This window comes from Acidaminococcus sp. (assembly GCF_057597765.1).
Genome location: NZ_DBMBXK010000001.1, coordinates 115343 through 230685, shown reverse-complemented (window position 1 = coordinate 230685; position 115343 = coordinate 115343). Strand labels below are relative to the sequence as shown.

Below are 115343 nucleotides of genomic sequence, written 5' to 3'. Positions count from 1 at the left end.
ACCGGAGGGTTCACTGGTCTTCTCCCAGGGCACGGGCCTTCAGTTCCCGGTATTTCCGGGAACTGAAGGGCTTCAGCTGGGACTCCCGGTGGTCATAGCCATAGGCCCGTTTGGAAATGGCCAGGATGGGGGGAGCCTGGATCCGCTTGGCCACAGCCAGACCGCAGAACAGTTTCCACCACCGTTCCAGGTCGGCAATAAAGGACCGGGCATCCGGGAACAGCTCCGCCACCAGTCCCTTTTCACAGCCCAGGTGTTCTTCCAGGGTGCCTTCCAGGTACCAGGTCAGCAGTTCTTCCGGAGAGGTCTTGGTCCAGCTTTCCACAAAGGCCTGGAGCAGGTAATCGTGGTAGGGATACACCAGAGGGTCCCCGCCGTTGCCTACGGTCTGGGCAGCGGACAGTTCCGCACTGGGTTTGATCCGGAAGATTTCTTCCGGGATCACTTCCCGCCGGAACACTTCCTCATTGAGGTACCGGCCCAGGGCATAGACCTGGTGTTTCCACAGGTCCCCGATGAGTGCCAGTACCCCGGCAATGTCCCCGTAGAAAGTGGCATAGCCCACGGTCATTTCCGCCTTGTTGGAGTTGCAGGAGAAACCGCCGCCGAACAGGGAAGCCAGACCGGCCAGTACCCGGGCGCCCCGGTCCCGGGCCTGGATGTTTTCCGCTGCAAAGGGGGTGACTTTCAGATGGAAGTCCTCCCCGGAGGTGTAATCGTGGATGGGCGTACTGTTGAACTGGAGGATGGTCTTTTCCACCACTTCCTGGATGGGGAGGATGGCGTAATTGGCCCCCAGGGCTTCCGCCATTTTCTGGGCCAGGCTCTTGGTCAGTTCCGAGTTGAACTGGCTGGGCATGTTCACCAGCAGCACGTTTTCCGGTCCCAAAATGTCCACGTAGAAAGCGGCGGTAACGGCAGAATCGATGCCCCCGGACACCCCGATGGTCATTTTCCGGATCCCCAGCTGGTCTAGGAACCGGGAAGCCCCGTACCGGAGGGACTGATAGATTTCCTGGGCGTCGGAAAGGGAGGGCTGGAGTCCCCGTTCCCCCTGGAGCTCCCCGGTGTCCGGGTTCCACCGGCTTATCAGCAGGTCTTCCTGGAAGGCAGGCGAATCGGTGATCATCCGGCCCCTGGCATCGTACATGCAGCTGCAGCCGTCGTAGGTGAACACGTCTTTCCCGTTGTTCTGGATCCCCACATTGTTGCAGTAAACCAGGGGAATGCCTCCCTGCCGGGACTGGCGGACGAACAGATCGTGGCGCTTCCGGTTCTTGTGGAAGGTATAGGGGGAACAGGACAGGTTGCAGAGGATCTGGGCTCCGTTCTTTTCCAGCAGTTCCGGCACATTATAATGGTAGTTTTCCGTCCAGCCGTCTTCGCACAGGAGCACTCCCAGCTTCAGTTCCCGGCCCCGGATGGTGACGGCCACCGGCTTTACCAGGTCTTCCATGGTGACCTGGCCACCCAGTTCCGGCAGCAGTTTGGCGGTGCTGTGGAAGTACCGGCTGTCGTCGAATTCCCGGTAGTCAGGAAGGGAGGTTTTGCTGATGAAAGGATAAGGCAGTCCCCCCTGGAGCAGCTTTCCGTCCTGGGCCACAAAGGCGGCGTTGTATTTCCGCACCCGGCCGTCTTCGTTGACCTTGGCCGGATCGGCAGCGATGTTCCCGAAAATCACGCACAGGCCCTGGCTGGCGGCGATGATCTCTTTGCCCCAGGCTTCACAGTCCCGGATAAAGGCGCTCTGTTCCCACAGATCTCCCAGCAGATAGCCTGGAACCATCAGCTCCGGCAGGAGCAGGATGTCCACCTGATTTTCCCGGGCGCTGGCTATGGCCTGGAGGGCTTTCCGGGTGTTGGCTTCCGGATTGCCCGGTTCGATTTGGATTTGTGCACAAGCAATTTTTACGTCCATTTGTCTCTCGCTCCATAAATTGATATAATGAACAGAACTAAACTGCTTCCATTATAGCAAAAGGGGACCGGATAGGAAAGGCGGACCCTGGGGGAAGGCTGAAATGCGAACAAAGAAAATATTTGACTGGTAAATGTTGCGTATATACAGCTCTTATGCTATGATACGAGGTGCGATATGCAGAAAGTAGGGGGGACTATGTTATACATTAGTACAAGAGGGAAAACTGATATGGTGAGCTCCGCTCACGCCATTTCCAATGGCCTGGCTGCTGACGGGGGACTGTTCGTGCCCAAGGAATTTCCGCCCATCAGCATGGCGGAAATCGATGCCATGCGGGAAGCACCCTACAGTGCCCGGGCACTGACGGTGCTGGCCCGGTTCCTGACAGACTACAGTGAAGAGGAACTGAGACACTGTGTGGAAACGGCCTACAGCAAGGAACGGTTCGGGGATTTCCCGGCTCCGCTGCACCTGCTGAAAGACAACCTGGACGTACTGGAACTGTGGCATGGCCCTACTTGTGCGTTTAAAGACATGGCCCTGCAGATCCTGCCCCTGTTCCTGACCAAGGCGGTCCAGAAGACCGGGGAACAGAAGAAACTGGTGATCCTGGTGGCTACTTCCGGGGATACGGGGAAAGCGGCCATGGCCGGGTTTGCCGATGTGCCGGAAACGGAAGTCATCGTATTCTATCCCCAGGAAGGGGTCAGCGACATCCAGAAGCTCCAGATGGTGACCCAGAAAGGGGCCAATGTCCATGCGGTGGCGGTGGAAGGGAACTTCGATGACGCCCAGACCGGGGTAAAGATCCTGTTCGGCAGCCGGCCTCTGGCAGAAGAACTCCAGGCCCACGGCTGTGCCTTCTCTTCGGCCAACTCCATCAACTGGGGACGGCTGGTGCCCCAGATCGTGTACTATTTCAGCGCCTATGCGGATGCGGTGAACAGCGGCCGGATCGAAAACGGCGCACCGGTGAACTTCGCCGTGCCCACCGGGAATTTTGGGGACATCCTGGCCGGGTTCTATGCCAAACTGATGGGGCTGCCGGTGAACAAGTTCATCTGCGCCTCCAACAGCAACAATGTGCTGACAGACTTTATCAACACCGGGGTATACAACCGGAAGCGCCCCTTCCACAAGACCATTTCTCCTTCCATGGATATCCTGGTTTCCAGCAACCTGGAACGGCTGCTGTTTGAAGAAACCGGCCATGATGCGGCCCAGGTGGCGGAATGGATGAAGGAACTGAACGAAAAAGGCGAATACAAGATCAGTACTGAACTCCAGAACCAGATCCTGAAGGACTTCTTCGGCACCTGGGTGGACGAAGTGGAAACCCGGGAAACCATCGGGGATGTGTACAACAACTACGGCTATGTAATGGATCCTCATACGGCAGTGGCCTACAAGGCCATGGAAAAATACCGGCTGATGACCGGGGACGAAACCTACAGCATCGTCCTGAGCACCGCCAGCCCCTTCAAGTTCAATGATGTGGTCCTGGCTTCCATCGATCCGGATACCTACGAAGGGAAAAAGCTGGATCCCTTTGTGGCCATGGAAGACCTGAGCAAGGCGGCCAAGCTGCCCATCCCTGCCAGCATGCAGGAACTGCCCCATCTCCAGAAACGCCAGAGCGACGTGGTGGACAAGACCCAGATGGAAGGGGAAGTGAAGAAGCTGTTGGGGCTGGAATAAAGAATGACATAAAAGGGACCCGTCAGGGTCCTTTTTATTATACCTTTTATAAGGAAAAATCTATGGATAAGTGTAACTTTTGTGTCAGTTTGACTTAAAAAAGTACAGTTCCCGGCTTATTTTTTCTTGTAAAATATGATATGATAGAGGGCATGTAGAATGATCGAATTTCATTGATTCAAAGGGGAGCAAGAAATGGAAGTCACTGTTATTACGAATATCAGACGGAAAGTGCTGACCATGCTGTCGAAAATGGCCTATGACGGGAATCTGCCGGACCATGTGTATGATGTGCTGCAGATCGTCAACGAAAACACCCCCCGGACCCGGTGCTGTGTCCACAAGGAACGGGCGGTGCTGAAGGAACGGATCTGTGTGGCCCTGGGTGTGTACGAGGACATGAACATCATCGACGCCGCCAACAAGGCCACCACGGAACCGGTGGACCGGACCCAGCATGTAATTGCCGTGCTGCCGGAAGCCTGCTCTGCCTGCCCGGTGAACAAGTACATGATCACCGACGTGTGCCGCCGCTGTCTGACCCACCGGTGCATGAACGGTTGCCCCAAGAAGGCTATTTCCGTATACCAGGGCCGTGCCCATATCGACTATGACATGTGCATCGAATGCGGCAACTGCAAACGGGCCTGCCCCTACGGCGCTGTAGTGGAAATCGCCCGTCCCTGTGAAAATGCCTGCAAGGTCCATGCCCTCCATACCGGCAAGAACAAAAAAGCGGAAATCGACAAGAACATCTGCGTGGAATGCGGTGCCTGCCGGGGTGCCTGCCCCTTCGGCGCCATCGAGGAACGGAGCCATATCGTCCAATTGATTCAGGCCATCAAGAGCGGCAAGGAAGTGGTGGCTCTCCTGGCTCCTTCCTTTGTGGGCCAGTTTGGTTTGAAGGTACAGCCGGGGCAGATTGTGAAGGCCTGTCAGGAACTGGGCTTTGCTTCTGTGAAGGAAGTGGCCCTGGGTGCGGACATGACCACCATTTCCGAAGCGGAAGAATTCCTGGAAAAGGTGCCCACCGGCAAACAGAAAATCATGACCAGTTCCTGTTGCCCGGCCTTTGTGGCTACAGTAAAGCGCCATGCCCCGGGTTTGGCGGACTGCATTTCCGATGCGGTGTCTCCCATGGTGGCCCGGAGCAAGCTGGAAAAGTACGCCCATCCTGGTGCCCTCACCTGCTTCATCGGTCCCTGCATCGCCAAAAAGGTGGAAGCCCGGGAACATCCGGACGAAATCGACTTTGTGCTGACCTTCGAAGAACTGAAGTGCATGATGGACAGCCAGGGCATCGACCCGGCAGCCTGCGAAGTGGCTCCGTTCCATCCTGCTTCTTCCGCTGACGGGTGCAGCTTCCCTCAGGCGGCAGGGGTAAGCAACGCTGTGAAGGACTATATCCGGGACAACCATCCGGAAGTGGATGTGGAATCTCTGAAGACCCTGTACTGCAACGGGCTGGATGAATGTCTGGGGGCCCTGAAGGATGTGGAAGCCGGGAAACTGGATCTCCAGTATCTGGAAGGGATGGCCTGCCAGAAAGGCTGCCTCAACGGACCGGGGGCTCTGACGGAACCGGGCCTCACCCGGGTGCTGCTGAAACGGTTTGCAGGCACCACCCAGGCGGACAGTGCCGGGAAAATCGATAAAGCCATGGACGGCGTGAAGAACGTGGACATGGAACGGGTATATTTGCGCAAATAAACAGAGTGTGATAAAATAGCCGGGTATGAGTACGTTGAAAACAGGGCTCCATACCCGGCGTTTTCGAATTTAGGTAGGAGGAAGTTAACATGTCAGGACATTCCAAGTGGGCAAATATCAAATTCAAAAAGGGAAAGGCTGATGCCCTCCGTGGGAAGATCACCACGAAGATCGGCCGGGAAATCACCATTGCAGTACGCATGGGCGGTCCTGATCCTACTGGCAATATGAGACTGAAACTGGCTTTGTCCAAGGCCAAAGCCAACAACATCCCCAAGGACAATATCAAACGGGCCATCGCCAAAGGCCAGGGTGCCACCGAAGGCTCCAACTACGAACAGATCACCTACGAAGGCTACGGCCCGGCCGGGGTGGCCATTATGGTCAGCGCTCTGACGGACAACCGGAACCGGACGGCTGCCGATGTGCGCCACGTGTTCTCCAAAGGCGGGAACATGGGGGAATCCGGCTGCGTGGGCTGGATGTTCAAGAACAAAGGCGTGTTCACTGTGGAAAAGGAAGGGGCTCCTTCTGAAGACGAAGTGATGGAAGTGGCACTGGATGCCGGTGCGGAAGACATGGAAACTACCGACGACGCCTATGTGATCACCACCGCTCCGGAAGATTATGATGCCGTGGAAAAGGCTCTGGCCGACCACAACATCGAAGTGGCCATGAGCGAACTGTCCCTGATTCCGGACAACACTGTGGCAGTCACCGGGGAAGATGCAGAAAAAGTCCAGAACATGATTGATGCCTTCAACGATCTGGACGACGTGCAGGACGTTTATACGAACGCTGACCTGCCTGAGGAAGAATAAGGGGGAAGCTGCCTCACAGCCATCCCAGGAATGAATACGGCCGGCCAGCTGGGGAAGGGCTTCCCCGGAGGCCGGCTTTTTGACCCTAAGGAGGGAAACAGGATATGCTGGCATTGGGTATCGACCCGGGAACGGCAATCTGCGGCTACGGGCTGGTGCGGCTGGAACGGAGCCGGCTGATCCCGGTCCACTATGGGGCCGTTTTTACCGACAAGGACATGCTGCCGGAGCGGCGGCTGAATAAAATCTATGAAGAACTGACGGATCTGATCGACCGGTTCCATCCGGATTTCATGTCCGTGGAAAAACTGTTTTTCAACCGGAATGTGACCACGGCCATTGCAGTGGGAGAGGCCCGGGGGGTTATCCTGCTCACAGCGGCCCGGGCGGGCATCCCGGTATACGGCTATACCCCCATCCAGGTGAAGCAGGCCATCACCGGGACCGGACGGGCCAACAAGGAACAGGTGACTTATATGGTGCAGAAACTGCTCCATATCGAGGAAAAACCCAAACCGGATGATGTGGCCGATGCCCTGGCCATCGGGATCACAGGGCTGAACTTCATCCGGGAACAGGAAATGCGGGAGAGAATGCGATGATTGGATTCATTACCGGACGGGTGGACCATATTGGAACGAATTTCTGTCTGGTGGACACCCAGGGGGTGGGCTACCGGATCTTCCTGAATACCGGGGATCTGTCCCGGATCCAGGTGGACCAGAAGGTGAAGATCTACACCTATCTGTCCGTACGGGAGGATGCCCTCCAGCTGTTCGGCTTCCTGTCCTACGACGCCTATTCCCTGTTCACCCAGCTGATCACCGTCAGCGGCATCGGCCCCAAGGTGGCCCAGGGGATCCTGTCAGCGGCCAAGGTGGATGCCTTCTATCTGGCGGTGAAGAACCGGGACCTGAAGTTTTTGACCAAGCTGCCGGGGATCGGAAAGAAAACCGCAGAACGGCTGCTGCTGGAATTAAAGGACATGACCGGACCGGAAGGGCTGGAAGAAGAGGAAACGGGGGAAGGCTTTGACGGGGAATTCCCGGAAGACGACACCACCACCCTGGGGGCTGTGGCCGAAGGGCTCAGCTATCTGGGGTATACCCAGGGAGAGATTGCCCAGGTGCTGAAGAAACTGAAAATCACTGCTGACAGCAGGGCAGAGGACCTTCTGAAGGAGGCTCTGCGCCTTTTGGCCAGGAGGAGTTAAATGGAAGATACCAATCGCGTGATTGCCGGGCACGAGCAGGAACAGGACGGCTGGCAGTACAGCCTGCGTCCCCGGCGGCTGGCGGAATACATCGGCCAGTCCAAAGTGAAAAAGAATATGGAGATTTTCATCCAGGCGGCCCTGAAACGGAAGGAAGCTCTGGACCATGTGCTGCTCTATGGGCCTCCGGGCCTGGGGAAGACCACCCTGGCCAACATCATCGCCAATGAGCTGAACGTGAACATCCGGATCACCAGCGGTCCGGCCCTGGAGCGCCAGGGGGACCTGGCGGCCATCCTCACCAATCTCAGCGACAGCGATGTACTGTTCATCGATGAAATCCACCGGCTGCCCAAAACCGTGGAGGAAATCCTCTATTCCGCCATGGAAGACTATGCCCTGGACATTATCATCGGCAAGGGGCCGGCAGCCCGGAGCGTCCGGCTGGATCTGCCCCGGTTCACCCTGATCGGGGCCACCACCAGGATGGGATCCATTGCGGCTCCGCTGCGGGACCGGTTCGGGGTGATCTGCCACCTGGAATTCTACACTCCGGAAGAACTCCAGATCATTGTGGAACGGGCGGCGGAAATTTTGAAAGTGACCATCGATCCGGAAGGGGCCTATGAAATCGGACGCCGGAGCCGGGGCACTCCCCGGGTGGCCAACCGGCTGCTGAAACGGGTCCGGGACTTTGCGGAAGTGGGGGGCCACGACACCATTACCCGGGACGTGTGCCGGGATGCCATGAAGCGGCTGGAAATCGACGATTTGGGCCTGGACCAGAACGACCGGCGGCTGCTGAAGAAGCTGGTGAAGGATTTCGGCGGACGGCCGGTGGGGGTGGATACCCTGGCAGCTTCCCTCAACGAGGAGACTGAGACCCTGGAAGATGTGTATGAACCCTATCTGATGCAGCTGGGGATGCTCCAGCGGACACCCAAGGGACGGCAGGCCACCCTGGCCGCCTACCAGTATCTGGGAGTGCCCTATCCCACGGAGGACGGAAGCAAATGAAAGGGAAACGGACCCTTTTCCTGACGGCCTTCTTCCTGCTGCTGATCCACGCTGTGGTCCTGGCGGCAGGGGGAGGACCCCGGCTTCGGGTGGGACTGGCGGTGAACCAGTTTTCAGCCCAAGTGAGTTCTGCCGGGAAAATCAAAGTGGTGGATGCCGGCGGCCGGACCACGGTGTTGAATCCGGGGAACCATTTCATCAGCGTAAAGAACGGCTCCCTGTATGCGGACCAGAAAAAGCTGTCCGGCAGTCAGGTGTCCCTTGTGGCGGCGGATGCCAAAAATCCCCTGCTGGTGAACCGGAAAAAGTACCGGGGCGCCCTGACGGTGCTCCTGAACAGCGGGAAAAAGAACCTGAATGTGGTGAATACCCTGCCCCTGGAGCAGTATCTCTATGGGGTGGTGGCCAAGGAAGTGCTGCCCCTGTGGCCGGACGAAGCCATCAAGGCCCAGGCAGTGGCGGCCCGGAGCTTTGCCCTGTACAGTATGGACAACGGGAAGTATCCCAATTTCGACATCCGGGCCAACGAACTGGGCCAGGTGTATGGAGGCCTTTCCGCGGAACACGCCAACACCTCCAAACTGGTGGATGCCACCAGCGGCATGGCGGCCCTTTATGACGGGGCTCCCATCCAGGCGGTGTTCCACAGCAGCGGAGGCGGTTATACGGAAGCGGCCAGTGCCGTGTGGGGGAAGGACATCCCCTATCTCCAGGCGGTGCCGGATTACGACCAGGATTCCCCCAAATATGCCTGGACCAGGACCTTTACCAAGGCCCAGCTGACCCGGCTCCTGAGCCAGGGAGGCTACGAACTGGGGGACCTTCAGGGAATCCGGCTGTCTGCCCGGACGCCAGCTCCCATGCGCTGGACCCCGGACCGGGGTGTTTCCGGACGGGTGAAGCGGCTGACCTTTGTGGGGTCGAAAAAAAACGTTACCCTTACCGGCACCCAGGTCCGGTCCCTGCTGGATCTGAACAGCACGCTGTTTGATGTGCAGATCGGCCTGGAACGGCCCAAAGAACTGGACGTGACCATCACCAACGGCTATGGATATCCCATCGGAAAAAAGACCATCCCCATCGGGGACGGAAAAAAGGATGTGCCGGACGGAGCCAGTGTGGGAGACATGCGGTTGTTTTCCAATGTGGAGGGAGAAAAGGTGAGCTTCATCGGCAACGGGTTCGGCCACGGGGTCGGCCTGAGCCAGTGGGGCGCCCGGGGCATGGCCCTCCAGAAGGAAAAAAAGAACAATTACAAGACTATCCTGTCCCATTATTATCGGGGTATAACGATAAAACAGGTTTATTAGGAGAGAAAACAAATGGAAGTTACTGATTTTGACTATGATCTGCCACAGGAACTGATTGCCCAGACACCGGTGGAACCCCGGGATTCTTCCCGGCTGCTGGTGATGGACAAAAAGACCGGAGAACTGGAACACCGGCATTTCTTCAATCTGCCGGAATATCTGAAGCCCGGAGATGTGCTGGTGTTCAACGACACCCGGGTCATCCCGGCCCGGCTCCACGGGTTCAAGACCACCGGAGCCCATGTGGAAGTATTCCTGCTGACCCGGAAGAACGCCACGGACTGGGAAGTCCTGGTGAAGCCCGGGAAGAAGCTCCAGAAAGGAGCTCAGATCAAGTTCAGCGATGAACTGAGCTGTGAGATCCTGGAAACCACGGATTTCGGGGGCCGGATCGCCCGGTTCCACTATGACGGGATCTTTGAGGAAATCCTGGACCGGCTGGGAGAAACACCTCTGCCGCCTTATATCCACGAAAAGCTCCAGGACAAGGAACGGTATCAAACCGTGTACAACCGGGAACGGGGCAGCGCGGCGGCCCCTACCGCCGGGCTCCATTTCACCAAGGAACTGCTCCAGAAGATCCGGGACATGGGAGTGGAAGAAGTGTTCGTCACCCTCCATGTGGGGCTGGGCACCTTCCGTCCGGTGAATGAAAGCCGGATCGAGGACCACAAGATGCACCGGGAATTCTACACCGTGTCCCAGGAGGCGGCGGACGCCATTAACAAAGCCAAACGGGAAGGACGGCGGATCATCGCCGTGGGCACCACCTCCGTCCGGACCCTGGAAAGTGCCGGAGCCAGCGGAGAAATGAAAGCCGGGGGCAACTGGACCAGCATCTTCATCTATCCGGGCTATCAGTTCCGGTTCGTGGATGCCCTGGTGACCAATTTCCATCTGCCCCAGAGTACGCTGATCATGCTGGTGTCCGCCCTCAGCACCCGGGAAAACATCCTCCACGCCTATAAGGTGGCGGTTCAGGAGAAGTACCGGTTCTTCAGCTTCGGCGACGCCATGTTCATTCATTAAAGGAGAAAATATGCATTCCGTCTATTTCGAACTCATCAAGGAAGATTCCCGGAGCGGGGCCCGGCTGGGGAAACTCCACACCCCCCACGGGACCTTCGACACCCCCATGTTCATGCCGGTGGGGACCCAGGCCACAGTGAAGACCCTGACCCCGGAAGAGCTGTACGCCATGCACTCCCAGGTGATCCTGTCCAACACCTACCACCTGTTCCTCCGGCCGGGGACGGAGCTGGTCCGGAAAGCCGGCGGCCTCCACAAGTTCATGAACTACAAACGGGGGATGCTCACCGACAGCGGCGGCTTCCAGGTGTTCAGCCTGGGAGAGATGCGGAAGATCACCGAAGAAGGGGTCATGTTCCGGTCCCATCTGGACGGCTCCCGGCAGTTCCTGAACCCGGAAGTGGCCACCAAAGCCCAGGAGGACCTGGGGGCGGACATTATCATGGCTTTCGATGAATGCATCCCCTATCCGGCGGACCACGGCTATGCCAAACAGTCCACGGAACGGACCACCCGCTGGGCCCGGCGGTGCCTGGAAGCCAAGACCCGGGAAGACCAGGGTCTCTTCGGTATCATCCAGGGAGGCATGTACCCGGATCTGCGGGAATACAGCGCCAAGGCCATTACGGACATGGACTTCGCCGGGTTCGCCATCGGGGGCCTGTCCGTAGGGGAACCTCATCCCCTGATGTACGACATCCTGGACAAGACCACCCGGCACATGCCCAAGGACAAGGCCCGGTATCTTATGGGAGTGGGCACCCCGGACTGTTTGGTGGAAGGGGTGAACCTGGGGGTGGACATGTTCGACTGCGTGTATCCCACCCGGGTGGCCCGGAACGGCACCGCCATGCTCCCCACCGGCCGGCTGGTGGTGCGGAACGCCCAGTATGCGGAAGACTGGCGGCCCATTGACGAGCACTGTGACTGCTATACCTGCCGGAACTTCAGCCGGGCCTACATCCGCCATCTGTTCAAGGCGGAAGAAATCCTGGCCCTGCGGCTCTTGTCTATACATAATCTCCATTTTCTGCTAAAATTTGCAGAGGATATGAGAAAAGCCATCGCTAACGATACGTTCCCCGAATTCCGGGCAGCGTTCTTAGAGAACTATGAAACCACAAGGAGGTAATTTTCGATGGACAATCTGCTTCAAATGGCTTGGCCTTTCATTCTCATGGGTGTGATCTTCTATGTAATGATCTACCGTCCCCAGAAACGGGACCAGAAGAAACGCAGTGAGATGCTGGATTCTCTGAAGGTGGGCACCAACATTGTGACCATCGGCGGCATCCTGGGCACCATCACCAAGGTCCAGGAAGACAAGGTCCGGATCAAGGTGGCCGAAGGGGTGGAATTCCACATCAGGAAATCTGCCGTAGGCGGCGTAATCACTTCTGCCTTCACCAAGAAGGAAAGCAAGAAGGAAACGCCTGTCCAACCGGAAGCCAAACCGGCGGAAGCCCCTGCTGAAGGAGCCGCCCAGGCAGAAGGGAACGGAGAAGAAAAATAATGGATAAGAAAGCTGTCCGCCAGGAGATCCGGGAAAAAATCCAGCGGCTGAACCAGCGGGAAATCCACCGGTTCAACCGGGAAATCAACAGCCACATCGTAAACAGCCGGCTGTTCCTGGAAGGGAAAGTGATCATGGGGTATCTGGGGGAACCGGGAGAAGTGAACATCGATCAGGCTCTCCAGACCGCCCTCAATATGGGCAAGACCGTGTGCGTGCCCCAGATCCTGGAAGGACCTGGCCAAATGGCCGCCGCACGGCTGGTGACCCTGAAGAAGCTGGCCCGGGACCGGTACGGGATCCGTACTCCCCAGGAACCGGTGGAAACAGTGGCGCCGGAAGACATCGACCTGGTGCTGACTCCGGGACTGGGCTTCACCGCCCAGGGAGAACGGCTGGGCCGGGGAGCCGGGTATTATGACCGGTTCCTGCCACGGTGCACCAAAGGGGTTCCCATGGCAATCGGGTACGAAGTGCAGGTGCAAAAAGAGCTGCCCACCAGTGCCCATGACGCAAAGGTCCGTTATCTGTGTACGGAAAAAGGACTGCGGGTATGCAAGAATAACGGAAAATGAGGGGGAATCGTTTTGGAAAGTAAAAATCGGGTCAAGTTGCTGGTTTCAGTGCTGGCCATTGTGATTGCTTTTGCCGTATTCATCAAACCTCTGGCCAGTACGGTAAAGCAGGGGCTGGACCTCCAGGGCGGCACCCATGTAGTGCTCCAGGCCCAGGAAACCCCGGAGAGCAAGGTGGACGATGATGCCATCAACCGGTCCATCCAGATCATCGAACGCCGGGTCAACGAGCTGGGCCTGACGGAACCGGTGATCCAGCGCCAGGGCAAGGACAAAATCATTGTGGAACTGCCCGGGGTGAAGGATCCGGAACAGGCCATTGCCATGCTGGGCAAGACGGCCATGCTGGAATTCAAGGACATGGACGGGAACACCGTCCTTACCGGGAAGGACCTGAAGGATTCCAAGGCCAGCGCGGACCAGAGCGGCCAGCCGGTGGTCACCCTTCAGTTCAATGAAGAAGGGGCCAAGAAATTCGCCGACCTGACCGCCCGGAACGTGGGCCGGCAGATCGCCATCCTGCTGGACGGCAACGTGCTCACCGCTCCCCGGGTCAGCGAACCCATTACCGGGGGCAATGCCCAGATCACCGGGTCCAAGGACGCCAAGGAAGCGGAACATCTGGCCATCCTCCTGCGCAGCGGCTCTCTGCCGGTGAAACTGGAAGTGGTGGAAAACCGCACCGTAGGCCCCACCCTGGGCCAGGACGCCAAGGACGCCAGCATGAAGGCCTTTGCCATCGGTCTGGCCGGGGTGTTCCTGTTCATGCTGCTGTATTACCGGCTGTCCGGTCTGGTGGCGGATATTGTGCTGCTGCTGTATACCCTGCTTCTTTTGGCCGTGATGAAGGGGCTGAACGCTACCCTGACCCTGCCGGGGATCGCCGGGATCATCCTGTCCATCGGTATGGCCGTGGATGCCAACGTGCTGATCTTTGAACGGTTCAAGGAAGAGATCCTGGGGGGCAAGACCCTCCGGGCGGCGGTAAGCGCCGGGTTCTCCCGGGCCTTCACCACCATCCTGGACTCCAACGTGACCACCCTCATGGCGGCTGCAGTGCTGTTCTATCTGGGCACCGGCCCCATCAAGGGCTTTGCGGTGACCCTGGCTCTGGGGGTGCTGATCAGCATGTTCACGGCCGTGACGGTGACCAAGTTCATCCTCAGCGCTTTCATTGGCAGCAATTTCACCAAGAATCCGGCCTGGTTCGGGGCTAAGGCCCCTCAGCCGAAAACAAAAGACGGAAAAGGGGAGGCGGCACGATGAAAAAGTTTTCCATAGTCAAGCATGCCAGGATCTTCTTTTCCATTACGGCTGTGGTACTGATTGTAGGGATTGTTTCCATGTTCACCCGGGGCTTCAACCTGGGAATCGATTTCACCGGGGGCAGCATCCTGGATATCAAGTTCGAACAGCCGGTGACTGTGGCCCAGGTCCGGAGCGTACTCAGCGACCATCAGCTGGGCAGCAGTGTGATCCAGCTGGGCAGCAGTGACCAGCTGGTGGAAAGCAGCCAGTCGGTGCTGATCCGTACAGGCCTTGTGAGCGACAGCCAGCGGGTGGAAGTGATGAATGATCTTACCAGCCGCCTGGGGAAAAATGAAGTGCTCCGGGTGGAAAACGTGGGAGCCACCGTAGGCAGCGACCTGGTGAAAAGCGCCGTGGGGGCTGTAGTCCTCAGCTGGGTGCTGATGATCATCTACATCACCATCCGGTTTGAGCTCCGGTTCGCCCTGGCGGCCATTGTAGCCCTGATCATTGACGTGCTGGTGACCCTGACCTGGTTCTCGGTGCTCCACCTGGAAATCGACTCCTCCTTTGTGGCGGCTCTGCTGACCGTTGTAGGGTATTCCGTAAACGGAACCATTGTGGTGTTCGACCGGATCCGGGAAAATCTCCACACCCACCGGCGGAACGAAAGCATGGGGGATCTGGTGGATGCCAGCATCTGGCAGACCATGACCCGGAGTGTTTACACCACCCTGACCACCCTGTTTGCGGTGGTGGCCATTTTCCTGTTCGGGGGAGAAACCATCCATAACTTCTCCTTCGCCATGCTGGTGGGCTTTGGCAGCGGGTTCTACACTTCCACCTTCCTGGCCGGGAGCATGTGGCTGTTTTTCCGGAAGAAACTGGGGAGATAAGGCGCCTGCAGCGCCTTATTTCCGGCCAGCGGCCAAGGGTTAAAATTTGCTGGCAAATTTTTGCCAACAAAAACGCAGCCTCAGGGCTGCTAACCCACCACCAGCCTTGTGGCTGGTCCCCCGCCCTTGAAAAGGGACGGATATACGATTGAGCCTTCGGCCCTTGCTTATTGATACCAAGGCGTAAGCCCGACGTGCAATTTATCCGCCCTTTACAAGGGCGGGGGACCGTTGCGTCTCCGCAATGGTGGTGGGTTAGCAGCCGCAGGCTGCGTTTTTTTCAAGGAACCTGCTGGACGGGTTCCTTCCGACAGCCCACAAGGAAAGGACTGATACCATGAAAATCGCGGTACCCATGTTTATGCGGGAAAAGGACAGAAAAGTGCTGGAGGAGGCGGCTCCCGGAGCGGAATTCTGCTACGGAAAGGACCTGGACACCCTCCAGGGGGCGGAAGTGATCATCGGCAATGTGGCCCCTAAAAAGCTGGCAGGCCTTGCCGGTCTGAAATGGGTCCAGCTGAATTCCGCCGGGGCCGACGCCTACTGCAAACCAGGGATCCTGGATCCTTCCGTCCAGCTGACCAACTGCACCGGAGCCTATGGCCAGGCTCTTTCGGAACATATGCTGGCCCTGACTCTGTCCCTCCAGAAGAAGCTGTACCTGTACCACCGGAACCAGCTGCAGCATCAGTGGAAGGATGAAGGGGAAGTGACCAGCCTGGAAGGGGCCACCGTGGTGGTGGTGGGCTTTGGGGACATCGGCCGGTCTTACGGACGGCTGTGCCGGCTGCTGGGGGCCCACGTGATCGGCATCCGCCGGCACCGGGGGGAAATCCCGACCGAAGCGGACCAAATGGGGACCCTGGAAGATCTGCCAGGGTTCCTGGGACAGGCGGATGTAGTGGCCAGCGTGCTGCCGGGGACACCGGAAACCACCCATCTGTATGATGCCGGGATGTTCCAGGCCATGAAGCCCGGAGCCTTCTTTATCAACTGCGGCCGGGGAAATGCGGTGGTCCAGGAGGACCTGGCCCGGGCCCTTTCGGAAGGGCATCTGGCCGGGGCGGCTCTGGATGTGACGGATCCGGAACCTTTGCCGGCAGACAGTCCCCTGTGGGATGTGCCCAATCTCCTGATCACTCCCCACATCAGCGGGGACCATCACCTGCCCCAGACCTGGGACAAAGCCGTGGCCATTGCCGCCCGGAACCTGAAACACTATTTGGCCGGTGAGCCGCTGGAAAATGTGGTGGACCGGAAAACGGGATACAAGAAGAGCGTATAAAGAAGGGGCTGTTGCACAGGCAACAGCCCCTTCTTTTTCTCCCCAAAATACGGTATAATAGAACATCACGCAGGTGTATTATCCTCGGAATTTTCATGGAAAGGACGTGCGTCATGCTTTATGTGATCCTGATGGGCATCATTGCCCTGTTCATTGCCATTTTTGCACTCCAGAATGCGGCGGCTGTGGAAGTGAGCTTCCTCATCTGGCATTTTTCCCTGTCCCTGGCCCTGATTATCATGGGCTGCCTGCTGCTGGGATTCCTCCTGGCCAGTCTGTGGACCCTGAAGGTGAAAGCGGGACATTATATGAAAGACCGGAAGCTGAAGGAACAGCTCCGGCAGCTGGAAGAAAAGAAGGAAGCCTGGGAGGCCCAGCAGCGGGAACGGATGGACAGCTTCCGGATCCCCCGGATGGATCTGCCCCGGCGGGGAGAAGGGAAAAGCAGACCCTTTGATGTGAAAAAGGATAAAGACCCCATTATCAAACCCTTCCGGCCCAAGGAGTAAGAAGGAATATGATCTATACGAAAATCAGAAAGCATACGGAAGACCGGGAGCCCCAGGTCCAGGCCCTGTGCCGGGAACTGGGCCTTTCGCCCCTTCTGGCCGGGATCCTGGTCCGCCGGAACCTGACGGATCCGGCCCAGGTGAAGGAATTCCTGGAAGGGAAAGAACAGCCCTATTATGATCCCTTCCGGCTGAAGAATATGGACCGGGCTGTGGAACGGATCCTCAGAGCACTGCAGCAGGGCGAACCCATGACTATCTACGGGGATTACGACGTGGATGGTACATCGGCCAGTTCCCTGCTGTATTTGTTTCTCCGCCGCCACGGAGCCCAGGTGGATGTGTACGTGCCCCGGCGGGACCGGGAAGGATATGGCCTCAATGTTCCGGCCCTGGAAAAGATCGCCGGCCGGGGGACGAAACTGCTGATCACGGTAGATACGGGAATCAGCGGCGCCCAGGTGGTGGCCCAGGCTCCCAAAGACCTGGACATCATCATCACTGACCACCATCTGGCTCCCCGGGAACTGCCCCGGGCCCTGGCGGTGGTGAATCCCAACCAGCCCGGGGATGGGTATCCCTTCAAAGGCATTGCCGGGGTGGGGGTGGCCTTCAAACTGTGCCAGGCCCTGGAACAGAAGCTGACGGGAAATCCGGATCTGTTCTGGGATGATTTGATCGAACTGGTGGCCCTGGGCACTGTGGCGGACATGGTGCCCCTTCGGGATGAGAACCGGGAAATCGTCCGGAAAGGACTGGCCAAAATGCCCCACAGTCCGCTCCTGGGACTCCAGGCCCTGATCCATGTGACCGTGGCCCCCGGGGCTGCCATCAACAGCGGCACCATCGGTTTCGGCCTGGGGCCCCGGATCAACGCTGCCGGTCGGCTGGATGACGCCATGACCGCGGTGAAGCTGCTTACGGCCCAGGAACCGGAAACCGCCCGGGAGCTGGCGGAGGAACTGAATTCCGCCAACCAGGAACGCCAGGCTCTCAGCCAGAAGATCTTTGAGGAAGCGGAACACCAGCTGGCAGCCCAGGGCAGTCCGGAATGGAGCCTGGTGCTGGGAGAAGAAGGCTGGCATCCCGGGGTCATCGGCATTGTGGCCTCCCGGATGACGGAAAAATACCATCTGCCTTCGGTGCTCCTGTCCATTGACGGGGATACGGCCAAAGGATCCTGCCGGAGCATCCCGCCCCTGGACCTGTACCAGGCCCTGGACCGGTGCCGGGACCATCTGGTCCAGTTCGGAGGCCATGCCCAGGCGGCCGGGCTCACCATAAAGACGGCGGAGATCCCTGCCTTCCGGGACGCTTTTTCCCAGGTGGTGGCGGAGATGCTGGACCACAAACCCTATGAACCGGCAGCGGAACCGGACTGGTTCGTGCCGGAAGGCCGGGAAATCACCCCGGAAGCGGTGGAACAGCTGGGAAAACTGGAACCCTTCGGGGTGGGGAACCCGGCTCCTGTACTGGGTTTTGCCAAAGCGAAAATCGAAGAGGTCTCTCTCCTGGGCCGGGACCAGAACCATCTGAAGTTCCAGATCGCCCAGGGGGGATTCCGGTACAAGGGCCTCCTGTGGCAGGAAGGGCCCCGGTTCCATTCCTTCTATCCCGGAGAAACGGCGGCACTGGCCTTTTCTCCCCGGCTGAACACCTTCCGGGGGGTGACGGCGGTGGATCTGGAAGTGGCGGCGGTGGAAGCCCCCTATACCATCATCGACTGGCGCCATGAGAACCGGAACAAGGAGACAGAGGTAAATAGTATTTTACAAAAAGATAAAAAGACGGTAGTATATGTAGAGGATAGTGTAGCCCTGAAGGAAAAATATCCGGAAGCCTGTATCCTGTCCTACGGGGCACCATTGCCGGAGGGTACTGCCACGGTGGTGTTCTGGGACGGGGGCGCGGAAAAAGTCCTCCAGCCGGGAAAATTCCCTCTGAAAGGGGACCAGCCCGGGCGGCTCTATCTTCTGTACGGCCGGGAAGATCTCCTGGCCCGGCGGGACGCCCTGCGCCGGCAGTATCCTGATGTGGCCGGTCTGCGGGTGTGCTACGGAACCATCCGGAACCGGCTGCGGGAGCAGGGCGCCTGCCAGGAAGCCCAGCTGCTCCAATTGACGGCACCCAACGGCTGCCGGATCAGCCAGGCTGTACTGGACATTTTTTACGAATTGCACCTGTTCACCCGGGAAGCGGGACTGGTTTCCCTGGGAGATACGGGACACAAGAATATGCAGGAATCCAAAGGGTTCCAGGCCCTGCAGGCGGAATATGACGCCTGTTTCCAGGCCCTGAACCGCAGCTGGAGGCTGCAGCCGGCGGAAATCGCCGCTCTTTGGGCAGCAGGAAGGTGAAACCATGGAACAGCTCGATGACAAGCCGATCAGTGCGGAGGAGTTCTACGCCCGGATCAGCAAATATCTGACCCCCCGGCAGGTGGAATTTGTCCGGGAAGCCTACAATTTTGCGGCGGAAGCCCATGCCAAGCAGAAACGGGCTTCCGGGGAACCCTATATCATCCATCCTCTGGGAGTGGCCTCCATCCTGGCCCAGCTCCAGATGGACGATGTGACCCTGGCGGCGGCCTTCCTCCATGATGTGGTGGAAGATACGGAAGTGACCCTGGACCAGCTGGAAGACATTTTCGGCCGGGAAGTGGCCATGCTGGTGGACGGGGTCACCAAACTGGGGAAAATCGAATACATCTCCCGGGAAGAACAGCAGGTGGAGAACTACCGGAAAATGTTCCTGGCCATGGCCAAGGATATCCGGGTGGTGCTGATCAAGCTGGCGGACCGGCTGCACAACATGCGGACCATGAAATACATGCCCGTGAACAAGCAGAAACGGATCTCTTCGGAAACCCTGGAAATCTACGCCCCTCTGGCTCACCGGCTGGGGATCTACGCCATCAAATGGGAACTGGAGGATCTGGCCTTCCGGTACATGGAACCCCAGCATTACTATGAACTGGTGGAACAGGTGAAGGTGAAGCGCCACGAACGGGAAGCCATGGTCCAGGAGGCCATGGACGAACTCCGGAAGCTGTGCGAGGAATCCGGCATCAACTGTCAGATCCAGGGCCGGCCCAAAAGCTTCTACAGCATCTACAAAAAGATGCAGCGGGACCACAAGACCATTAATGAAATCTATGACCTGCTGGCAGTCCGGGTGCTGGTGGATACGGTGAAGGACTGCTACGGGGTGCTGGGGATCGTCCACGGGAAGTGGAAACCCATTCCCGGCCGGTTCAAGGACTACATCGCCGTACCCAAATCCAACGGGTACCAGTCCCTCCATACTACCGTGGTGGCTTCCAGCGGACAGCCTCTGGAAATCCAGATCCGGACCTTTGAAATGCACAAGGTATCCGAATACGGGGTGGCGGCTCACTGGCGGTACAAAGAAAGCGGGGGCTCCAAAATGCCCAGCGCTTCGGACAAAAGCGTGGATGCCAAGATGGCCTGGCTGCGCCAGCTGCTGGAATGGCACAAGGACATGCGGGATCCCCATGAATTCGTGAATACTGTGAAGATGGACGTGTTCTCCGACGAAGTGTTCGTGTTCACCCCCCAGGGGGATGTGCTGGACCTGCCGGAGGGCTCCGTGCCTATCGACTTCGCCTACCGGGTCCATACCGGGGTGGGCAACAGCTGTGTGGGAGCCAAGGTCAACGGGAAAATTGTGCCGTTGGACTACCACCTGAAGAACGGGGACATTGTGGAGATCATCACCTCCAAACAGTCTCCGGGACCCAGCCGGGACTGGATCAACATTGTGGGATCCAGCCAGACCAAGAACAAAATCAAACAGTTCTTCAAGAAGGAACGGCGGGAAGAAAACATCGTCAACGGCCGGGAAATGCTGGAACGGGAATGTCGGCGGCTGGGCTATGATGTGAATACCATGCTCACTTCCGACAACCTGAAGGAAGTGGCCTCCCGGTGCCATATGGACGGCAGCGTGGAGAACCTGCTGGCAGCCCTGGGCTATGGGGGCCTGATGGTCAACGGAGTCATGGTGAAGCTGGTGGATCTGTACAAGAAGACCCAGCGCCAGAACACCACCAAGAACCTGTCCCAGCTCCTCAGCGAGCTGAAACCCAAGACCGTAAAGACCCACAAGGGCAGCCACGGGATCCTGGTGAAAGGGGAAGACGACATTATGGTGAAGCTGGCCAAATGCTGCAACCCCATTCCCGGGGACCCGATCGTGGGATACATCACCCGGGGCCACGGGGTTTCCGTCCACCGGGCGGACTGCCCCAATGTGCTGGCCAATACGGAAGATCCCAACCGGATGATCGAAGTGTCCTGGAATGTGGATACGGACGTAGCCTACAAGGTGGTGCTCCGGCTTACGGCGGTGGATCAGCCCGGGGTCATGGCCAACATCATGACCGTGGCCAGCGAAACCAAAGTGAACATCAATTCCATCAATGCCCATACCAATCCCAACAAAACCGCCTACATCGACATGGGGCTGGACATCAGCAGCGTGGAACAGCTGAACTACATCATCGGACGGCTGCGGCGGATCAAGGGCGTATACAAAGTGGACCGGAAAGTGTCCGGAATGTGAGGGAACCATGCGGGCAGTGGTACAGCGGGTGACGGAAGCCTCCGTCACCGTGGAAGGAAAGACCGTAGGGGCCATCGGCCCTGGTCTCCTGGTGCTCCTGGGGGTGTCCCGGGAGGATACGGAAAAGGATGGAGCCTACCTGGCGGAAAAACTGGCCGGGCTCCGGATCTTCGAGGATGAAGAGGAAAAGATGAACCGGTCCGTGGCCCAGGTGGGCGGCAGCATCCTGCTGGTGTCCCAGTTCACCCTGTATGGGGATGTGCGCCACGGGAAGCGGCCGTCCTTTACCCAGGCGGCGGTCCCGGATGTGGCCAACCGGCTGTATGAGCAGCTGGCGGACAGCCTCCGGGCCAAAGGGATCCCGGTGGCCACCGGGCAGTTCCAGGCCCATATGGAAGTGGCCCTGGTAAACGACGGGCCGGTAACCATCCTTTTGGACAGCGGAAAGACTTTTTAGGAGGAAACAGAGCAACATGAAAATCTATCGGGTGGTCGTAGGGCCGATCCAGGAAAACTGTTACATCATCAAAAATGAGGAAAACAACCAGGGAATCATCGTGGATCCCGGGGACGAAGCCAACCGGATCATGGATGCGGTGCAGAAAGCCGGCATTGAAAAGGTACCGGCCATTTTCATCACCCACGGCCATGGGGACCATGTGTCCGCCCTGGACGAAGTGAAGGACGCCACCGGCGCCAAAGTATACATGAGCCGGGAAGACGCTCCCATGCTCCGGGTGTGGAACAGCAGCCTGTCCTATTCCACCAACCGGGACAAAAAATTCGATCCCCCCGATGAATTCTTCACCGACGGGGAAAAACTCACGGTAGCCGGCATGGACTTCACCATTGCCGCCACCCCGGGTCATACCGCCGGCGGGGTGTGCATCATCGGGGACGGGGTGGTATTCTGCGGGGACACGGTATTCCTGGAAAGCATCGGCCGGACGGATCTGCCCGGAGGCTCCTATGACGCCATCCTGGATTCCATCAAGACCAAGCTCCTGGTGCTGCCCGACGACTATAAACTGCTGCCGGGCCACGGCCCTGCCACCACAGTGGGCTGGGAAAAGCGCCGGAACCCGTTCCTCCAGTAAGGTCGTGAGCCTATGACGGAGTATCAGCAGCGGCCCCGGGGCCTGGTGGTGAAGCTGGTTTTCGGCCTTTTGGGCTTTGGGGCTTTCTATCTCCTGGGACACTGGTTCCTGCCGGTGTTCCTGGCCATCGGCATGAGCTTCCTGCTGTATCCCATTGTGGACCGGCTGGAAAGGATCCAGGTGAAGGGCCATCCTTTTCCCAATACCCTGGCAGTGCTCATTGCCTTTCTGCTGTTCGGGCTGTTCCTGTATGCAGCGGCCAATGTGCTGATCGTTCCCCTGGTGACCCAGGTGAACACCCTGCTGAAAGCCATGCCGGGACTGGCCGCCCGGGCCAACGAAAGCATCAGCCTGTTTCTGGGCAGTGAAGCCCAGAAGCTGCCCCCCAATACCCGGGACATGCTCCAGCAGGCGGCCAGCAGCCTGAGCAGCTACATTATGGGGCTTTTGAAGGACATGCTGGCCTCCACAGTCCAGGCGGCCAAAAGCCTGGTGAGCATGGCCCTGGTCCCCTTCCTCAGTTTCTATTTCCTGAAGGACTGGCGGACCCTGAAGAAGATGGTGGTGGGCCTGTTCGCTTACGAAAAGCAGGACCTGGCGGACCGGGTGCTGACGGACATGGGAAGGATGCTCTGTGCCTATGTGGACAACATGTTCAAGCTGTGCTTCATTGCCGCCGTCTGCCTGACAGCAGGGACTTCCCTCCTGGGCGTCCAGTACACCCTGGTGCTGGGGTTCCTGGCCATGATCAGCGAACTGATCCCCCTGGTGGGATCGGTGGTGGGGACCCTGTCAGCGGTGTTCATCGCCCTGCTCCAGAAGCCGTCCCTGGCCCTTAAGGTGCTGATCCTGTACCTGGTGTACTACCAGGTGGATGCCCAGGTGATCATGCCCAATCTTATGGGCCACAGCATCACCCTGCACCCGGTGCTGATCATCCTGGCGGTGATGGTGGGGGGCCAGATCGGCGGAGTGGCCGGTCTGATCTTTGCCGTGCCGGTGCTGGCCATCATCAAGGTGCTGTACGGGTATTTTTGGCATGCGGGAGAAAAAGGCCAGGTTGATAAAAACCAATAAACTGTGTTAAAATTAATAAGTTCAAACAAGTCGTGAGGACGGAGGGGATTTTTATGTTAACAGGGGCACCGCGTGGTACCAAAGACATTCTGCCGGGCACCATCAATGGCTGGCGCTATGCAGAACAAATCATTCGTGAAGTATGCCGGGAATTCAACTATCAGGAAATCAGAACCCCGATTTTTGAACACACCGAACTCTTCCAGAGAGGAATCGGGGACGGCACGGACGTAGTGGACAAGGAAATGTACACCTTTACGGACCGGAGCGGCCGCAGCCTGACCCTGCGCCCGGAAAACACCGCTTCCGTGGTTCGGTCCTTTGTGGAAAACAAACTGTATGCGGAACCCATGCCGCTGAAGGTGTTCTATATCGGACCCATGTTCCGGTATGACCGTCCTCAGGCCGGCCGTATGAGACAGTTCCACCAGTTCGGGGTGGAAGCCCTGGGGGCGGAATCTCCCGTGGTGGATGCAGAAGTGATCCTCCTGGCCCTGACGGTGCTGAAGCGTTTCGGCCTGAAGGACCTGAAACTGAAGATCAACTCCGTAGGCTGCCCCAACTGCCGTCCTCAGCACCGGAAGCTGCTCCAGGACTATTTCCGTCCTCATCTGGGTGAACTGTGCGAAGACTGCCAGAGCCGGTTCGACCGGAGCCCGCTGCGGATCCTGGACTGCAAGGTGGATGCGGACAAACCCTTCATGGCCGGTGCCCCCAAAATCACCGACCATCTGTGCGACGACTGCCGGGCTCACTTCGAAACCGTGAAGAAGCTGCTGGATGAAGCCGGCGTGGAATATGAAGTGGACAGCAACCTGGTACGGGGGCTGGACTACTATACCAAGACCGCTTTCGAAATCCAGTATTCCCCCCTGGGCGCCCAGAGCGCTGTGGGCGGCGGCGGACGGTATGACGGCCTGGTGGAAGAACTGGGCGGGCCCAGCACTCCCGGTGTGGGCTTTGCCATCGGCCTGGAACGGATCCTCCTGGCCATGGAAAAACAGAACCTGCTGCCCACCGGCAAGGAAGCCATCGACATCTTTGCCGTCATTCCTGACGAAGGGGGCGTGGCCGATGCCTTCCGGGTGGTCACCAATCTCCGGAACAAGGGACTTGTCTGCGACATGAACCTGGTGGAACGGAGCATGAAGGCCCAGATGAAACAGGCCAACCGGGAACAGGCCCGTTTCGCCCTGATCTTCGGGGAAGAAGAACGGTCCAGAGGGGCTGTCACCGTCCGGAACATGGCGGACAGCAGCCAGGAAGAAGTCTGCTTCGGGGCTTTGGAAGCCTATTTCAACAAATAAAAACCAGAGGTGTTAACAAGAATGAGTATGGAACGCAGTCATCATTGCGGTGACTTGAGAAAAGCAGATGCCGGCAAGACAGTTACCTTGTGCGGCTGGGTAAGCAAACGGCGTGACCACGGCGGCATCATCTTCATCGATCTCCGTGACCGTCACGGTCTGGTGCAGGTGGTCATCGACCCGGCCCATGACGAAAAGGATTTCCACAAGGCGGAAGGGGTCCGCAGCGAATATGTGCTGCAGGTCCGGGGCCTGGTGCGGGAACGGAGCGCTGAAACCGTGAACCCCCACCTGCCCACCGGGGATGTGGAAGTGGTGGTGAAGGATCTGAACGTGCTGAATCCTTCCAAGACTCCGCCCTTCTATATCCAGGATGGCATCGATGTGGATGAAAACGTCCGTCTCCGCTACCGGTATCTGGATCTGCGGCGTCCGGAAATGCAGCAGAACCTGATCCTCCGTCACCGGGTGACCAAGGCTGTCCGGGACTTCCTGGACAAGCAGGACTTCCTGGAAATCGAAACCCCGGATCTGATCCGGAGCACCCCGGAAGGGGCCCGGGACTACCTGGTGCCCAGCCGTGTGAACCCCGGCAAGTTCTATGCGCTGCCTCAGTCTCCCCAGCTGTTCAAACAGCTGCTGATGATTGCGGGGATGGAACGGTACTTCCAGATTGCCCGGTGCTTCCGGGATGAAGACCTGCGGGCCGACCGTCAGCCGGAATTCACCCAGCTGGATATGGAAATGTCCTTTGTGGACCAGGATGACATCATGGCCCTCACGGAAAAACTCATCGCCTATGTGTTCAAAGAAACCCTGGGCGTGGACGTTCCCGTGCCCATGGCCCGGATGACCTGGGACGAAGCCATGGACAAATACGGCAGCGACAAACCGGACCTGCGGTTCGGCATGGAGCTGGTGAACATGAATGAAGCCCTCCAGGGGACCCAGTTCAAGGTGTTCAAGGACATCATCGAAAAGGGCGGCCTGGTGAAAGCCATCAACGTAAAGGGCTACAACAAGATTCCCCGGAGAGAACTGGACGGGCTGGTGGAATTCGTAGGAATCTACGGGGCCAAAGGGCTGGCCTGGATCATCGTCAACGATGACGGTTCCATCAAATCTCCTATCGCCAAATTCTTCTCCGACGAAGAAATGCACCGGATCCTGGAAGCCGGCAAGGCGGAAAAAGGCGACGTGCTGCTGTTCGTGGCCGACCGGAAACCCCAGGTGGTGGCTGCCGCTCTGGGCGCCCTGCGTCTGGAAATGGGCAAGCGTCTGGGTCTCATCGACAAGGACAAACTGTGCTTCACCTGGGTGGTGAAGTTCCCCATGTTCGAATACAGCGAAGAAGAACACCGGTATGTGGCCATGCACCATCCTTTCACCGCTCCCTGCGATGAAGATGTGGATAAGCTGCTCACCGATCCCGGCCATGTATATGCCAAGGCCTATGACATGGTGCTGAACGGGGTGGAAATCGGCGGTGGTTCCGAACGTATCCATCGGGAAGACATCCAGAAGAAGGTCTTCGAAGCCATCGGCCTGACCGACGAACAGGCTCAGGAAAAATTCGGCTTCCTGCTGAAAGCCTTTGAATTCGGAGCACCTCCCCATGGGGGTCTGGCCTTCGGCCTGGACCGTCTGGTGATGCTCATGGCCAAACGGCCTTCCATCCGTGACGTAATTGCTTTCCCCAAATCCCAGAGTGCCATCGACCTGATGTGCCAGGCGCCCAACGTGGTGGACGAAAAGCAGCTGCGGGAACTCCATATCCGGAGCACGGTTGTGAAGAAGGAAAAAGAAGAAAAGAAATAAATCCGGTCTGCATGTGGGATGAGGGGGAGCGCCCTGATCCTGCCTTGCGGAAGGACGCAACAGGGACCGGGATGCGAGGGAGCCCGTGGACCGGGCTGAGAGGGTACCCAAGTACCGACCGCCGGAGGGAGGAGTCTCTCTGCCGCATCCTGGGAACCGTACAAAAAACCGGCTGTCGCCAAGAAAGCGGCAGCCGGTTTTTTTGTGTAGAAAAGGAGGAAGTACTGTGAAGAACTGGATGAAGATGCTGGGGGTGCTGCTGGCCGGGGCCATGGTCCTGGGCGGCTGCGGCAGCACGGAAAAGAAACAGGAGGTCGGTAGCAGGACCATTCCGGAACTGAAAATCGCCATTTCACCTTATCAGGATGCGGATACCCTGCGGACCAAAACCGAGCCTTTGGGGAAGATGCTCCAGGCCAAACTGAAGGAAAAGGGCTATGACGTGAAAAAAATCACCCTGAACGTGGGAACCTCCTACAATGCAGTGGGAGAAGCCCTTAGTGCCGGCAGCGCCGATGTGGGCTTCATTTCCGGGGCCACCTACGTACTCTGTGACCAGGATGTGGATGTGCTGCTGACAGCCCTCCGGGAAGGCATCGACAAGGATACCACGGATCTGTCCGTATGGAACAACGGCCAGCCGGACAAATTCACCAAAAATCTGGTGAAGTACTACCGGTCTGCTGTGGTGGTGGGCCCCAGCCCCAAGGGACAGGCCCTGCTGGCCAGGGTGAAGCAGGGAGAAAAGCCCACCTGGGAGGAACTGGACAGCCTGAACTGGGCGGTGATGAGTCCGGCATCTGCTTCCGGCTACCTGTATCCTTCCCTGTGGCTGAAGGAAAATTACGGGAAGACCCTGAAGGACCTGTCCCATGTGGTCCAGTCCGATTCCTACACTACTTCCACAGCCCGTCTGGCTTCCGGCCAGGTGGATGTAATGGTGGCTTATTCCCATATCCGGGCCAAGATGGAAAAAGACTGGCAGGCCAAACTGGGGGGCACCGGATCCATCTGGGACCAGACAGGGATCATCGGGGTCACCGGGAAGATTTTCAACGACACGGTGAGCGTAAGCAAAACCAGCAAGGTAATGCAGGACCCGGCTTTCCGGAAGGCTCTGGGAGAAGCCCTGATCGAAATCGGGAAAACGGAAGAAGGACTGAAGGTGCTGAAGACCATCGGCCACAAAGGGTATGACTGGGCCCAGGCTTCCGACTATGACGGGGAACGGAAAATCCGGAAGGAACTCCAATGAACCCGACCGCACTGGAACTGAAAAATATTATCCAGGCCTATGAAAAGGGGCATCCCATTCTTCAGGGGGTGTCCCTTTCCGTGCCCCGGGGTTCTTTTGTATCTCTGATCGGCCCCAGTGGCGCCGGGAAGACCACCCTGCTCCGACTGTTCAACGGCATGGTCCGGCCCCTGTCCGGAGAAGTGTGGGTAGAAGGCAGACGGTTCGATACGCTGAAAGGGAAGCACCGCCGGCAGGTCCAGCAGCAGGTGGGGATGATCTTCCAGGATTTCTGTCTGGTGGAAGAAAGCACCTGTCTGGAAAATGTGCTCTGCGGGGCTCTGGGACGGATCAGCCTGTGGCGTGCCCTGTGGGGGAAGTTCCCGGAAGAGGAAGTGTCCAAAGCCCGGCAAGCCTTGGAAATGGTGGGACTGGGAGACAGGGAGGATACCCTGGCCGGAAGTCTCAGCGGGGGTCAGAAACAGCGGGTGGCCATTGCCCGGACTCTGGTCCAGGAAGCCTCGGTGATCCTGGCGGATGAACCGGTGGCGTCCCTGGACCCGGGAACGGGCCAGGCCATTCTGGAACTTCTCCGGAAGCTCCAGGAGATCCGGGGGCTTACGGTGGTCATGAACAGCCACAATGTGGAACAGGCCATGGCTTTCTCCCAACAGGTGATGGGGCTCCGTCAGGGACGGATCTTGTTCCAGGGGCCGCCGGAGGCCTGGACGGAAGACAGACTCAGGCAGCTGTACAGGAGGGAGTCATGAAAAAAAGAACGGTCTGGATCCTGGTGCTGGGGATGACGGCCGTCTCCCTGGCCGAGACAGGTTTCGACCTGGAACTGCTGGAAGAGCGGGGCAGCCGGTTCTTTGACATCGCCCGGGCCATGGTGCCCCCGGATAGGGGATTTTTCCAGGAAGCGGCAGGCCCTCTTCTTGGCACCGTGCGCATGTCTCTGGCGGGCTCCTTCCTGGGCAGTCTGCTGGGCCTTCTGGGAGCCGTCCTGGGCAGCCGGCGGACCGATCCCCATCCCTGGATCCGGGTGTCCTTCCTTTGCTTTATCCAGCTGCTGCGGACGGTGCCGGCCCTGATCCTGGCTCTTCTGTGCACCTTCTTGGTGGGGCTGGGGACTCTGGCCGGTACCTTGGCTCTCACCTTCAGTACCTTCGGGGTAATGACCCGGCTGGGGTATGAAGATATGGAGAATCTGGACTGGAAAACCGCCCGGGCCCTGGAAGCATCCGGCTGCGGCCGGGGAAAGGCCTTCTGCCGGGCCATTCTGCCCCGGCTGCTCCCCGGGTATCTGAACAATGCCCTGTATCTGTGGGAAGCCAATGTGCGCCAGGCGGCCATCCTGGGATATGTGGGAGCCGGGGGCATCGGGCTGCTGATGAACCAGCAGCTGGCCTGGCGGGCCTACAGCCGGGTAGGGTCCATCCTGGTACTGCTTTACGGCGCTGTGCTGGCTTCAGAAAGTCTCAGCGAAGCCCTGGGGAAGGTGCTGAACGGCCAGTGGCGGCTCCAATCCTGGATGAAAAAGGGGATGGTGGTACTGGGAATAGTGCTTTTCCTGGGATCCCTGGGAACTCTGGAACCGGCAGGCAGGGGAGGCCTGGGAGCAGCCCGGGCCATGATCCGGGGACTTCTGACGCCAGATCTTTCCCTGCTGTTTTCCCTGGAAAAAGATGGAGTGCCTTGGCTGCTGGGCGAGACGTTTGCCATGGCCTTCCTGGGAACCCTGGGGGGAGGCATGGCCGCCGGTTTCCTGGCCTTTTTCTCCAGTTTCCGGTTCCTGCCGGTGCAAGGGGCTCTGTTGCCCCGATTGGTGCTCCTGGGCATCCGGACGGTACCGGTTTTCGTCTATGGGCTCATGTGGCTCCGGGTTACCGGGCCCGGCCCCTTTGCCGGTACCCTGACCCTGTGGGTGTGCAGCATCGGTCTCCTGGCCAAACGGTTCCAGATCGGGCTGGACAGCGGGGACAGACAGCCCTTTGACGCCTGCCGGGCCATGGGTACCGGGTGGGCCGCCGCCTTTCGGTGGACCATCCTGCCCCAGCTGAAAAAAAGTACAGCCACGGCTCTGCTCTACCGGCTGGATGTGAATCTCCGGGAAGCTTCCATCCTGGGCCTGGTAGGCGCCGGAGGCATCGGCACTCCTCTCATCCTGGCCCTCCAGCAGTACAAATGGCAGGAAGCCGGAGCCTTTTTATGGGGCCTGGCTGTCCTGGTGCTGGCGGTGGAATGGGGGAGCGAGAGGGGGAGGAGATGAAACGGGGCTGTTGCCTGCGCAACAGCCCTGTCAACGGTCAGCTGACAAAAGGGCCGCCGGAAAATCCGGCGGCCCTTTTCATTACAGTACCACAAACAAATTATACAGCTTCAACAATCGGATATCTTCCTTGGAGATGGTCAGTTTCTGGGCCAGCTCCTTAGTTTTTTCCAGCCTTTTTTTGCTCAGGAGCAGCTTGGCGGAGGTGGGCATCAGGGGATGGGAGGAGATGCCGAAGGCCAGGGCCTATTTCTGTTCCCCGTCGATGTAGGGGGAGGGGACGGAGATCATGTACTGCTCCAGCCGCACATTGTAGTTCTGGAACACCATATTGGTCAGGGCTCCGTAATGGGTGATCCGGCCAGTGTAGGTGTGCTGGCAGATCTGGATGTTCTCCTCGTCCAGGATGTCCATGTACATCCGGATGTCGAAATTGGCTTCCCCCGGGAAGCATTCCCCATCATCGTGACCATCGGTTATCTGGTTGACCCCATGGCCACCTGCCTGAACTCTTCCGGGGATACCGTGGCTTCCATGATGATCAGCCGGATGGTGGAAGGCAAGGGATGGATGGACAAAAAATCCGACCGGAAGACCGATCCGGAAAAAGCAGCCATTGTCGCCCAAATCGGTGGATGCGACTGCGTGAACAAATAAAATCTGGTATAATACCTGTGAAACAGTGTACAACATAAGGAGAGATGACTTATGCAGATCAAAGTAATCGGCAGCCACTGCTGCCCCGACACCCTCTATGCCCTGAACCAGCTGGCCGCTGCCGGCGCGGAAATCGACTTTGTGGATATCCTGGCCAGCCATGCTGACATGAAACAGTACCTGGCCCTCCGGGACTGCGATCCGCTGTACGCTGAAATCCGGGGCACCGAACGTCTGGGGATCCCCTGCTTCGTAAAAGCAGACGGCAGCAAGACCCTGGATCTGAAGGAAGTACTGAAATAAAGACTGTCAACGGTCAGCTGCCAACTGTCAGCGGCCCAAGGAGAGGACCCGCCTTTTGGGCGGGTCCTTACCAATAAAACGAAGGAGATCACAACCATGCATGCTTTGACCCAACTGATCCGTGAGGATATGAAACCGGCCCTGGGGGTGACGGAACCTGGAGCCATTGCCCTGGCGGTTTCCACTGCCTGCCGCCATCTGCCGGAAAAACCGGAGAAGGTGGAGCTGTTCCTGAACAGCGGCATCTACAAAAACGCCTTTACCTGCGGCATCCCCGGCACCAGCCATGTGGGGAACGCCTATGCGGCGGCCCTGGGAGCCCTGGCGGCAGACCCGGACAAAGGGCTTTTGTGCCTGGACGGGATCACGGATGAAGATGTGAAGGCAGCGGAAGCCATGGTGAAGGCAGGGAAGATCGCCGTCCATATGAGCGAAATCACCAACCGGATCTCCATCGAAGCCCGGGTGGCTGCCGGGAGCCACAGTGCCTCCTGCCTGATCCAGGACGCCCACACCAACATAGTGAAGGTAACGGAAGACGGCCGGACGCTGCTGGATAAAACCGCCGGAATCACGGAAGCTGAAGGAGAAGAACAGGTGCCGGTAATCCACCGGTACACCCTGGCCCAGCTGGCGGACTACGCCCGGACCGTGCCTCTGGAAGAGATTGCCTTTATCCGGGAAGCCTTCACCATGAACATGGCTCTGTTCCAGGAAGGGCTGGACAGCCCCCGGACCACTTTTGCCCGGGTGCTCCTGGCCATGAACGGGGGGAAGGTGTTCTCTGAAGATGTGGTGAAGACCGCGGCCCTTATCTGCAACGGAGCCATCGAAGCCCGGGTCATCGGCCTGGACAAGCCTGCCATGAGCATCACCGGTTCCGGGGCCCACGGGATCATCGCCACCCTGCCTCTCTACGCTTTTTACAAAGTGAAAAAATGCAGTGAGGAACAGCTGCTCCGGGCCACGGCCTTGAGCTATCTGATCTGCATGTACATCAAGGAATACTCCGGCAAGCTGTCCGCCTTCTGCGGCTGCGCCATTGCCGCCGGGACCGGTGCCGCCTGCGCCCTGGTGTTCCTGAAGGGCGGGGATACAGAGGCCATGACAAGAGCCCTCAACAACATGGCCAGTTCCATTACCGGCATGATCTGCGACGGAGGCAACCAGGGCTGCGTCATGAAAGGCATGACGGCAGTGGAAATGGCCTTCGCTTCGGCAGCCCTGGCCATGGATGACGCCTATATCTTCGATGCTCACGGAATCAACGGAGCCACTCCGGAAGAAACCATGCAGAACATGGGACGGATCGCTTCCCCCGGCATGACGGGAACGGAAAAGACCATTGTGGATATTCTCCAGGACAAAAACAAAAGCGGGAAAAAGGAGGAAGACTGATATGGAAATTCGCTGTGCAAAACCCCAGGATGTGGACGCCATCGCCAGCCTGGAAGCTGCCTGCTTCCCTCAGGCAGAAGCGGCTACCCGGAAATCCATCGCGGACCGGGTGAAGGCCTATCCCAATCACTTTTTCCTTCTGTGGGACGGGGATCAGCTGGTTTCCTTTGTGAACGGACTGGTGACGGATCACCCGGATCTCACCGACGAAATGTATGAAAAAGCGGATATGCACCAGGAAGACGGGGCCTGGCAGATGATCTTCGGGGTGGACACGGATCCCCACCGCCGGAAACAGGGCCTGGCCGGAAAGGTGCTGGAAAAATTCATTGATGCGGCCCAGGCGGAGGGCCGGCAGGGAGTGGTACTCACCTGCAAGGACCGGTTGGTCCACTATTATGCCAAATTCGGTTTTGTGGATGAAGGAATTTCTGATTCCACCCACGGAGATGTGGTGTGGCACCAGATGCGGCTGACTTTCAATCGGAAGAAATAAGGGGAGACTAACATGGAAAAGACGGATAACAGATATCAGACCTATGTACAGATTTTGAAGGAAGAACTGGTGCCGGCCATGGGCTGTACCGAACCCATCGCCATCGCCTATGCGGCGGCCAAAGCCCGGGAAATCCTGGGTGAAATGCCGGACAAGGTGGAAATCGGCGTCAGCGGCAACATCATCAAGAACGTAAAGAGCGTGGTGGTGCCCAACACTGACGGACTGAAAGGCATCCAGGCAGCAGCCGCTGCCGGGATCGTGGGCGGCAAATCTGAAAAGCAGCTGGAAGTCATTGCGGAAGTGACTCCGGAACAGAAGAAAGCAATGAAGGACTTCCTGAAGAACGTGCCCATCCAGGTGGATGCGGTGGACAATGGCCTGATCTTCGACATCATTGTCAAACTCCATAAGGGAGACCATTCTTCCCTGGTGCGGATCGCCCAGTACCACACCAACATCGTCCTGATCCAGAAGGATGAAAAGAACCTGTACGAAGCCAAAAAGGACGGAGGCGCCGGCTGCCAGGACGAAACCAGGGAAGTGGGCCTGGCGGACAAGAACCTGCTGAACATCAAAGACATCCTGGATTTCGCCAATACCTGTGACATCGAAGACGTGAAGCCCATGCTGGATCCCCAGATCCAGTGCAACACCGCCATTTCTGAAGAAGGGCTGCTGGGGAACTACGGGGCCAACATCGGTTCCGTGCTGCTGAAGACCTACGGCAGCGACATCAAGAACCGGGCAGTGGCCAAGGCGGCTGCCGGGTCCGATGCCCGGATGAACGGCTGTGAACTGCCGGTTGTAATCAATTCCGGCAGCGGCAACCAGGGGATCACCGTATCCGTGCCCGTAATCGAATATGCCAAGGAACTGAATGTTTCCAAGGAAAAACTGTACCGGGCCCTGGTACTGTCCAACCTGATTGCCATCCATGAAAAGACCGGCATCGGCCGGCTGTCCGCTTACTGCGGGGCCGTCAGCGCCGGGTGCGCCGCCGGCTGCGGCATCGCCTATCTCCACGGAGAAGGGTACGAAGCCATTTCCCACACCCTGGTGAACTCCCTGGCTATCGTGTCCGGGATCATCTGCGACGGGGCCAAGGCTTCCTGCGCCGCCAAGATCGCGTCCAGCGTGGAAGCCGGGCTCCTGGGCTATTCCATGTACAAGAGCGGCAACGAGTTCAAGAGCGGGGACGGCATCGTGAACAACGGCGTGGAAGCCACCATCCGCAACGTAAGCCAGCTGGGCCGGGAAGGCATGCGGGAAACCGATAAGGAGATCATCAAGATCATGCTGGCTCCCCAGCCGGAGGAGAAAGAGTAAAAGTTGCATCACAGGGTGTAAGGGGGCGGGGGTGAAAAGGGGCAGGGCCGCTTTTCTGTCTCACGCAAAAGGAGACCATCTGCCGGGGGCAGATGGTCATGAGCTGACAGTCACTGGTCACTAGTCTCTAGCGGCAGGAGGGAACCCGCCGGGTTTCACGTTCAAAGGCAGATGCGTGGGCATCTGGCATCCTTCGGCCGTTGACCGCTGACAAAAAAAGACCGCCGAAGCGGTCTTTTTTTAATCCTTACAACAACACATACTTCAAGACAAACAGCACTGCCAGCACGTACATCAAGCCGCTGATCTTGTCCTTGTGTCCTGCGAACAGGTTCAGGATCACGTAGGTGATGACCCCGAAGGAGATCCCTTCGGAAATGCTGTAGGCGAAGGGCATGGCGATGATGGCAATGTAGGCGGGGATGGCTTCCGTCAGATCGGTCATGTTGATCTTGGTCACGGAAGAGAACATCAGGAACCCCACAATCACCAGAGCCGGAGCGGTGGCGAAGGAGGGGATGGCCATGAAGAAGGGGCTGAAGAACAGGGACAACAGGAACAGGATGGCTACAGTAATGGACGTGAGTCCGGTGCGGCCTCCTTCAGAAACCCCTGCGGCACTTTCCACGAAGGTGGTTACAGTGCTGGTGCCCAGGAGCGCCCCGGTGCAGGTGGCGCAGGCGTCAGCCATAAGGGCTCCTTTGATGTGGGGCAGCTGACCCTTTTCGTCCAGCATGTCGCTTTTGGCAGCCACCCCGATCAGGGTCCCCAGGGTGTCAAAAGTATCCACGAACAGGAAGGCGAAGATGACGGCGAAGAAGTTCAGGCTCAGCACATGGGAGAAGTCCAGCTGCAGGAACAGGGGCGTGGGGCTGATGGGGGCAAAGGACGCCAGGCCCCGGGACAGATCAGGGAATACGCTGAAGGTCCCCAGTTCCGGATTGGGCACGTAGAGCCCGGTGGCTTCGCAGATCATCCCCAAAATCCAGGTGCCCAGGATGCCGAACAGGATGTTCCCCCGGACGTTCTTGATGATCAGGAAAGAAGTGAGCAGGATCCCCACCATGGCGATCAGCACGGTGATCCCCACACTGTGGAAGGTGCCGTCGGCCATGGCCTTGGTAAAGGAATACAGGGACACCTTGGTGGCCGGGTTGGCTACGATGATCCGGGAATTCAGCAGACCGATGAAGGCGATGAACAGGCCGATCCCCACGGAAATGGCCTGCTTCAGGGTCATGGGGATGGCATTGAAGATGGCTTCCCGGATGGAGGTAAGGGACAGGATCACAAAGATGATCCCTTCCACCAGTACGGCGGACAGGGCCATTTCCCAGGTGTTCCCCATCTGGAGGCAAACGGTGTAGGCAAAGTAGGCGTTAAGTCCCATGCCGGGTCCCAGGGCGAAGGGATAGTTGGCGAAGGCCGCCATAAAGAAGGTGCCCAGGGCGGAGGCAATGGCGGTGACCGTCAGCAGGGCCCCTTTGTCCATGCCGGTGGCGCTCAGGATGGAGGGATTCACGATCAGGATGTAGGCCATGGTCATGAAGGTGGTGATCCCGGCAATGATCTCCGTCCGCATGGTGGTGTGGTTTTCCTTCAGGTGGAAAACCTTTTCGCAGAATTGTTCCATAGTAGACTTCCTTTCTAAAACAGGTTCATTTGAAGGATTCTTCTATTATAGCAAAAAAAGACCGAATCTGTTAGAATATTAGGGAACAAAACATAGAATCGAGGAAAAAATGAGAGACCTTTTAGCTTCTTTGAACGAACAGCAGGCTGAGGCAGTCCGTCAGATTGCCGGGCCTATTTTAATTTTGGCCGGGGCCGGCAGCGGCAAGACCAAAGCCCTGACCACCAAAATTGCCTACCTCCTGGAAAAAGGGGTGAAGCCCTGGAACATCCTGGCCATCACCTTCACCAACAAGGCGGCCAAGGAAATGCGCCAGCGGGTGGATGCCCTGGTGGGCCCTTCCGCCAAGGACGTGTGGCTGTACACCTTTCACGGGTTCTGCAACCAGCTGCTCCGGCGGGACATCAATGCTCTTCCCGGGTACACCACGTCTTTTTCCATCTATGATCCTTCCGACTGCAAAAACGTGCTGAAGGAAGCTCTGAAAAAGCTGAACCTGGACGAGAAGTTCTATCCCCTTCCGGGGCTCCTGGCCACCATTTCCAATGCCAAGAATGCCCAGGTGGATGCGGCGGCTTTTGCCCGGCAGGCGGAGGACTACCATGCCAAGAAGGTGGCGGAGATCTACGCTGAATACCAGAAGCATCTGGTCCAGAGCAATGCGGTGGATTTCGACGATCTGCTGCTGTTGACGGTGAAGCTGCTCCAGACCGTGCCGGAAGTCCGGGAAAAATACCAGAACAAGTTCCATTACGTGCTCATCGACGAGTACCAGGACACCAACCATGTCCAGTACCTGCTGGCCAAACTGCTCAGCGCTCCGGAAAACAACCTGTGCGCGGTGGGGGATATTGACCAGAGCATCTACGGCTGGCGGGGTGCGGACATCAGCAACATCCTGGATTTCGAGAAGGACTACCCCCAGGCCCGGATCTTCAAGCTGGAACAGAATTACCGGTCCACCCAGGTGATCCTGGATGCGGCCAATGAAGTGATCAAGCACAACGCCGCCCGCCGGCCCAAGAACCTGTGGACGGAAAATGGCAACGGCCAGCCCATTGCCTACTACCAGGCCCGGGACGACCGGGAAGAGGCGGAATTCGTGGTGGGCCAGATCCGGAAGCTCCAGAATGACGGCACCAAACTGGGGGATATGGCCATCCTGTACCGGACCAACGCCCAGAGCCGGATGTTTGAAGAAAACCTGATCAACAACGGGATCCCCTATGTAATGGTAGGGAGCCTGAAGTTCTACGACCGGAAAGAAGTGAAGGATACCCTGAGCTATCTCCGGTTCCTGGCCAACGAACGGGACATCCAGGGGCTGGAGCGGATCATCAACGAACCCAAGCGGGGCATCGGGGCGGCTACCGTGGCCAAGGTCCGGAGCTTGTTGGAAGAAAGCGGCATGACCCTGCCGGAAGTGCTCCAGACCGTCCAGGCCAAAGAGGTGCTGGGCCGGGCCTTTGGGAAAATCCAGGCCTTCAGTGACATGATCCAGGAACTGGCCCGGGTGAAGGATACCCTGCCGGTGAAGGACCTGATGACCCAGGTGCTGGAAAAATCCGGGTATCTGGAAGCTCTTCGGCTGGAAGGGTCCGACCAGTCCAAGAGCCGGCTGGACAATCTGAACGAATTCCTCCGGATCGCCGACGAATTTGCCAAGGATCCCGGGGAAGAGAACAACAAGACCCTGGAAGACTTCCTGAACCATGTGGCCCTGGTGGCGGACATCGACGACGCCAAGCTGACCCAGGATTCCGTCACCCTCATGACCCTCCATTCCGCCAAGGGGCTGGAGTTCCCGGTGGTATTCATCGGAGGCATGGAAGACGGCCTGTTCCCCAGCCAGCGGAGTCTGGAAGACGAGGACAAACTGGAAGAAGAACGGCGGCTGTGCTATGTGGGAATCACCCGGGCCAAGAAGCGGCTGTATCTCACCAGCTGCCGGAGCCGGATGGTGTACGGCCATGTGGTCATGTATCCCCCTTCCCGGTTCCTCCAGGAGATTCCCCGGAACCTGATCGAAAACGTGGCGGTGCGCCGGAGCACCTACGGAAGCTACGGGGGTCAGCGGGGCCATCAGGGCAGCGCCGGCACCCATGCCAGCCTCCGGAACATTGCCCGGAACCGGGGAGGCAGCATCCTGGATACCCCATCTCCCCGGAGCCATTTCGTGCCGGAAGGGGGTCCGGTGCCGGAATTCCGGGCCGGGGACAAATGCCGGCACAAGAAGTTCGGGGTGGGGACCATCATCGAAGCCCGTCCTGACGGCAGCGAGGGTCAGCTGGTGACTGTGGCCTTCCCGGGCAGCGGCATCAAACAGCTGGCCACCAAATACAAGATCCTGCAGAAAATCTGAGGAGCAGAGTGCCATGAGTGAAATGACCAAAGAGGCGGCGGCAGCCCGGATCAACGAGCTGCGGGCCGTGATGAAAAAGAATTCCTATCTGTATTATGTCCAGGACAATCCCCTGATCACCGATGCGGAATACGATGCCATGATGCGGGAACTGAAAGCCCTGGAAGCAGAGAATCCGGAGCTTGTGACCCCGGATTCTCCCAGCCAGCATGTGGGAGGCTATGCCAAGCCAGGATTTACGGAAGTCCGGCACATGACCCCGCTTTTGAGTCTGGCCAATGCCTTTTCCCCGGAAGAGATGGAAGAGTTCGACCGGCGGGTCCATGAAGGGCTGCCGAAGGATGCCAAAGTCCAGTATGTGGTGGAACCCAAGATCGACGGCCTGGCCTGCAGCATCATTTATGAAAATGGCCGGTTCGTCCGGGCGGCCACCCGGGGTGACGGAGTGGTGGGGGAAAACGTTACGGAAAACGTCCGGACCATTGCCAACATTCCCAAAGTGCTGAAGCCCATTCCCGGCATGGAGATCCCGGAGCTTTTGGATGTGCGGGGAGAAGTGTACATGCCCCGGCAGGCCTTTGTGAAGCTGAACGAGGAGCGGCAGGAAGCCGGGGAACAGGAATTCGCCAACTGCCGGAATGCGGCGGCCGGATCCCTGCGCCAGCTGGATCCCCGGGTCACCGCCAAACGGTCCCTGGCCTTTTTTGCCTATGGCATCGGAGTGGGAGCCGGGAACCTGCCCACCCACAACGCCTCCATGGACATGCTCCAGCAGTACGGGTTCACCACCACCGAAGGCCGGACCCTGGTGGACACCATCCAGGAAGCCAATGAACTGATCAAAAAGCACGGAGAACGCCGGGCCTCCCTGGGCTACGACACCGACGGAGTGGTGGTGAAGGTAAACGACGTATGGCAGCAGAACCTGTTGGGAGCCACCGGCAAGGATCCCCGCTGGGCCATGGCCTACAAGTTCCCTCCGGAACAGGCGGAAACGGTGCTGGAAGATATTGTGATCCAGGTGGGCCGCACCGGGGTGCTGACCCCCACTGCCGTACTTCAGCCGGTGCGGCTGTCCGGCAGCACCATCAGCCGGGCCACCCTCCACAATGAAGATTTCATCAAAGAACGGGATATCCGGATCGGGGACCATGTTATCATCAACAAAGCCGCGGAAATCATTCCGGAAGTGCTCCGGGTGGTGCCGGAAAAACGGACCGGGGAGGAAAAAGAGTTCCACATGCCGGAAACCTGCCCGGAATGCGGCTGGAAGGTGGAACGGAAGGCGGGAGAAGCGGCCTGGCGCTGCACCAATCCCCACTGTCCGGCCCTGGGACGGGAAGGGCTGATCCATTTTACCAGCCGGGACGCCATGAACATCGACGGCTGCGGCCCCAGTGTGCTGGCCCAGCTGACGGCAGCCGGGCTGGTGAAGGATCCGGGAGATCTGTATCTCCTGACCCGGGAACAGGTCCAGCAGCTGGACCGGATGGGCCCTAAAAGCGCGGACAACCTGATCAGCGCCATCGAAGGGAGCAAGAGCCAGAGCCTGGACAAGCTGCTCTTTGCCCTGGGGATCCGTCACGTAGGGGCCAAGGTGGCCCGGACCCTGGCCCAGAAATACGGCACCATGGACAAGCTCATGGCAGCCACCCAGGAAGACCTGGCCCAGACACCGGACATCGGTCCGGTGATTGCGGAAAGCGTGGTCACCTGGTTTGCTGATCCCATGAACCAGGCCTTTGTGGAACGGCTGAAGGAACTGGGGCTCAATATGGAAATGACCTCCGGACCAGCTCAGGATGAGAACCATCCCTTCTATGGGAAGACCATGGTGTTCACCGGTACCCTGCCCACCCTGGACAGAGCCACCGCCCAGACCATGGCCCAGGAAGTGGGGGCCAAGGTCACCAGCAGTGTCAGCAGAAAGACCGATTACGTGGTGGCCGGAGCCGACCCGGGCAGCAAGTACACCAAGGCCCAGAATCTGGGAGTGACCATCCTGGACGAGGCAGAATTTTTGCGGTTGTTGGGAAGATAAGGGGGCGTGAAGAAATTCATACCCCCGGTCGCGGGCCACGGGTCACGACTCGCGATCCGCGACCCAAGAAGGGGGCTGTTGCTCATGCAACAGCCCCCTTCTTGCTGAAGTGATGAAAAAAAGACTGCCCGAAGGCAGTCTTTTTTATTTGTTGGCAACTTCTACTTTGCCGGCGAACAGTTCCTTGGTGCAGCTCCGGACCACGTTGATGGCCAGGAACATCAGGCACAGAGCTACTACCAGCTGGAGACCTTCCACCATGGGGAAGAACACACCTGCCATGGCTTTCTTGTAGATGCCATAGATGGACAGGCACAGGGCGCTCATGGTCACCAGGAACATAAAGGTCATGGGGATGTAGAGCATCCAGCTCTTACGGCCGGTCACTTTCAGGAATACGGCCAGGGCAACCAGGCACAGGGCACTGAGCAGCTGGTTGGCAGCACCGAACAGCGGCCAGATATTCATGTAACCGCCCAGGCACAGCAGGTAGCTGGGAATCAGGGTCACGATGGTGGCCACATACGTATTGCTCAGGAATTTGGCCACGGAACCCTGTTCCTTGCCTTCTTCCGGAGCCAGGATTTCCTGGAGCATCATCCGGCCGATACGGGTTACCGCATCGATGGTGGTCATGGCCAGAGCGGATACGCACATGGTCACGATGCAGGTGCTGTAATATTTGGGAATACCGAACATGGTGAAGTAGTTGCCGATGGCACCACCGAAGATAGCAAACGGAGTGGCTTTGGGCAGCTGGCCGTTTACAGCCACGGAGCAGGCGATAACCAGGGAAACCACACCCAGGGTGGATTCAATCAGCATGGAACCATACCCAACGGGCAGCATATCTTTTTCATTGGAAATGGTTTTGGAGGAAGTACCAGAAGAAACCAGGGAATGGAACCCGGATACAGCCCCGCAGGCGATGGTTACAAACAGGATGGGGAACAAAGGCTTGCCGGCTACATCAAAGGAAGTGAAGGCAGGCATATTAATAGAAGGATTCCCCACGATGATGCCCAGGACACCGGCCAGGATCATCCCCAGCAGCAGGAATACGGACAGATAGTCACGAGGCTGGATCAGCAGCCACATGGGCATAATGGAAGCGGCGAAGCAGTACGCATAGGTCACATACAGCCAGGTGGTACGGGAAGCGTAGATGGGATGGGCAATGCCAAGGCTCACCATGGCCACCATGCACAGGATTCCCAGGATCAGTTCTTTGGAACCGTGGATGTTGAACCGGCGGGTCACCACACCGAAGATCATGGCAACCACGATGTAGATCATGGAAATGGAAGCGGCGGAGGCGTTGGGCCCCATCATTTCGCCGGTTTTGGAGAAGCCGTTGAAGGTGCTGGCCATAATGTCGGAGAAGGCGGCGATTACCAAGAGGGAGAACAGCCAGCCGAACATCAGGAACATTTTGCAGCCGGTATGGCCCACGTATTTTTCAATCAGGGCACCCATGCCTTTGCCGTCGTTCTTCACGGAAGCATAGAGGGCGGTGAAATCCTGTACAGCACCGAAGAATACGCCGCCTACCAAAATCCATAAGAAAGCAGGAACCCAACCAAACATGGCGGCGATAATCGGACCGGTTACAGGGCCGGCACCGGTAATGGAAGAAAACTGATGGGCAAATACCGTGAAGCGGGAAGCAGGGGCAAAGTCCTTGTCATCCCGGAAACGGTAGGCAGGAGTTTTCGCATCCGGTTCGATTCCCCAGGTCTTTACCAGCCAGCGGCCATAAAACATGTACGCGCAGATAAAGATTACGATAGCAAGACACACAAGCGTTAATCCGTTCATCATCATCACTCCTTCGAAAAAAATCCGACACTCGGGAATGCAAGTGCCGTGATCAAATCGGATGCTTGTTTATGGTACGTAATTTATCACTACCGGATACAAATGTCAACAGTTTTTTGTATACCTCATACAATATTTTTTTCAAAGTGTTATCGAGATAAAAACAACTATGGGAATTAACAGAGAATTTGTCCACTGTAGAAGAATTTTCGCCATTTAGAAACAATTTCTTGTGCGCGGAAGGAAGACAAAGGGGGGCGCTGCACGTTGTGTGCAGCGCCCCCTTTGTCATTCGTAATGATTCAATATACTTTTGATCCGTTCCTTTTTGCTTTTGGGAACTTTCCATTCATAGTTCCTGTAGTTGTTCTCTCTGTGGTCGGTGGAATAGTCGGCGTAATCGATATCCCAGTTCTGTTCGTAGCTGCGGTTGTAGTCTCCGTGGCCGTCATCCAGCTGATATCCGGCAAACATGGCATCCTCCTTTGGGAAAAACAGATCCTTCTATAACATTAAGGTTTACAGTTAGGAAGTTTTGTATCATATACTGGTAATTTTAGCACAAACATTGTACAATGAATACAGAGAAATGAAAACACTGTACCGTGGAATCGGTTAGGGGAGTGGAGAGTCATGAAAATCGTTACCTTCGAATACGACAGCGATGTACAGGTGGGGATCATTTCCGAGGATGGAAAATTTGTGATCCCGGCCAACAAGTACAACAATATGTATGAACTGATCCAGCAGGCGGATTTTGAAGAACTGCTGGCTATTGCCCGGGTGGACATGGGTGCGGTTCCCATTGACCAGGTCAAGCTCCTGGCTCCCATTACCCATCCCCGGAATGACATTATCTGTCTGGGCATCAACTACAAATCCCACGACGACGAACTGCCTGATGAATATGTACCGGAAAAAATCGTCCAGCGGCAGGTACCTGTGTACTTCTCCAAACGGGTGGACCGGGCGGTGGATCCGGACGGGACCATCGACGGCCATTTCAATGTGGTGAAGGAACTGGACTATGAATGCGAATTGGCGGTGATCATCGGGAAGGAAGCCCGGGATGTGGCGGAAAAAGATGCCGGGGACTATGTGTTCGGCTATACCATCATTAACGATGTAACCGCCCGGGACGTGCAGGTGGCCCATAAACAGTGGTATTTCGGGAAGAGCCTGGACACCTTTGCCCCCATGGGGCCCTGCATCGTTACGGCGGATGAATTTGATTTTCCGCCGGCGCTCCATCTCACCTGCAAGGTGAACGGGGAACTGCGCCAGGACAGCAACACGAAACTGCTGGTTCACGGGATCCCTTACATCATCAGCGAACTGAGCAAAGGGATGACCCTCCGGGCCGGGACCATCATTGCCACCGGTACTCCCGCCGGCACCGGCATCGGCATGAACCCGCCCCGGTTCCTGAAAAGCGGGGACGTGGTGGAATGTTCCATCGAAGGAATCGGGACCCTGCGGAATAGGGTGAAGTAAATAAGAAAAAAGAGGCCTGCGGGCCTCTTTTTTGTCACTGGTCACTGGCCGATGGAAATCAATTTTGACAAATTGATTCTGAAACAACCAACGCTGAACCCATACAACAAAAAAGGCTGCCTTCCGGCAGCCTCTGCTTTTTATCTGGTGGAACTAACTGGACTCGAACCAGTGACCCCCACGATGTCAACGTGATACTCTAACCATCTGAGCTATAGTTCCATAAGCAACAAACTTATTCTAAACGATAATGGGGTTCTTTGTCAAGTGGGTTTCCTGTTTCTTTTTTCTTCCGGAAACGATATAATGAAAGGAACAGTCAATCAACTCGTAACAAGCAGGAGGAATGGAGTTTGTCGGAAGTGACGGAAAAACGGTTTGAATTCCAGGACGCCCGGGAAATGGTGGCGGTACTGGGAGAAACAGATGAATACCTGAAGCAGATGCAGGAGAGCCTGGGCTGCCGGCTGATCCCCCGGGGAAACGAACTGATCGCCCAGGGAGCGGAACAGGATGTGGAGCTGGCGGACCGGCTGATCCGGGAGTTGCTGTACCTGTACCGCCAGGGGCTGCCCATTACCCAGCATGATGTGAAATACAGCCTGAAACTGGTCCGGGAAGGCCAGGAGGAACAGCTCCACAAGCTGTTCACCGATACGGTGCTCACCACTGTCCGGGGACGGCAGGTAAAGGCCAAGACCCTGGGCCAGATGCGGTATTTGAAGACCATTGCCCAGAACGACATTACCATTGCCATCGGGCCCGCCGGTACCGGGAAGACCTACCTGGCGGTGGCCATGGCGGTGAAGGCCCTGAAAAACAAGGAAGTGGAACGGATCATCCTCACCCGTCCCGCGGTGGAAGCCGGGGAAAAGCTGGGCTTTTTGCCCGGGGATCTCCAGGAAAAGGTGGATCCCTATCTGCGGCCTCTGTATGATGCTCTGTACGAAATGCTGGGGATGGAGGCCTTCCAGAAGAACCTCCAGCGGGGGATCATCGAAGTGGCCCCTCTGGCCTACATGCGGGGCCGTACCCTAAATGATGCTTTCATCATCCTGGACGAGGCCCAGAACACCACCCAGGAACAGATGCGGATGGCCCTTACCCGGTTCGGCTTCGGCTCCAAGCTGGTGGTCACCGGGGATGCCACCCAGGTGGACCTGCCGGGAGGACGGCCTTCCGGACTGGTGAATGCGGCCCAGGTGCTCCAGGACGTGCCGGGGATCGGCATCATCCATTTTTCTGAACAGGATGTGGTCCGGCACGAAATCGTGGGGGCCATCATCCGGGCTTATGAAAAATACGACCGGGCCCGGAAGGAACACCGGCAGCCCGGTGCTGACAGGAATAAAGGAGAAGGAAAATGATCGTTACCCTGGAAAACAACCAGACGGAGATTGCCATTCCGGAAGAACTGGAAGAGACCCTGAAAAAGGCCATGGACATTGTGGCCCGGAAAGAGGAACTGACGGACAATACGGAAGTGGACATTACCATTGTGGACAATGAAGAGATCCATACCCTGAACCGGGAGTACCGGGGCATCGACCGTCCTACGGACGTGCTGAGCTTTGCCCTGGACGAAGGGGACGAGGAACCGGAAGTGGACGACGGGGAAGCGGAACACCTGCTGGGGGACGTAATCATCTCCGCTCCCCGGGCCGTGGAGCAGGGAGAGGAATTTGGCCATGGGCTCACCCGGGAAATGACCTACCTGGCGGTCCATGGGATGCTCCACCTTTTGGGCTATGACCATATGGAAGAGGCGGACAAACGGGTGATGAGGGCCCGGGAGGAGGAAATCCTCCGGGAACTGGACCTGGCGGAGGAAAACTATGGAGGCTGAACTGGACCGGGAGCTGTTTGAAGCGGCCTGTGCCGTGCGGAAAAATTCCTACAGCCCCTATTCCCATTTTGCGGTGGGAGCAGCGGTCCGGGCAGCGGACGGCCGGATCTTCACCGGCTGCAATGTGGAAAACGCTTCCTATGGCCTGAGCCTCTGCGCGGAACGGTGTGCCATCTTTGCCGCCGTGAAGGAAGGGGTCAGGGAGTTTGCCGCCCTGTGCGTCACTGCCGATACTCCGGAACCGGTGTCCCCCTGCGGGGCCTGCCGGCAGGTGATGGCGGAATTCCGCATCCCCCGGATCTATCTGACCAATGTGAAGGGACAGGTAAAGACCGCCACGGTGGCGGACCTGCTGCCCTATGATTTCAGTTTGTAATACAGAAAGGACTTATATGGAAGAACAGAATACCCAACAGCATCGCTCCGGTTTTGTAGCCGTGGTGGGACGCCCCAATGCAGGAAAATCCACCCTGGTGAACCATCTGGTGGGGGAAAAGGTGGCCATTATCTCCGACCGGCCCCAGACCACCCGGAACCGGATCCTGAGCATCCTGAGCACGGCGGAAGCCCAGATGGTGTTCCTGGATACCCCCGGCCTCCACAAACCCCAGGACAAACTGGGAGAACACATGGTCCAGGCGGCCCTCAATGCCATCAAAGAAGTGGATGTGGTGCTTTTTGTGGTGGATGCCTCGGAAAAACGGGGGAAGGGAGAACAGGTGATCCTGGAACGGCTGCGGGAAGACTGCAAAGCGCCGGTGATCCTGGTGCTGAACAAAATCGACCGGCTTGCGGACAAAGCGGTGCTCCTGCCCATGATCGACAAATTCCGGAAGGAATATCCCTTCCGCAGCGTATTGACCCTGTCCGCTCTGGAAGATGAGGACTTTTCGCCTCTGCTCCAGGAAATCCAGAGCTGCCTGCCAGTGGGGCCTGATTTCTATCCGGAAGACATGTATACGGACCAGCCGGAACGGGTGATGGCGGCGGAAATCATCCGGGAGAAGATCCTCCAGCTGACCCGGGACGAAGTGCCCCATGCGGTGGCGGTCCAGGTACAGGAAATGAAGACCCGGCCCAACGGCATGGTGTATGTTCGGGGAGACATTTATGTGGAACGGGATTCCCAAAAGGCCATCCTGATCGGGGCCAAGGGGAAGATGCTGAAGGAAATCAGCCAGCGGTCCCGGGAGGATATGGAAGCTTTCCTGGGGAACCGGGTGTACCTGGAACTGTGGGTGAAGGTCCGTCCCAAATGGCGGGAAAAGGAAGGGGACCTGAAACGGCTGGGGCTGGCCGGAGACCGTCCCCAATATTGACCGGACGCCGGGAAAAAGTGTATAATTTGAGCGATATACCCCGCCGGAAAAACCGGCAAAATGATCAAAGGAGAGATGTCCTATAGACGCGGGACCTGCGCTTGGGCGCATACTGAAACCAATCTTATATCCATTTGCTTATCTGTTCTGGCATGTGGGCGCTGCCCTGTACCATTTCATGGGGGTGGAACCGGCCCAGAAAGGGGCCAGCCATTCGGAGGATGACATCCGGAAAATGGTCAGTGCCAGTGAAAAAGGCGGCAGCATCGACCCGGTGGAAAGCCGGCTCATTGACAATGTATTCGATTTTGCAGACCGGGTGGCCCGGGAAGTGATGGTGCCCCGGCAGGACATGGTGTGCCTGTTCGTGGACGACCCCATCGAGGAAAACATGAAGGTGATCCGGGAATCCGGCCACACCCGGTACCCTCTCTGTGAAGAGGACCGGGACCATATCCTGGGGATGGTCCACATCCGGGAATTCATGAATGCGGACTACCGGCAGCCGGGCTTCGACCTCCGGTCCATTATGCGGGAAATCGATGTGGTGCCGGAAAGCATGTCCATTGCCAAGATCCTCCAGCTGATGCAGCACAAGCATGTGCAGATGGCGGCGGTAGCCGATGAATATGGGGGCACCGCAGGGCTGGTGACCATGGAAGACCTGCTGGAAGAAATCGTAGGGGATATCCAGGACGAGCATGATACGGATATGCCGGAAATCAACAAGATGCCCGACGGGTCTTATGTGTTCGACGGACTGGTGCTCCTGGATGAAGTATCGGAAATCATGGGGATCCAGTTCGATGATCCGGAAGAGGACACCATCGGAGGTTATGTGTTCGGCCTCATCGGCCGGCAGCCGGTGGTGGGCGACAGTGTGGAGGAAAACGGCTACAAGTTCGAAGTGCTGGATTCCACTGGGTTCCGGGTGCTCCGGGTCCGGGTGATCCCTTTGAAAAAAGACAAGAAGGAAGCGGCTGTCCATGAGCAGTGAAGTGTTTCAAGACGAAGCAGTGATCCTCCGAGTAAAAAACTGGCAGACTGCGGATAAATACGCAGTCTGCTTTTGTCGTGAACACGGCAAAATCCCCTTTGTGGCCTATGGAGCGGCCTATCCCCGGAGCCAGAGCGGCCGCCTGGTCCAGCCTTTTGCCCATCTCCGGCTGAGCCTTTCCCCAGGGAGGAAGGTGGCTTCTCTCCGGAGCTGTGAAAGCCTGGAGATGCCCCTTGCCATGGACTGGGAGAACCTGGCCTACGGAGCCATTATCGGGGAAGCGGCAGAACATCTCCTGGGGGATGAGGAACCCCAGGAAGAAGTGTTCCTGCTGCTGCTGGAAGCCTTCCGTCTTTTGGGGAAACGGAACCGGCGGCTGGTCACCGACAGCACCCTGCTGAAGCTGCTGGCCCTGTGCGGGCTGAATCCCATCCTGGACCAGTGCACCAGCTGCGGGGAACCGGTGACGGAAGACGGATATTTCAGCCTGGTCCAGGGGGGCTTTTTGTGCAAAAACTGTGCCATGGGGGATGAACTGCCCTTTACGGTAGCCACCCGGGACCTGATGGACCGGCTGCTCCATTTGGATCTCCAGTCTCCCCCGGATTTCACCGTCCGGGGCCGGGAACTGATGGCCATGGAGAAGATCCTCCACCAGTTCATCCTGTACCAGACGGACCGTCCCCTCCGGAGCCTGGAATTCCTGGCCAAAATGGAGAAAACCAGCCATGGATAAGGTGCAGCTGAGCAAACTGATCCTCCGGCAGCGGAAGGACCTGATTTTCTGGGTGGTGCTGCTGTTCAACACCCTGACCACCTTTGCCACTCCGGCACTGGACTGGTATTTTCCTCTGAAACTGGTGCTGCTGTTCTGGGTGGGGTCCGGGGTGTGGCTGGCCCTGCCGGTGATCGAACGGCTGAAGAAGCGGGAAAAAGCCTGGCATCTGGCTGCGGTGGCCCTGGTGCTGGGGACTTTGTACCTGTTTCCGGCGGCCTGGCCGCTGCGGGTGGAATATCCCCTGCTGGAACTGTGGTTTTTGGTGACGGTGCCCTGTACCTGGTACAGTGTGTGGCATTTCTTCGGCTGGCGGAAAATGCGCCAGCCCCGGGGCGCCCTGTGGACCCTGTGGCCGGTGCTCATGACCCTGGGGGCCCTGTGGGCCGTGTGGGACACAGACAAGGGAGCCCTGGGGGCGGCCTTCCTCCAGCAGCTGTTCTACCTGGCCCTGGGGCTGGAATACTGCCGCTGCGGAGCCCATTACCAGCACCGGCTGCTGTTCAACGGAGGCCTGCTGCTCATTACGGCGGCCTTCTGGAGCTTTCTCACATCCTTCGTATTCATCCTCCCGGAGCCGGTGTATCCGGTTCTGTGGGCAGCCTGGCTGGGGGTCCTGAACTGGATTTTTCCGGAGCTGGGGGAGAGGCAAACAGTCACTGGTCTCTAGTCCGCAGCCCATGGAGACCATCTGCCCGGGGCAGATGGCGATGAATGGAAACGCAGCCGGGGGCTGCTAACCCACCACCAGCCCAGGGGCTGGTTCCCCGCCCTTGAAAAGGGCGGATAGGGGCTCGGGCCTGCGGCCCATTGCTTATGCACAAGGGCGCAGCCCGGCGTGCAGTATATCCGCCCTTTGCAAGGGCGGGGGACCGTTGCGCCTGCGCAATGGTGGTGGGTTAGGCGCCGCCATTTGTTCGGCGCCGTATCCTTTGATCAACGATTTACGATAAATGACAAACGAGGTATACCCATGAAACTGATCACCTGGAATGTAAATGGCCTCCGGGCCTGTATGAACAAAGGCTTTGCTGATTTTATGAAAGAGGCGGACGGGGACATTGTCTGCGTCCAGGAAACCAAGATGCAGCGGGAACAGGCGGATTTCCAGTTCCCCGGCTACCATGAATACTGGAACAGCGCGGTGAAAAAGGGCTATTCCGGCACCGCCATTTTTTCCAAGACGGAACCGTTGAAAGTGACCTACGGCCTGGGCCTGGCGGAACACGACCAGGAAGGCCGGGTGATCACCGCCGAATACCCGGATTTCATCCTGGTGAACGTGTACACCCCCAATTCCCAGCGGGGGCTTACCCGGCTGGACTACCGGATGGGCTGGGAGGACGTGTTCCAGGACTACTGCGCCAGACTGGCAGAACAGAAGCCGGTGATTGTCTGCGGGGACATGAACGTGGCCGCCCAGCCCATCGATCTGAAGAATCCGGACAGCAACCACAAGAACGCCGGGTTCTCGGACGAGGAACGGGCCAAGTTCCAGCAGTTCCTGGAACACGGGTTCGTGGATGCTTTCCGGAGCCTGTATCCGGACAAGACCGGGGCCTACACCTGGTGGTCGTACATGTTCAAGGCCCGGGAACGGAACGCCGGGTGGCGGATCGACTATTTCCTGGTGTCCCAGAACGGGAAAGACCGGATCCAGGACGTGATCATCCACAATGAAGTGATGGGCAGCGACCACTGCCCGGTGGAATTGGAGTGGAAATAGGAGGTACAGGATGGAAGGGGCATTTATCGGAGATATTGTGGGATCGGTTTATGAATGGTCCGGGCACAAGGGGAAGAAATTTCCCCTGTTCGGTCCCGGCTGCCGGGCAACGGACGATTCCCTTATGACCCTGGCGGTGGCAAGGGTCTTTGGGGAGGCCCAACAGGCCGGGAAACTGCTGGAGGCGGATACAGTGCTGCCCCTTCTGGCCCGGGAAATGCGGAACCTGGGGCAGAAGTATCCCAACGCCGGGTTCGGGGGCAAATTCCGGCTGTGGCTCCGTGATCCGTCCCTGGGGCCTTATGGCAGCTTCGGCAACGGAGCAGCCATGCGGGTATCCCCGGCAGGGTGGTTCGCTTCCACCCTGGAAGAAGCCCAGCATCTGGCGGTATTGTCCTGCCAGGTGACCCACAACCATCCGGATTCCTACCGGGCGGCCCGGGCTGTGGCCGGGGCGGTGTTCCTGGCCCGGCAGCACAAGACCAAAGACCAGATCCGCACCTACCTGCGCCAGTATTATCCCCTGGATTTCCGGCTGGAGGAGATCCGGGACAGCTATGAGGGAGATGCCACCTGCGAGGGCTCCGTGCCCCAGGCTCTGGAAAGTTTCCTGGAGGCGGAAGATTTTGAAGACGCCCTCCGGAACGCCGTATCCCTGGGCGGGGATACGGATACCCTGGCCGCCATGGCCGGCAGCATCGCCGAACCTTTCTTCGGGATCCCGGAACAGATCCTGGCAGAGGGAAGGAAGTTTTATCTGCCGGAGATGCGGGAGATGGTGAAGTGAAAAAGGGGTGCTGCACGCAGCACCCCTTCGTTGACCGTTGACAAAAAGAGGATGCTGCACGTGTGTTTTTTGCGCGTGCAGCATCCTCTTTTTTACGTAAACTCCTTCACGATCTTGATATACTCCTGGGCGTGGAAGGGGAGGTAACCGTTTTTCCGGTAGGCGGCCACGAAGGTAACCGTAGTGTTGGGACTGCCTACGGAAAACAGGGCCAGCTGGCTCCGGTCCGGGATGTACTTCAGATGGGTCTCGGTGATGAAGGTGAACCCGTAGCCCCGGGCCGCCAGTTCCGCTTCTGCCTGGATGTTCTTGGTTTCCAGGATGATCCGGGGCTCCAGGTGCTGCTGCCGGAACAGCCGGTCCACCACCTGCCGGGTCCGCTGGTTGGGGTTCTGGACAATGAACCCCTGGTCCTTCAGGAGCCGCAGGTCCATATGGGGATACCGGCAGTCCTTCTTCTTCCGTCCGTATCGGGTGAATTCACTGTCTTTGTGCATCACCAGCACCACTTCTTCCCGGCTGATCACCGTAGTGGCCAGCCCGGGCTCCGGGTCCAGGTAGTTGAAAAAGGCCAGATCGATGTCCCCGTCCAGGAGCAGCCGGACCAGATGGTCCGAATTGGCCTCGTGGACGTCAATCCGTACATTGGGGTATTTTTCATGGAACAGGGGCAGGGTGATGGGCAGCATATAGGTGCCCCGCATGGTGGGGAATCCGATTTTCAGATACCCTTCGTTGTTCTTGATAATATCCCCCATTTCCTGGTCCAGGGCCCGTTTGGCCTCCAGAATCTCCCGGGCCCGCTGGAGGTACCGCTCCCCGGCGTAGGTGGGCTGGTACCGGTTCCCCAGACGCTGGAACAGAGGCTGGTGGAGTTCTGTTTCCAGGGCCTTCAGGAATTTGGACAGGGTGGGCTGGGTGAGATGGAGGGCTTCTGCTGCCTTGGTGATGTTCTGGTGCCGGGCAATGGCCAGTACATAGTTCAGTTCTTTGAAATCCATGGCATCCTCCTTGTTTTTCTTCGATTATACCCTGGATCATTCCTGAAAACCATAGCTAATATAGAAAACATGAATTGTTTTTATTGTACTGAAAATACAAAAATTCTCTTTTCTTTCTGTACAGAACCCTTCAAGCGGATAAAAAGTGACAAAATAACTGATTTTATAAAAAGTACTGTTCAGAAAAAAGCTTTTCTTCGTAAATTTGGGCCTAAAACCATGAATTAAATTCATGATGAACTGATAAAAGATGAATTTAACCCATTCTGAAAATTCTGGTACCATAGAGTCAACGAAAGAACGGAGTTCAGGAATCCAGGGAGGTACAGAAACATGGAGAAAGCATACAAACTGCCGGTAACGATACTGCGGGGAGGCACCAGCAAAGGGGTCTATCTGCTGGAAAAGGATCTTCCGGCCAATCGGAAACAGTGGGATGCCCTGCTGCTGCGGCTCATGGGAAGCCCGGACAAGAAACAGATCGACGGACTGGGAGGCAGCCAGTCGGTGACCAGCAAGGTGGCCATCCTCCGGAAATCGGACCGGTCTGACGCGGATGTGGATTACACCTTCGCCCAGGTTTCCGTGGACAAGGCGGTGGTCAGCTACGGAGGCAACTGCGGCAACATTTCTTCCGGGGTCGGGCCTTTCGCCATTGAAAAGAAACTGGTGCCGGCTCTGGAAGGCACTACCCTGGTGCGGATCTACAACACCAACACCGGCAAGGTGATCCAGGAAGAAGTCCCCACCCGTGACGGGCAGGTCCAGTATGAGGGAGAATTCCGGATCGCCGGGGTGCCGGGGACGGCGTCTCCGTTGAAACTCCGGTTTGTGGAACCGGCGGGGACCCTGGGGAAAGGGCTGCTGCCCACCGGGAACCCGGTGGATGTGCTGGAAGTACCGGGGAAGGGTCCGGTGGAAGTATCCCTGGTGGATGCGGCCAACCCTCTGGTATTTGTCCGGGCCGCTGACCTGGGTCTTACGGGAACGGAACTGCCCGATGCCATCAACGGAGATCCGGAACTGCTCCGGCTGCTGGAAACCATCCGGGGCCTGGCAGCGGTGAAGCTGGGACTTTGTGAGAAACCGGAAGAAGCGGCCTGGGTGACTCCGGGACTGCCCAAGATGACACTGGTGGCTCCTCCTGCCGCCTACACCACTTCGGCAGGGGAAACCATAAAGGCTGACCAGGTGGACCTGGTGGCCCGGATGATGTCCATGCAGAAGGCTCATCCCAGTTACGCCATGACGGGAGCCATGTGCACCGCGGCCGCTGCAGCGGTCCCCGGTACCCTGGTCCGGCAGGTGTTCCGTACGGAAGGGGATCTCCAGAACATCCGGATCGGTCATCCGGGAGGGATCCTGCCCTGCGGAGTGGACTGGAAGGAAAATGGAACGGTGCCGGAAATCCTGGATACCTTCGGGTACCGGACAGCCAACCTGCTGTTGGAAGGCCTGGCCCGGGTACGGGTCTGATACAGAAGAAAAAGGAGAATGGATATGGACTTCAGTGTAATTTCCCTGCTGGTGCTGGCCCTGGTGGTCGCCGTAGGGTTCATCAAAAAAATCAACATCGGTTTCTTCTCTGTGGGGGCCGCCTTCCTGCTGGGCATGGCGGGGAACCTTTCGGCCAAGGCCATTGTCAGCGGGTTTTCCAGCTCCATGTTCGTAACCCTGGTAGGGGTCACCTTCCTGTTCGGCATGGCTTCCGCCAACGGCACCCTGGATCTGTTTTCCAAAAAAGTGGTAGCTCTGGTGGGGAAACGGACCTACCTGATCCCCATCCTGATGTTTGTGCTCAGCGCCTTTATCTCTTCCATCGGACCCGGCCACATTGCCGCCGGGATCCTGATGACCACCTTCGCCGTGTACCTGGCCTTTGAGCTGAAGATCAACCCTATGGCCACGGCTCTGTACGCCAAACTGGGGGCCAACGCCGGCTGCGCTTCTCCCCTGTCCCTTACCGGGATCCTGGCCCGGAACCTGTCGGAACCTTATGGCATCGACGGCTTCGGCCTCCACCTGTTCCTGACCACCCTGTTGTCCGGCTTTGTGTTCACGGTGGTTGTCTACCTGCTGTACAAAGGGTACAAGGTGAACGGGGACAACCCGCTGAAACTGTCCGACATTCCCGCTTTCAACCGGGAACAGAAAATCACCATGGGCGCCATTGCCGTCATGGTCATCTTCTGCATCGGCTTCAAGATGGATACGGGGCTGTTCGCCTTTGTGGCGGCTGCCGTGCTGATTCTCCTGAAATGCGCTGACGAAAAACAGGCCATCCGCCAGATTCCCTGGGGCACCCTGATGCTGATCTGCGGAGTGGGGATGCTGGTCAGCGTGATCACCAAACTGGGAGGCATCAAACTGGTGTCCGACTTCCTGGCTTCCTTTATGACCGCTTCCACCGCCGTGCCCATTATGGCCGCGACTTCCGGGATCCTGTCCTGGGTCAGCTCCACCACCGGTGTGGTCATGCCGGCTCTGTATCCTATCGCTCACCAGATCACCGGTACCTTCGGAGGCAGCGTCAGCTACGTGGAACTGATCTCCGCCATTACCGCTACCTCCTTTGCGGCGGCCATCAGCCCTCTGTCCACCGGCGGGGCCATCATCATGTCCTCCTATTCCGCAGCCAAGGAAACCACCACCTACGAGATGAACAAAATGTTCAAGACCCTGTTCCTGCTCAGTGTGGCCAATGTGGGCATCAATGTGATCATGGCAGCCCTCCATGTATTCTTCCTGGGCGGCCTGTTCCTGTAATCTATCCATGAGGTGAATGAAATGATTGAACTGACGAAAAACGGTGCATATCTGCTGAACGGCCGGGAACTGATCCCGGAAGAGAACAAGGCCCTGGGAGAACAGAAACTGGGCCGGAAACTGGAAAGGGAAGAAGGCCGGAAGGGGACCATTGCCTGGGGCATCCTCCAGGACCACAACACCAGCGGTTCCCCGGATCATCTGAAGATCCGCTATGACGCCCTCACTTCCCACGACCTGACCTATGTGGGGATCATCCAGACCGCCCGGGCTTCCGGCATGGACCATTTCCCCATGCCCTATGTGCTCACCTGCTGCCACAATTCCCTGTGCGCCGTGGGAGGCACCATCAACGAGGACGACCATCTCTTCGGCCTCACCGCCGCCCAGAAATACGGGGGCATCTTCGTACCGCCCCATGTGGCCGTGATCCACCAGTACATGCGGGAAATGCACGCCGGCTGCGGGAAGATGATCCTGGGTTCCGACTCCCATACCCGGTACGGGGCCCTGGGGACCCTGGCCGTAGGCGAAGGGGGCGGGGAACTGGACAAACAGATCCTGGGAGACACCTGGGACACGGATTACCCGGAAGTGGTGGCCGTGTATCTTACCGGCCGGCCCCAGCCCTGGGTGGGACCTCAGGACATTGCCCTGGCCCTGTGCCGGGCGGTGTTCAAGAACGGCTACGTGAAGAACAAAGTGATGGAATTCGTGGGACCCGGGGTTTCCTCCATGTCCACGGACTACCGGAATGCGGTGGACGTAATGACTACGGAAACCACCTGCCTGTCGTCCATCTGGCGGACTGACGAAGATACCCGGGCCTTCCTGAAGGAACATCACCGGGAGGCCGATTACAAGGAACTGAATCCGGGAGAAGTGGCCTATTATGACGGCTGCATCCAGGTGGACCTGTCCCAGGTGAAGCCCATGATCGCCCTGCCTTTCCATCCTTCCAACGCCTACACCATCGACGAACTGAACGCCAACCTGGAAGACATCCTCCGGGAAACGGAAAAGAAAGCGGAAGAAGTGTCCCAGGGACGGGCTCCCTATACCCTTACGGACAAGATCCGGGACGGGAAGCTCCAGGTCCAGCAGGGGGTCATCGGAGGCTGTTCCGGCGGGAATTACTCCAACGTGGCGGAAGCCGCCGCTCTCCTCCGGGGCCGGTCCATGGGCAGCGGGGAATTTGCCCTGAATGTGTATCCGTCTTCTCTGCCGGTGTACATGGATCTGATGAAAAAGGGCCTGCTGGGAGATCTGATGGCTGCCGGAGCCGTGGTAAAGACCGCCTTCTGCGGACCCTGCTTCGGGGCAGGGGATACCCCCAACAACAACGGCCTGTCCATCCGGCACAATACCCGGAACTTCCCCAACCGGGAAGGATCCAAACCGGGCCAGGGACAGATGGCGGCGGTGGCCTTGATGGACGCCCGGAGTATTGCGGCTACCGCAGCCAATAACGGCATCCTGACTTCCGCGGAAGCCTACGGGGATGTGTTCGGCAGCGTACCGGAATACCATTTCGACGACAGCGCCTACAAGGCCCGGGTGTACAACGGCTTTGGCAAACCGGAACCGGAACAGAAACTGTTCTACGGTCCCAACATCAAGGATTGGCCGGAAATGCCGGAACTGGGAGAAAATGTACTGCTCCAGGTGTGCTCCAAGATCCTGGACCCGGTGACCACCACCGATGAACTGATCCCCTCCGGAGAAACTTCCTCCTACCGGTCCAACCCTCTGGGCCTGGCGGAATTCACCCTGAGCCGCCGGGATCCGGGCTATGTGGCACGGACCAAGGCGGTGAAGGAACTGGAACTGGCCCGGGAAGCCGGCAAAGACCTGCTGCTGGAGAAACCGGAACTGGGGACTCTGTTCCGCCGGATCCAGGGGATCCCGGGAGGAGAAGGGGCTGCCCTGTCCAATACGGAAATCGGGTCCCTGGTGTACGCCACCCGGCCCGGTGACGGGTCTGCCCGGGAACAGGCAGCCAGCTGCCAGCGGGTGATCGGGGGCCTGGCCAACATCACCCAGGACTACGCCACCAAACGGTACCGGAGCAATGTGATCAACTGGGGGATGCTGCCCTTCCACCTGAAAGGAGAACCGGAAGGATTTGAAGTGGGAGACTGGATCTTCGTGCCGGGAATCCGGGAAGCCCTGGACGGCAGTCTGGACCAGATCCGGGCCTGGGTGCTGAAAGAGGGAGAACCGGTGGAACTGACCCTGTTCATCAAACCCCTGACCCAGGAAGAAAAAGAAATCATCAAGGCCGGGTGCCTGATCAATTACAATCGGAAGAAATAAAAAAGGGGGTGTTGCACGTTGCGTGCAACACCCTATCGCTGTCAGCTGCCAACGGTCAGCGGCCGTTGACAAAAACCGGCTGCCTCAGGCAGCCGGTTTTCTCATCCCCGCCCATACAAACAGCACCAGAGCAACGCCGAAGGACACCAGGGCGGTGACTTGGGCGCTTTTGAGGCCCCACAGCATGGGTTCCACGTAATCTCCCCGGAGAAATTCCAGGAAGAACCGGAGCAGGCTGTAGAGCATTACATAAAGGCAGCAGGGCTGTCCTTTTTTGGGTCTGGTGGTCTGGAACAGCAGCAGCAGAGCAAAAAGGATCACATCGATCTGGCCTTCCCACACTTCTGCCGGCCACAGGGGAACCGCTCCGTAGGTGGCCCGGGCCAGGGTCCCTGCCGGATACAGGATGCCGAAATCTCCTCCCGTGGGAGCCCCGAAGGCATCCCCGTTCAGCAGGTTGGCCATCCGGCCGATGCTCTGACCGATGAACAGAGCCGGGCAGATCACATCCAGCATGTCGATCCAGTTGACGTTGTGCCGCCAGCAGTACAGGGCACCGCCCAGCACCCCTCCCAGGATGCCCCCCTGGATGGCCATGCCTCCCTGCCACACAAAGGGGATTTCCAGGAGATGGGCACTGTAATACCCCCAGTCAAAGAAAAACACATCCCAGAGCCGGGCTCCGATGAGCCCGCAGAAGCCTCCGTAGATGCCGATGTCCGGCAGGTACTTCTCCCAGCCCCGGCCGTCCCGCCAGGCCAGGAAATAAGCCACGGCGGTGGCCATGAAAATGGCGATGCACAGCATGATCCCGTACATGCGCACCGGGAAGCCGCCTACAAAAAACAGATATTGATGCACGATGGGTCCCTTTCTTCAATCGCAAATCTTCACCAGATGGAAATCCACATAATCCGCCGCCACCAGCCGGTACCGGGTGCCGTCCCGTTCTCCCTGGAACAGGTTCAGGAAATGGGCCGCATCCCCGTGGACATGGCCGTAGATGCACTGTTCCACCTGGTACTTTTTGCACAGTTCCGTAAAGCCGGTGACTTCTTCCGGGTTGTACAGGGGAGGGTAGTGGAGGGCGGCGATCAGGTGCTTCGCCCCGGCCTCCCGGGCTCCGGCCAGGCTCCGTTCCAACCGCTGGCATTCCCGGTCGTAGACCAGCTGGTCGTGTTCTCCGAACCCGGGCATGCTGGGCAGGTTCCAGCCCCTTGTGCCGCACAGGGCCACATCCCCTGTCTGGTAGAAGGTATTGTGGAGAAAATGGACTTTGGGGGGCAGAGCCGCCTGGAGTTTCTTTAAGGAATTCCACCAGTAGTCATGGTTCCCCTTGAGGATCACCAGATCCCCGGGGAGGGCCGCCAAAGGTCCCAGATCCTTTGCCACCGCGTCTTCCAGATCCATGGACCAGGAGGTGTCTCCCACCAGGAGCACTGTGTCTCCGTCCTTTACCGTTTCCTTCCAGTATGTGATGACTTTTTTTCGATGGCCCAGCCACTGGGCTCCAAAAACCTCCATGGGCTTTGTGGGGGGTTCTCCGGAAAAATGCAGATCCCCCATGGCATAAATTGCCATTGTTCCCACTCCTTCCTGCGTTGACTTTATGTGATACGAAATATATAATGAATCTATTGCACAGACAAAAACCACTGTAATACTCATATGTTACTGAATCCAGAGAACTTATGCAAGGTGTTTCAGACGGGTTTTCTTTTTTAGGAGGTATGTTCATGTTCAAGGAAAAGTACGAGCCACACGAGATCGAAGCCCGGTGGCAGAAGTATTGGGAAGACAACAAGACCTACCAGGTCAGCAATGAGGATCCCCGGCCCAAATCCTATGTGCTGGAAATGTTCCCGTATCCCTCCGGGAACCTGCACATGGGCCATGTGCGGAACTATTCCATCGGGGACGTGGTGGCCCGGTTCCGGACCATGCGGGGCTTCAATGTGCTCCATCCCATCGGCTTCGACTCTTTTGGCATGCCTGCGGAAAATGCCGCCATCAAACACAAGATTCCCCCTGCCAAATGGACCATGGAAAACATCGCCAACATGACCCGGCAGCTGAAGGAACTGGGACTGTCCTATGACTGGGACCGGAAAGTGGTCACCTGCAAGGAAGAGTACTACAAATGGACCCAGTGGTTCTTTGAACTGATGTACAAACGGGGCCTGGCTGTGAAGAAGGAAGCCTCCGTGAACTGGTGCGACACCTGCGGCACCGTACTGGCCAACGAACAGGTGGAAGACGGCAAATGCTGGCGCTGCCATCAGCCGGTGGAAAAGAAACAGCTGAGCCAGTGGTTCTTCAAGATCACCGACTATGCGGAACAGCTGCTGGACGACCTGGACAAACTGCCGGGCTGGCCGGACCGGGTGAAGACCATGCAGCGGAACTGGATCGGCCGCAGCGAAGGTCTGGAATTCGGCTTTGAAGTTCCCAGCCTCCACAAGAAACTGAATGTGTACACCACCCGTCCGGATACCATCTACGGGGTCACTTTTGTGGTGATCCCTCCGGAACATCCCATGGTGGAAGAACTGCTGAAGGACAATCCCCGGAAAGCGGAACTGGAAGCCTTCTGCAACAAAGTGAAGAACACCTCCGATATTGAACGGACCTCCAGTGAATCGGAAAAACTGGGCATGTACACCGGAGTGGACTGCATCCATCCTCTCACCGGGGAAAAAGTCCAGATCTGGATCACCAACTATGTACTGGTGGACTACGGTACCGGCGCCGTTATGGGGGTGCCCACCGGGGACCATCGTGACTGGATGTTTGCCACCAAATACGGCATCAAGAAGATCCTCACCCTCCAGCCCAAGGACAAGGAACTGAAGCTGGAAGAAATGACCGATGCCTATGAGGACAAAGACGGGGTACTGGTGAATGCCGGTCCCTTCACAGGCATGGAAATGCACAAGGCCATGAAGGCCATCATTGACTATATGGAAGAAAAAGGCCTGGGGAAACGGCGGATCAACTACCGTCTCCGGGACTGGCTGATCAGCCGTCAGCGGTACTGGGGCTGTCCCATTCCGGTGGTGTACTGCCCGCACTGCGGAGAAGTGCTGGTACCGGAAAAAGACCTGCCGGTGAAGCTGCCTCTGGACGTGAAGTTCGACGCCGGTGCCTCTTCTCCCCTGGCTACCAGTGAACAGTTCGTCAACTGCACCTGTCCCAAATGCGGGGGTCCGGCCAAACGGGAACTGGACACCATGGATACCTTCCTGTGCTCTTCCTGGTACTACCTGCGCTACACTGATCCCCACAATGACAAGGCTCCCTTCAGCGAAGAAGCCGTAAATCACTGGATGCCGGTGGATCAGTACATCGGGGGCATCGAACACGCCATCCTGCACCTGCTGTATTCCCGGTTCTTCATGAAGGTGCTCCACGACGCCGGCCTGGTAAAAGCGGACGAACCCTTCACCAACCTGCTGACCCAGGGCATGGTGATCAAGGACGGGGCCAAAATGTCCAAATCCCTGGGGAACGTGGTGTCTCCGGAAGAAATCGTCGGGAAGTTCGGGGCCGATACCGCCCGTCTCTTCATTATGTTCGCCGCTCCTGTGGAACGGGAACTGGAATGGAGCGACCAGGGAGTGGAAGGGTCCTTCCGGTTCCTGAACCGGGTATGGCGGATCGTGTACTACTTCAAGGATGTGCTGGCCCGGAAGGTCACCTCCTATGATACCGCCCACCTGAACGAAGCGGACGAAGAACTGCGGCACATCCTCCATGTGAGCATCAAGAAGGTCACCGAGGACATTGACAACCGGTTCAACTTCAACACTGCCATTTCCACCCTGATGGAACTGGTGAATGCCCTGTATGCGTACCGGGAAAAGGCCAAACCGGTGAACGACGGTCTGGTGTACGAAGCCATTTCCAAGCTGCTGCTGATGCTGGCGCCCTTTACGCCCCACATCACCGAAGAACTGTGGCATGACGCCATGGGCAGCGAAAACAGCATCCACAAGGAACCCTGGCCCACCTACGACCCGGAAGCCATCAAAGTGGAACAGGTGGAAGTGCTGATCCAGGTCAACGGGAAACCCAAGGCACGGATCATGACCGCACCGGAAATCAGCAAAGAGGACCTGGGGAACCTGGCCCTGGAACAGGAAGAAGTCAAAGCCGCCATCGGAGACAAGAAAGTGATGAAAGTCATCGCCGTCCCCGGCCGGCTGGTGAATATTGTAGCGAAGTAAAAAAAGGGGCTGTTGCGCAAGCAACAGCCCCTTGTCAACTGTCAGCTGCCGAAGGAATCCAACCGCCGCAGCGCTTGGACACGAATGGAAACGCCGCTGAAGCGGCTAACCCACCACCAGCCTTACGGCTGGTCCCCCGCCCTTGAAAAGGGGCGGATAGTGACACTGGTGCTCAGCCCGCGTGTCACGGGAGCAATGGGCGCCAGCCCGAGCCTGTATCCGCCCTTTTCAAGGGCGGGGGTATCCATGCGCAGCATGGGTGGTGGGTTAGCCGCCGCAGGCTGCGTTTCCATTCAAAATCAATTTGCAGAATTGATTTCCTTCGGCTGCTGACAACTGACCGTTGACAAGGTGCTGCTGGGAAAGCAGCACCTTTATCAGAATATTACTTGTTTTAAAATGGGAAAAGTTCTCCTGCGGCATTGCGGAAAAAAGTGATATAATAGAAACTGTGAAAAGGGGCGCTCTGCGCCAGCCTTTTAATATTTGGGTAGGAGTGATATGGAATGGCATTTATGGACGAACTGAAGGCTCGTGTTAAACCTGCACAAAAGGTGATTGTGCTGCCGGAAAACGACAGTGACAGAGCTCTGAAAGCTGCTGCTATCGTTACGAAGGAAGGGTTTGCTAAAATCGTGCTGGTAGGGGATCCCGCCAAACTGCAGAAAGATGCAGAACGTCTGGGCATCAGCTTTGACGGCGTAAAGATCGTCAACCCTGCAACCTATGAAAAAATGGACGAACTGTGCGCTTACTTCGCAGAACGGAGAAAGAAAAAGGGCATGACCGTGGAAAAAGCACGGGAAATCATGCTGAAAGATACCACCTTCTTTGGTGCCGGCCTTCTGGCCATGGGCGATGCTGACGGCGTTGTTTCCGGTTCCACCCGGACTTCCGCTGACACCATCAAAGCCGGCCTGCAGGTTGTGGGCGTAAAACCCGGCAACAAGACCGTATGCAGCGGTTTCATTGTGCTCAGCGACAAAGAAAACCTGGGCGACCACGGCAAACTGGTCTTCGGGGACTGCGGCGTTATCATCGATCCCACTGCTGAACAGCTGGCCGATATCGCTGTAAGCTGCGCTGAACGGGCCAAGACCACCCTGGAAATCGCAGAACCGAAAGTGGCTCTGCTGTGCTACTCCACCAAAGGCTCCGGCTCCGGTGAAGAAGTTGACAAAGTGAAGGAAGCTGTTGAAATCCTGAAATCCCGGAACGTGGACTTCGCTTTCGACGGTGAACTCCAGGCTGATGCTGCCCTGGTTCCTGAAGTTGGGGAACGGAAGGCTCCTGGCTCCAAAGTGGCCGGCCATGCCAACGTGCTGATCTTCCCGAACCTGTGCGCTGCCAACATCGGTTACAAACTGGTTGAACGGTTCAGCGGTGCCACCTGCCTTGGGCCTCTGGTACAGGGCCTGGCCAAACCGGTTCTGGACCTGAGCCGCGGCTGCTCCACCCAGGACGTAGTAGACGTAGTGGCTGTCTGCGCCAGCGACGCCATTGCTGCTGAAGGGAAATAAAAAGTATAAAAAAAGCTGTTGCGAGAGCAACAGCTTTTTTTTGTGAAGGTCTCGGGTCGTGACCCGCGGTCCGAGACCGGAGGTGTGAATTCTTTCACACCTCCTTTTTTATTTCCTGTACGCCAGCGCCAGATCTGCGCTGGAGAACTGGGTACCTTCCAGGTTGGCGTGGCTCAGGTCCGCATCGTCCAGGTTGGCGTTGGTGAGCACTGCTTTGCTCAGGTTGCTCCCTTCCAGGGTGGAGCTCATGAGATTGGCGTTCTTGAAATTGGCTTCCGGCAGGCTGGCCTTCCGGAGCCGGGCGTTGTACAGGTTGGCGGAGGTGAAGTTGGCTCCCCGGAGCTGGGTCCCGAACAGCCAGCTCCGGGCCAGGTTGGCGGAAAAGAAGTTGGCCATGGCTCCGTTGGCATAGTCGAAATTGCTTTCCCGCAGGTCCGCCGTGTACAGGTTGGCGAAGGTCAAAAGAGCATGGGAAAAGCTGGTCCGGTAGGCGGTGACCCCCACCAGGGAACTCCGGTTCAGCACCGTATGGGAAAAATTGGCGTTGGACAGGTCCGCCCCTTCCAGGTCGGAACCAGCCATATAGGCATTCCGCAGATTGGCTTTCTGGAGATTGGCTTCCTTCAGGTTGGCGTTTTCCAAAATGGCGCTGGTCATATTGGCATAGCTGAGATCCGCCCCCTGGAGATTGGCTCCCGTAAGATCCGCATCCCGGAGATAAGCGCCCCGGAGATCCCCGCCGGGGCAGGAACGGGTGGCCAGCAGCTGATCCACATCACTCTGCCGGTAGGCGGAAACCGGCCGGGCAGCGGTCAGGGCCAGCAGGGCTGTGAGAAAAACTTTTTTTCCAAACATGGTCTTACTCCTCCTCCAGGATGGCCATCAGGTCTTTGGGGTCTTCCGGCAGTTCCGGGATGATCTTCCAGGGGTGATAAGCTTCCAGCCGGTCCGGTTTGTAGGCGGAGCCTTTCAGTACAATCAGGCTCCGGACCCCGATGGCCTGGGCGCAGGTAATGTCGTGGGGAGTATCCCCGATGACCACCAGCTGGTCCCGGGTGGCTGCCGGATCCGTTTTCCGCACTTTGTCCCACAGGGCCTGGGACAGGTCGTCCCGGAGCTCGCTGATTTCCCCGAAGGCACTGCGGCTGTAGTCGAATTCCTCTTCAATGCCGAAATACCGGAGCTTGGCATGGGCGGCTACTTCGCAGTTGCCGGTGAGCAGCAGGCTGGTGGTGTCCGGGTTTTCCCGGAGCCAGTCCAGGGTGGTCTGTACATGGGGCAGGAGATGGCCTTTTTTGGCCACCAGGGAGGCCGGGAGTTTTTTTCCGTAGGCCTGGAGCATCCGGGTCACTTCGTCCGGGGTACAGTGGCCCTGGATCCCTTCGATGGCCTTCCGGGCAATATAGGTGTCCGTCCGGCCGGCCATGCCGTAGGTGAATTCAAAATTGTCCAGACCGTACAGGTCGTTGATGGTGGACTTCATGGCAGCCACCCCGGCGTAGTTGGTGAGCAGCAGGGTGCCGTCAATGTCCCAGCAGATATATTTCATGGTTCATTCTTCCTTTGATTGTCAAAAACAAGAGGCGCCGCAGCAGAGCCTCTTGTTCTTTGTCTTATTCCTTGTCTTTTTTCCAGGTCATGAATTTCTTCAGTTTGGCGCCTGCGTTCTTGGCCCGGCGCATGGTCTTCACCATCTTTTTCCGCTGAGGCTTCATGTCTTTGATGGAACCGTAGTCCCCCCGTTTCAGGGTGGTGAGTTTGGACTGGTCAGGACCGAATTCCTGCCGCAGGAATACAGCCACCTGTTCCGGATTGGCCGCGCTTTCCAGGGTGAATACATCCGCCTCCACATACCCGTAGGTGGGGAAGACATGGAGGAAAAGATGGCCGTTGGTACACAGCATGACGAAACAGAAATCGTCTCCTTCATCATTTTCTGTGGAATACAGGGCCAGTTCCTTCAGACAGAACCGTTCGGCGGCTTCTTCCAGAATATCCCGGATCTTTTCTTTGTCGAATACAACTTCTTCTGCACAGCGGTACATGTCCAGCGCTGCCTGTGTGCCTTTTCCAATCACGTGGCGTTCACTTCCTTTGATTTTCTTCGATTTCGTTCAGAATTCAGCTTTCTTATTATACCGTAATTCTCCATGGGCTGTCAAAAAAAACGGAAAACTATGCTATAATGATAGGAACATACGTTCAGAAGGAGCAGCAGGGTATGGCCGAAACCGTTTCCATCGAAATCACCATTAAAAATATCGTCTTCCAGGCAGCTACAGGCACCTTCAGTGTCTTCCGGGGAGAAAATCCGGAAGTGGGGACCATTTCCATTGTTTACAAGGGACAGGCCCCTTATGCCGGAGAACAGGTGCGGCTTACGGGCACCTGGGGGGAACATCCCCGGTTCGGGCGTCAGTTCCAGGCCCAGAGCTGGGAAGCCATCCAGCCCAAGGGGGCGGAAGGCCTGGTGAAGATGCTGGGCAGCGGGGTGCTGAAGGGAGTGGGCCCGGCCATGGCCCAGCGGATCGTGGACAAGTTCGGGGAGGATACCCTGGAGATCCTGGAAAAATTCCCGGAACGGCTCCGGGAGGTCAGCGGCATCGGCAAAAAGAAGGCGGAGGCCATTGTGACTTCCTATGGAGAACTCCGGGAAAACCGGGAACTGGTGTTTTTCCTGGAAAGCCACGGGATCAGCGGCAACTTCGCTCCCCGGATCCAGGCTCTGTACGGGAATACGGCGGTGACCCGGATCAGCAACAACCCCTACTGCCTGGCGGAAGATGTGGACGGGATCGGGTTCCGGACGGCGGACACCCTGGCCCGGAACCTGGGGGTGGATGAACATGACGAGGACCGGATCCGGGCGGGGATCCTTTTTACCCTGCTCCAGGGAGCCAACCAGGGCCATACCTGTGTGCCGGATTCCTGGCTGGTGGCCATGGCGGCCAAAGTGCTCCAGGTGGAACCTCTGGAAGTGCGTCAGGTCTTCGACCAGCTGCTCCGGGACAACCTGCTCCGGGTGGAGGACCAGGGGGACCATGTGGACGTGTATCCGGAATACCTGTACCGGGCGGAAGAAGGGGTGGCCCGGCGGCTCCTGGCCCTTCGGGACAATGTGAACGCCCTGTGGAAGGTGGACTACCAGAAGATCATCCGGGAATGGGAACAGGATGAACGGATCCAGCTGGCCCCGGAACAGGCGGAAGCGGTGAAGGCGTCCGTGGACCATGGGGTCTTTGTGCTCACCGGGGGTCCCGGCACCGGGAAAACCACCGTGGTGAAGGGAATCCTGTCGGTGATGGAACAGGCCGGGTGCAAGATCCTGCTGGCAGCGCCTACAGGACGGGCGGCCAAGCGTCTGTCGGAAAGCGCCGGGAAGCCGGCTCTTACGGTCCACCGGCTCTTGGAATACACTCCCAACGGAGAAGGGGATTCCTATTGGGGCCGGGATGAGGACAATCCCCTGGAGGCGGATGCGGTGATTGTGGACGAAGCCTCCATGATGGACATCGTGCTGATGTACAACCTGCTGAAGGCTCTGCCGCTGGGCTGCCGGCTGATCCTGGTGGGGGATGTGGACCAGCTGCCCAGTGTGGGGCCCGGCTCCGTGCTCCAGGACATTATCCGCAGCGGCACCATGCCCATTGTCCGGCTGGAAAACGTGTTCCGTCAGGCGGAACTGAGCCCCATAGTCCGGAATGCCCACCGGATCAACCAGGGGCTGATGCCCCAATGGGAAGGGGAGAAGGATTTCAGCTTCCGGGAATTTGCCACGGAAGAGGAAACCATGCACTATATTGTGGACCTTTATGCCCATCTGGCCCGGACCCAACCCCAGGACAGCCTCCAGGTGCTTACCCCCATGCATAAGAACCTGTGCGGGGTGGAGAACCTGAACAACCTGCTCCAGGCCCGGATGAATCCCCCGGACCCGGAAAAACAGGAGTACCGGGGAAGCTTCCTGCTGCTCCGGGAAGGGGACAAGGTGATGCAGATCCGGAACAATTATGAAAAGAACGTGTTCAACGGGGACATCGGCCGGATCCGGAGCATCCAGGGAGCCTATGTGACCGTGGACTTCCCGGACCGGGCGGAAGGGGAGGCGGTGACCTACGAAGGGGCGGAAATCTCCGATCTGCGGCTGGCCTATGCCATGAGCGTCCACAAAAGCCAGGGCAGCGAATATGCCGTGGTGCTCATGCCATTGGTATTGAGCCACTACATCCTGCTCCAGCGGAACCTGTTCTATACCGCCATCACCCGGGCCAAAAAGCAGGTGTACCTGGCCGGGAGCAAAAAAGCCCTGGCCGCCGCTGTAGGCAATGACCGGACCCGGAAGCGTTACAGTCTCCTGGCGGAACGGCTGAAAAGGTACAGTGAGTGAAGAGGTGCACCATGTTCTCATCCATCCTTGCCCTGCTCCAGTCCCTGTTCTATCCCCACTGCTGTCCCGGCTGCGGGGAGGAGGTCCGGGAACCGGGGGTCCTGTGCGGCCGGTGCCGGGAAGGGGTGTGGCATCCCCGTTCTTTCCATCCCGGGAGTCTGGACTGTCCCCATGTGGACGGGATGTTCTTCCTGTTGGATTACGCCGGGGCCATCCAGAAAACCCTCCAGCAGGCCAAATTTCAGGGGCGGGAGGACCTGCTGCCCCGGCTGGGGGAAGAATGGGCCCGGGGGATCCGCCAGGAGGGGAAATTCTCCTGGGACCTGCCTCCGGAAGTGACCCTGTGTGCCACCGGCATCCCCACGGATCCCCGGCGGCGGAAAAAACGGGGATACGACCTGCCGGAAGAAATCTTCCGGCCCTGGTGCCGGCAGGAAGGGTACCGGTGGGAGACCCTGCTGATCCGGAACCGGAGCACCCGGCCCCAGTACGGCCTGACCCCGGAAGAACGGAAAAAGAACATCAAAGGATGCTTCACCCTGGTCCGGCAGGAAAATCTGCCGGATATCGTGCTGCTCTGCGACGACATCTGCACCACCGGCAGCACCTTGGAAGAAGCCGCCCGGACCCTGAAGCAGGGAGGAGTGAAAAAGGTTTATGCGCTGGCCCTGGCCAGTGGGAATTGATAAAGGAGCTGTTGCCCGTGCAGCAGCTCCTTTTTTATGGTAAGCTATAAGATAGTTCATACTAACGGAAACAGGGGATGTGCTATGGAAAACAACAACCGAAAATCAGGGGCAGGGGTTTCCCGCCAGGGTTCCTGGCTGATGATGCTCCGGTCCCTCCGGGAATTCAAAAAAGATGCTCTGCTGACTCCCATTACCGTCATGGGGGAAGTGGTGTTCGAGGCCCTGATCCCCTATGAAATCGCTCTGCTGGTCAATGAGGTGAAGGCAGGCTGCGGACTGGACCGGATCCTCCACTATGCGGGGATCCTGCTCCTCATGGCTCTGTGCGCCCTAGCCTGCGGCTATGTGGCCGGAATCACCTGCGCCCGGGCTTCCTGCGGTTTTGCCAAGAATCTCCGCCAGGACGTGTTCTATCAGATCCAGGAATTTTCCTTCGGGAATATGGACCGGTTCTCCTCCGCCTCCCTGGTGACCCGCCTCACCACGGACATCCAGAATATCCAGATGGCCTTCATGATGCTGGTGCGCACCGCCTTCCGGGCCCCCTTCAACCTGCTGGCCTCCTTCTTCATGGCCTGGTACATGGGGGGACGGATGGCCCTGTGCTTTCTGGTGGTGATCCCCATTCTGGGCTATGGACTGTATAAAATTGCCGTGCTGTCCGTGGGCCTTTTCCGGAAAGGCTTCCCTCAGTACGATGCCCTGAACTACAAGGTGGAGGAAAACATCAAGGGCATCCGGGTGGTAAAATCCTTTGTCCGGGAAAAAACGGAAATCGCCAAATTCGATGAAACCGCACGGAAGGTCCAGGCCATCTTCACCAAAGGGGAACGGTACGTGGCCCTGAACAACTCGCTCATGCAGATCTGCATTTACGGGGTCATGATTTTCCTTTTGACCCAGGGCTCCCGGCTCATCGTCACCACCCGGGGCCGGCTGCTGGACATTGGCCAGTTTTCCACCCTGCTCACCTACAGCTTCCAGATCCTGGGATCCCTCATGATGCTGTCCATGATCATGGTGATGCTTACCTTTACGGAAGAATCGGTCCAGCGGGTCCGGGAAGTGCTGGAAGAAGCCAGTACCCTCACTTCCCCGGCTGATCCGGTGAAAACCGTCCGGGACGGCTCTGTGGATTTCCAGGGGGTCTCTTTTCAATATGAAGGGAGTACCGGGGAACCGGTGCTCCAGGACATTACCCTGTCCGTTCGGAGCGGGGAAGTGGTGGGAATCGTGGGAGGCACCGGCAGCGGCAAATCCTCCCTGGTCCAGCTGATTCCCCGGCTCTATGATGTGACTGCCGGCTCTGTCCAGGTGGGCGGGGTGGACGTGCGCCGGTACGACTTGGAAACCCTCCGGGAAAACGTGGCCATGGTGCTCCAGAAAAACCTGCTGTTTTCCGGTACGGTGGCGGACAACCTGCGCTGGGGAAATCCCCATGCCACCCAGGCCCAACTGGAAGAAGCCTGCCGGTGGGCCTGTGCGGACGAATTCATCCGGAGGCTGCCCAAAGGATATGACACCTGGATCGAACAGGGGGGCACCAACCTGTCCGGAGGCCAGAAACAGCGGCTGTGCATTGCCCGGGCCCTGTTGAAACGGCCCAGGATCCTGATCCTGGACGACAGCACGTCGGCAGTGGACACCCGGACGGACCGGGCCATCTGGGACGCCCTGGCCACGGCCCTTCCCGGCACCACCACCTTCATCATCGCCCAGCGGCTGTCTTCCGTGGAACGGGCGGACCGGATCCTGGTGCTGGACAAGGGACGGATCCACGGTATGGGTACCCATGGAGAGCTGCTCCGGACCGATGACATCTACCAGGAAATGGCCCGGTCCCAGAATCTGCTGGAAAAAGAAAGGGAAAAGGAGGGGACGCTCCATGGCTGAGAAGAAAAACATCTTCAGCTGGAAAAAAGCCTGGCGGTTCTTCCGGACCCTGTGGGGGTTCTATCCCCGGCTGCTGCCCGGGATCCTGGTGCTGATCTTCATCAATGCGGGAATCCTGTCCCTGCCCGGGATCTTCATGCAGAAGGTGGTGGCCGTGCTGGAAAGGGCCTGGAACCAGCAGCTGCCCTGGGCGGCGGTCCAGCCGGAAATCTACGGCTATGTGCGGATCCTGGCCCTGCTGTACCTGGTGAGCCTTCTGGCCAATGTAACCTACAACCAGCTGCTGGCGGTATTCAACCAGGGGAGTCTGGCCAAATTCCGGGAAAAGCTGTTCACCCATATGGAAACCCTGCCTCTGGGGTATTTCGACCGGCACCAGCGGGGGGACATCATGAGCTATTACACCAACGACGTGGAAGCCCTCCGGCAGATGATTTCCCAGTCTTTTCCCCAGTTATGCGTCACCGCTGTGACGCTGACGGTGCTTTTGGCCATTATGCTGTATTACAGCCTGTGGATGAGCCTTGTGGTGGTGGGAGGCTCCCTCTGGTCCGTGGTCATTACCCGGAAAGTGGGGGGCCGGAGTGCCCGGTATTTCATGGAGCAGCAGCACACCCTGGCGGACTGTGAAGGCTTCATGGAAGAAAGCATCAACGGGGGCAAGGTGATCAAGGTGTTCAACCATGAGAGGGCAGCCCGGGCGGAGTTCGACCGGGTGAACCAGGCTCTTTTTGATGCTTCCTGCAAAGCCAACCAGTATTCCAACACCCTGATGCCCATATTGAACAATGTAAGCTATCTGATCTACATCATCGTGGCGGCCTGCGGAGGCCTGTTCCTGGAAAAACAGGTGCCCAACCTGTCCCTTTCCGGGCTGCCCTTCAGCCTGGCGGTGATGGTGCCCTTTTTGGGCATGAGCCGGCAGTTTGCCACCAACATCCAGATGATCTCCCCCCAGATCAACGCCATGGTCATGGGCATGGCCGGGGCGGAACGGATCTTCGGGCTTTTGGACGAAAAATCGGAACAGGACAGCGGGACCGTGGAACTGCGGCCTCTGGAAGAAGGCACTGGGGTCCGGCACTGGGCCTGGGTGCTGCCGGGAAAAGCGGGAAAGGAAGAACTGCAGCCTCTCCAGGGAGAGGTCCATTTCCGCCATGTGGATTTCGGGTATGAAAAGGGTAAACCCATCCTCCAGGATATTTCCATCGATGCCCTGCCCGGCCAGAAAATCGCCCTGGTAGGGGCCACCGGCGCCGGGAAGACCACCATCACCAACCTGCTCACCCGGTTCTACGACATTGCTTCCGGGTCCATCACCTATGACGGGATCCCTCTGGAACAGATCCGGAAAGGGGCTCTCCGCCGGTCCCTGGGCATGGTGCTCCAGGATACGGTGCTGTTTACCGCCACGGTGCTGGAAAACATCCGGTACGGACGGCTGGACGCCACCGATGAGGAATGTGTGGCGGCGGCCAAAAGGGCCGGAGCGGACGACTTTATCCGGCACCTGCCCCAGGGGTATGCTACAGTGCTGAAAGGGGCCGGTGCCGGGCTCAGCCAGGGCCAGTGCCAGCTGCTGGCCATTGCCCGGGCGGCGGTGGCGGATCCTCCGGTGATGATTTTGGACGAAGCCACCTCCAGCATCGACACCCGGACCGAACAGATTGTCCAGCAGGGGATGGATGCCCTGATGGAAGGGCGGACCGTATTCGTCATCGCCCACCGGCTGTCCACCGTCCGGAACGCTGATCAGATCCTGGTGCTGGATCACGGCAGGATCCGGGAGCAGGGAACCCATGAACAGCTGCTGGCCCAGAAGGGGATGTACTGGCAGCTGTACACGGGAGCGTTTGAGCTGGAATGACAAAAAGGGGACTGTTGCATGTGCAACAGTCCCCTTTTTGGGGCCGCGGCTGAGGCTGTGAATCAATTCACAGCCTCTTTGCACTTCTTTATGAACTTCTCCGGATCCCGGACGTAATCGTACCGGATCGCTTCTTTGCCTTTTCCGATGACCAGGGTGCCGTAGCCGGCTTTCCGGCCCAGGAATCCCTGTTCCATGGTCATCTGGGCGGCCATGTCCAGGGGAATCATATACTGCTTCTTCTTGAATGCTCCTTTGAACAGCACCAGCCGTTTATTGGTAAGGAGCAGCAGCTGGGATTTATAGTACATGAACCGGAAGCAGAGCCAGATCAGCCCTGCCGGCACGTACAGAATCAGCACCACCAGAGGCCAGAAAAAATACATCAGGGACCGGTCCGCCCGGGCCAGGGGTTTCTCTTCTTCTTCGTCCATGGGCCGGGTTTCCGCCTCTTCTGCCTCATCTTCCGCCGGCAGGTTTGGGGCGGCTGCCTCCTGGGAAGCCTGAGCTTCCGTCTGTTCCGTCTTTTTTTCTTCCGAAGCGTCCGCCGCTGTATCCGGGGACGCCTGGCTGTTTTCCGCTGTTTCGGGATTTTCCTGCGGATTGGGTTCCATAGTGCATCTCTCCTTCATGATTGTCGTCTTCCCCGATTATACCATATCCGCTTTCCCTTGCCACCTTTCTTCTTCCGTACTATACTATTCCATGGTTATTTTTGACAATGGGAGGTTTGGTACCTTGGTGAACATACAGAAAAAACTGGCTTTGCTGGTGGCAGGCCTGATATGTGCCTGTACCTTCAGCATCCCCGGGATTTCCGGAGCTGCGGCAGGAGAAACGGCAGGAGCCCCGTCCCTGGTCTTTGACAGCGATCCGGGCAGCGATGATGCCCTGGCCCTGTTTCTGATGAAGCAAAGGCAGGTGGTACCGGATCTGGTTCTGGCTACCTATGGCAATGCCCCGGAAAAGCAGACCAGCAGCAACCTGGTGCTGGTCCTGGGGGATCTGGAACTGGATCTGCCGGTATACCACGGGGCGGACCGTCCCTGGAAGGGGAAAAAGCCCAGATACCGGGAACCCGGATTCAACGGGAAGGATGGTCTTTTGGGCCTTTCGGATACCTTCCGGGATAAAAACGAAAAAAACGGCCGGAAACTGGTTCAGCCCGGCAGCCTGGAAGAAGCCCGGGAAAAACTGAAACAGCACCGGCACATCACCTATGTGGCCACCGGCCCTCTGTCCACCCTGGCAGTCCTGGTCCAGGATCCGGACATCAAAAGCCGGATCGACCAGGTGTACATCCTGGGAGGCCAATTGGCGGCTCCGGATCCGGAAACCCTGGGGGAAGCCAACTTCGCCTGGGACCCCAAAGCGGTGAAAATCGTAATGGAAAGCGGATTGGACATTACCCTGTTCCCGGTGGAACTCACCGGTACCCAGTACATTGAAGAAGAAGAGCTCCAGAATCTGTCCCGGCAGGGTACCTGGCCGGAATTCCTGGATCTGATCCGGGCCAACCAGGCTGCTCATGCCAAAACCGGGGAAGAGAATGCGGCGGTGCTGCCGGCTATTTTCCCGGTGCTCTATCAGCTGGCTCCGGAACAGTTCGCCGTGGAGGACCGGCGGATCACCGTGGACAAGAACGGACAACTCCAGGAAAATCCCCAGGGGACCCTGGTCCATGCGGTGTTGGGAGTGAATCCCCGGTACCAGTGGAAAGCCCTGGAAAAGAGCTTCGGCCAGTAAACCGTGCCCTGGCCGAAAAAATGTGGTATCATAAAGCAGAGAAATGGGCCTGCCTTGAGCCGTGGCCTTCTGCAAAGGGGATATGAACATGAAATCTACGCTGCGCCGTACCTGGGCGGAAATCGATCTGGACGCCCTGGCCTACAACTATTATAAAATCCGGGAGCACATCGGACCCAAGGTGAAATTCCTGGGAGTGGTGAAGGCGGATGCCTACGGCCACGGAGCCGTCCAGGTGGGGAAACTGCTCCAGTCCCTGGGCGCCAACTATCTGGCGGTGAGCAGCATCGACGAAGCCATGGAACTCCGGTTCAACGGCATCACCATGCCCATCCTGATCCTGGGCCATACCCCCCGGGAACAGGTGGACCGGCTGATCTGCTTCAACATCACCCAGGCGGTGACCTGTGAAGCCAAGGCCCTGGAATACAGTGAAGAAGCCGTGAAGTACGGGGGAACCCTGAAGATCCATGTGAAGGTGGATACGGGCATGTCCCGGCTGGGGTACATCTGCGAGGGAGATTATTTCGAACACGGGGTGGAGGGAATCATCCACGCCTGCAGCCTGCCCGGGCTGGAGCCGGAAGGGATCTTCACCCATTTCGCCGTGGCTGATGAACCGGGAGAAGAGGCCCTGGCCTATACCCGGCACCAGTTCCAACTGTTCAAAAATGTCTGCGACGAAGTGGAAAAATGGACCGGAAAGAAATTCAAACTCCGCCACTGCGCCAATACCGGAGCCACCACCCTGTTCCCCGATACCCATCTGGACATGGTCCGGCCGGGGCTGCTGCTTTACGGCTATGGAGAACACGCCCGGATCCTGGGGCTGAAGCCGGTGATGGCGGTGAAGACCACCATCAGCACCATCAAGATCTATCCCAAAGGGACCAGGATCAGCTACGGAGGCATCTACACCTGTGACAGGACCACCCGGATGGGGGTGGCGCCCATCGGGTACGCCGACGGGTTCATGCGCTGCCTGTCCAACCGGTGCGGTTTCGTGACGGAACAGGGCATGGCTCCACAGCGGGGACGGATCTGCATGGATATGTGCATGGTGGACCTGACGGACAAGCCGAAAGTGGACGTGGGCAGCGAACTGGAACTGTTCGGCACCCACCAGTCCCTGGATGAATTGGCCGCCCTGGCCGGCACCATTCCCTACGAAATCACCTGCAACATCAGCAAGCGGGTGCCCCGGGTGTATGTGCAGGACGGGAAAGTAGTGGAAAAAGAATTGCTGCTGAGGATGTGAAAAACGGGGCTGTTGCATACGCAACAGCCCCGTTTTCTTACAACAGCGGTACGATTACTCCGCTCCACACCGCCGACAAGGGCATCACCAGGGCCATGGCCGGAATCATATCGGCTATGGGGAAATCTTTCAGCTGGAGCATCCGGAACCCGGTGGCCAGGAGCAGGGTGCCTCCGCAGGCCTTGAAATCTCCGATCATGTCCGGGGTGCAGAAGGGCAGCAGGGCATTGGCCAGAACGAACAGGCACAGGAAGATCACCAGCTGGGGCAGGGCGATGAAGCTGACGATGATCCCCAGTTCACAGGCAAAAAGGGCTGCCGTAGGCAGGTCCATGATGGATTTAGCGATGAGGATGCTGTGATCCCCGGCCATGCCGGACACCATGCTGCCGTAGATCCCGGTGCCGCTGGCGCAGAACAGCACAATGATGGTGATCAGCCGGCTTTCATATTCTTCCCGGGGAATCAGGCTGTCCCCAGTGGAAGCGGGCAGCACCCGGCTGATCAGTTTTTCCAGGTTCCGGGATCCGTTGACAATCCGGTCCCCCAGGTGGATCCCCAGGCCCACAATGGTGCCGGCAATCACCGCAAACACCACCGCCGGCAGATTCTTCATGAAGGTAATGGAGATGACTCCCATCAAAAGGGCACAGGAGCCGAACACTGTGGTCAGCTTCTCCTTGAAATCCTCCGAAAGCCGCGGCCCCAGGAAATTCCCCAGGATTCCCCCCAGTACCACCGCAGCCACATTCATCAAAACCCCAATTGGCATAACAAATCCCCCTCAAAAGTATGTATCATTACTATTTTACTATAAATTGGGCATGAAAAAAAGGGCTGCACCCAGTGTGCAGCTCTTCTTTCTTATTCTTCCTTCAACGCTTCTTCCACACCTTTGGCCAGTTGATCGGCACAGGAGGTGGCTTTATCCCCGCAGGTGTTGCCTTTCAGCAGTTCCACCGCATGGCGGGCATCGGCGCCTTCCAGCAGTTTGCTGATGGCGGACAGGTTGCCGGGGCAGCCTCCCTGGAAATGGATATTGTGGAGCTTGCCGTCTTCCAGACCGAATTCAATCTGGCGGGCACAGGTTCCCTGGGTCTTTACGGTAAAGTTTTTCATGGGTGTGTACTCCTCAAAAAGATTTATGGGCAAACCGGAGGTCCGGTTGTGCTTTCTTAATGATTGGCAATGGAGGCGAAAAAGGCCTGGACCACATCCGGGTCGAACTGGATCCCGGCCAGATCCCGGATCACCTGGGGGCTTTTGCAGCCGGCGATCTGCCACTGACGGGTGCAGGGATTGCATTTCCGGTCGTAGAAATTGGCCACGGCGATGATCCGGCTGCCGATGGGGATATTGACTCCCTTCAGCCGTTTGGGGTAGCCGCTGCCGTCCCAGTTTTCGTGGTGGTGGAGGATGATCTTCATGATATGGGCAAAGGCCGGGATATTTTCCACCATGCTGGCCCCGGCTTCACAGTGCCGCCGGTAGGCCGCCCGTTCCCGGATATTGAAATAGGGATATTTGGCCAGGATGGTGTTGGGGATGGACAACTGCCCGATATCATGGAGCAGGGCCGCCGTTTTGATGCAGCCGACCTCGTTGAGAGGCAGCCCCATTTTGATGGCCGTGGCAGCCGCATAGTTGGCCACCTGCTGGCTGTGGAGAAAGAGCCCGTGGCTTTTCAGTTCCAGCAGTTTCAGGAACCCCTGTACGATTTCCGTGGTGTCGGTATCCGTGGGAAAATCCAGGAATTGGGGAATGGTGATCATGAGAATTCGACCTTTGCTTGAGATTTCTATCCGCTTTCAGTATACACTAAAACCGCTCCTTTGTGAATTTCCGGTTGCCAAAGTTTTCCCCGGCTTTTATAATAGAACAAACAACTCAGGTCTGTGGTTGCAAGTCGATGCCAGTTGCAGGCAAAACGATCCACGTAAGCAATGAAAAGCCATTGTGAGCACGGTGCAGCTTAGAAGTAAGTCCTGCCGCGAAAAGCGAGAGAAGCAGTAGTGGGGAGCATGAGGCTTAGGAGCGAACCTTCCAGCAGGCGGGTGTGGGGGCGAAAACCAGGTCAGCTGAGTTGTTTTTTGTATTTTTATTAAAAAGCTGTTGCATAATAATACATAGAGTCGTATAATTAATCCCAATCAAAGCCATACAATACGGAAAGGGCTGAATGAGGGAGGAATAATTATGAAAAAGATTCTAGCTGCGATCTGCCTGTTCGCTGCACTGATGGGAACCCTGGGCTGCGGAGGCAGCCAGACTGCCGGAACCAAGCCGGCGGAGAAGAAGGAACTGATCGTAGGGACGGAACCTTCCTTTGCGCCCTTTGAATTCCCGGACAAACAGAGCGGAGAGCTGACCGGGTTCGATCTGGACCTGATCAAGGCCATGGGGAAAAAGGCCGGGTTTGAGAAAGTCACGGTGAAAGGCATGGGCTTCGATGCCCTGATCCCTGCCCTGGACGCCGGCAACATCGACGTGGCCATTGCGGGCATGAGCATCACCGATGCCCGGAAACAGAAGGTGAACTTCACGGATCCTTACTATGAATCCGGTCTGGCCACCGTGGTCCGGAAGGACAACAACGCCATCAAGAGCCTGGAGGACCTGAAAGGGAAGACCATCGCCGTCCAGCTGGGGACCACCGGGGCTGACGCCGCCGGGAAAATCGAAGGGGCTACGGTAAAGACCTTTGATACCTCCGATACCGCCTGCCTGGAGCTGAAGAACGGGGGAGCCGATGCGGTAATCAGTGACCTGCCGGTGCTCCAGTACTTCCTGAAACAGGGGGGCAGCGAATATGCCAAGATGGTGGGAAAACCCACCAAAGGGGACATGTACGGCATCGCCACCGCCAAAAAGAACAAAGAGCTCAGCGACAAGCTGAACAAAGCTCTGGGAGAACTGAAAAAGAGCGGGGAATATCAGAAGATTTATGACAAGTGGTTTAAGTAAAAAAATGGGCGCTCCGGCGCCCATTTTTGTCAATGGTTAATTGTCAATGGCCGATGGAAGGCAAATGCCGGGTATTTGCCCTGCCATATCCCCTCTAAAAAAACTGTTGACAGAAACCAGCAAATCGTGTATTATAAACAAGTCAGCTGATTCAAACGGAGTGGTACTCAAGTGGCTGAAGAGGACGGTTTGCTAAATCGTTAGGGGGGTTAAACCCCGCGAGAGTTCGAATCTCTCCCACTCCGCCATTCAAAATCAAAACCTGCCTGTGGGCAGGTTTTTTTGTGCCTAAAAAAGGCGGCTGTAAAAAATGAAAAATTATTTTTTACAGCCGCCTTCGGTCTCCAGTCACGGCTCGTGGCCCGCGACTGGGGCTGCTCAGGCAGCCCCTTATTTCTCTGGTACCAGATCCCCGATACCGTTGAGGATGTAATGGGGCTGATAGGAAAACTGCTTGATGTTTTCCCGGTTGGAGACCCCGGTGAGCACCAGCACCGTTTCCATGCCCGATTCCACCCCGCCGATCACATCCGTATCCATCCGGTCCCCGATCATCACCGCGTCTTCCGAATGGACTCCCAGCCGTTTCAGGCCGGTGCGCATCATCAGGGGGTTGGGTTTGCCGATGAAATAGGCCTTTTTCCCGGTGGCCAGTTCGATGGGGGCGATGAGAGCCCGGCAGGCCGGGATGATCCCCCGGTCGCTGGGGCCGGTCATGTCGCTGTTGGTACCGATGAGCTTGGCCCCCTTGTGGATCAGCTCCGTGGCCTTGATGATCATTTCATAATTGTACCCGTTGGTTTCGCCCACTACTACATATTCCGGGTTCACGTCGTTGTAGGTGATGCCTGCGTCATACAGGGCGTTCATCAGCCCATGGGCCCCGATGATGTAGGCGGAGCAGCCGGGGGCCTGGGTCTTCAGGAAATGGGCCGTGGCCAGGGCGCTGGTGTAAAAGTGGCTTTCTTCGATGTCCAGTCCCATGGCTTGGAGCTTTTTCCGCAGTTCCAGGGGAGACCGTTCACTGGAGTTGGTCAGGAACAGGAACTGTTTCTTTTCCTTCTGGAGCCAGGCCACGAATTCCTTAACACCAGGCAGCAGGGTGCTGCCATGGTAGATCACACCGTCCATATCACTGATAAAGCCTTTTTTCGAGCGGATAATATTCAAATCACGCATAAAGAACCTCCTTGTTGCCAGAAAATAATTCTTATTGTTACATTATGACCTTATTTTCAGAAAAACACAATAAGATTCTGCAAAGATCTTGTTAAAAATTGGTAAAATTTGCGCCATTTTCTTCGAAAAAGACATACTTGCCCTCCGGGAAACCCTCTGCCCGTGCAAGCACGGGGCCTTTCCCCCTTTCAGGGGGACACAGGCCTTCGGCCAACCACCCAACCACTTAATCACTTACCCACTTATCCTGCTACTCCGCACTTTCCCCTCTTCCCCCCATATGGTACAATAAGATATTGCCAAGGAGTGAAATCATGAATGCAAAAAGACCTTTACTGACGGCAGTGGAAAACTACCGTCTTCAACATGTATATCCTCTCCATACCCCCGGTCACAAAGGGGGACGGGGAGCGGATCCGGCACTCCGCCATCTGGTGGGGGACGTGGCTCTTGCCAGCGACGTGTCCCTGATGGCGGAACTGGACGACATCCATCACCCGGAAGGGTGCATCCGGGAAACGGAAGAACTGGCGGCCCGGCTTTACGGGGCGGACCGGTGCTTTCTGGGCGTAAACGGCACCACTGGGGTGATCCACGGGATGCTGCTGGGAGCCCTGAAACCGGGGGATAAGATTTTGATCCCCCGGAACAGCCACCGGAGCGTTTTGGGAGCCCTGGTGCTGGGAGGTTTCCATCCAGTGTATGTACAGCTGGCCTATGATCCCCAGTGGCGGCTTACTCTCCAGGTGACGCCGGAACAGGTGGCAGAGGCCCTGGAAAAGGACCCCTCCATCCAGGCGGTGTTCCTGACCACCCCCAACTATTTCGGCCTGGCGGCGGAAACCCGGAAAATCGCAGACATTGCCCACGCCCACGGCGCCTTGCTGCTGGTGGACGAGGCCCACGGACCCCATCTGGGGTTCACGGACCAGCTGCCTCCCGGTGCCATGGAATCCGGTGCCGATGCAGCAGCCCAGAGCACTCACAAAATCGTGGGGGCCATGACCCAGTGCAGCCTGCTCCAGGTGCGTTATGACCGGATCTCTCCGGAAGCCATGGAAGGAGCCATGAGCCTGGTGACCACCACCAGCCCCAACTATCTTCTGATGGGAGCCCTGGATGCAGCCCAGGCCCAGCTGGCAGAGCAAGGGAAAGCCATGGGAGAAGCGTCGGTACGGGCAGCCGGTGTACTCCGCCGGATGCTCCACCAGGTGCCCGGCCTTCCTGTCCTGGAACAGGAACTGGTGGGCCAGGGAGGCGTGGCCGCCCTGGATCCGGGGAAGATCACTCTCCAGGTCAGCGCTTTGGGGGTCACCGGTCCGGAAGCGGCGGATGCCCTCCGGCAGGCGGGCATCGCAGTGGAACTGGTGGACGAAGACCATGTACTGCTGCTGGTGACCTACGCTGATGAGGGACCGGAACTGGAAAAAATGGGCCGGACCCTCTGTCAGGTGCTGGAAGCCATCCGGAAGCCGGAACGGGACCTGAAGCCTGTGCCTCCGGTGGCGGCGCTGCCGGAAATGGTGAAGCTCCCCCGGGAGGCGTTCTTTGCCGGCCACAGACCGGTGGATTTTGAAAAGGCGGCAGGGCTGATCTCCGGAGAGACCATCAGCTTCTATCCTCCGGGAATCCCTCTGGTGATGCCCGGAGAGCGGATCACCGGAGAACTGATCCGGTACTGCCGGGAAATGCAGGAAAGAAAACTGCTGGTGAGCGGTCCCCGGGACAGCTCTCTCCAGCAGATCGAGGTACTGATATGAAGAAACAAGGATTGTTCATTACCCTGGAAGGGCCGGACGGAGGCGGCAAGACCACCCAGGCCCAGCAGCTGGCCCGCTGGTTCCGGCTTTACGGCCGGGAGGTGCTGATCACCCGGGAACCGGGAGGGACCCCTACGGCGGAAAATATCCGGGAACTGGTGCTGGATCCGGCTCTGGATCTTTCCGCGGAAACGGAAACCCTGCTCCAGCTGGCCGCCCGGGCGGATCATGTGGCCCAGGCCATCCGGCCGGCTCTGGAGGCGGGGCAGGTAGTGCTCTGCGACCGGTTCAGCGATTCCACCCTGGTATACCAGGGCATCCTCCGGAACATGGATCTGGCCCAGCTGCGGAAGCTGAACGATTTTGCCACCCGGGGCCTCCGGCCGGATGTGACCCTGCTTTTGGACGGGGATCCCCGGGAACTGGTGAAACGCCGGGAAGACCGGGGCACCGTGGATAAATTCGAACTCCAGGGACTGGAATTCCAGGACCGGATCCGGGCGGGCTATCTCCAACTGGCCCAGGAGGAACCGGACCGGATACTGGTGGTGGATGCCCTCCGGGAACCGGAAGTGGTGACGGAGGAAATCATCCGGAAACTGGAAAAATGGGTATAACCGGGCAGGAAGGGGAAAGCCATGTGGAAATCCATCATCGGACATGAAACCAACAAAACCTTCCTGGAGAACATGCTCAAAGGGGCCCGGAAGACGCCTTCCCTGCTGCTGTGCGGGCCGGAAGGCATCGGGAAGAAAAAAATGGCCCGGGCCTTCGCCAAAAGTTTCCTGTGCCTGGAAGATCCCCTGGCTCCCTGCACCTGCCGGAGCTGCCGGGCCATGGACAGTGACAGCCATCCGGATTTCATCCAGGTGGAGCCCGGGGGCAAAAGCCGGACCATCGGGGTGGAGGCCATCCATCAGCTGGCGGCCAGTGCCGCCTTCGGGCCCGTATTGTCCCGGTACAAGGTGTGCCTCATTGATCAGGCCCATACTCTCCGGGAAGAGGCCCAGAACAGCCTGCTGAAGCTGCTGGAGGAGCCCCCGGACTACTGGCTGTTCCTTTTGGTGGCGGACGACCGGGAGAAACTGCTGCCCACCATCCGGTCCCGGGTGATGGAGCTCCGGTTCGATCCTCTTTCCATGGAAGAGACGGAACAGGTGCTGGCATCCATCCGTCTGGGAGAAGGGGACCGTCCGGAAGATATGGCTGAGGAGGACCTGGCCCAGGTGGAGGCCAAATGGCGCCGGGAACTGCCGGTGCTGGCCCGGCTGGCAGGAGGCTCTGCCGGCAAGGCCTTGACCTGGTTCCGGCTGGATGCCCTGAAGCTGCGGGAAAACATCCTGGACCTGCTGGAACAGGCGGGCCGGGAAGATATCCTGGTCTACGCGGACAGTCTGCCCTGGATGCTGAAAAACGACCGGCAGGAGAGCCTGGTGCTCATGGAGCTGCTGCTCCTCCTGTTACGGGACGGTCTGATCCTGGAAAGCGGGCTGCCCCAGGTTTTGTACAATGAAGATCTGCGCCAGAGGCTGGGCCTGTGTTTTGCAGGCTGGTCGGAGAAAATGCTCCGTCAGGCCCTGGAACTGGAAGAAAAGTGCCGCCGGGCCCTGGCGTCCTTTGTGACCCGCCGGATGGCGGTGGAGGCTCTGGCACTGGAACTCCATGGAATGCTGGAATAAAGGAGAAAAAATGGTAACCATCGTTGGAATCCGGTTCAAACGGGCCGGGAAGATCTATTATTTTTCCCCGGGGAACTACAACCTGGCAAAGGGAGACCATGCCATTGTGGAAACCGCCCGGGGCATTGAATACGGGGAAGTGGTGATTCCCCGGCAGGAAGTGGAGGACAGCAAGATCGTCTCTCCTCTGAAAACGGTGATCCGGAAGGCTACGGAAGCCGACGCCCGGAAAGTGGCGGAAAACCACCGGAAAGAAAAAGAAGCCTTTGTGATCTGTGAGAAAAAAATCGCTGCCCGGAAGCTGGAAATGCGTCTGGTCAACGTGGAATACACTTTTGATGTGGGCAAGATCATCTTCTATTTCACCGCCGACGGCCGGATCGATTTCCGGGAACTGGTGAAGGATCTGGCGGCGGTGTTCCGCACCCGGATCGAGCTGCGGCAGATCGGGGTCCGGGACGAAGCCAAGATGCTGGGAGGCATCGGCTGCTGCGGCCGTCCTTTGTGCTGCTCCACCTTCCTGGGGGATTTCGAGCCGGTGTCCATCAAAATGGCCAAAGAACAGAACCTGTCCCTGAATCCCACCAAGATCTCCGGAATCTGCGGCCGGCTCCTGTGCTGCCTGAAATATGAAAGCGACATGTACTGCGGCAACTGCTGCAAGAAACGGGAAAAGAAAAAGGAACCCCGGCCCATGGTGCCCCGTCCCGGGATGAAAGTGGTGACCCCCAGCGGGGAAGGGATGGTCATGACCATCAGCCGCCGGGAACAGACCGTGACGGTGGAACTGTCCCCGGGGAACCGGGTGGTGGTCTCCTGGGATGAGATCGTGGAATCCTCCCGGGCGGAGAAGTAATGGAAAATACGGAACGGCTGGACTGCCTGCCGGACGGGACCACCCGGATCTGGCAGGACAGCCGGGAATTCTGCTTTACCACGGATGCGGTGTTCCTGGCCGCTTTTCCCCACTTGGTCCGGAAGGCCAAGGCCCTGGAACTGGGCTGCGGCACCGGGGCGGTGAGCCTGCTTCTGGCCAACCGGGGAGCGGAAAAGGTGCTGGGGGTGGATGTGAATCCCCATGTGGTGGATCTGTTCCAGCGGAGTATCCGGGAAAACCATCTGGAACACCGGGTGGAGGGCCGGGTGTGCGATTTGCGGGAATACCGGACCCAGCTGCCCTGCGATGCCCTGGACCTGGTGGCGGCCAATCCGCCCTACCGGATCGGGGGACGGCGGCGTCAGGTGGGTCAAGCCGCCTGTCATGAAACAGGCACCACCCTGGAGGATTTTTTTGCGGCCGCCGCCTGGTCCCTGAAGACCCGGGGCCGGTTCGCTCTGGTCCAGCTGCCGGAACGGTTCACCGACGCGGTGAAGCTGGGGATCCGGTACCAGCTGGAACTGAAACGGCTTCAGTGGGTCCATGCCTATGTGGACCGGCCGGCCTGGATCTTCCTGGCGGAATTCGTCAAAGGGGGGAAGCCCGGACTGGAAGTGCTGCCCCCGTTGTGCATGTACGATCCGGACGGTTCCTACAGCCGGGAAACACTGGCCTATTATGCATTGAAAGGGGACGAAACCCATGGAAAATAATAAAGGGACCCTGTACCTGTGCGCCACTCCCATCGGGAACCTGGAAGACATGACTCCCCGGGCGGTGCGGGTGCTCCAGGAGGTGGATCTGATCGCCGCGGAAGATACCCGGCATACCCGGCAGCTGCTGACCCATTTCGGAATCCACGGCCAGCTGATCAGCTACCATGAACACAACAAGGAAAAACAGGGGCCGGTGCTGCTGGAAGCCCTGGAGGCAGGGAAAAACATCGCCCTGGTCACTGACGCCGGATTTCCGGGGATATCGGACCCGGGAGAGATGATCGCCCAGCAGGCCATTGCTGCCGGGATCCCGGTGGTTCCGGTGCCGGGGGCCAATGCCTGCCTCACGGCCCTGGTGGCTTCCGGGCTCCCCAGCACTCCCTTCTTTTTTGGGGCCTTCCTGCCCAAAAGCCGGAAAAACAGGAAGGAAAAGCTGGAGGAATGGAAGCATATCCCGGCTACCCTGGTACTGTATGAAGCCCCTCACCGGATCCTGGACGTGCTCCAGGACATGGAGGAAGTGTGGGGAGACCGGAAAATGACCCTGGGACGGGAACTTACCAAGCTCCACGAAGAGTTCTTCCGGGGGACCATTTCCACCTGCCGCCAGCATTTGCTGGAAAATCCTCCCCGGGGAGAATTCGTCCTGGTGGTGGAACAGGGAAAAATGGAAAAACAGGAGCCCCAGGGGGACCCGCTGGAGGCAGTGAAAGACCTGATGGCCCGGGGTACGGACAAAAAAGAAGCCCTGGCCCAGGTGGCCAAGGCTTACAAAGTGCCCAAACGGGAGCTTTACAACCGTCTGGTCAAAGAAGAATAGGGAGAATTCCCTTTGGATTCCATCAGTTCCTGACAGATGACCCGGATTTCCGGAGCGAAGAGGCTGTCTTTGGGCCAGATGAAATCAAAAGGGTGGACCATGGAAAAATCTTTCAGAGGCAGCAGCCGGACCCGACCGGCGGCTGCCTCTTTTTCTACGGCAATCCGGTACAGGAAAGTGATGCCGCAGTCCTCTTCCAGCAGCTGGATCAGGGCGTGCATGTTTCCCACCTGGGCCCGGTGGGCGAACTGGTCCAGGGTAATGCCCTGGAGGGCCAGGTTCCGTTCCAGGATGTTCCGGGTCCCGGAACCAGGTTCCCGGACCAGCAGCCGTTCCGGCAGAAGATCCCGGCACAGCTGGGGCTCCCGGGCAAACTGGTGCCGGGCGGCGCATACCGGGACGAACGGTTCCAGCCGGAACAGCAGGTGGTCATAGGAGTCCGGAGGATAGTACCCTTCCACCAGGGCAAAATCCAACGTCCCCCGGTCCAGCTGCTGGAGCAGTTCCCGGGTATTCCCGAAAATCAGGGTCAGTTCCACCTCCGGATGGGCCTTCAGATACTGGGCTGCCGGCCGGGCAATGCCGTATTCCCCGATGGTAAGGGTCACCCCGAAGGTGAGACGGCGGACACCCTGCTGACAGGCTTCCATCTTCCGGACCAGCAGGGCCTCATCGGTCTGGAGCAGTCGGGCGTAGGCGGCCAGGGTCTTTCCGGCAGGGGTCAGTTCCAGGTTCCGGCCCCGGTGGGCAAAAAGAGGCAGCCCGTATTTCTTTTCCAGGGTGTGGATGTGCTGGGAAACCGCCGGCTGGGTCAGGAACAGTTTCCGGGCCGCCTGGGTGAAGTTCATGGTTTCACAGACCGTCAAAAAAGTGCGCAGCTGGGTATCCATCAGTTCCTCCATAAGGGTATTTTATGGGTTCATTATAAACCATAATTTCCGCTTTTTAAATAGAGCATCTATAATACAACAAGATGCTTTGAAGTGAAGGAGGAAGTTACTGATGGAAAAAAGAGGAAAAGGAATCCTGGCCTGTCTGGCCATTGCCCTGCCGTCCTGGCTGCTGGGGCAGCATTTCCCGGTGGTGGGAGGACCGGTGATTGCCATTCTCCTGGGGATGGTCATTACCCTGTTCTGGAAGGAGAAAGGGGCGGCGGCTCCGGGTATCCAGTGGACCAGCAAAATCATCCTCCAGTCGGCAGTGGTGTTCCTGGGATTCGGGCTGGATCTCCATGTGGTGGCGGCTACGGGGAAACAGTCCCTGCCCATTATCCTGGCTACCATTACCACCTCCCTGGTGCTGGCCTATGGACTCCACCGGCTTATGGACATCCCCACGAAAATCTCCACTCTGGTGGGGGTGGGGTCTTCCATCTGCGGGGGATCCGCCATTGCCGCCGCGGCTCCGGCCATCCATGCGGATGATGAAGAAGTGGCCCAGGCCATTTCCGTCATCTTCTTCTTCAACGTACTGGCGGCCATCCTGTTCCCCCTCCTGGGGTCGGCACTGGGATTCAGCACCACCAGCGGGGAAGGGTTCGGGATCTTTGCAGGCACGGCGGTGAATGACACTTCCTCTGTAACTGCGGCCGCAGCCACCTGGGACAGCATGTGGAACCTGGGGACCGCTACCCTGGACAAGGCTGTGACGGTGAAGCTTACCCGGACCCTGGCCATTATCCCCATTACTCTGGGCCTGTCCCTGTATTACGGGAAGAAAGAAGCGGCGGCCGGGAAAAAGTTCCGTTTGGCCCAGGCTGTTCCCGTGTTTGTGCTGTATTTTATCCTGGCGTCCCTGGTCACCACCCTGGCCCTCCAAATGGGCATTTCAGCCACCCTGTTTGCCCCCATGAAGACCCTGAGCAAGTTTCTCATCGTTATGGCCATGGCTGCCATAGGGCTGAACAGTAACCTTGTGAAACTGATCCGCACTGGCGGCAAACCCATTCTTCTGGGAGGATGCTGCTGGATTGGCATCACTGTGGTGAGCCTGGCTCTGCAACAAGTGCTGGGATTGTGGTGAGAGGACGCAGGGAATCCCGTATTGTCAGAGGCCAAACGCTGCCGCGTCTGGCCTCCATTTCTATACTTTTTTGCTCTTTTCAACCCCTTGAACTCGCTGGTGCAGTTCCTGCTGGAGTCGTTCCATGTCTTCGGCGGTTTTTACAAAGGAATAGCCGATGGAATCCGCCTGAGCGGCGTGAGTGGGCAGGGTTACCATAATTCGGGTGCCTGTCTTCTTTTCCATGATATAATAAATTTTAAAGCACCATTTGCAAGGGAGGAATGGAAACAGTATGAATGACGATTCACGTTTTGCCAAACAGCTCCGGTTCATCCTGGAGCTGGACAAGGAAAAGATCATTCTCCGGCAGACCCATCTGACCGGATACCGGCGGCAGGAAAACGATGCGGAACATGCCTGGCATATGGGGGTGATGGCCTGTTTATTGAAGGAATACGCCAACGAACCTTTTGACCTGGCCCGGACCCTTTTGATGATCCTTCTCCACGATGTGGTGGAAATCGATGCCGGGGACACCTATGCCTACGACCCGGATGCGGTGAAGACCCAGCGGGAACGGGAGGAAAAGGCGGCGGACCGGATTTTCGGACTGCTGCCGGAAGACCAGGCCCGGGAATTCCGGGACCTGTTTGAGGAATTCGACCGGGGAGACACCCCGGAAGCCCGGTATGCCCATGCCCTGGACAATTTCCAGCCCATCCTTCTCAATGACGCCAACAACGGAAAAGACTGGCGGCTCCACCAGGTGGGCCGGCAGCAGGTGGAAAAACGGAATGCCCGGACCCACGAAGGCAGCGAAAAAATCGCCCAGGCCGTCCAGGCCATCATTGACAGGAATGTGGAGAAGGGGAACCTGAAGCCGTAACAGCAGGGAAGAGTGAAGAGGGGGCTGGCGGCAATCAAACGGTACCTTGGGTACCGTGGGGACGCTGATCCGATGCCCCACAAAACAGTGAGGAGGAGATCGTGTGGACAAACGATGGATCTGTATTTTCTGCCTTTGCCTGATGACCCTTACGGGCACCGCCTGTGCCCGGACTCCAGAACCGGCGGGACCGGAGAAGGGGAAAAATCCCCCGGTCCAGGAACCTTACCGTCCCCGGAAGGTGGAAGGGCCAGTGGGGCTGGTGTGGGACTGGCAGGCTCCGGGAGAAAAGCCTTCCACCCTGGCCAGGGAGAAGAAGCTTCCCGGGATCACCGTCCTTTCTCCCAGCTGGTTCGTGATCCGGGATACGGATGGGAATATGGAAGAAAAGAACGCCTCCCTGGACTATGCGCCCCAGGCCCATGCCAAGGGATACCGGGTGTGGGCCCTTATTACCAACGGGTTCGACCCGGACCTGACCCACGGGCTTTTGGACAATCCGGCCGGCCGGAAAAATGCAGCAGAAGGGCTCCTGGCCCTGGCCCGAAAGTACCAGCTGGACGGCATCAACCTGGATTTCGAGAACATCCGGGCAGAAGACAGCGACCGGCTCACCGCCTTTGTGGGAGAAATCGCAGGGCCCCTCCGCCAGGAAGGGTACACGGTATCCATAGACGTGACCGTGCCTTCTGACAACGGGAACTGGTCCCGGTGCTATGACCGGAAGGCCCTCAGCGAACAGGTGGACTATGTAATGCTCATGGCCTACGATGAACACCACCGGCTGTCCAAAGTAGCCGGCTCTGTAGCCAGCCTGCCCTGGGTGGAACGGGGAATCCGGAAGACCCTGGAAGAAGTGCCGGCGGAAAAACTGGTGCTGGGGATGCCTCTCTACATGCGGGACTGGAAAGAAGAAAACGGAATGGTCAGCGCCAAAACCCTTTCTATGCCCGGAGCCCGGAAGCTGATCGCTGAAAAGGGCCTGGTGCCTGCCTGGCGCAGCGAGGAAGCCCAGTATTATTTTGAATACCGGGAACAGGGGGTGCTCCATCGGGTATGGCAGGAAGATGCCCGGAGCCTGGCCCTGAAGAACGCCCTGATCAGCCGGTACAACCTGGCCGGCAGCGCCTACTGGAGGAAAGGTCTGGAAGAGCCGGAAGTGTGGGAAATTCTGGCGGATGCGAATTTCTTGTTGAATAAAAATAAATAAAGATGTATAATTTATCCATCAAATAACGAAATAGCCAGTATATGGGCCAAATGAGGAGGAATATTTATGAAGAAAATGAAGATGCTTGCTGGAATCCTGGCCGGGCTGATGCTGTGCGTGGCCGCAGCAGGATGCGGCGGGGGCTCCGGCACCGCCGACAAAAAAGCCACTGACAAAAAGGAACTGGTGGTGGGGACCAACCCTTCCTTTGCTCCTTTTGAATTTACCGACAAGAAGGACGGCAAGGTCCAGGGCTTCGACATCGACCTGATCAATGCTCTGGCCAAAAAAGCCGGTTATGAAAAGGTGACCATCAAGAGCATCGCCTTTGACGGACTGATCCCGTCCCTGGAATCCGGGAACATCGACGTTTCCATCACTGGCATGAGCATCACCGATGCCCGGAAACAGAAAGTGAACTTCACCGATCCCTACTATGAATCCGGTCTGATGGCCGTGGTGAAAAAGGATAACGATGCCATCAAGGGTCTGGATGATCTGAAGGGCAAGACCATTGCCGTCCAGCTGGGCACCACCGGGGCCAAATATGCGGAAACCATTGAAGGAGCCAAGGTCAAGACCTTCGATTCCTCCGACCTGGCCTGCCTGGAACTGAAAAACGGCGGCGCCGATGCGGTGATCAGCGATCTGCCGGTGCTCCAGTACTTCCTGAAACAGGGGGGCAGCCAGTACGCCAAGAGCGTGGGGACCCCCAAGAAAGGCGACTTCTACGGCATCGCCACTGCCAAGAAAAACAAAGAACTCTGCGACAAGCTGAACAAAGCCCTGGCTGAACTGAAGAAAGACGGAGAATACCAGAAGATTTACGACAAGTGGTTCAAGGCGGAATAAGAGATTGTCAATGGTCAGTGGTCAATTGTCAATGGCCGGGGGAAGCCAGCTCTGCTGGCATTGAAAAACAAATTCAAAATCAATTGGTACAATTGATTTCCAAAAGCCAGAGACTAGTGACTAGAGGCTGGTGACGGGGCTGCTGCGTATGCGGCAGCCCCTTTTTCTCGAAAACCGGTTGTATAAACATACGCAACGCTGTATAATGATTACATTATGAAGATGGAGGGAAGATTATGAAAAAAATCTCTGCTGTAATGTGCGTACTGGCTGCTCTGATGCTGGCCGTGGCCGGCTGCGGAAGCGATACCAAACAGGCTGCCAATGACCAGAAAGTGATCAAAGTAGGGACCGAACCCACCTTTGCTCCTTTCGAATTCCAGGAAAAAGATTCCAAGGAATTCGCCGGATTCGATATGGACCTGGCCCGGGCCATCGGCAAACAGCTGGGCAAAAAAGTGGAAATCCAGAACATGGGCTTCGATGCCCTGATCCCGGCCCTGAACTCCGGCAACATCGATGCGGTGGCCGCAGGCATGAGCATCACCGACGAACGGAAAAAGGCCGTGACCTTCTCTGATCCCTACTACACTTCCGGTCTGGTAGTGGTAGTGACCAAGGACAACAACGATGTGAAGAGCATCAAAGACCTGGAAGGGAAGAAGATCGCCGTACAGATCGGCACCACTGGTGCTGACAAGGCCGCCAAGGTTCCCGGCGCCAAAGTGACTTCCTTCAACACCAATGCGGAAGTCTTCCTGGAACTGGAAAACAAAGGGGTTGACGCGGTGATCATCGACAAGCCTGTGGCCCAGTACTACCTGACCAAGGAAGGCAAGGACAAGGACAAGATCGTAGGGGATACCATGGATGCGGAATCCTACGGCTTTGCCTTCAAGAAGGACAGCAAACTGGCTGCCGACTTCAACAAGGCTTTGGCTGAACTGAAGAAAAACGGTGAATATGACAAGATCTACACCAAATGGTTCGGCAAAGATGCCAAAGCCGCTCAATAAGCGGTTTCTGGAAAAGGAAGAGAATGCATGAATTTTGAAATCATGAAGGAATCCCTGCCCCTGCTGCTTGCCGGGGCAGGCATTACTGTAGAAATCACAGCGGCCAGTGTGGGCCTGGGGCTCTTCATCGGCGTAGTGGTGTCCCTGATCCGTCTCTGCGGCATCAGGGCCCTGCGCATTTTAGGCGATATCTATGTGACCTTTCTCCGGGGCACCCCCCTGCTGGTCCAGATCTTTCTGGTGTACTTTGCCCTGCCGGCCCTAATCCATCACCGGGTGGATGCCTATGTGGCTGCCATTTCCGCCTGCTCCATCAACTCCGGGGCCTATGTGGCGGAAATCTTCCGGGGCGGCATCGAATCCATCGACAAGGGACAGATGGAAGCCGGCCGGAGCCTGGGCATGACCTGGTGGCAGACCATGCGCCACATTATCCTGCCCCAGGCCTTCAAGCGGATCATCCCGCCTCTGGGCAACGAATTCATCGCCATGCTGAAGGACTCCTCCCTGGTGTCCGTCATCGGGTTCGAAGAACTGACCCGCCGGGGCCAGCTGATCATTGCCCGGACCTATGCCTCTTTTGAAATCTGGCTCAGCGTGGCCATCATCTATCTCATTATGACATTTGCGGTGGCCCGTTTGGTAGGCGTCCTGGAAAGGCGGTACAAGAAAGATGAACAGTGAAATGATTAAAGTGGAGGGCCTCCGGAAAAGCTATGGGGACAACGAGGTGCTCAAGGGCATCGACGTGACCATTGCCGAACAGGAAGTGGTGGTGGTCATCGGCCCCAGCGGCGGCGGGAAAAGTACCTTTCTCCGGTGCCTGAACTATCTGGAAGTGCCTACGGCCGGCTCCATTACCTTTGACGGGATCCCCCTCAACGGGGAAGCCAACATCAACGAAGTGCGGAAAGAAGTGGGGATGGTGTTCCAGCGGTTCAACCTGTTCCCTCACATGACGGTGATGGACAACCTGATCCTGGCTCCCATGATCGTCCGCCACGAAAAGAAGGAAGAAGCGGTGGAAAAGGCCAAGCTGTACCTGGACAAGGTGGGCCTGTTGAACAAGGCCGACGCCTATCCCGGTAGCCTGTCCGGGGGCCAGCAGCAGCGGGTGGCCATTGCCCGGGCCCTGTGCATGAAGCCCAAGGCCATGCTCTTTGACGAGCCCACTTCCGCCCTGGACCCGGAAATGATCAACGAAGTACTGGATGTTATGAAGAACCTGGCCCAGGAAGGGATGACCATGGTGGTGGTGACCCACGAAATGGGCTTTGCCCGGGAAGTGGGAGACCGGATCCTGTTCCTGGACGGCGGGAAGATCCTGGAACAGGGAGATCCTACCGAATTCTTCGCCCATCCCAAAAACGAACGGGCCCGGAATTTCCTGTCCAAAATCCTGTAAGAGAGGGGCTGCTGCCTGTGCGGCAGCCTCTTTTTATCAAAAAAATTTACATTTTTTTATTTTCTTTTGCAGGGATTTCCGAAGAGTTGTAGAATATGTATAATAACAACGATGGGAAATGTCCCATTGGTGAGGAGGTAGTTATTATGGCAGTAAAAGTTCGTGGTAAAAACATCGAGGTCACCCAGGCATTAAAAGATTACGTGGAAAAACGCGTGCAGACCATTACCAAACAGTTCAAGACGGTAGGTGAGATCACCGCGGTAATGCGGGTGGAAAAAGGCAAACATACGGTTGAAATCACGGTTCCTGCCAGCGGCATCGTACTGCGAGCCCAGGAAACTTCTGAAAATATGTATGCATCCATTGACCAGTGCGTGGAAAAAATCGAACGGCAGATCCATAAATACAAGACCCGCCTGATGAAACGGAAATACAGCAACTTCAAGGATGCGGCACCGGCTCCGCTGCCAGAAGACAGTGAAGATGTACCGGAAGAAACCGGGGAATTCAAGGTAGCCCGTACCAAGAATTACGCCATGCGGCCCATGGGCGTCCAGGAAGCCATTATGCAGATGAACATGCTGAACCACGATTTCTTCATTTTCTTCAATGCGGAAACGGAAAAAATCGCCATTGTATACCGGAGAAGAAGCGGGGATTACGGCCTGATTAATCCGGAAATGGCCTGAACCTTTTCCGAAAACTGGGTTATCCCGTAAATTCAAGAAATTTTTACAAAGAGCCGGGGCGTTTGCCCCGACTCTTTTTGACTTTCATATACGCATTTGCTACAATTAAAAAATGGATTCATAGTGGTAATTTGCGCCTGGAGCGCTTACAAGAACTGAGGAGTGATATACTTGCTGGAAAACCTGATGAAACTGGTCTTTGGTGACCCCAATAAGAAAGAATTGAAGGTCTGCCAGGGCTATGTGGATAAAATCAATGCGCTGGAACCGGAAATGGCCGGGCTCAGCGATGCCCGCCTCTGTGCCAAGACCCAGGAATTCCGGCTGCGGCTCACCAAAGGAGAAACCCTGGATGACCTGCTGCCGGAAGCTTTTGCCGTGGTCCGGGAAGCCTCCCGCCGGGTGCTGGGGCTGCGTCATTTCGATGTGCAGCTGATCGGGGGCTGCATCCTCCACCGGGGGAACATCGCCGAAATGCGTACCGGTGAAGGGAAGACCCTGGTGGCCACCCTGCCGGCTTACCTGAACGCCCTGGAAGGCAAAGGGGTCCATGTGGTCACCGTCAACGACTACCTGGCCCGCCGGGACAGTGAAGACATGGGCCGGGTGTACCGGTTCCTGGGGATGAGCGTGGGGCTGATTGTCCACGACATGGATTTCCCCGCCCGGAAGGCAGCCTATGCAGCGGATATCACCTACGGCACCAACAACGAATTCGGGTTCGACTACCTCCGGGACAATATGGTGGTGTCCCTGGATCAGATGGTCCAGCGGCCCCTCCATTATGCCATCGTGGACGAAGTGGACTCCATCCTCATCGATGAAGCCCGTACGCCTCTGATCATTTCCGGTCCCGGGGAAAAATCCACGGATCTGTACAACATCATGGCGGATGTGGTGAAGAACTTCAAGGAAAAAGAAGACTACACCGTAGATGAAAAGCTCAAGACCGTGGCTCCTACCGAAGCCGGTATCGCCAAGGCGGAAAAACTCCTGGGCGTAAAGAACATGTACGACCCGGAAAACGGCACGGATCTGTCCCATCAGCTGATGGAAGCCCTGAAGGCCAAGGCACTGATGATCCGGGACCGGGACTATGTGGTGAAGGACGGGGAAGTCATCATCGTGGATGAATTCACCGGCCGGCTCATGTACGGCCGCCGGTATTCCGAAGGGCTGCACCAGGCCATCGAAGCCAAGGAACATGTGAAGGTGGAACGGGAAAGCCAGACCCTGGCCACCATCACCTTCCAGAACTACTTCCGGATGTACGACAAGCTGTCCGGCATGACCGGCACCGCCAAGACGGAAGAACAGGAATTCCAGAAGATTTACGGGCTCAGCGTCTACGTGGTGCCCACCAACAAACCCAATATCCGGATCGACTACCCGGATGTGATCTACAAAACCAAGAAAGCCAAGTACCGGGCTGTGGTGAAGGCCATTGAGGAACTCCATTCCGTAGGCCGGCCGGTGCTGGTGGGGACCACTTCCATCGCCCAGAGCGAGGAACTGTCCGCCATGCTGAAGAAAAAGGGCATCCAGCACAATGTGCTGAACGCCAAGTATCATGAAAAAGAAGCGGAGATCGTGGCAGATGCCGGCCAGATGGGGGCCGTGACCATTGCCACCAACATGGCCGGCCGTGGTACGGATATCACCCTGGGCGAAGGGGTGGCCGAACTGGGCGGTCTCCACATCATCGGTACGGAACGGCACGAATCCCGCCGGATCGACAATCAGCTCCGGGGCCGCTGCGCCCGTCAGGGGGATCCGGGTTCCACCCGTTTCTACCTGTCTCTGGAAGACGACCTGATGCGGCTGTTCGGTTCTGACAACATTTCCGGGATCATGGACAAGCTGGGGATGGACGAAGACGAACCTATCGAACACAAGCTGGTGACCCGGTCCATCGAAAACGCCCAGAAGAAAGTGGAAAGCCGGAACTTCGACATCCGGAAACACGTGCTGGAATATGACGATGTGATGAACGAACAGCGGGAAGTCATCTACGACCAGCGCCGGAAGATCCTGGAAAAGGCCGATCTGAAGGAAACGGTCCTGGGCATGGCGGACCACATTGTGGACCGGACCATGGATATGTACGCTCCCAAAGAAGCCTACAGCGAGGACTGGGACATTCCTTCCCTGATCAAATACGCAGAGGAATTCTATGCACCTCAGGGCAGCCTGAAGGCTGACGAACTGGCCAACATGAGCCGGGAAGAACTGGAGGAACATCTCCACAAGGTGGCCCACGATTACTACGACGAACGGGAAACCGCCATCACCGCTCCCATTATGCGGGAACTGGAAAACCTGGTGATGCTGAAGGTGGTGGATACCCACTGGATGGAACACCTGGATGCCATGGATGCCCTCCGGGAAGGAATCGGGCTCCGGGCCTACGGCCAGCGGGATCCTCTGGTGGAATACAAATTTGAAGCCTACGACATGTTCGAAGGCATGAAGGAAGCCATTGTGGACGATGTGGTCCGGTACATGTACCGGGTGAACGTGGTGACCCAGCCTACGGTGGAAGACCACCTGTCCAACGCTTCCGTGAATAACCCCAATGTGGACGGTACGGCGGAAGGTGCTCAGACTCCTGCGGAAATCCACGGGGAAGGAAAGCCGGCAGGGGCTCCCCGGCAGTAAGAGCGCCCGGGGACAGCATTCCCCGAATCCCCGCTGGGGGAGACAAAAACGGATGCACCAAACGGAGCTGGGGAAACCCGGCTTCGTTTTTCCCATTTTACCATTACGAAAAGAAAGGGCTGGAAAATCTTGTTACTGGAAGAACTGAAACCGGCAATCACCCAATTGAAAGATAAACTGGAAGAACTGAAGGGCGGTCTGAAGATTGCCCAGAAGGAAGAGCGGATCGAAGACCTGGAACACCAGATGGCGGCGCCCGGGTTCTGGGATGATCCGGACAAGGCTCAGACCGTGGCCCAGGAAGCCAACAACCTGAAAAGCGAAGTGGAGACCTACCACGGGCTGAACCAGAAGTTGGAAGACGTGGAGACCCTCTGGGAAATGGCCATGGAGGAAAAGGACGACAGCCTCCAGAGTGAAATCGAAAGCGAAGTGGAAACCGCCCGGAAGACCCTGGCGGACTTGGAACTGGGCATGCTCCTCAGCGACCAGTATGACGCCAACAACGCCATCCTGACCCTCCATGCCGGGGCCGGCGGCACCGAAGCCCAGGACTGGACCAACATGCTGCTGCGGATGTACACCCGGTATGCGGAACGGAAGGGATTCTCCGTGGAACTGCTGGATGTACTCCCCGGGGAAGAAGCCGGGGTGAAAAGCGCCACCCTTACCATCCAGGGACACAATGCCTACGGGTTCCTGAAAAGCGAGAAGGGGGTCCACCGTCTGGTGCGGATCTCTCCCTTCGATGCCAACGCCCGGCGGCACACCTCTTTTGCCGCAGTGGATGTAATGCCCGAACTGGACGAAACCGTGGAAGTGAACCTGAACATGGACGATGTGCGGGTGGACTACTACCGGGCCAGCGGTGCCGGCGGACAGCACGTCAACAAGACTTCTTCCGCTGTCCGGATGACCCACCTTCCCACCGGGATCGTGGTCCAGTGCCAGAACGAACGGAGCCAGCTCCAGAACAAGGAACGCTGCCTGGCCCTGCTCCGTGCCAAACTGTATGAATATGAAAAGGCCATCCAGGACAAAAAGATTAGCGAAATCGCCGGGGATTACCAGGCCATCGAATGGGGCAGCCAGATCCGGTCCTATGTGTTCCAGCCCTACACCATGGTGAAGGACCATCGGACGGGAGCGGAAACCGGCAACATCCAGGCGGTGATGGACGGGGATCTGGACCTGTTTGTGGAAGCCTATCTCCGCAGCCTGAAACACTGAGAGGTGGTCTGACACCATGAAAACCTATCAGAAACTGTTCCTGGCCCTGGTGGGCCTGGGACTGGCCGCTTCCCTGTGCCTGAACTGGCAGCGGATCCAGGTGGAACGGGCCAACAAAACCATTGAAACGGTCATGGAATACAACAGCCTGGTGCGCATGGCCCAGGAGGAAGGAGTTCCCAAGGAGCAGGTGTTCAAGGAGTTCCTGGACCGGGGGGTGACCACCCTGACAGTGTTCGACACCAGCCTGGACAAACTGGCCCAGAAAGGGTCCGTGAATGTGCTCACCGGGGCCCAGCTCCTGGAACTGGCCCGGGTCCAGCAGCTTCGTCCGGAATGGCAGGCCATTGTGGACAATCCGGACTTTATGGTGGATGCCCTGTACATTTCCGCCGGGACCAGTGAACGGGCCCTGAAGGAAGCAGAAGAGGACATCCGGCTCCGGTTCGGGAAAGAACGGATCGTGGAACTGAATGCCTCTCCCCTGATCCTCCGGTTCGACGGGGATACCATCATCAGCAAGAACCCCATTGCCGGGGACGAACGGGGCGTCCGGGAAATGGACCTGGGGCCGTCCACCGATGAGCTCCAGGATGTGACGAAGAACGGCTTCATGGTGGCCATCCGTCCCACCAACTACTGTGAACGGTATACCGCAGCCGCCGCCAGCGAAGAGGAACAGATCAACGCCTTCTTCCGCCGGCTGGATGACAGCGGGGCCAAAGTGAGCCTGATCATCGGCAGCGGCAAACAGATGCTGGGGAACAACAAGTACCTGCCTCTGGTGGCCAAAAACCTGCTCCAGCGGCACATTACCATGGGTATGGTGGAAGGGGTCACCCAGCTCCAGTTCGTAAAACTGGAAGGGATGACCGAACTGGCCAGACTGGCCAACTATCAGGTGGCCCGGACCTATGTGATCGCCGATGCGGAACAGCGGAAAATGCAGGTGTTCGATGCCTTCCGCCGCTGGTCCCTGGCGGATGAGGAACGGAACATCCGGGTGAACTACATCAAGACCTTCCTGACTCCCCGGGACAACAAGACCCTGCTCCAGACCAACCTGGACTATGTGGACCGGGTGACCAGGGATGTGGCCAGCAAGGGCTTTGCCACGGGGCCGGCGGATATTTACAAGGTATACCAGCCCAGCCGGCTGTGGTACATTCCCATGGCCTTCTCCCTGGCCGCCGCCTGGTGCCTGTATTTCCTGCTTTTGGGGGTACTCCCTGAAAAGCATTATGTCAAAGCCACGGGCATTTTCGGGGTGCTGGTGACTGCCGGCCTTTTTGCCGGCCCCCTGGGGCTCCTGGCCCGTCAGGGCGTGGCCTTTGGGGCTGCGGTGATCTTCCCGGTGCTGAGCATGCACCGGATGATGGGGATCTGGCGGAAAAACGGATCCCGGGGCAGCCTGGGGGCTTTGGCTCTCCGGACTTGTGTCCATCTGTTTGAAACCATCGTCCTGTCCCTGATCGGGGCATCCATGGTGGGAGGCATACTCAGCGATACCCGGTTCCTGCTGGAAATGGATATTTATCGGGGGGTAAAGGCCACCTTCATGCTGCCGGTGGTCCTGACCTGCCTGCTGTTCCTCCGGACCCATGGTCTGTGGCAGCAGGGAGAAGACTGGCGGAAGCCTTTCCGCCGGGTGCTGGGCTTCCTGAACCAGCCTCTGAACCTGAAGGCCCTGTGCATCCTGGGCATCTTCGCCTTTGTGGCCTGGGTGTTCATCGGCCGCAGCGGCCATACGGCCGGGGTGCCGGTGCCTGCCATTGAGCAGAAGCTCCGGTTCTTCCTGGAAGAGACCATGTGGGCCCGGCCCCGGGAAAAGGAATTCATGATCGGCCATCCGGCCTTTTTCCTGGCCGCCTGGGCTGCCTGGAAAAAGCTGCCCACCTGGTTCTACGGACTGTGCGTCACCGAGGCCGCCATCGGCCAGGGCAGTGCCGTCCAGACCTTTGCCCACATGCGTTCGCCCATTCTCATGAGTTATGTACGGGCCCTGGACGGATACGGAGTGGGGCTGGTGGCCGGGCTTATTGCCCTTGCCATCTTCGCCCTGGCGTATCCCCATGTGGCAGCGTTCTGTGCAAAGAGGAGGAATCCCTTTGGGTAAGATCCTGATTTCCGGCTATTACGGGTTTTCCAATGCCGGAGACGAGGCCATGCTCACGGCCATTGTAACCAGCCTGAAACAGCAGGATCCCCAGGTGGAGCTGACGGTGATCTCCGGGAATCCGGAAGTCACCGCCCGGCTCCATCCGGTGAAGGCGGTCCATCGGTTCGACCTGCCTGGAATCTGCCGGGCCATGGCCGGGACGGATCTGCTCCTTTCCGGAGGCGGCAGCCTGCTCCAGAACGTGACCAGCCGGCTGAGCCTCTACTATTATCTTTCCCTGATTGCCCTGGCGGCGGTCATGGGGAAGAAAATCATGCTGTTTGCCCAGGGCATCGGCCCCATCCGGGGCTGGTTCAGCCGCCGTCTTACCCGGCTGGTGTGCCGGCAGGCGGATCTGATCACCGTCCGGGACGACGGGTCCCTGGATGATCTGAAATCCATGGGCTTTGATCCTGCCGCCATCCATGTGACCAGCGATGCGGTGTTCTCCCTTCCGGAAGGCCGGAAACAGGAGGGCCTCCGGCTCCTGGAAAAACTGGGGGTGGATCCTTCCCGGCCTCTGGTGGGCTTTGCCCTCCGGCACTGGAAGGGAGAAAAACGGTTCGTACGGGAATTTGCCCGGGCGGCGGATGAACTGAAAAAGCGGTTCCAGGCCCAGATTGTCTTTGTGCCCCTCCAGTTCCCGGCGGACGGGGAACTGTCCAATCAGGTGGCGGAGGCTATGGAAAACCGCCGGGATGTGTTCATCCTGGACCAGAAATGTTCCACCCAGGGATACCAGGACCTGATCAGCTGTCTCCATCTGCTGATCGGCATGCGGCTCCACGCCCTGGTGTTTGCCGCCATCAACGACGTTCCCTTTATGGCCATTTCCTATGACCCCAAGGTGGACCGGTTCGTGGATGGCATGAAGGGGACGGTGGTGGATACCATCGGCCAGGTGACGGCGGAAGAACTGACGGCCATGGCCGAAAAACTCTGGAACTCTGACGGCCGGCAGGGACGGGAACAGATCCGTGCCCTCCGGGAAGAAGCCAGAGCCAATATTGGAAGGGCCCTGGCCCTTTTGGCCCGGTGACAGATGTCCACGGGCCTTTTTTGGACCGGGTTTTCCAACCTATGAAAATACAGGAGGAATCCCATGCTGGAAATGCGTCATGCAGGCAAGGTCTATCCTGGCGGGGCGGTAGCCCTGGAGGATATCAACGTACATATCAAACCGGGAGAGTTCGTGTTCCTGGTGGGCCCCAGCGGGGCCGGCAAATCTACCTTCATCCGGCTGATCTCCCGGGAAATCGAACCCACTTCCGGGCAGATCCTGGTGGACGGAGTGGATGTGATGAAACTGAAGCGGGGGGACATTCCCTATCTCCGGCGGCAGCTGGGCATCGTCTTCCAGGACTTCCGGCTGCTCAACGACCGGACCGCCTATGAAAACGTGGCCTTTGCCATGCAGGTGATCGAGGCCCCCAGCCACAAGATCCGGCAGCGGGTCAATGAAGTGCTGGAACTGGTGGGCCTGAAGGGCCGGGGGGACAACTATCCGGGAGAGATGAGCGGGGGCGAACAGCAGCGGGTGGCCATTGCCCGGGCCATTGTCAACGACCCTCTCCTGGTGATCGCTGATGAACCCACTGGCAACCTGGACCCGGAAACCAGCAAGGAAATCATGGAAATCTTCACCCAGATCAACAGCCGGGGCACCACCATCCTGATGGCCACCCACGACAAGACCATGGTGGATTATATGCAGAAACGGGTCATCGCCCTGGAAAACGGGCGGCTGGTCCGGGATGACCGCAAAGGAGTTTACGGGTATGAAGTTTAGTACAAAATGGTATTACATCAAGGAGACCTTTACCTCTCTGAAGCGGAATTCCCTGATGAGCATCGCCTCCATCAGCACCGTGGCCCTGTCCATCCTGGTGCTGGGGATGTTCCTCACCATGGTGCTCAATGTGAACAACCTGGCCAGACATCTGGAGAACCAGGTCCAGGTCACTATCTATATGGAAGACAGCGCTTCCGCCGACCAGCTGAAGCAGATGGAAAAAGTGCTCCGGAGCACCCCCGGGATCGTGAAGGTGACGCCCCGGACCAAGGAGCAGGCCCTGGCGGATTTCAAGAGCCGTCTGGGAGAACAGCAGAAGCTGCTGGCGGCCCTGGGAGAGGACAATCCCTTCCCGGCCTCCTTTGAGATCCAGGTGGACAATCCGGAACGGATTCCCCAGCTGGTGCCCCAGTTCCAGCAGATGCCCGGGGTGGAAACCGCCAAGTTCGGCCAGGAAGTGGTGGAACATCTGTTCCAGCTGACCCGGGTGCTCCGGATCGGCGGGGTGCTGCTGATCGTGCTTCTGGCCATTGCCACCCTGTTCATTATCTCCAACACCATCCGGATCACCGTGTTTGCCCGGCGCCGGGAAGTGAACATCATGAAATATGTGGGGGCCACTGACTGGTTCATCCGCTGGCCCTTTCTGCTGGAGGGGATGATCATGGGCTTTGTGGGGGCGGTGATCGCTTCGGCAGCCCTGTACAAAGGGTACAATGCCATCCAGGCCAAGATCTACGGGACCCTGGCCTTCTTCCCCATGCTGCCCAGCTGGCCCACCATGGGCTGGCTCTGCGGGGGACTGGTCTGTGTGGGGACCCTGATCGGGGCTCTGGGCAGCAGCATCTCCCTGCGGAAGTTCCTGGATGTGTAGGAGGCGGTGGGGATGAAGAAACAAGCAGCCCTTGCTGCCGCCCTCCTTTTGCTGGGGACCCAGCTGTCCGCTTCCGTTTCCTGGGCGGAAACCATTGAGGAGAAGCGGGCTCAGCTGGACGAGATCCAGCAGCAGATGGGGGAAAAGGACGCCCAGCTGGAAGAAAAGAAAAAAGAAATCGGCAATGCCATGGAGCAGCTGATCCTGACCCAGGAAGAACTGGCGGAAGCCAAGCGGAAGCTGGCGGCCATCGAGGCCCGGCAGCAGGCTCTGGAAATCAAGATCCGTCAGAACGAGGCGGCCCTGGCAGCCAAACAGAAGGAATATGACAAAAGCCGGGCGGTGTACAAAAAACGGCTCCGGGACATTTACGAAAACGGCCAGGTGAACTATCTGGATGTGCTGCTGGGAGCGGCGGATTTCCGGGATTTCTCTTCCCGGATGTACCTGCTCCAGCGGGTGGTCCGCCGGGATTTCAACCTGATCGACCGGCTGGAGACTCAGCGGGAGGAACTGCTGGCGAAAAAGGCGGAACTGGACGACATCAAGAGCCAGCTGGCAGCTGCCCATGCGGAAGGCCAGAAGGAACAGCAGATCGTGGCACAGAAGACGGTGGAACGGCAGAAACTGTATGAACAGGCTCTGGCGGAAAAAGCCCAGCTGGATGCGGAATATGAAGAACTCCAGCGGAACAGCCAGGAAATCACCGCTATGATTCAGCGGATGGAACAGGAAGGCCGGATGATGCCCCAGGCAGGGGGCACCGGCCAGTTGGCCTGGCCGGTGAACGGGGAGATCACCTCTCCCTTCGGCTGGCGGGTCCATCCCATCTGGGGGACCCAGATCTTCCATGCAGGGCTGGATATCGGAGCCGACTACGGGGATCCGGTCCATGCTGCGGACAGCGGTACCGTGGTGTACGCTGGCTGGATGGGCGGCTACGGCAATGCGGTGATGATCGACCACGGCGGGGGCATGGTGACCCTGTACGGCCACAATTCTTCCATTACCGTGGGAGAAGGGGAACAGGTGAGCAAAGGGCAGACCATCGCCCTGGCCGGCAGCACCGGCAATTCCACCGGACCCCACTGTCATTTCGAAGTCCGTATCCATGGGGAAGTGGTCAGTCCCCTGCAGTATCTGCCGTAAGCAGGAGTGCAGAGTAAAGAGTGCAGAGTGCAGAGTGCAGAGTGCAGAGAAAAGAGTAAAGAGCAGAGAAAATTTCTGCATTCGGTGGCAAATGCCCGGCGTTTGCCTTCCAGCGGCCAGTGACAATTGACCAGTGACCAGTGACAGGGATGCTGCCGGGCAGCATCCCACAGAGGCAAACTATGTTCAAAAAACGCTATACAGCCCCCCAGATGCTGGGGGTATTCTTCCTGTCCCTGGGTGTGTTCAGCGGCGGGACCTATTATCTGATGAAAAACTGGATCGGAGACCCGGGAGCCCTTTTCCAGATCGTCCGGACCATGCACCTGATCCAGGAACATTATGTAGGGCAAACCGATCGGAAAGCCATTTATGACGGGGCGCTCAAAGGCATGGTGGGGGTCCTGAACGATCCCTATTCCACCTACCTGGACAACCAGGACTTCCAGGCCCTGTCCACCATGACCGAAGGCCATTTCGGCGGGGTGGGCATGGTCATGGGCCAGAAAAAGGACAGCCAGTTCGTGGTGGTGGCTCCCATTGAGGACACCCCTGCCTACAAGGCCGGCATCAAAGCCGGGGACATCCTGCTGAAAATCGACGGAGAAGACCTGTCCGGCCAGACTCTGAACCAGGTGGTGAAAAAAATCCGGGGTCAGGACGGATCCCAGGTGACCCTGACCCTGAAACGGGGAGAGGAGGAACCCCGGGATGTAACCGTTACCCGCAGCGACATCAAGCTGAAAAGCGTGTACAGCCGGATGGAGGAAAACGGCATCGGGTATATCCGGGTGACCAATTTCAACGAGGATACAGGCAAAGACTTTGGTGCCAGCCTCCAGGATCTCCGGGACAAGGGGATGAAGGCCCTGGTACTGGACCTGCGGGACAACCCGGGAGGCCTTCTGGAAAGCGGTGTGGAAGTAGCCCGGTACCTGGTGCCCAAAGGTCCCATTGTGTCCGTTACGGACAAGGACGGGAACACCCAGACCGAATCCTCTTCGTTGGAAAAAGTGGACTTCCCCCTGGCGGTACTGGTGAACCATGGCACCGCCAGCGCGGCGGAAATCGTCTCCGGCGCCATCCAGGATACCGGATCCGGGAATATCTTCGGGGTGAAGACCTATGGCAAAGGTGTGGTCCAGAATATTTTCCTCCTGAGCAACAAAACCGCCGTGAAGCTGACCGTGGCCCGGTATTATACCCCCAGCGGCCGGAGCATCGACAAGGTGGGCATCGAGCCGGACCAGGTGGTGGAAGCCGCCGATGAAGAAGGAAGCAACCAGCTGCAGGCGGCGGAAGCCTATCTCCGTCAGCAGCTCCAACAGTAAGGGCAAGGAGCGTGGATTATGGAAATCATCAATACCCTGACCAGTCAGATCGCCGTTTGGAAAAATTTCCTCACCGGTGCCGCGGGAACTCTTCCCACCGCACCCATGCTGAAAACCGGGGCGGAAGTCCTGCTGGGCCTTCTGGTCCTGCTGCTGATCGCCTACCGGTTCCGCACCCACCAGGTGCGCCGGGAACGGAAGATCCGCTACCGGATCGGCCGGATGATCGCCCATCTCTGTGATACCTATGACAGTCTGGAAGATGTGGACTGGAAAAAGCAGAAGGCCTACCGGTATCATTTCGTGGACGGAGACCTGAAAATCGACCAGCGGGACATTGAGGGAATCGGGGACCTGATCGGACCCCTCCATCCCAGCGACGGCCTGAAATACAACGAAGACTATATCAAAGGGGCCATCGAAAAGGCCATGAAGACTTGCTCTCCGGTGGAATTCATTGCCCGGGAAAAAGGCGCCGATGGTACTTTCCATTGGAAGGCCTTCCTGTTCCAGGGAGTCAAGAATGACAAAATCCACAGCCGCAGCTGCCTGTTGCTGAAGCGGGATGTGGATGACAGCCGGTCTGCAGAAATGGAAAAACGGGCCCAGCTGAGCCTGGACATGAACGAAGCCCGGAAGGCCGCCCAGGCCAAAACGGAATTCCTCAACCGGTTCAGCCAGGATACCCGGGAAGCCCTCCGGGACATTATGGGGAATCTCAGCCTCACCCGGGAGGAAATGGATCCGGGACGGCGGAAGGATTATCTGGACGAAAGCCAGCAGGAAGCCCGGTATCTCATGACCATGATCGAAGACGTAAAGGAACTGTCCGACATCGAAAACGGCACCCTGGAAATCCGCAGCGAGGAATTCAATGTGGATGAGACATTGACCAAACTGAACCAGCTGTTCCAGAAAGAAGGGGAGAAACGGGACATCACCTACGACTGCACCGTGGAACCTCTCTTGTATCCCAACCTGATCGGGGACGAAAAACGGCTGGAACAGGTACTGCTGAACCTGCTCACCCATGTTCTGCTGTTTACGGACCGGGGACAGAAAGTCCTTTGCGCCGTACGGCAGAAACTGGTGAAGAACAAAAAAGTTGCCATGGAATTCACCGTGCTCTGCGCCGGCATGAGGGTGCCCCAGGAAATGGTGGAGAAAGCCTTCCTGCCTTTTGAACTGACCCGGCAGGTGGGCAGCGCCAAAGTCCACGGAGGCCTGGGCCTGGTGGTGACCCAGCGTCTGGTGACCCTGATGGGGGGACAGATCCGGGCGGACAATGCGGAAGGCCGGGGCATGCGGTACATCATCGAACTGCCCTTTGATTTTGCAAGCCACGTGAAATAAACGAAAGGAAGTACATACAGGATGCTTCATATTGGATGCCATTTGTCCTCCAGCAAAGGATTCGCCGCCATGGGGAAGACGGCTCTTTCCATCGGGGCGGATACCTTTGCCTTTTTTACCCGGAATCCCCGGGGCAGCAAAGCCAAGGAAATCGATCCCAAAGATGTGGAAAAATTCCAGGCCCTCTGGGAGCTCAATCGGACCATCCCTCTGGTGGCCCACGCTCCCTATACCCTGAATCCGGCTTCTTCCAAGGAGGATGTGCGGACTTTTGCCCGGGAAACCATCGCCGATGATTTGAGAAAGCTGGAGGCGGTGCCCGGGAACTATTACAACATGCACCCGGGAAACCACCTGGGACAGGGGTCGGAAACAGGCATCGCTCTCATTGCCCAGTGCCTGAACGCCGTGCTGGATCCGGATCTTTCCACCACCCTGCTCCTGGAAACCATGGCCGGGAAGGGGACGGAAGTGGGCCGGACCTTCGGAGAACTCCGGGCCATCATCGACCGGCTGGACCATCCGGAAAAAGTGGGGGTGTGCCTGGATACCTGCCATGTGTGGGACGGAGGGTATGACATCGCTTCTAATCTGGACGGAGTACTGGAAGAATTCGACCGGACCCTTGGGCTGGACCGGCTGAAAGCCATCCATCTCAACGACAGCAAAAATCCCCTGGGAGCCCACAAGGACCGGCACGAAAAGCTGGGCCTGGGATGCATCGGACTGGAAACCCTGAAAAACGTGGTGAATCATCCGGCCCTCCGGGACCTGCCCTTTATCCTGGAGACCCCCAATGAACTGGCCGGCTACCAGGCGGAAATCGCCCTGATGCGCCAGGCAAGAGAAGAGAGGGACGGCCAATGAAGATCACCACTCACCAGGCCACTGTCTGCGGCCTGCTCCTGGCCCTGACCCTGGTGCTGAGCCTGCTGCCCCTTTACCGGATGCCCTACGGAGGCACCATTACCCTGGGAGGTATGCTGCCCATGATGCTCATAGCCTTTGTGTACGGCCCCCGGGTGGGGATCATGGCCGGGTTCGTGTACGGGCTGCTGAACCTGCTGCTGAACCCCTACATCCTCCATCCGGTCCAGGTGCTCCTGGATTATCCCCTGCCTTTCATGGCCCTGGGGCTGTGCGGATTCTTCCCTCAGCGGCCCTATCTGGGCATGGCCGTGGGGGTGGCCGTCCGGTATCTGTTCCATTTCCTTTCCGGGGTGGTGTTCTTTGCCAGCTATGCGCCAGCCACCATGTCCCCGGCAGTCTATTCCCTGGTGGCCAACGGTTCCTATCTGCTGCCGGATCTGGTGATCTGCATGGTGCTCTACCGGCTGCTGCCCATTGAGAAATTCCGGCAGATGATGTAAAAAAGCTTGCAAAATAATATCCCTGTGGTATAATAATCAAGTAACCAAAGTAGAGGCCACCTGCTTCTCACCTTGCGGCAATGCTCGACAGGGTCAGTGATACGGATTTGCAACGGGTGGACTTTGGTTCGCCCGTTTTTATTTTATTGTCTGTCTAACCTATTGGAGGTGAACGTCATAGCAAAAGATGAACTGCGGATCAATGAAGCCATCCGCGCAAGAGAAGTTCGTGTAAATTCTGCGGACGGGGAACAGTTTGGAATCATGTCTCTCCATGATGCCCTGCACCTGGCCGAAGAAAAGCATCTGGACCTGGTGGAAATCGCTCCCAAGGCCAAACCCCCGGTCTGCCGGATCATGGATTACGGCAAGTATCTCTATGAACAGCAGAAGAGAGAAAAAGAGGCCCGGAAGCGCCAGAGAATCATCGATGTGAAGGAAGTCAAACTCCGGATCCGCATCGAAGACCACGATTTCGAAGTAAAGACCAAGAATGCCATCCGCTTCTTACAGGGCGGTGACAAGGTAAAAGTTACCATCATGTTCCGGGGCCGGGAAATGACCCATCCGGAACTGGGTGAACAATTACTGAATAGAATGGCTGACCAACTGCAGGAGATTGCCACTGTGGAAAGAAAGCCGAAGCTGGAAGGACGCAACATGATCATGATCGTTGCTCCCAAAAGTGCCAAATAACAAGGAGGATGTCCAATCATGCCGAAAATGAAAACCCGCAGATCTGCTGCTAAACGCTTCAAAGCCACCGCTACCGGTGAATTCAAACGTGGTAAAGCTTTCCGGAGCCACATCCTGGAACACAAATCTCCTACCCGTAAGAGAAACCTGCGTAAAGCGGGTCTGGTCCACAAGACCGACCACGAACGTGTAGCCAAGATGCTGCCGTACGCATAATTTCACTGTTTGAGAGATTTCAGAGATTCCAAGGAGGAAATAAACAATGGCAAGAATTAAAGTCGGCGTAACTGCCCATAGACGTCATAAACATATCCTGAAGCTGGCCAAAGGCTACAGAGGTTCCAAGAGCAAGCTGTTCAAAAAAGCCAATGAAACCGTCATGAAGGGCCTGATGTATGCCCGTCGTGACAGAAGAGCCAAGAAACGCGAATTCCGTCAGCTGTGGATCGCCCGGATCAACGCTGCTACCCGGGCCAACGGCCTGAGCTACAGCCGTTTCATCTGCGGCCTGACCAAAGCCGGCGTTGTGCTGGACCGGAAAGTCCTGGCCGACATGGCTGTAAACGATGCCGCTGCTTTCGCCAAACTGGTGGAAACTGCCAAGGCTGCTCTGTAAGAGAGAAATCAGGAAGCTGTCTGCGTAACAAGCAGGCAGCTTCTTTTTTTTTGTAACAAATGATACATGAAATTATATGTATTCATAATCAGTGAAAAAATATGCACAACGTTATCTTATATGTGCTATAATAACCTTTATTCCAATCAGAATCCTATACTATGGCACGGAAGGTGAAATTATTGATTGCTTTGAAAAACGGGGATGGGATCCAGTGGCCGGGAGGCAAGCGGATCGCCGTCATGCTGACTTTTGATTTTGACGCGGAACTGTTGCGTCATTCCGTCATCGGGAAGAAAACCATCGGATTCTCTGACTTTTCCCGGGGCCAGTACGGCCCTCACGAAGGTCTGGACCGGTGCCTGGCTCTGCTGGACCGGCAGCATCTGCCTGCCACGTTCTTTATTCCCGGGAAGATCATCGAAGAATATCCGGATGCGGTGAAGAAAATTGCCGACAGAGGGTTGGAAATCGGATACCATGGGTATGAGCATGACAGCCGCTTGGGCATTCCTATTGAGGAAGAAAAGGAAAATCTGGCGAAAGCTGAAAATCTGATTGTTGAGGTTTCTGGAAAAAAGCCGACAGGGGCTCGGGGACCTTTGGATACCTTACAGGAATACAGTTTGGATCTGTTTCAGAGACAGGGATATCTCTATGACTCCACACTAAAAGACTGCGATTGGCCATACCAGCTTCCCAATGGAATCATAGAACTTCCTACTGATGTGACGCTGGATGATTTTACCTATTATTATTTTTCTTATGCAGATTCAGCGACCATATTATGCAGTTCGCGTCCAGATGATGTATATGTCCAGTGGCAGGATGCATTTGATGAACTGGCGGCAGAAGGTGATAAGGTGATGGTCCTGAAACTCCATCCCCAGCTCAGCGGTCGAGTCAGCCGAATCCATATGCTGGAAAAATTAATTCTTTATATGCAGCAGAGAGGCGCCTGGATTGCAGATTGTGAAACGGTGGCAAATTATGTAAAGGACTTCTATGAATCCAGGGGAGGTGAACAGATATGAATTATCACTGGCCGGAACCTTACAAGATGGCGCTGTGTCTGTCCTTTGATATTGATGCAGAAACCATGTGGACTACACGGAATCCTGAAAATATCCATCATCCGGTGAATTTGTCCAGGGGAGTCTATTCTGTTCGCCAGGGAATCCCACGGATTTTAAGGATGTTGGAATCAGAACAGGTCAAGGCAACCTTTTTCACTCCAGCATATATAGCGAAACTACATCCGGAAGTCATTCGTGAAATTGCTTTCCAAGGGCATGAAATATCCTATCATGGATACAAACATGAAGCTTATGATGATTATGAAAAAGAAAATGCCCTGATGGAGAAATGTGAAAAAATACTCACCGGCATCACGGGAAAACGCCCCATGGGGAACCGCAGTCCGGAAGGGTATCTTTATGATTTTCATTTACGGTTATGGAAAGAACGGGGATATATCTATTCTTCCAACTGGAGAGATACTGACAGACCGTTCCTTCATCAGATTAATGGAGAGACAGTTCCTATTGTGGAACTTCCCAAGGATAGTATTCATGATGATACGGCTTATGACATGTATACTATTCAATCCCCCATGCATACCAATCTGCGAAGCGGGAGAGAATTCATTCAAATCTGGGAAGAAGAACTGGACGGAATCCTGGAAGAAAAAGGATTTATGAATTTTGTTATGCATCCGCAGTATATTGGCCGTCCGGGCTATTTGCGTAATCTGCGTGAATTTGTCCGGTATGCCAAAGACCATGGTGCGTGGATTGCCACGGATGAACAGGTGGCCCGCTATCTGTTGGTACAAAATGGCTTTCCAGAATATAAAAGATAAAGGGACAAGTTGTCCAGAGAGGGGATACAATGATGAAAAGTAAAATGATGAAAATGATTGCAATGGGGCTGATGGTGCTGTCTGCTTCTGTTCTTCTGGCCGGATGCGGGGGAGAGCAGAAAAAGGCAGCTGATACGGCCAAAGACAGTGCTCCCAATGGTGTGCTAAAAGTAGCCACCAACTGTACATTCCCGCCTTTTCAATCTATTGATGAAAAAACAGGAAAATTTGTAGGAATCGATATTGATCTTGCTGAATACATTGGTAAGAAAATGGGCAAGAAAGTGGAGTTTCAGGATATGAAATTTGCTTCCTTGGTTCCGACTCTGCAAAGCGGGCGTGCTGATATGGTTGTGGCAGGCCTTTCTCCTACTGATGAACGGAGCAAAGTGGTCAGCTTCTCCAAGGCCTATTATTATCCACCCAAAGCTATTATCGCCAAGAAAGGAACAAATTTTTCTTCGCTGGAAATGCTGAAAGGGAAAAAGGCCGGTACGACTATGGGTACTACCTATGCAAGAGATTTGAAGGCTGTCCCTGGGATTGATGTAGTGGAACTTGATTCTTCTCTGTTGGTAGTACAGGATGTATTGAATGGACGTCTGGATGCTGGACTGGTGGATGGTACTCATGCCATTATTTTCTGCAAAGAACATCCGGAACTGGAAATGCATATGCTGGCATTGTCCACTGATAAGGATGAAATCTTCTGCATTGCTTTGCCAAAGGATTCCAAAGATGTGGACAAAGTCAATGAAATCCTGAATGAAATGATGAAAAATGGTGAATTCCACAAGATTCTGGTAAAGAATCTGGGTGAAGAACAAACGAAAAACTATGAAAAAATGGTGAAGGATGCCGGCCTCTAAGAGCCGGCTTTCTTCTCTAAACCTGGACTAAGAAAGAGACGGTTCATCATGTTTAAATTTTATGTGCTGGAGCCCTATTTTCCCTTATTGACGTCGGCTGTTTGGATTACGCTGAAATTCACATTCTTTTCCACGTTCCTGGGATTCATTGGCGGTTTCATCTTGGCCTTATTCACGATTTCAAAAAACAGGATACTGTCGCCCTTCGCTAAATTCTATATTTCTGTATTTCGCGGTACGCCGTTGCTGGTCCAGCTCATGCTGATTTATTTTGCTACTCCTCAATTGACCGGCTACACGATTTCTGCTTTGGAGGCTGGTGTGCTGTCCTTTGGAATGAATTCCGCCGCTTATATTTCAGAAGCTCTTCGTGGGGGAATTCTTTCTGTTGACAAGGGCCAGTGGGAAGCTGCGTTTTCTTTAGGTGTACCCAAACATCGTTTTATTCTAGATGTCATTCTGCCACAGGCTATTAAAAATACCTTTCCTGCACTGGTTAATGAAAGCATTGCCTTACTGAAAGACTCCAGTCTTGTGTCTGTTATTGGTGTAGCGGATACCCTGCGTTGGGCTGATCTTGTGCAGGCAAAGACTTTTCGTGCCTTTGAAGCGTTTATCATTGCTGCGGTTGTTTATTACGTACTGGTAATGGGAATAACCTTCATTGGAGGATATGTAGAAAAGAAGGTGCGTATCAGTGACTGACAACATTATCCAAGTAGAACATGTGGCCAAACATTTCGGCAGTCTGGAAGTCCTGAAGGACATCAGCCTGGAGGTGGAGCGGGGACAGGTGGTGACCATCATCGGTCCTTCCGGCAGTGGAAAATCCACCCTGCTCCGGTGTCTGAACCTGCTGGAAAAACCTGATGGGGGAAAGATCATCTTCGAAGGTCAGGATATTCTGGCACCGGCGATAAAGATTGCGGACATCCGGAAAAAAGAAGTGATGGTGTTCCAGCATTTCAACCTGTTCAAAAACATGACCGTACTCCGGAACGTGACCTATGCCCCCATGGTGGTCAATGGGAAAAGCCGGGAAGAAGCAGAAAAAGATGGCCGGGAACTCTTGGCCAAAGTTGGGCTGGCTGACAAGGCAGGAGAATATCCCAGCCGGCTTTCCGGGGGCCAGCAGCAGCGGGTGGCCATCGCCCGGGCCATGGCCATGCATCCGGATGTGCTACTCCTGGATGAACCTACGTCCGCCCTGGATCCGGAAATGGTGAAAGAGGTGCTGGACGTGATCCGGGAACTGGCCCAGAGCGGCATTACCATGGTACTGGTGACCCACGAAATGGGCTTTGCCCGGGATGTATCCGACATGATCCATTTCATGGATGGGGGCTATCTGGTGGAAAGCGCCCCGCCGGCGGAATTTTTCGCTCATCCCAAATCGGAACGGGCCCAGAAATTCCTGTCTAAAATATTAACCTGATCTAAAAGGACATTATTACTATTCCTTTTTGGGCCTTGAGATGGCAGACGTCAGATTTGTTCGGTATGGAAAGCAGGGATCCTCTGCTGACTGCCAACAGGCTGACGTCTTTTTTAGCTTCACTATAAAAAGTTGAAATATTCTACAAATATAGTAAAATACATACTATGTAATATCAGGGAAAACGTTGGACAGTACACAATAGGAAACAAGATATTGACACCATATATGGTGTCAATTATACTAAAGGCAGGAACGATATGTCTAAATGGGAAAAATTGCTGAAAAAAATACTCACTTTATCAAAAGACATGAGGTTTGATGAACTAAGAAAAATATTGGAGAGTTATGGGTATGTAATGAGTGCGCCCAGAGGCGGAAGCAGCCATTATACTTTCAGGAAACCTGGAAAAAACCCCATTACTGTCCCCAAACATGAACCCATCAAAAAAGTATATGTCGAGATGGTCCGCCAGGTGGTGGAGGAGGAAGCTGGAAATGAAAACGATTGAATATTATATGGCGCTTCCCTATCGGCTGGAAATCGTTCCAGATCCGGATGAGGGGGGATATGTGGCCCGTTATCCGGATTTGCCGGGATGCATCACGGTCGGTGATTCCATGGAAGAGGCTGCCAAAAATGCTGAAGATGCGAAGAAGGAGTGGCTGGCCGCAGCCTTGGAAAGCGGAGTGGAGATTGCAGAACCGGTATCTGCCAATGGATATTCCGGACAGTTTAAGCTGCGGATCCCCAAAAGCCTGCACCGCCGTCTGGCCGAACACGCCAAAGAAGAAGGAGTCAGCATGAATCAGTACTGCGTGTATCTGCTGTCGCAAGGGTCCTGATGGCCCTTCCTTTTCCCTTGCACCAAACTGTAAAGTATGTTATAATGCCAACGTGCTGGAAGAGCACAATTCTTTGAACCTTGGCGCTGCTGCGCGACACTCCGACGCCAGCTGCAGCCACGGGCTTTTCTATGACTAAGGAGGAAAAGAACAATGTTAACGCCTGCAAGAAAGAAAGAACTCATCGAAACCTACCGCATCAACGAACAGGACACCGGGTCTCCTGAAGTACAGATCGCCATCCTGACCGAACGGATCAGCTATCTGACCGAACACCTGAAAGCCAACAAGAAGGACCATCATTCCCGTCGCGGCCTGCTGAAAATGGTTGGTCAGCGCCGTGGCCTGCTGAACTACCTGATGAAGAAAAACATCGAACGGTACAGAAGCATTGTAGAAAGACTGGGCCTGCGGAAATAATTCCAAAAGCAATGAAAAGACTGCTCCAGAAATGGGGCAGTCTTTTTTTTTGCATGTAATTGGTATCCCTAGTCTCAGCAAACAGCCTGATACCGTCGCTGTTTGTCCATGGGAGGATGCGTTCTCTATGGTTTTATCTGAATCGAAGGAATCCGCTGCCCGGGTCCCTTCTGACCGCCGTTGACTGATGACCGGCGACGGCAATGCGAAGTTTATTTCCCATTGCCTTAAATTATCCTTGACATTTTCCTTACTATACAGTATACTAATCAAGTCGGCAGCACCTGAGGGTGTTTCCTGACAACGGCCCAGTAGTTCAGTTGGTTAGAATGCCGCCCTGTCACGGCGGAGATCGTCGGTTCGAGTCCGTCCTGGGTCGCCAATTTGCCTCGGTAGCTCAGTTGGTAGAGCAAAGGACTGAAAATCCTTGTGTCCGCAGTTCGATTCTGCGCTGAGGCACCATTCTTTATGCGGAAGTAGCTCAGTGGTAGAGCATCACCTTGCCAAGGTGGGGGTCGCGAGTTCGAATCTCGTTTTCCGCTCCATTTTCATATGGCGACGTAGCCAAGCGGTAAGGCAGAGGTCTGCAAAACCTTTATCCCCAGTTCGATTCTGGGCGTCGCCTCCAATTTAACTTTTTCGCCGAGGTGGCGGAACTGGCAGACGCAAGGGACTTAAAATCCCTCGGAGAGTGATCTCCGTACCGGTTCGATTCCGGTCCCCGGCACCATTGAAATTTGAAGGACTGTTGCATAAGCAACAGTCCTTTTTTCAGCTTCCGGAGATTTCGGGAAAACCGTATGAACCCTGGAGGGCCGCCGGCCGGGCGGCCCCCAGAATGTACCAACATTCCTTTCTTCTTCCCTGCCGGATATGGTAAAATAAAAGAAATGAAAAGAAAAAAGGAGTCATGATCCATGGAAGAACGACGAATCATCCACGTGGAAGAAAAGCTTCCGGTCCTGGAAACCATCCCTCTGAGCCTGCAGCATCTGTTTGCCATGTTCGGTTCCACCGTACTGGTGCCTTTTCTCCTGCACGTGGACCCTGCCACCGCCCTGTTTATGAACGGGGTGGGCACCCTGCTGTATCTGACCATCTGCAAATGGAAGCTCCCGGCCTATCTGGGCTCCAGCTTCGCCTTCATTTCCCCTGTGCTGGCGGTGTGCGCTACCCCGGGGATGACCTATGGAGACGCCCAGGGAGGCTTCATTGCCTTCGGCCTCTGCTTCATCCTGATCGGCCTTATGGTAAAGAAAATCGGCACGGATTGGATCGATGTGCTGTTTCCGCCCGCGGCCATGGGGTCCATTGTGGCCATCATCGGTCTGGAACTGGCGCCCCTGGCTCTCAACATGAGCGGCTTCGTGGATCCGGTCCAGGGGATGACCAACGGTCAGGCCATGACCATTTCCATGTTCACCCTGATTGTGACCATCCTGGCCACCGTCCTGGGCCGGGGATTCATCGCCATCATCCCCATCCTTATCGGGGTGGTGTCCGGCTACGTCCTCAGCTGGTTCATGGGTGTGGTGAACTTCTCTGCGGTGGAAACCGCCGCCTGGTTCTCTTTCCCCACCTTCTACCAGCCCCGGTTCAATGTGTCCGCCATCATGATGATCCTGCCCGCCCTGTTTGTGGTGCTGGCGGAACATCTGGGGCATCTGTTCGTCACCAGCGACATTGTAGGACGTGACCTGATCAAGGATCCCGGGCTCCACCGGTCCCTTATGGCGGATGGTCTTTCCAACGTGCTCTCCGGGCTCCTGGGGTCCACTCCCAATACTACCTACGGGGAAAACATGGGGGTCATGGCCATTACCGGGGTGTACAGCACCTGG

Annotated in this window: 109 protein-coding genes, 7 tRNA genes and 1 pseudogene (2 of these 117 running past the window's edge); 97 read left to right on the top strand and 20 right to left on the bottom strand. The window is 57.1% G+C overall.

The annotated features are described in order from the left end of the window. Positions 1–14 carry the 5' portion of a QueT transporter family protein gene (locus tag ACZOF8_RS01105; protein WP_022487426.1) on the bottom strand. 472 nt of this gene lie to the left of the window's left edge, so the window shows 14 of its 486 coding nt (coding positions 1–14); it begins with the start codon at positions 12–14; its stop codon lies beyond the left edge, outside the window. Further along, positions 11–1918 (bottom strand): NAD(+) synthase, encoded by a 1908-nt coding sequence (nadE, locus tag ACZOF8_RS01100; protein WP_022487425.1) that lies wholly within the window; start codon positions 1916–1918, stop codon positions 11–13. The genes ACZOF8_RS01105 and nadE overlap by 4 nt, the downstream gene beginning before the upstream one ends. Positions 1919–2116: 198 nt before the next feature. Between nadE and thrC the strand changes: the two genes are divergently transcribed. The 25 genes from thrC to ACZOF8_RS00975 all read left to right on the top strand — a co-directional run bounded on the left by thrC (position 2117) and on the right by ACZOF8_RS00975 (position 30134). Then, positions 2117–3619 carry a threonine synthase gene (thrC, locus tag ACZOF8_RS01095; RefSeq protein WP_441369054.1) on the top strand — a complete coding sequence of 501 codons (1503 nt, stop codon included), beginning with the start codon at positions 2117–2119 and terminating at the stop codon, positions 3617–3619. 195 nt (positions 3620–3814) lie between these two features. Beyond that, the gene (locus ACZOF8_RS01090; RefSeq protein WP_022487422.1) at positions 3815–5329 is read left to right on the top strand and encodes a 4Fe-4S dicluster domain-containing protein; all 1515 of its coding nucleotides are present in this window, start codon (positions 3815–3817) and stop codon (positions 5327–5329) included. A gap of 89 nt (positions 5330–5418) precedes the next feature. Then, complete coding sequence (locus tag ACZOF8_RS01085; RefSeq protein WP_022487421.1) at positions 5419–6150, top strand: YebC/PmpR family DNA-binding transcriptional regulator; 732 nt, start codon at positions 5419–5421, stop codon at positions 6148–6150. A 104-nt stretch (positions 6151–6254) separates the two neighbouring features. Continuing rightward, positions 6255–6752, top strand: coding sequence for a crossover junction endodeoxyribonuclease RuvC (ruvC, locus tag ACZOF8_RS01080; RefSeq protein ID WP_441369055.1), 498 nt, complete (start codon positions 6255–6257; stop codon positions 6750–6752). Further along, positions 6749–7363, top strand: a complete 615-nt coding sequence (ruvA, locus tag ACZOF8_RS01075; protein ID WP_279127347.1) for a Holliday junction branch migration protein RuvA — start codon at positions 6749–6751, stop codon at positions 7361–7363. The genes ruvC and ruvA overlap by 4 nt, the downstream gene beginning before the upstream one ends. Further along, entirely contained in the window at positions 7364–8380 is a 1017-nt protein-coding gene (ruvB, locus tag ACZOF8_RS01070) for a Holliday junction branch migration DNA helicase RuvB (RefSeq protein ID WP_154488420.1), read from the top strand. It begins immediately after the preceding gene. Then, complete coding sequence (locus ACZOF8_RS01065; RefSeq protein ID WP_154488419.1) at positions 8377–9690, top strand: SpoIID/LytB domain-containing protein; 1314 nt, start codon at positions 8377–8379, stop codon at positions 9688–9690. Before ruvB ends, ACZOF8_RS01065 begins: the two co-directional genes overlap by 4 nt. A gap of 12 nt (positions 9691–9702) precedes the next feature. Beyond that, on the top strand, positions 9703–10719 hold the full coding sequence (queA, locus tag ACZOF8_RS01060) for a tRNA preQ1(34) S-adenosylmethionine ribosyltransferase-isomerase QueA (protein ID WP_279127345.1): 1017 nt from the start codon (positions 9703–9705) through the stop codon (positions 10717–10719). Positions 10720–10729: 10 nt separating this feature from the next. After that, positions 10730–11851 carry a tRNA guanosine(34) transglycosylase Tgt gene (tgt, locus tag ACZOF8_RS01055; protein WP_302156966.1) on the top strand — a complete coding sequence of 374 codons (1122 nt, stop codon included), beginning with the start codon at positions 10730–10732 and terminating at the stop codon, positions 11849–11851. Between the two features lie 6 nt (positions 11852–11857). Further along, on the top strand, positions 11858–12232 hold the full coding sequence (gene yajC / locus ACZOF8_RS01050) for a preprotein translocase subunit YajC (protein WP_154488416.1): 375 nt from the start codon (positions 11858–11860) through the stop codon (positions 12230–12232). Further along, on the top strand, positions 12232–12807 hold the full coding sequence (locus ACZOF8_RS01045) for a 5-formyltetrahydrofolate cyclo-ligase (RefSeq protein ID WP_302156963.1): 576 nt from the start codon (positions 12232–12234) through the stop codon (positions 12805–12807). The genes yajC and ACZOF8_RS01045 overlap by 1 nt, the downstream gene beginning before the upstream one ends. Before the next feature lie 12 nt (positions 12808–12819). Then, complete coding sequence (gene secD / locus ACZOF8_RS01040; protein WP_022487412.1) at positions 12820–14073, top strand: protein translocase subunit SecD; 1254 nt, start codon at positions 12820–12822, stop codon at positions 14071–14073. Further along, entirely contained in the window at positions 14070–14951 is an 882-nt protein-coding gene (gene secF / locus ACZOF8_RS01035) for a protein translocase subunit SecF (RefSeq protein ID WP_441369056.1), read from the top strand. Before secD ends, secF begins: the two co-directional genes overlap by 4 nt. Positions 14952–15288: 337 nt before the next feature. Further along, a complete protein-coding gene (locus tag ACZOF8_RS01030) occupies positions 15289–16236 on the top strand; it encodes a D-2-hydroxyacid dehydrogenase (RefSeq protein ID WP_441369057.1) in 948 nt (315 codons plus the stop codon). Between the two features lie 113 nt (positions 16237–16349). After that, entirely contained in the window at positions 16350–16745 is a 396-nt protein-coding gene (locus ACZOF8_RS01025; protein ID WP_279127341.1) for a LapA family protein, read from the top strand. A gap of 8 nt (positions 16746–16753) precedes the next feature. Further along, on the top strand, positions 16754–19102 hold the full coding sequence (recJ, locus tag ACZOF8_RS01020; RefSeq protein ID WP_441369058.1) for a single-stranded-DNA-specific exonuclease RecJ: 2349 nt from the start codon (positions 16754–16756) through the stop codon (positions 19100–19102). A gap of 4 nt (positions 19103–19106) precedes the next feature. Continuing rightward, entirely contained in the window at positions 19107–21329 is a 2223-nt protein-coding gene (locus ACZOF8_RS01015) for a RelA/SpoT family protein (protein ID WP_022486657.1), read from the top strand. Positions 21330–21336: 7 nt separating this feature from the next. Further along, positions 21337–21786 (top strand): D-aminoacyl-tRNA deacylase, encoded by a 450-nt coding sequence (gene dtd / locus ACZOF8_RS01010; protein WP_022486658.1) that lies wholly within the window; start codon positions 21337–21339, stop codon positions 21784–21786. Between the two features lie 16 nt (positions 21787–21802). Further along, positions 21803–22426 carry an MBL fold metallo-hydrolase gene (locus ACZOF8_RS01005; RefSeq protein WP_022486659.1) on the top strand — a complete coding sequence of 208 codons (624 nt, stop codon included), beginning with the start codon at positions 21803–21805 and terminating at the stop codon, positions 22424–22426. A 12-nt stretch (positions 22427–22438) separates the two neighbouring features. Beyond that, positions 22439–23503, top strand: a complete 1065-nt coding sequence (locus ACZOF8_RS01000; protein ID WP_022486660.1) for an AI-2E family transporter — start codon at positions 22439–22441, stop codon at positions 23501–23503. A gap of 53 nt (positions 23504–23556) precedes the next feature. Continuing rightward, positions 23557–24810, top strand: coding sequence for a histidine--tRNA ligase (gene hisS, locus ACZOF8_RS00995; protein ID WP_022486661.1), 1254 nt, complete (start codon positions 23557–23559; stop codon positions 24808–24810). Positions 24811–24831: 21 nt separating this feature from the next. Further along, positions 24832–26628, top strand: coding sequence for an aspartate--tRNA ligase (gene aspS, locus ACZOF8_RS00990; RefSeq protein WP_022486662.1), 1797 nt, complete (start codon positions 24832–24834; stop codon positions 26626–26628). Positions 26629–26854: 226 nt separating this feature from the next. Further along, on the top strand, positions 26855–27883 hold the full coding sequence (locus tag ACZOF8_RS00985) for a phosphate/phosphite/phosphonate ABC transporter substrate-binding protein (protein WP_441369059.1): 1029 nt from the start codon (positions 26855–26857) through the stop codon (positions 27881–27883). Continuing rightward, positions 27880–28632, top strand: a complete 753-nt coding sequence (phnC, locus tag ACZOF8_RS00980) for a phosphonate ABC transporter ATP-binding protein (protein WP_154488410.1) — start codon at positions 27880–27882, stop codon at positions 28630–28632. Before ACZOF8_RS00985 ends, phnC begins: the two co-directional genes overlap by 4 nt. Beyond that, positions 28629–30134: a PhnE/PtxC family ABC transporter permease gene (locus ACZOF8_RS00975; RefSeq protein ID WP_022486665.1), complete on the top strand. Its 1506-nt coding sequence runs from the start codon at positions 28629–28631 to the stop codon at positions 30132–30134. The genes phnC and ACZOF8_RS00975 overlap by 4 nt, the downstream gene beginning before the upstream one ends. A gap of 246 nt (positions 30135–30380) precedes the next feature. On the opposite strand, the gene ACZOF8_RS00970 is transcribed toward ACZOF8_RS00975, so the two are convergent. Next, complete coding sequence (locus tag ACZOF8_RS00970; protein ID WP_288174245.1) at positions 30381–30548, bottom strand: hypothetical protein; 168 nt, start codon at positions 30546–30548, stop codon at positions 30381–30383. A 21-nt stretch (positions 30549–30569) separates the two neighbouring features. On the opposite strand from ACZOF8_RS00970, the pseudogene ACZOF8_RS00965 reads away from it, so the two are divergent. The 5 genes and pseudogenes from ACZOF8_RS00965 to ACZOF8_RS00945 form a co-directional block, all read left to right on the top strand. After that, positions 30570–30791 (top strand): annotated as a pseudogene (locus ACZOF8_RS00965) (hypothetical protein); the annotation flags it as partial. A gap of 51 nt (positions 30792–30842) precedes the next feature. Next, entirely contained in the window at positions 30843–31094 is a 252-nt protein-coding gene (locus ACZOF8_RS00960) for a glutaredoxin (protein ID WP_487426473.1), read from the top strand. A 96-nt stretch (positions 31095–31190) separates the two neighbouring features. Continuing rightward, entirely contained in the window at positions 31191–32492 is a 1302-nt protein-coding gene (locus ACZOF8_RS00955) for an L-cysteine desulfidase family protein (protein ID WP_022486668.1), read from the top strand. 1 nt (position 32493) lies between these two features. Next, positions 32494–32988, top strand: a complete 495-nt coding sequence (locus ACZOF8_RS00950) for a GNAT family N-acetyltransferase (RefSeq protein WP_022486669.1) — start codon at positions 32494–32496, stop codon at positions 32986–32988. Positions 32989–33000: 12 nt separating this feature from the next. After that, complete coding sequence (locus ACZOF8_RS00945; protein ID WP_022486670.1) at positions 33001–34317, top strand: L-cysteine desulfidase family protein; 1317 nt, start codon at positions 33001–33003, stop codon at positions 34315–34317. Positions 34318–34564: 247 nt separating this feature from the next. Here ACZOF8_RS00945 and ACZOF8_RS00940 read toward each other — a convergent pair whose 3' ends face one another. Continuing rightward, complete coding sequence (locus tag ACZOF8_RS00940; protein WP_022486671.1) at positions 34565–35950, bottom strand: NCS2 family permease; 1386 nt, start codon at positions 35948–35950, stop codon at positions 34565–34567. Positions 35951–36059: 109 nt separating this feature from the next. On the opposite strand from ACZOF8_RS00940, the gene pcrA reads away from it, so the two are divergent. Further along, positions 36060–38312, top strand: a complete 2253-nt coding sequence (gene pcrA, locus ACZOF8_RS00935; RefSeq protein ID WP_441373937.1) for a DNA helicase PcrA — start codon at positions 36060–36062, stop codon at positions 38310–38312. Positions 38313–38325: 13 nt separating this feature from the next. Continuing rightward, on the top strand, positions 38326–40353 hold the full coding sequence (gene ligA, locus ACZOF8_RS00930; RefSeq protein ID WP_441369063.1) for an NAD-dependent DNA ligase LigA: 2028 nt from the start codon (positions 38326–38328) through the stop codon (positions 40351–40353). 144 nt (positions 40354–40497) lie between these two features. Here the strand turns inward: ligA and ACZOF8_RS00925 are convergent, their stop codons facing one another. Continuing rightward, on the bottom strand, positions 40498–42171 hold the full coding sequence (locus tag ACZOF8_RS00925) for a carbon starvation CstA family protein (protein ID WP_288174657.1): 1674 nt from the start codon (positions 42169–42171) through the stop codon (positions 40498–40500). A gap of 288 nt (positions 42172–42459) precedes the next feature. Continuing rightward, positions 42460–42645: a hypothetical protein gene (locus ACZOF8_RS00920; RefSeq protein ID WP_022487748.1), complete on the bottom strand. Its 186-nt coding sequence runs from the start codon at positions 42643–42645 to the stop codon at positions 42460–42462. Positions 42646–42804: 159 nt separating this feature from the next. On the opposite strand from ACZOF8_RS00920, the gene ACZOF8_RS00915 reads away from it, so the two are divergent. Then, positions 42805–43665 carry a fumarylacetoacetate hydrolase family protein gene (locus ACZOF8_RS00915; RefSeq protein ID WP_288310564.1) on the top strand — a complete coding sequence of 287 codons (861 nt, stop codon included), beginning with the start codon at positions 42805–42807 and terminating at the stop codon, positions 43663–43665. 145 nt (positions 43666–43810) lie between these two features. Here ACZOF8_RS00915 and ACZOF8_RS00910 read toward each other — a convergent pair. Beyond that, a tRNA-Val gene (locus ACZOF8_RS00910) sits at positions 43811–43887 on the bottom strand. A gap of 131 nt (positions 43888–44018) precedes the next feature. Between ACZOF8_RS00910 and ACZOF8_RS00905 the strand changes: the two genes are divergently transcribed. The 9 genes from ACZOF8_RS00905 (at position 44019) to ACZOF8_RS00865 (ending at position 51115) form a co-directional block, all read left to right on the top strand. Further along, a complete protein-coding gene (locus tag ACZOF8_RS00905) occupies positions 44019–45032 on the top strand; it encodes a PhoH family protein (protein ID WP_022487750.1) in 1014 nt (337 codons plus the stop codon). Further along, complete coding sequence (gene ybeY, locus ACZOF8_RS00900; protein WP_022487751.1) at positions 45029–45511, top strand: rRNA maturation RNase YbeY; 483 nt, start codon at positions 45029–45031, stop codon at positions 45509–45511. The genes ACZOF8_RS00905 and ybeY overlap by 4 nt, the downstream gene beginning before the upstream one ends. After that, a complete protein-coding gene (locus ACZOF8_RS00895) occupies positions 45501–45887 on the top strand; it encodes a cytidine deaminase (RefSeq protein ID WP_022487752.1) in 387 nt (128 codons plus the stop codon). Before ybeY ends, ACZOF8_RS00895 begins: the two co-directional genes overlap by 11 nt. Positions 45888–45903: 16 nt before the next feature. Further along, positions 45904–46830, top strand: a complete 927-nt coding sequence (gene era, locus ACZOF8_RS00890) for a GTPase Era (RefSeq protein ID WP_022487753.1) — start codon at positions 45904–45906, stop codon at positions 46828–46830. Between the two features lie 154 nt (positions 46831–46984). Continuing rightward, entirely contained in the window at positions 46985–47827 is an 843-nt protein-coding gene (locus tag ACZOF8_RS00885) for a hemolysin family protein (protein WP_022487754.1), read from the top strand. After that, positions 47817–48563 (top strand): DNA repair protein RecO, encoded by a 747-nt coding sequence (gene recO, locus ACZOF8_RS00880; RefSeq protein WP_022487755.1) that lies wholly within the window; start codon positions 47817–47819, stop codon positions 48561–48563. Before ACZOF8_RS00885 ends, recO begins: the two co-directional genes overlap by 11 nt. Further along, entirely contained in the window at positions 48556–49272 is a 717-nt protein-coding gene (locus tag ACZOF8_RS00875; protein ID WP_487426472.1) for a hypothetical protein, read from the top strand. The genes recO and ACZOF8_RS00875 overlap by 8 nt, the downstream gene beginning before the upstream one ends. A 303-nt stretch (positions 49273–49575) precedes the next feature. Next, on the top strand, positions 49576–50328 hold the full coding sequence (locus tag ACZOF8_RS00870; RefSeq protein ID WP_487426471.1) for an exodeoxyribonuclease III: 753 nt from the start codon (positions 49576–49578) through the stop codon (positions 50326–50328). 10 nt (positions 50329–50338) lie between these two features. Next, positions 50339–51115, top strand: coding sequence for an ADP-ribosylglycohydrolase family protein (locus ACZOF8_RS00865; RefSeq protein WP_487426470.1), 777 nt, complete (start codon positions 50339–50341; stop codon positions 51113–51115). Positions 51116–51207: 92 nt separating this feature from the next. Here ACZOF8_RS00865 and ACZOF8_RS00860 read toward each other — a convergent pair whose 3' ends face one another. Continuing rightward, positions 51208–52116 carry a LysR family transcriptional regulator gene (locus ACZOF8_RS00860; RefSeq protein WP_487426469.1) on the bottom strand — a complete coding sequence of 303 codons (909 nt, stop codon included), beginning with the start codon at positions 52114–52116 and terminating at the stop codon, positions 51208–51210. Positions 52117–52449: 333 nt separating this feature from the next. Here ACZOF8_RS00860 and ACZOF8_RS00855 point away from each other — a divergent pair, with 333 nt between their 5' ends. From ACZOF8_RS00855 to ACZOF8_RS00845, 3 genes are read left to right on the top strand one after another with little or no spacing between them, the layout of a single operon-like run. Then, positions 52450–53592 carry a PrpF domain-containing protein gene (locus tag ACZOF8_RS00855; RefSeq protein WP_487426468.1) on the top strand — a complete coding sequence of 381 codons (1143 nt, stop codon included), beginning with the start codon at positions 52450–52452 and terminating at the stop codon, positions 53590–53592. A 24-nt stretch (positions 53593–53616) separates the two neighbouring features. After that, positions 53617–54882, top strand: coding sequence for an SLC13 family permease (locus tag ACZOF8_RS00850; RefSeq protein ID WP_154488391.1), 1266 nt, complete (start codon positions 53617–53619; stop codon positions 54880–54882). A gap of 21 nt (positions 54883–54903) precedes the next feature. Next, positions 54904–57198, top strand: a complete 2295-nt coding sequence (locus ACZOF8_RS00845; protein ID WP_441369064.1) for a hydratase — start codon at positions 54904–54906, stop codon at positions 57196–57198. A gap of 84 nt (positions 57199–57282) precedes the next feature. Here ACZOF8_RS00845 and lgt read toward each other — a convergent pair whose 3' ends face one another. Then, positions 57283–58059, bottom strand: a complete 777-nt coding sequence (lgt, locus tag ACZOF8_RS00840; protein WP_288310550.1) for a prolipoprotein diacylglyceryl transferase — start codon at positions 58057–58059, stop codon at positions 57283–57285. A 15-nt stretch (positions 58060–58074) separates the two neighbouring features. Beyond that, a complete protein-coding gene (locus ACZOF8_RS00835; protein WP_288310549.1) occupies positions 58075–58779 on the bottom strand; it encodes a metallophosphoesterase in 705 nt (234 codons plus the stop codon). A 155-nt stretch (positions 58780–58934) separates the two neighbouring features. Between ACZOF8_RS00835 and leuS the strand changes: the two genes are divergently transcribed. Both leuS and pta read left to right on the top strand, forming a co-directional pair. Beyond that, on the top strand, positions 58935–61424 hold the full coding sequence (gene leuS / locus ACZOF8_RS00830; protein ID WP_022486643.1) for a leucine--tRNA ligase: 2490 nt from the start codon (positions 58935–58937) through the stop codon (positions 61422–61424). A gap of 506 nt (positions 61425–61930) precedes the next feature. Continuing rightward, positions 61931–62944, top strand: a complete 1014-nt coding sequence (gene pta, locus ACZOF8_RS00825; RefSeq protein WP_022487105.1) for a phosphate acetyltransferase — start codon at positions 61931–61933, stop codon at positions 62942–62944. Positions 62945–63052: 108 nt separating this feature from the next. Here pta and ACZOF8_RS00820 read toward each other — a convergent pair whose 3' ends face one another. The 3 genes from ACZOF8_RS00820 to speD all read right to left on the bottom strand — a co-directional run bounded on the left by ACZOF8_RS00820 (position 63053) and on the right by speD (position 65022). Beyond that, the gene (locus tag ACZOF8_RS00820) at positions 63053–63799 is read right to left on the bottom strand and encodes a pentapeptide repeat-containing protein (RefSeq protein WP_487426467.1); all 747 of its coding nucleotides are present in this window, start codon (positions 63797–63799) and stop codon (positions 63053–63055) included. A 4-nt stretch (positions 63800–63803) separates the two neighbouring features. Beyond that, positions 63804–64493: an HAD family hydrolase gene (locus ACZOF8_RS00815; protein WP_022487103.1), complete on the bottom strand. Its 690-nt coding sequence runs from the start codon at positions 64491–64493 to the stop codon at positions 63804–63806. 64 nt (positions 64494–64557) lie between these two features. Continuing rightward, complete coding sequence (gene speD, locus ACZOF8_RS00810; RefSeq protein WP_022487102.1) at positions 64558–65022, bottom strand: S-adenosylmethionine decarboxylase; 465 nt, start codon at positions 65020–65022, stop codon at positions 64558–64560. 143 nt (positions 65023–65165) lie between these two features. Here speD and recD2 point away from each other — a divergent pair, with 143 nt between their 5' ends. The 4 genes from recD2 to ACZOF8_RS00790 all read left to right on the top strand — a co-directional run bounded on the left by recD2 (position 65166) and on the right by ACZOF8_RS00790 (position 71780). Further along, positions 65166–67331 carry an SF1B family DNA helicase RecD2 gene (gene recD2, locus ACZOF8_RS00805; protein ID WP_487426466.1) on the top strand — a complete coding sequence of 722 codons (2166 nt, stop codon included), beginning with the start codon at positions 65166–65168 and terminating at the stop codon, positions 67329–67331. An 11-nt stretch (positions 67332–67342) separates the two neighbouring features. Then, entirely contained in the window at positions 67343–68017 is a 675-nt protein-coding gene (locus ACZOF8_RS00800) for a ComF family protein (protein WP_022487100.1), read from the top strand. Between the two features lie 84 nt (positions 68018–68101). Next, entirely contained in the window at positions 68102–69913 is a 1812-nt protein-coding gene (locus ACZOF8_RS00795) for an ABC transporter ATP-binding protein (RefSeq protein WP_487426465.1), read from the top strand. Next, complete coding sequence (locus ACZOF8_RS00790) at positions 69906–71780, top strand: ABC transporter ATP-binding protein (RefSeq protein ID WP_288310543.1); 1875 nt, start codon at positions 69906–69908, stop codon at positions 71778–71780. The genes ACZOF8_RS00795 and ACZOF8_RS00790 overlap by 8 nt, the downstream gene beginning before the upstream one ends. Before the next feature lie 62 nt (positions 71781–71842). Here ACZOF8_RS00790 and ACZOF8_RS00785 read toward each other — a convergent pair whose 3' ends face one another. Then, on the bottom strand, positions 71843–72394 hold the full coding sequence (locus ACZOF8_RS00785; RefSeq protein WP_022487097.1) for a PH domain-containing protein: 552 nt from the start codon (positions 72392–72394) through the stop codon (positions 71843–71845). Positions 72395–72521: 127 nt separating this feature from the next. Here ACZOF8_RS00785 and ACZOF8_RS00780 point away from each other — a divergent pair, with 127 nt between their 5' ends. Together ACZOF8_RS00780 and alr are read left to right on the top strand one after the other, a co-directional pair. Next, a complete protein-coding gene (locus ACZOF8_RS00780) occupies positions 72522–73526 on the top strand; it encodes a nucleoside hydrolase (RefSeq protein ID WP_195839640.1) in 1005 nt (334 codons plus the stop codon). Positions 73527–73614: 88 nt separating this feature from the next. Further along, positions 73615–74784 carry an alanine racemase gene (gene alr, locus ACZOF8_RS00775; protein WP_487426464.1) on the top strand — a complete coding sequence of 390 codons (1170 nt, stop codon included), beginning with the start codon at positions 73615–73617 and terminating at the stop codon, positions 74782–74784. 37 nt (positions 74785–74821) lie between these two features. Here the strand turns inward: alr and ACZOF8_RS00770 are convergent, their stop codons facing one another. The 3 genes from ACZOF8_RS00770 to ACZOF8_RS00760 all read right to left on the bottom strand — a co-directional run bounded on the left by ACZOF8_RS00770 (position 74822) and on the right by ACZOF8_RS00760 (position 76556). Next, entirely contained in the window at positions 74822–75556 is a 735-nt protein-coding gene (locus ACZOF8_RS00770; protein ID WP_022487094.1) for a DUF554 domain-containing protein, read from the bottom strand. A gap of 92 nt (positions 75557–75648) precedes the next feature. Further along, a complete protein-coding gene (locus ACZOF8_RS00765) occupies positions 75649–75903 on the bottom strand; it encodes a TIGR03905 family TSCPD domain-containing protein (protein WP_022487093.1) in 255 nt (84 codons plus the stop codon). A gap of 56 nt (positions 75904–75959) precedes the next feature. Further along, positions 75960–76556 (bottom strand): HD-GYP domain-containing protein, encoded by a 597-nt coding sequence (locus ACZOF8_RS00760; RefSeq protein WP_022487092.1) that lies wholly within the window; start codon positions 76554–76556, stop codon positions 75960–75962. Positions 76557–76980: 424 nt separating this feature from the next. Here ACZOF8_RS00760 and ACZOF8_RS00755 point away from each other — a divergent pair, with 424 nt between their 5' ends. Both ACZOF8_RS00755 and ACZOF8_RS00750 read left to right on the top strand, forming a co-directional pair. Beyond that, the gene (locus ACZOF8_RS00755) at positions 76981–77748 is read left to right on the top strand and encodes a basic amino acid ABC transporter substrate-binding protein (RefSeq protein ID WP_022487091.1); all 768 of its coding nucleotides are present in this window, start codon (positions 76981–76983) and stop codon (positions 77746–77748) included. Positions 77749–77905: 157 nt separating this feature from the next. Then, positions 77906–77996: transfer RNA gene (locus tag ACZOF8_RS00750), tRNA-Ser, on the top strand. Positions 77997–78138: 142 nt separating this feature from the next. Here the strand turns inward: ACZOF8_RS00750 and ACZOF8_RS00745 are convergent. Beyond that, entirely contained in the window at positions 78139–78927 is a 789-nt protein-coding gene (locus ACZOF8_RS00745) for an HAD-IIA family hydrolase (protein WP_022488351.1), read from the bottom strand. 314 nt (positions 78928–79241) lie between these two features. Here ACZOF8_RS00745 and ACZOF8_RS00740 point away from each other — a divergent pair, with 314 nt between their 5' ends. The 6 genes from ACZOF8_RS00740 to rsmI are packed head-to-tail and all read left to right on the top strand — an operon-like array spanning position 79242 to position 84779. Next, positions 79242–80687 carry an aminotransferase class I/II-fold pyridoxal phosphate-dependent enzyme gene (locus ACZOF8_RS00740; protein WP_441369069.1) on the top strand — a complete coding sequence of 482 codons (1446 nt, stop codon included), beginning with the start codon at positions 79242–79244 and terminating at the stop codon, positions 80685–80687. Next, positions 80684–81304 carry a dTMP kinase gene (tmk, locus tag ACZOF8_RS00735; protein WP_302575155.1) on the top strand — a complete coding sequence of 207 codons (621 nt, stop codon included), beginning with the start codon at positions 80684–80686 and terminating at the stop codon, positions 81302–81304. Before ACZOF8_RS00740 ends, tmk begins: the two co-directional genes overlap by 4 nt. 21 nt (positions 81305–81325) lie before the next feature. Next, positions 81326–82366: a DNA polymerase III subunit gene (locus ACZOF8_RS00730; protein ID WP_487426463.1), complete on the top strand. Its 1041-nt coding sequence runs from the start codon at positions 81326–81328 to the stop codon at positions 82364–82366. Between the two features lie 10 nt (positions 82367–82376). Next, positions 82377–83222 carry a PSP1 domain-containing protein gene (locus tag ACZOF8_RS00725; RefSeq protein WP_487426462.1) on the top strand — a complete coding sequence of 282 codons (846 nt, stop codon included), beginning with the start codon at positions 82377–82379 and terminating at the stop codon, positions 83220–83222. Further along, on the top strand, positions 83222–83956 hold the full coding sequence (locus ACZOF8_RS00720) for a tRNA1(Val) (adenine(37)-N6)-methyltransferase (protein WP_154487939.1): 735 nt from the start codon (positions 83222–83224) through the stop codon (positions 83954–83956). Before ACZOF8_RS00725 ends, ACZOF8_RS00720 begins: the two co-directional genes overlap by 1 nt. Further along, positions 83946–84779 (top strand): 16S rRNA (cytidine(1402)-2'-O)-methyltransferase, encoded by an 834-nt coding sequence (gene rsmI / locus ACZOF8_RS00715; RefSeq protein ID WP_487426461.1) that lies wholly within the window; start codon positions 83946–83948, stop codon positions 84777–84779. Before ACZOF8_RS00720 ends, rsmI begins: the two co-directional genes overlap by 11 nt. Here rsmI and ACZOF8_RS00710 read toward each other — a convergent pair. Further along, complete coding sequence (locus ACZOF8_RS00710; RefSeq protein ID WP_487426477.1) at positions 84752–85672, bottom strand: LysR family transcriptional regulator; 921 nt, start codon at positions 85670–85672, stop codon at positions 84752–84754. The two genes, rsmI and ACZOF8_RS00710, sit on opposite strands and share 28 nt — an antisense overlap. Positions 85673–85781: 109 nt before the next feature. Here ACZOF8_RS00710 and ACZOF8_RS00705 point away from each other — a divergent pair, with 109 nt between their 5' ends. Next, positions 85782–86801, top strand: coding sequence for a YeiH family protein (locus ACZOF8_RS00705; RefSeq protein WP_022488359.1), 1020 nt, complete (start codon positions 85782–85784; stop codon positions 86799–86801). 60 nt (positions 86802–86861) lie between these two features. On the opposite strand, the gene ACZOF8_RS00700 is transcribed toward ACZOF8_RS00705, so the two are convergent. Then, positions 86862–87026, bottom strand: coding sequence for a hypothetical protein (locus ACZOF8_RS00700; RefSeq protein ID WP_154487938.1), 165 nt, complete (start codon positions 87024–87026; stop codon positions 86862–86864). A gap of 49 nt (positions 87027–87075) precedes the next feature. Between ACZOF8_RS00700 and ACZOF8_RS00695 the strand changes: the two genes are divergently transcribed. From ACZOF8_RS00695 to uraA, 35 genes are all read left to right on the top strand, one after another. Further along, on the top strand, positions 87076–87669 hold the full coding sequence (locus tag ACZOF8_RS00695) for an HD domain-containing protein (RefSeq protein ID WP_154487937.1): 594 nt from the start codon (positions 87076–87078) through the stop codon (positions 87667–87669). Between the two features lie 103 nt (positions 87670–87772). Further along, the gene (locus ACZOF8_RS00690) at positions 87773–88879 is read left to right on the top strand and encodes a glycosyl hydrolase family 18 protein (RefSeq protein WP_441369070.1); all 1107 of its coding nucleotides are present in this window, start codon (positions 87773–87775) and stop codon (positions 88877–88879) included. A gap of 66 nt (positions 88880–88945) precedes the next feature. Continuing rightward, positions 88946–89731, top strand: a complete 786-nt coding sequence (locus ACZOF8_RS00685) for a basic amino acid ABC transporter substrate-binding protein (protein ID WP_154487936.1) — start codon at positions 88946–88948, stop codon at positions 89729–89731. A 236-nt stretch (positions 89732–89967) separates the two neighbouring features. After that, positions 89968–90747 (top strand): basic amino acid ABC transporter substrate-binding protein, encoded by a 780-nt coding sequence (locus tag ACZOF8_RS00680; RefSeq protein ID WP_154487935.1) that lies wholly within the window; start codon positions 89968–89970, stop codon positions 90745–90747. 27 nt (positions 90748–90774) lie between these two features. Next, a complete protein-coding gene (locus ACZOF8_RS00675) occupies positions 90775–91431 on the top strand; it encodes an amino acid ABC transporter permease (protein WP_154487934.1) in 657 nt (218 codons plus the stop codon). Between the two features lies 1 nt (position 91432). Then, positions 91433–92152: an amino acid ABC transporter ATP-binding protein gene (locus tag ACZOF8_RS00670; protein WP_154487954.1), complete on the top strand. Its 720-nt coding sequence runs from the start codon at positions 91433–91435 to the stop codon at positions 92150–92152. A gap of 146 nt (positions 92153–92298) precedes the next feature. Further along, on the top strand, positions 92299–92844 hold the full coding sequence (gene hpf / locus ACZOF8_RS00665) for a ribosome hibernation-promoting factor, HPF/YfiA family (protein ID WP_154487933.1): 546 nt from the start codon (positions 92299–92301) through the stop codon (positions 92842–92844). A 186-nt stretch (positions 92845–93030) separates the two neighbouring features. Further along, entirely contained in the window at positions 93031–95502 is a 2472-nt protein-coding gene (secA, locus tag ACZOF8_RS00660; protein WP_353844354.1) for a preprotein translocase subunit SecA, read from the top strand. 129 nt (positions 95503–95631) lie between these two features. Further along, a complete protein-coding gene (prfB, locus tag ACZOF8_RS00655) occupies positions 95632–96732 on the top strand; it encodes a peptide chain release factor 2 (protein WP_022488369.1) in 1101 nt (366 codons plus the stop codon). 16 nt (positions 96733–96748) lie between these two features. After that, positions 96749–98848: a DUF5693 family protein gene (locus tag ACZOF8_RS00650; protein WP_487426460.1), complete on the top strand. Its 2100-nt coding sequence runs from the start codon at positions 96749–96751 to the stop codon at positions 98846–98848. After that, positions 98841–99929: a polysaccharide pyruvyl transferase CsaB gene (gene csaB / locus ACZOF8_RS00645; protein WP_022488371.1), complete on the top strand. Its 1089-nt coding sequence runs from the start codon at positions 98841–98843 to the stop codon at positions 99927–99929. The genes ACZOF8_RS00650 and csaB overlap by 8 nt, the downstream gene beginning before the upstream one ends. 63 nt (positions 99930–99992) lie before the next feature. Beyond that, entirely contained in the window at positions 99993–100679 is a 687-nt protein-coding gene (ftsE, locus tag ACZOF8_RS00640) for a cell division ATP-binding protein FtsE (RefSeq protein ID WP_154487931.1), read from the top strand. Continuing rightward, positions 100669–101556, top strand: coding sequence for a permease-like cell division protein FtsX (ftsX, locus tag ACZOF8_RS00635; protein WP_022488373.1), 888 nt, complete (start codon positions 100669–100671; stop codon positions 101554–101556). The genes ftsE and ftsX overlap by 11 nt, the downstream gene beginning before the upstream one ends. A 12-nt stretch (positions 101557–101568) precedes the next feature. Further along, a complete protein-coding gene (locus ACZOF8_RS00630; RefSeq protein WP_441369072.1) occupies positions 101569–102705 on the top strand; it encodes a murein hydrolase activator EnvC family protein in 1137 nt (378 codons plus the stop codon). 182 nt (positions 102706–102887) lie between these two features. Continuing rightward, positions 102888–104036 carry a S41 family peptidase gene (locus ACZOF8_RS00625; protein WP_487426459.1) on the top strand — a complete coding sequence of 383 codons (1149 nt, stop codon included), beginning with the start codon at positions 102888–102890 and terminating at the stop codon, positions 104034–104036. 18 nt (positions 104037–104054) lie between these two features. Then, positions 104055–105389 carry a sensor histidine kinase gene (locus tag ACZOF8_RS00620; protein WP_487426458.1) on the top strand — a complete coding sequence of 445 codons (1335 nt, stop codon included), beginning with the start codon at positions 104055–104057 and terminating at the stop codon, positions 105387–105389. 21 nt (positions 105390–105410) lie between these two features. Beyond that, positions 105411–106256, top strand: a complete 846-nt coding sequence (locus ACZOF8_RS00615; protein ID WP_441373860.1) for a deoxyribonuclease IV — start codon at positions 105411–105413, stop codon at positions 106254–106256. Then, positions 106253–106759: an energy-coupled thiamine transporter ThiT gene (gene thiT / locus ACZOF8_RS00610; RefSeq protein ID WP_022488378.1), complete on the top strand. Its 507-nt coding sequence runs from the start codon at positions 106253–106255 to the stop codon at positions 106757–106759. Before ACZOF8_RS00615 ends, thiT begins: the two co-directional genes overlap by 4 nt. 162 nt (positions 106760–106921) lie before the next feature. Next, complete coding sequence (infC, locus tag ACZOF8_RS00605; RefSeq protein WP_154487927.1) at positions 106922–107455, top strand: translation initiation factor IF-3; 534 nt, start codon at positions 106922–106924, stop codon at positions 107453–107455. An 18-nt stretch (positions 107456–107473) separates the two neighbouring features. Continuing rightward, positions 107474–107671: a 50S ribosomal protein L35 gene (gene rpmI, locus ACZOF8_RS00600; RefSeq protein WP_022488380.1), complete on the top strand. Its 198-nt coding sequence runs from the start codon at positions 107474–107476 to the stop codon at positions 107669–107671. Between the two features lie 46 nt (positions 107672–107717). Continuing rightward, entirely contained in the window at positions 107718–108071 is a 354-nt protein-coding gene (rplT, locus tag ACZOF8_RS00595) for a 50S ribosomal protein L20 (RefSeq protein ID WP_022488381.1), read from the top strand. Positions 108072–108253: 182 nt separating this feature from the next. Beyond that, positions 108254–109105, top strand: coding sequence for a polysaccharide deacetylase family protein (locus ACZOF8_RS00590; protein WP_487426457.1), 852 nt, complete (start codon positions 108254–108256; stop codon positions 109103–109105). Next, on the top strand, positions 109102–109932 hold the full coding sequence (locus tag ACZOF8_RS00585; RefSeq protein ID WP_481143612.1) for a polysaccharide deacetylase family protein: 831 nt from the start codon (positions 109102–109104) through the stop codon (positions 109930–109932). The genes ACZOF8_RS00590 and ACZOF8_RS00585 overlap by 4 nt, the downstream gene beginning before the upstream one ends. A gap of 29 nt (positions 109933–109961) precedes the next feature. Beyond that, a complete protein-coding gene (locus tag ACZOF8_RS00580; RefSeq protein WP_481143611.1) occupies positions 109962–110801 on the top strand; it encodes a substrate-binding periplasmic protein in 840 nt (279 codons plus the stop codon). Positions 110802–110849: 48 nt separating this feature from the next. Continuing rightward, positions 110850–111506, top strand: coding sequence for an amino acid ABC transporter permease (locus ACZOF8_RS00575; protein ID WP_154487923.1), 657 nt, complete (start codon positions 110850–110852; stop codon positions 111504–111506). Between the two features lie 4 nt (positions 111507–111510). Next, on the top strand, positions 111511–112236 hold the full coding sequence (locus ACZOF8_RS00570) for an amino acid ABC transporter ATP-binding protein (RefSeq protein ID WP_487426476.1): 726 nt from the start codon (positions 111511–111513) through the stop codon (positions 112234–112236). A 260-nt stretch (positions 112237–112496) separates the two neighbouring features. Then, positions 112497–112748 (top strand): type II toxin-antitoxin system HicA family toxin, encoded by a 252-nt coding sequence (locus tag ACZOF8_RS00565; protein WP_022488388.1) that lies wholly within the window; start codon positions 112497–112499, stop codon positions 112746–112748. Continuing rightward, positions 112735–113082, top strand: coding sequence for a toxin-antitoxin system HicB family antitoxin (locus tag ACZOF8_RS00560; protein ID WP_022488389.1), 348 nt, complete (start codon positions 112735–112737; stop codon positions 113080–113082). The genes ACZOF8_RS00565 and ACZOF8_RS00560 overlap by 14 nt, the downstream gene beginning before the upstream one ends. Before the next feature lie 153 nt (positions 113083–113235). Continuing rightward, complete coding sequence (gene rpsO / locus ACZOF8_RS00555) at positions 113236–113502, top strand: 30S ribosomal protein S15 (protein ID WP_012938052.1); 267 nt, start codon at positions 113236–113238, stop codon at positions 113500–113502. A gap of 305 nt (positions 113503–113807) precedes the next feature. Further along, positions 113808–113884: transfer RNA gene (locus tag ACZOF8_RS00550), tRNA-Asp, on the top strand. Positions 113885–113888: 4 nt separating this feature from the next. After that, positions 113889–113964, top strand: a tRNA-Phe gene (locus ACZOF8_RS00545). A gap of 8 nt (positions 113965–113972) precedes the next feature. Continuing rightward, a tRNA-Gly gene (locus ACZOF8_RS00540) sits at positions 113973–114047 on the top strand. Positions 114048–114056: 9 nt separating this feature from the next. Next, positions 114057–114130: transfer RNA gene (locus tag ACZOF8_RS00535), tRNA-Cys, on the top strand. 13 nt (positions 114131–114143) lie between these two features. Further along, positions 114144–114232, top strand: a tRNA-Leu gene (locus ACZOF8_RS00530). A gap of 187 nt (positions 114233–114419) precedes the next feature. Continuing rightward, positions 114420–115343 carry the 5' portion of a uracil permease gene (gene uraA, locus ACZOF8_RS00525; RefSeq protein WP_154487920.1) on the top strand. It continues 345 nt past the right edge of the window, so the window shows 924 of its 1269 coding nt (coding positions 1–924); it begins with the start codon at positions 114420–114422; the stop codon falls past the right edge of the window.

What these genes read in the sequence shown, in the direction of transcription:
- hpf (WP_154487933.1), top strand. Translation starts at nt 92,299, where the DNA reads ATGGCAGTAAAAGTTCGTGGTAAAAACATCGAGGTCACCCAGGCATTA.
- pcrA (WP_441373937.1), top strand. Translation starts at nt 36,060, where the DNA reads ATGAGAGACCTTTTAGCTTCTTTGAACGAACAGCAGGCTGAGGCAGTC.
- ACZOF8_RS00625 (WP_487426459.1), top strand. Translation starts at nt 102,888, where the DNA reads ATGTTCAAAAAACGCTATACAGCCCCCCAGATGCTGGGGGTATTCTTC.
- ACZOF8_RS00615 (WP_441373860.1), top strand. Translation starts at nt 105,411, where the DNA reads ATGCTTCATATTGGATGCCATTTGTCCTCCAGCAAAGGATTCGCCGCC.
- ACZOF8_RS00920 (WP_022487748.1), bottom strand. Translation starts at nt 42,645, where the DNA reads ATGTTTGCCGGATATCAGCTGGATGACGGCCACGGAGACTACAACCGC.
- thiT (WP_022488378.1), top strand. Translation starts at nt 106,253, where the DNA reads ATGAAGATCACCACTCACCAGGCCACTGTCTGCGGCCTGCTCCTGGCC.
- secF (WP_441369056.1), top strand. Translation starts at nt 14,070, where the DNA reads ATGAAAAAGTTTTCCATAGTCAAGCATGCCAGGATCTTCTTTTCCATT.
- thrC (WP_441369054.1), top strand. Translation starts at nt 2,117, where the DNA reads ATGTTATACATTAGTACAAGAGGGAAAACTGATATGGTGAGCTCCGCT.
- recJ (WP_441369058.1), top strand. Translation starts at nt 16,754, where the DNA reads ATGATCTATACGAAAATCAGAAAGCATACGGAAGACCGGGAGCCCCAG.
- ACZOF8_RS00695 (WP_154487937.1), top strand. Translation starts at nt 87,076, where the DNA reads ATGAATGACGATTCACGTTTTGCCAAACAGCTCCGGTTCATCCTGGAG.
- ACZOF8_RS01005 (WP_022486659.1), top strand. Translation starts at nt 21,803, where the DNA reads ATGAAAATCTATCGGGTGGTCGTAGGGCCGATCCAGGAAAACTGTTAC.
- leuS (WP_022486643.1), top strand. Translation starts at nt 58,935, where the DNA reads ATGTTCAAGGAAAAGTACGAGCCACACGAGATCGAAGCCCGGTGGCAG.
- ACZOF8_RS00730 (WP_487426463.1), top strand. Translation starts at nt 81,326, where the DNA reads ATGTGGAAATCCATCATCGGACATGAAACCAACAAAACCTTCCTGGAG.
- ACZOF8_RS00705 (WP_022488359.1), top strand. Translation starts at nt 85,782, where the DNA reads ATGGAAAAAAGAGGAAAAGGAATCCTGGCCTGTCTGGCCATTGCCCTG.
- ACZOF8_RS00565 (WP_022488388.1), top strand. Translation starts at nt 112,497, where the DNA reads ATGTCTAAATGGGAAAAATTGCTGAAAAAAATACTCACTTTATCAAAA.
- ruvA (WP_279127347.1), top strand. Translation starts at nt 6,749, where the DNA reads ATGATTGGATTCATTACCGGACGGGTGGACCATATTGGAACGAATTTC.
- ACZOF8_RS00960 (WP_487426473.1), top strand. Translation starts at nt 30,843, where the DNA reads ATGCAGATCAAAGTAATCGGCAGCCACTGCTGCCCCGACACCCTCTAT.
- ACZOF8_RS00850 (WP_154488391.1), top strand. Translation starts at nt 53,617, where the DNA reads ATGGACTTCAGTGTAATTTCCCTGCTGGTGCTGGCCCTGGTGGTCGCC.
- rpsO (WP_012938052.1), top strand. Translation starts at nt 113,236, where the DNA reads ATGTTAACGCCTGCAAGAAAGAAAGAACTCATCGAAACCTACCGCATC.
- recD2 (WP_487426466.1), top strand. Translation starts at nt 65,166, where the DNA reads ATGGCCGAAACCGTTTCCATCGAAATCACCATTAAAAATATCGTCTTC.
- ruvC (WP_441369055.1), top strand. Translation starts at nt 6,255, where the DNA reads ATGCTGGCATTGGGTATCGACCCGGGAACGGCAATCTGCGGCTACGGG.
- ACZOF8_RS00575 (WP_154487923.1), top strand. Translation starts at nt 110,850, where the DNA reads ATGTTTAAATTTTATGTGCTGGAGCCCTATTTTCCCTTATTGACGTCG.
- ACZOF8_RS00800 (WP_022487100.1), top strand. Translation starts at nt 67,343, where the DNA reads ATGTTCTCATCCATCCTTGCCCTGCTCCAGTCCCTGTTCTATCCCCAC.
- ACZOF8_RS00560 (WP_022488389.1), top strand. Translation starts at nt 112,735, where the DNA reads ATGAAAACGATTGAATATTATATGGCGCTTCCCTATCGGCTGGAAATC.
- ACZOF8_RS00650 (WP_487426460.1), top strand. Translation starts at nt 96,749, where the DNA reads ATGAAAACCTATCAGAAACTGTTCCTGGCCCTGGTGGGCCTGGGACTG.
- pta (WP_022487105.1), top strand. Translation starts at nt 61,931, where the DNA reads ATGGCATTTATGGACGAACTGAAGGCTCGTGTTAAACCTGCACAAAAG.
- ACZOF8_RS00940 (WP_022486671.1), bottom strand. Translation starts at nt 35,950, where the DNA reads ATGGAACAATTCTGCGAAAAGGTTTTCCACCTGAAGGAAAACCACACC.
- ACZOF8_RS00785 (WP_022487097.1), bottom strand. Translation starts at nt 72,394, where the DNA reads ATGGAACCCAATCCGCAGGAAAATCCCGAAACAGCGGAAAACAGCCAG.
- ACZOF8_RS01000 (WP_022486660.1), top strand. Translation starts at nt 22,439, where the DNA reads ATGACGGAGTATCAGCAGCGGCCCCGGGGCCTGGTGGTGAAGCTGGTT.
- ACZOF8_RS00670 (WP_154487954.1), top strand. Translation starts at nt 91,433, where the DNA reads ATGATTAAAGTGGAGGGCCTCCGGAAAAGCTATGGGGACAACGAGGTG.
- ACZOF8_RS00815 (WP_022487103.1), bottom strand. Translation starts at nt 64,493, where the DNA reads ATGAAATATATCTGCTGGGACATTGACGGCACCCTGCTGCTCACCAAC.
- yajC (WP_154488416.1), top strand. Translation starts at nt 11,858, where the DNA reads ATGGACAATCTGCTTCAAATGGCTTGGCCTTTCATTCTCATGGGTGTG.
- ACZOF8_RS00740 (WP_441369069.1), top strand. Translation starts at nt 79,242, where the DNA reads ATGAATGCAAAAAGACCTTTACTGACGGCAGTGGAAAACTACCGTCTT.
- ACZOF8_RS01025 (WP_279127341.1), top strand. Translation starts at nt 16,350, where the DNA reads ATGCTTTATGTGATCCTGATGGGCATCATTGCCCTGTTCATTGCCATT.
- ACZOF8_RS00770 (WP_022487094.1), bottom strand. Translation starts at nt 75,556, where the DNA reads ATGCCAATTGGGGTTTTGATGAATGTGGCTGCGGTGGTACTGGGGGGA.
- ACZOF8_RS00795 (WP_487426465.1), top strand. Translation starts at nt 68,102, where the DNA reads ATGGAAAACAACAACCGAAAATCAGGGGCAGGGGTTTCCCGCCAGGGT.
- nadE (WP_022487425.1), bottom strand. Translation starts at nt 1,918, where the DNA reads ATGGACGTAAAAATTGCTTGTGCACAAATCCAAATCGAACCGGGCAAT.
- ACZOF8_RS00685 (WP_154487936.1), top strand. Translation starts at nt 88,946, where the DNA reads ATGAAGAAAATGAAGATGCTTGCTGGAATCCTGGCCGGGCTGATGCTG.
- ACZOF8_RS00585 (WP_481143612.1), top strand. Translation starts at nt 109,102, where the DNA reads ATGAATTATCACTGGCCGGAACCTTACAAGATGGCGCTGTGTCTGTCC.
- ACZOF8_RS00675 (WP_154487934.1), top strand. Translation starts at nt 90,775, where the DNA reads ATGAATTTTGAAATCATGAAGGAATCCCTGCCCCTGCTGCTTGCCGGG.
- ACZOF8_RS00925 (WP_288174657.1), bottom strand. Translation starts at nt 42,171, where the DNA reads ATGAACGGATTAACGCTTGTGTGTCTTGCTATCGTAATCTTTATCTGC.
- ACZOF8_RS00845 (WP_441369064.1), top strand. Translation starts at nt 54,904, where the DNA reads ATGATTGAACTGACGAAAAACGGTGCATATCTGCTGAACGGCCGGGAA.
- ACZOF8_RS00790 (WP_288310543.1), top strand. Translation starts at nt 69,906, where the DNA reads ATGGCTGAGAAGAAAAACATCTTCAGCTGGAAAAAAGCCTGGCGGTTC.
- dtd (WP_022486658.1), top strand. Translation starts at nt 21,337, where the DNA reads ATGCGGGCAGTGGTACAGCGGGTGACGGAAGCCTCCGTCACCGTGGAA.
- queA (WP_279127345.1), top strand. Translation starts at nt 9,703, where the DNA reads ATGGAAGTTACTGATTTTGACTATGATCTGCCACAGGAACTGATTGCC.
- ligA (WP_441369063.1), top strand. Translation starts at nt 38,326, where the DNA reads ATGAGTGAAATGACCAAAGAGGCGGCGGCAGCCCGGATCAACGAGCTG.
- ACZOF8_RS00950 (WP_022486669.1), top strand. Translation starts at nt 32,494, where the DNA reads ATGGAAATTCGCTGTGCAAAACCCCAGGATGTGGACGCCATCGCCAGC.
- ACZOF8_RS01090 (WP_022487422.1), top strand. Translation starts at nt 3,815, where the DNA reads ATGGAAGTCACTGTTATTACGAATATCAGACGGAAAGTGCTGACCATG.
- ACZOF8_RS00760 (WP_022487092.1), bottom strand. Translation starts at nt 76,556, where the DNA reads ATGATCACCATTCCCCAATTCCTGGATTTTCCCACGGATACCGACACC.
- ACZOF8_RS00720 (WP_154487939.1), top strand. Translation starts at nt 83,222, where the DNA reads ATGGAAAATACGGAACGGCTGGACTGCCTGCCGGACGGGACCACCCGG.
- ACZOF8_RS01030 (WP_441369057.1), top strand. Translation starts at nt 15,289, where the DNA reads ATGAAAATCGCGGTACCCATGTTTATGCGGGAAAAGGACAGAAAAGTG.
- ACZOF8_RS00875 (WP_487426472.1), top strand. Translation starts at nt 48,556, where the DNA reads ATGGATAAGGTGCAGCTGAGCAAACTGATCCTCCGGCAGCGGAAGGAC.
- ACZOF8_RS00680 (WP_154487935.1), top strand. Translation starts at nt 89,968, where the DNA reads ATGAAAAAAATCTCTGCTGTAATGTGCGTACTGGCTGCTCTGATGCTG.
- ACZOF8_RS01085 (WP_022487421.1), top strand. Translation starts at nt 5,419, where the DNA reads ATGTCAGGACATTCCAAGTGGGCAAATATCAAATTCAAAAAGGGAAAG.
- ACZOF8_RS00975 (WP_022486665.1), top strand. Translation starts at nt 28,629, where the DNA reads ATGAAAAAAAGAACGGTCTGGATCCTGGTGCTGGGGATGACGGCCGTC.
- tgt (WP_302156966.1), top strand. Translation starts at nt 10,730, where the DNA reads ATGCATTCCGTCTATTTCGAACTCATCAAGGAAGATTCCCGGAGCGGG.
- hisS (WP_022486661.1), top strand. Translation starts at nt 23,557, where the DNA reads ATGTTAACAGGGGCACCGCGTGGTACCAAAGACATTCTGCCGGGCACC.
- rsmI (WP_487426461.1), top strand. Translation starts at nt 83,946, where the DNA reads ATGGAAAATAATAAAGGGACCCTGTACCTGTGCGCCACTCCCATCGGG.
- tmk (WP_302575155.1), top strand. Translation starts at nt 80,684, where the DNA reads ATGAAGAAACAAGGATTGTTCATTACCCTGGAAGGGCCGGACGGAGGC.
- ACZOF8_RS00915 (WP_288310564.1), top strand. Translation starts at nt 42,805, where the DNA reads ATGAAAATCGTTACCTTCGAATACGACAGCGATGTACAGGTGGGGATC.
- ACZOF8_RS00970 (WP_288174245.1), bottom strand. Translation starts at nt 30,548, where the DNA reads ATGGACATCCTGGACGAGGAGAACATCCAGATCTGCCAGCACACCTAC.
- ruvB (WP_154488420.1), top strand. Translation starts at nt 7,364, where the DNA reads ATGGAAGATACCAATCGCGTGATTGCCGGGCACGAGCAGGAACAGGAC.
- ACZOF8_RS00945 (WP_022486670.1), top strand. Translation starts at nt 33,001, where the DNA reads ATGGAAAAGACGGATAACAGATATCAGACCTATGTACAGATTTTGAAG.
- ACZOF8_RS00630 (WP_441369072.1), top strand. Translation starts at nt 101,569, where the DNA reads ATGAAGAAACAAGCAGCCCTTGCTGCCGCCCTCCTTTTGCTGGGGACC.
- ACZOF8_RS00765 (WP_022487093.1), bottom strand. Translation starts at nt 75,903, where the DNA reads ATGAAAAACTTTACCGTAAAGACCCAGGGAACCTGTGCCCGCCAGATT.
- ACZOF8_RS00725 (WP_487426462.1), top strand. Translation starts at nt 82,377, where the DNA reads ATGGTAACCATCGTTGGAATCCGGTTCAAACGGGCCGGGAAGATCTAT.
- ACZOF8_RS01065 (WP_154488419.1), top strand. Translation starts at nt 8,377, where the DNA reads ATGAAAGGGAAACGGACCCTTTTCCTGACGGCCTTCTTCCTGCTGCTG.
- ybeY (WP_022487751.1), top strand. Translation starts at nt 45,029, where the DNA reads ATGATCGTTACCCTGGAAAACAACCAGACGGAGATTGCCATTCCGGAA.
- ftsX (WP_022488373.1), top strand. Translation starts at nt 100,669, where the DNA reads ATGAAGTTTAGTACAAAATGGTATTACATCAAGGAGACCTTTACCTCT.
- era (WP_022487753.1), top strand. Translation starts at nt 45,904, where the DNA reads ATGGAAGAACAGAATACCCAACAGCATCGCTCCGGTTTTGTAGCCGTG.
- ACZOF8_RS01045 (WP_302156963.1), top strand. Translation starts at nt 12,232, where the DNA reads ATGGATAAGAAAGCTGTCCGCCAGGAGATCCGGGAAAAAATCCAGCGG.
- ftsE (WP_154487931.1), top strand. Translation starts at nt 99,993, where the DNA reads ATGCTGGAAATGCGTCATGCAGGCAAGGTCTATCCTGGCGGGGCGGTA.
- ACZOF8_RS00955 (WP_022486668.1), top strand. Translation starts at nt 31,191, where the DNA reads ATGCATGCTTTGACCCAACTGATCCGTGAGGATATGAAACCGGCCCTG.
- ACZOF8_RS00700 (WP_154487938.1), bottom strand. Translation starts at nt 87,026, where the DNA reads ATGGAAAAGAAGACAGGCACCCGAATTATGGTAACCCTGCCCACTCAC.
- ACZOF8_RS00855 (WP_487426468.1), top strand. Translation starts at nt 52,450, where the DNA reads ATGGAGAAAGCATACAAACTGCCGGTAACGATACTGCGGGGAGGCACC.
- ACZOF8_RS00820 (WP_487426467.1), bottom strand. Translation starts at nt 63,799, where the DNA reads ATGTTTGGAAAAAAAGTTTTTCTCACAGCCCTGCTGGCCCTGACCGCT.
- ACZOF8_RS00895 (WP_022487752.1), top strand. Translation starts at nt 45,501, where the DNA reads ATGGAGGCTGAACTGGACCGGGAGCTGTTTGAAGCGGCCTGTGCCGTG.
- rplT (WP_022488381.1), top strand. Translation starts at nt 107,718, where the DNA reads ATGGCAAGAATTAAAGTCGGCGTAACTGCCCATAGACGTCATAAACAT.
- ACZOF8_RS00620 (WP_487426458.1), top strand. Translation starts at nt 104,055, where the DNA reads ATGGAAATCATCAATACCCTGACCAGTCAGATCGCCGTTTGGAAAAAT.
- ACZOF8_RS00870 (WP_487426471.1), top strand. Translation starts at nt 49,576, where the DNA reads ATGAAACTGATCACCTGGAATGTAAATGGCCTCCGGGCCTGTATGAAC.
- aspS (WP_022486662.1), top strand. Translation starts at nt 24,832, where the DNA reads ATGAGTATGGAACGCAGTCATCATTGCGGTGACTTGAGAAAAGCAGAT.
- ACZOF8_RS01015 (WP_022486657.1), top strand. Translation starts at nt 19,107, where the DNA reads ATGGAACAGCTCGATGACAAGCCGATCAGTGCGGAGGAGTTCTACGCC.
- ACZOF8_RS00865 (WP_487426470.1), top strand. Translation starts at nt 50,339, where the DNA reads ATGGAAGGGGCATTTATCGGAGATATTGTGGGATCGGTTTATGAATGG.
- phnC (WP_154488410.1), top strand. Translation starts at nt 27,880, where the DNA reads ATGAACCCGACCGCACTGGAACTGAAAAATATTATCCAGGCCTATGAA.
- alr (WP_487426464.1), top strand. Translation starts at nt 73,615, where the DNA reads ATGAAATCTACGCTGCGCCGTACCTGGGCGGAAATCGATCTGGACGCC.
- ACZOF8_RS00835 (WP_288310549.1), bottom strand. Translation starts at nt 58,779, where the DNA reads ATGGCAATTTATGCCATGGGGGATCTGCATTTTTCCGGAGAACCCCCC.
- secA (WP_353844354.1), top strand. Translation starts at nt 93,031, where the DNA reads ATGAAACTGGTCTTTGGTGACCCCAATAAGAAAGAATTGAAGGTCTGC.
- ACZOF8_RS00580 (WP_481143611.1), top strand. Translation starts at nt 109,962, where the DNA reads ATGATGAAAAGTAAAATGATGAAAATGATTGCAATGGGGCTGATGGTG.
- ACZOF8_RS00860 (WP_487426469.1), bottom strand. Translation starts at nt 52,116, where the DNA reads ATGGATTTCAAAGAACTGAACTATGTACTGGCCATTGCCCGGCACCAG.
- ACZOF8_RS00745 (WP_022488351.1), bottom strand. Translation starts at nt 78,927, where the DNA reads ATGCGTGATTTGAATATTATCCGCTCGAAAAAAGGCTTTATCAGTGAT.
- recO (WP_022487755.1), top strand. Translation starts at nt 47,817, where the DNA reads ATGAGCAGTGAAGTGTTTCAAGACGAAGCAGTGATCCTCCGAGTAAAA.
- rpmI (WP_022488380.1), top strand. Translation starts at nt 107,474, where the DNA reads ATGCCGAAAATGAAAACCCGCAGATCTGCTGCTAAACGCTTCAAAGCC.
- ACZOF8_RS00755 (WP_022487091.1), top strand. Translation starts at nt 76,981, where the DNA reads ATGAAAAAGATTCTAGCTGCGATCTGCCTGTTCGCTGCACTGATGGGA.